The 110,041-nt window shown below is 72.7% G+C and carries 111 protein-coding genes and 1 pseudogene (1 of these 112 cut by a window edge); 59 read left to right on the top strand and 53 right to left on the bottom strand.

What is annotated here, in order from left to right; all coding sequences use genetic code 11:
* The 3 genes from ACZ4TW_RS03650 to ACZ4TW_RS03660 all read right to left on the bottom strand — a co-directional run.
* The coding region (locus tag ACZ4TW_RS03650; protein WP_465540273.1) for a CinA family protein at positions 1–549 on the bottom strand (549 nt) is incomplete at its 3' end.
* A 31-nt stretch (positions 550–580) separates the two neighbouring features.
* Positions 581–1,378: an enoyl-CoA hydratase/isomerase family protein gene (locus ACZ4TW_RS03655; RefSeq protein ID WP_465540276.1), complete on the bottom strand. Its 798-nt coding sequence runs from the start codon at positions 1,376–1,378 to the stop codon at positions 581–583.
* Positions 1,379–1,387: 9 nt separating this feature from the next.
* Positions 1,388–2,338: a LysR family transcriptional regulator gene (locus ACZ4TW_RS03660; protein WP_465540278.1), complete on the bottom strand. Its 951-nt coding sequence runs from the start codon at positions 2,336–2,338 to the stop codon at positions 1,388–1,390.
* Between the two features lie 456 nt (positions 2,339–2,794).
* Here ACZ4TW_RS03660 and ACZ4TW_RS03665 point away from each other — a divergent pair, with 456 nt between their 5' ends.
* The 9 genes from ACZ4TW_RS03665 (at position 2,795) to ACZ4TW_RS03705 (ending at position 11,607) form a co-directional block, all read left to right on the top strand.
* On the top strand, positions 2,795–3,559 hold the full coding sequence (locus ACZ4TW_RS03665) for a Type 1 glutamine amidotransferase-like domain-containing protein (protein ID WP_465540280.1): 765 nt from the start codon (positions 2,795–2,797) through the stop codon (positions 3,557–3,559).
* A gap of 9 nt (positions 3,560–3,568) precedes the next feature.
* On the top strand, positions 3,569–4,969 hold the full coding sequence (locus tag ACZ4TW_RS03670; RefSeq protein ID WP_465540282.1) for a threonine/serine exporter family protein: 1,401 nt from the start codon (positions 3,569–3,571) through the stop codon (positions 4,967–4,969).
* A gap of 79 nt (positions 4,970–5,048) precedes the next feature.
* On the top strand, positions 5,049–5,618 hold the full coding sequence (gene pyrE, locus ACZ4TW_RS03675) for an orotate phosphoribosyltransferase (protein ID WP_465540285.1): 570 nt from the start codon (positions 5,049–5,051) through the stop codon (positions 5,616–5,618).
* The gene (locus ACZ4TW_RS03680; protein ID WP_465540287.1) at positions 5,615–8,404 is read left to right on the top strand and encodes a septum formation family protein; all 2,790 of its coding nucleotides are present in this window, start codon (positions 5,615–5,617) and stop codon (positions 8,402–8,404) included. Before pyrE ends, ACZ4TW_RS03680 begins: the two co-directional genes overlap by 4 nt.
* A 4-nt stretch (positions 8,405–8,408) precedes the next feature.
* On the top strand, positions 8,409–9,356 hold the full coding sequence (locus ACZ4TW_RS03685) for a ribokinase (RefSeq protein ID WP_465540289.1): 948 nt from the start codon (positions 8,409–8,411) through the stop codon (positions 9,354–9,356).
* Complete coding sequence (locus tag ACZ4TW_RS03690; RefSeq protein WP_465540291.1) at positions 9,353–10,309, top strand: nucleoside hydrolase; 957 nt, start codon at positions 9,353–9,355, stop codon at positions 10,307–10,309. The genes ACZ4TW_RS03685 and ACZ4TW_RS03690 overlap by 4 nt, the downstream gene beginning before the upstream one ends.
* Positions 10,310–10,324: 15 nt before the next feature.
* A complete protein-coding gene (locus tag ACZ4TW_RS03695) occupies positions 10,325–10,525 on the top strand; it encodes a hypothetical protein (protein WP_465540292.1) in 201 nt (66 codons plus the stop codon).
* Between the two features lie 154 nt (positions 10,526–10,679).
* A complete protein-coding gene (locus ACZ4TW_RS03700) occupies positions 10,680–10,850 on the top strand; it encodes a hypothetical protein (RefSeq protein ID WP_465540294.1) in 171 nt (56 codons plus the stop codon).
* Between the two features lie 37 nt (positions 10,851–10,887).
* The gene (locus ACZ4TW_RS03705) at positions 10,888–11,607 is read left to right on the top strand and encodes an NUDIX hydrolase (protein WP_465540296.1); all 720 of its coding nucleotides are present in this window, start codon (positions 10,888–10,890) and stop codon (positions 11,605–11,607) included.
* A gap of 37 nt (positions 11,608–11,644) precedes the next feature.
* Here the strand turns inward: ACZ4TW_RS03705 and ACZ4TW_RS03710 are convergent, their stop codons facing one another.
* The 4 genes from ACZ4TW_RS03710 to ACZ4TW_RS03725 all read right to left on the bottom strand — a co-directional run bounded on the left by ACZ4TW_RS03710 (position 11,645) and on the right by ACZ4TW_RS03725 (position 15,231).
* Positions 11,645–12,442, bottom strand: a complete 798-nt coding sequence (locus tag ACZ4TW_RS03710; protein ID WP_465540297.1) for an HAD-IIA family hydrolase — start codon at positions 12,440–12,442, stop codon at positions 11,645–11,647.
* Positions 12,443–12,526: 84 nt separating this feature from the next.
* On the bottom strand, positions 12,527–12,865 hold the full coding sequence (locus tag ACZ4TW_RS03715; protein WP_465540299.1) for a UBP-type zinc finger domain-containing protein: 339 nt from the start codon (positions 12,863–12,865) through the stop codon (positions 12,527–12,529).
* Positions 12,862–14,508, bottom strand: a complete 1,647-nt coding sequence (locus tag ACZ4TW_RS03720) for an FAD-dependent oxidoreductase (protein WP_465540301.1) — start codon at positions 14,506–14,508, stop codon at positions 12,862–12,864. The genes ACZ4TW_RS03715 and ACZ4TW_RS03720 overlap by 4 nt, the downstream gene beginning before the upstream one ends.
* A gap of 63 nt (positions 14,509–14,571) precedes the next feature.
* A complete protein-coding gene (locus ACZ4TW_RS03725; protein ID WP_465540303.1) occupies positions 14,572–15,231 on the bottom strand; it encodes a metal-dependent transcriptional regulator in 660 nt (219 codons plus the stop codon).
* 114 nt (positions 15,232–15,345) lie between these two features.
* Here ACZ4TW_RS03725 and ACZ4TW_RS03730 point away from each other — a divergent pair, with 114 nt between their 5' ends.
* Complete coding sequence (locus ACZ4TW_RS03730; protein ID WP_465540305.1) at positions 15,346–17,892, top strand: rhamnogalacturonan lyase; 2,547 nt, start codon at positions 15,346–15,348, stop codon at positions 17,890–17,892.
* A 244-nt stretch (positions 17,893–18,136) separates the two neighbouring features.
* On the opposite strand, the gene ACZ4TW_RS03735 is transcribed toward ACZ4TW_RS03730, so the two are convergent.
* Genes ACZ4TW_RS03735 through ACZ4TW_RS03745 form a run of 3 tightly spaced genes read right to left on the bottom strand, consistent with a single transcriptional unit; the run spans position 18,137 to position 20,758 of the window.
* Complete coding sequence (locus ACZ4TW_RS03735) at positions 18,137–18,997, bottom strand: metal ABC transporter permease (protein ID WP_465540888.1); 861 nt, start codon at positions 18,995–18,997, stop codon at positions 18,137–18,139.
* A gap of 46 nt (positions 18,998–19,043) precedes the next feature.
* Positions 19,044–19,838 carry a metal ABC transporter ATP-binding protein gene (locus ACZ4TW_RS03740; protein WP_465540308.1) on the bottom strand — a complete coding sequence of 265 codons (795 nt, stop codon included), beginning with the start codon at positions 19,836–19,838 and terminating at the stop codon, positions 19,044–19,046.
* On the bottom strand, positions 19,835–20,758 hold the full coding sequence (locus ACZ4TW_RS03745; RefSeq protein ID WP_465540310.1) for a metal ABC transporter substrate-binding protein: 924 nt from the start codon (positions 20,756–20,758) through the stop codon (positions 19,835–19,837). Before ACZ4TW_RS03745 ends, ACZ4TW_RS03740 begins: the two co-directional genes overlap by 4 nt.
* Before the next feature lie 183 nt (positions 20,759–20,941).
* Between ACZ4TW_RS03745 and ACZ4TW_RS03750 the strand changes: the two genes are divergently transcribed.
* The 3 genes from ACZ4TW_RS03750 to ACZ4TW_RS03760 all read left to right on the top strand — a co-directional run bounded on the left by ACZ4TW_RS03750 (position 20,942) and on the right by ACZ4TW_RS03760 (position 22,723).
* Positions 20,942–21,553 carry a TrmH family RNA methyltransferase gene (locus tag ACZ4TW_RS03750; RefSeq protein WP_465540890.1) on the top strand — a complete coding sequence of 204 codons (612 nt, stop codon included), beginning with the start codon at positions 20,942–20,944 and terminating at the stop codon, positions 21,551–21,553.
* Positions 21,554–21,591: 38 nt separating this feature from the next.
* Positions 21,592–22,224, top strand: coding sequence for a TetR/AcrR family transcriptional regulator (locus tag ACZ4TW_RS03755; RefSeq protein ID WP_465540312.1), 633 nt, complete (start codon positions 21,592–21,594; stop codon positions 22,222–22,224).
* Between the two features lie 130 nt (positions 22,225–22,354).
* On the top strand, positions 22,355–22,723 hold the full coding sequence (locus ACZ4TW_RS03760; protein ID WP_465540314.1) for a nuclear transport factor 2 family protein: 369 nt from the start codon (positions 22,355–22,357) through the stop codon (positions 22,721–22,723).
* Positions 22,724–22,736: 13 nt separating this feature from the next.
* Here ACZ4TW_RS03760 and cls read toward each other — a convergent pair whose 3' ends face one another.
* From cls to ACZ4TW_RS03780, 4 genes are all read right to left on the bottom strand, one after another.
* On the bottom strand, positions 22,737–24,212 hold the full coding sequence (gene cls / locus ACZ4TW_RS03765) for a cardiolipin synthase (RefSeq protein WP_465540316.1): 1,476 nt from the start codon (positions 24,210–24,212) through the stop codon (positions 22,737–22,739).
* Positions 24,213–24,347: 135 nt separating this feature from the next.
* The gene (argG, locus tag ACZ4TW_RS03770) at positions 24,348–25,775 is read right to left on the bottom strand and encodes an argininosuccinate synthase (protein WP_465540317.1); all 1,428 of its coding nucleotides are present in this window, start codon (positions 25,773–25,775) and stop codon (positions 24,348–24,350) included.
* A gap of 10 nt (positions 25,776–25,785) precedes the next feature.
* Complete coding sequence (locus ACZ4TW_RS03775; RefSeq protein ID WP_465540319.1) at positions 25,786–26,040, bottom strand: helix-turn-helix domain-containing protein; 255 nt, start codon at positions 26,038–26,040, stop codon at positions 25,786–25,788.
* Positions 26,040–26,537: a DUF2975 domain-containing protein gene (locus ACZ4TW_RS03780; protein ID WP_465540321.1), complete on the bottom strand. Its 498-nt coding sequence runs from the start codon at positions 26,535–26,537 to the stop codon at positions 26,040–26,042. The genes ACZ4TW_RS03775 and ACZ4TW_RS03780 overlap by 1 nt, the downstream gene beginning before the upstream one ends.
* Positions 26,538–26,634: 97 nt before the next feature.
* Here ACZ4TW_RS03780 and ACZ4TW_RS03785 point away from each other — a divergent pair, with 97 nt between their 5' ends.
* From ACZ4TW_RS03785 to ACZ4TW_RS03800, 4 genes are all read left to right on the top strand, one after another.
* Entirely contained in the window at positions 26,635–27,477 is an 843-nt protein-coding gene (locus ACZ4TW_RS03785) for an NAD(P)H-hydrate epimerase (RefSeq protein ID WP_465540322.1), read from the top strand.
* Positions 27,478–27,519: 42 nt separating this feature from the next.
* Positions 27,520–28,059: a DUF3151 family protein gene (locus tag ACZ4TW_RS03790; protein WP_465540324.1), complete on the top strand. Its 540-nt coding sequence runs from the start codon at positions 27,520–27,522 to the stop codon at positions 28,057–28,059.
* A gap of 1 nt (position 28,060) precedes the next feature.
* The gene (locus ACZ4TW_RS03795; RefSeq protein WP_465540326.1) at positions 28,061–29,347 is read left to right on the top strand and encodes an adenylosuccinate synthase; all 1,287 of its coding nucleotides are present in this window, start codon (positions 28,061–28,063) and stop codon (positions 29,345–29,347) included.
* Between the two features lie 343 nt (positions 29,348–29,690).
* Positions 29,691–30,344: a GNAT family N-acetyltransferase gene (locus tag ACZ4TW_RS03800; protein WP_465540327.1), complete on the top strand. Its 654-nt coding sequence runs from the start codon at positions 29,691–29,693 to the stop codon at positions 30,342–30,344.
* A gap of 59 nt (positions 30,345–30,403) precedes the next feature.
* Here the strand turns inward: ACZ4TW_RS03800 and ACZ4TW_RS03805 are convergent, their stop codons facing one another.
* The 4 genes from ACZ4TW_RS03805 to ACZ4TW_RS03820 are packed head-to-tail and all read right to left on the bottom strand — an operon-like array spanning position 30,404 to position 34,216.
* Entirely contained in the window at positions 30,404–31,870 is a 1,467-nt protein-coding gene (locus tag ACZ4TW_RS03805; RefSeq protein ID WP_465540329.1) for a sodium/solute symporter, read from the bottom strand.
* Entirely contained in the window at positions 31,867–32,268 is a 402-nt protein-coding gene (locus ACZ4TW_RS03810; protein ID WP_465540331.1) for a hypothetical protein, read from the bottom strand. The genes ACZ4TW_RS03805 and ACZ4TW_RS03810 overlap by 4 nt, the downstream gene beginning before the upstream one ends.
* A complete protein-coding gene (locus tag ACZ4TW_RS03815; protein ID WP_465540333.1) occupies positions 32,265–33,008 on the bottom strand; it encodes a LytR/AlgR family response regulator transcription factor in 744 nt (247 codons plus the stop codon). Before ACZ4TW_RS03815 ends, ACZ4TW_RS03810 begins: the two co-directional genes overlap by 4 nt.
* Entirely contained in the window at positions 33,005–34,216 is a 1,212-nt protein-coding gene (locus ACZ4TW_RS03820) for a sensor histidine kinase (protein ID WP_465540335.1), read from the bottom strand. Before ACZ4TW_RS03820 ends, ACZ4TW_RS03815 begins: the two co-directional genes overlap by 4 nt.
* Before the next feature lie 180 nt (positions 34,217–34,396).
* Here ACZ4TW_RS03820 and ACZ4TW_RS03825 point away from each other — a divergent pair, with 180 nt between their 5' ends.
* Both ACZ4TW_RS03825 and ACZ4TW_RS03830 read left to right on the top strand, forming a co-directional pair.
* On the top strand, positions 34,397–34,774 hold the full coding sequence (locus ACZ4TW_RS03825) for a DUF485 domain-containing protein (protein WP_465540337.1): 378 nt from the start codon (positions 34,397–34,399) through the stop codon (positions 34,772–34,774).
* Positions 34,774–36,390, top strand: coding sequence for a solute symporter family protein (locus ACZ4TW_RS03830; protein WP_465540339.1), 1,617 nt, complete (start codon positions 34,774–34,776; stop codon positions 36,388–36,390). The genes ACZ4TW_RS03825 and ACZ4TW_RS03830 overlap by 1 nt, the downstream gene beginning before the upstream one ends.
* Positions 36,391–36,569: 179 nt before the next feature.
* Here the strand turns inward: ACZ4TW_RS03830 and ACZ4TW_RS03835 are convergent, their stop codons facing one another.
* On the bottom strand, positions 36,570–38,759 hold the full coding sequence (locus ACZ4TW_RS03835) for a CHAT domain-containing protein (RefSeq protein ID WP_465540341.1): 2,190 nt from the start codon (positions 38,757–38,759) through the stop codon (positions 36,570–36,572).
* A 237-nt stretch (positions 38,760–38,996) separates the two neighbouring features.
* Between ACZ4TW_RS03835 and ACZ4TW_RS03840 the strand changes: the two genes are divergently transcribed.
* The 8 genes from ACZ4TW_RS03840 (at position 38,997) to ACZ4TW_RS03875 (ending at position 45,650) form a co-directional block, all read left to right on the top strand.
* Positions 38,997–40,001, top strand: a complete 1,005-nt coding sequence (locus ACZ4TW_RS03840) for a DMT family transporter (protein WP_465540343.1) — start codon at positions 38,997–38,999, stop codon at positions 39,999–40,001.
* A 130-nt stretch (positions 40,002–40,131) separates the two neighbouring features.
* A complete protein-coding gene (locus tag ACZ4TW_RS03845; protein ID WP_465540345.1) occupies positions 40,132–40,341 on the top strand; it encodes a heavy-metal-associated domain-containing protein in 210 nt (69 codons plus the stop codon).
* Positions 40,342–40,355: 14 nt separating this feature from the next.
* Positions 40,356–41,363 carry a heavy-metal-associated domain-containing protein gene (locus tag ACZ4TW_RS03850; RefSeq protein ID WP_465540347.1) on the top strand — a complete coding sequence of 336 codons (1,008 nt, stop codon included), beginning with the start codon at positions 40,356–40,358 and terminating at the stop codon, positions 41,361–41,363.
* A complete protein-coding gene (locus ACZ4TW_RS03855) occupies positions 41,360–43,672 on the top strand; it encodes a heavy metal translocating P-type ATPase (RefSeq protein WP_465540349.1) in 2,313 nt (770 codons plus the stop codon). The genes ACZ4TW_RS03850 and ACZ4TW_RS03855 overlap by 4 nt, the downstream gene beginning before the upstream one ends.
* A 19-nt stretch (positions 43,673–43,691) precedes the next feature.
* On the top strand, positions 43,692–44,060 hold the full coding sequence (locus ACZ4TW_RS03860; protein WP_465540351.1) for a chorismate mutase: 369 nt from the start codon (positions 43,692–43,694) through the stop codon (positions 44,058–44,060).
* Positions 44,057–45,025 carry an SDR family NAD(P)-dependent oxidoreductase gene (locus ACZ4TW_RS03865; RefSeq protein ID WP_465540353.1) on the top strand — a complete coding sequence of 323 codons (969 nt, stop codon included), beginning with the start codon at positions 44,057–44,059 and terminating at the stop codon, positions 45,023–45,025. The genes ACZ4TW_RS03860 and ACZ4TW_RS03865 overlap by 4 nt, the downstream gene beginning before the upstream one ends.
* A complete protein-coding gene (locus tag ACZ4TW_RS03870) occupies positions 45,022–45,234 on the top strand; it encodes a hypothetical protein (RefSeq protein ID WP_465540355.1) in 213 nt (70 codons plus the stop codon). The genes ACZ4TW_RS03865 and ACZ4TW_RS03870 overlap by 4 nt, the downstream gene beginning before the upstream one ends.
* Complete coding sequence (locus tag ACZ4TW_RS03875; RefSeq protein ID WP_465540357.1) at positions 45,231–45,650, top strand: pilus assembly protein CpaE; 420 nt, start codon at positions 45,231–45,233, stop codon at positions 45,648–45,650. Before ACZ4TW_RS03870 ends, ACZ4TW_RS03875 begins: the two co-directional genes overlap by 4 nt.
* A gap of 59 nt (positions 45,651–45,709) precedes the next feature.
* On the opposite strand, the gene ACZ4TW_RS03880 is transcribed toward ACZ4TW_RS03875, so the two are convergent.
* The gene (locus ACZ4TW_RS03880; RefSeq protein WP_465540358.1) at positions 45,710–46,132 is read right to left on the bottom strand and encodes an SHOCT domain-containing protein; all 423 of its coding nucleotides are present in this window, start codon (positions 46,130–46,132) and stop codon (positions 45,710–45,712) included.
* Positions 46,133–46,297: 165 nt separating this feature from the next.
* Here ACZ4TW_RS03880 and ACZ4TW_RS03885 point away from each other — a divergent pair, with 165 nt between their 5' ends.
* Entirely contained in the window at positions 46,298–46,870 is a 573-nt protein-coding gene (locus ACZ4TW_RS03885; RefSeq protein WP_465540359.1) for a hypothetical protein, read from the top strand.
* Positions 46,871–46,881: 11 nt separating this feature from the next.
* Here ACZ4TW_RS03885 and ACZ4TW_RS03890 read toward each other — a convergent pair whose 3' ends face one another.
* The 4 genes from ACZ4TW_RS03890 to ACZ4TW_RS03905 form a co-directional block, all read right to left on the bottom strand.
* Positions 46,882–47,838 (bottom strand): NUDIX domain-containing protein, encoded by a 957-nt coding sequence (locus ACZ4TW_RS03890; protein ID WP_465540361.1) that lies wholly within the window; start codon positions 47,836–47,838, stop codon positions 46,882–46,884.
* Positions 47,835–48,647, bottom strand: coding sequence for an alpha/beta fold hydrolase (locus ACZ4TW_RS03895; protein ID WP_465540363.1), 813 nt, complete (start codon positions 48,645–48,647; stop codon positions 47,835–47,837). The genes ACZ4TW_RS03890 and ACZ4TW_RS03895 overlap by 4 nt, the downstream gene beginning before the upstream one ends.
* Positions 48,648–48,657: 10 nt before the next feature.
* Positions 48,658–50,970: a phosphoribosylformylglycinamidine synthase subunit PurL gene (gene purL, locus ACZ4TW_RS03900; RefSeq protein ID WP_465540892.1), complete on the bottom strand. Its 2,313-nt coding sequence runs from the start codon at positions 50,968–50,970 to the stop codon at positions 48,658–48,660.
* 289 nt (positions 50,971–51,259) lie between these two features.
* A complete protein-coding gene (locus ACZ4TW_RS03905; protein WP_465540365.1) occupies positions 51,260–52,075 on the bottom strand; it encodes a shikimate 5-dehydrogenase in 816 nt (271 codons plus the stop codon).
* A gap of 336 nt (positions 52,076–52,411) precedes the next feature.
* Here ACZ4TW_RS03905 and ACZ4TW_RS03910 point away from each other — a divergent pair, with 336 nt between their 5' ends.
* Entirely contained in the window at positions 52,412–55,591 is a 3,180-nt protein-coding gene (locus ACZ4TW_RS03910) for a carbohydrate binding domain-containing protein (RefSeq protein WP_465540367.1), read from the top strand.
* Between the two features lie 41 nt (positions 55,592–55,632).
* Here ACZ4TW_RS03910 and ACZ4TW_RS03915 read toward each other — a convergent pair whose 3' ends face one another.
* Positions 55,633–56,094: a DUF3817 domain-containing protein gene (locus ACZ4TW_RS03915; protein WP_465540368.1), complete on the bottom strand. Its 462-nt coding sequence runs from the start codon at positions 56,092–56,094 to the stop codon at positions 55,633–55,635.
* Between the two features lie 119 nt (positions 56,095–56,213).
* On the opposite strand from ACZ4TW_RS03915, the gene ACZ4TW_RS03920 reads away from it, so the two are divergent.
* The 3 genes from ACZ4TW_RS03920 to ACZ4TW_RS03930 all read left to right on the top strand — a co-directional run bounded on the left by ACZ4TW_RS03920 (position 56,214) and on the right by ACZ4TW_RS03930 (position 58,137).
* A complete protein-coding gene (locus ACZ4TW_RS03920) occupies positions 56,214–56,756 on the top strand; it encodes a hypothetical protein (RefSeq protein WP_465540371.1) in 543 nt (180 codons plus the stop codon).
* Positions 56,757–56,793: 37 nt separating this feature from the next.
* Entirely contained in the window at positions 56,794–57,327 is a 534-nt protein-coding gene (locus ACZ4TW_RS03925) for an adenine phosphoribosyltransferase (RefSeq protein ID WP_465540373.1), read from the top strand.
* A 75-nt stretch (positions 57,328–57,402) separates the two neighbouring features.
* Complete coding sequence (locus ACZ4TW_RS03930) at positions 57,403–58,137, top strand: flavodoxin family protein (RefSeq protein ID WP_465540374.1); 735 nt, start codon at positions 57,403–57,405, stop codon at positions 58,135–58,137.
* 49 nt (positions 58,138–58,186) lie between these two features.
* Here the strand turns inward: ACZ4TW_RS03930 and ACZ4TW_RS03935 are convergent, their stop codons facing one another.
* Positions 58,187–59,029, bottom strand: coding sequence for a formylglycine-generating enzyme family protein (locus tag ACZ4TW_RS03935; RefSeq protein WP_465540894.1), 843 nt, complete (start codon positions 59,027–59,029; stop codon positions 58,187–58,189).
* 102 nt (positions 59,030–59,131) lie between these two features.
* Between ACZ4TW_RS03935 and ACZ4TW_RS03940 the strand changes: the two genes are divergently transcribed.
* A complete protein-coding gene (locus ACZ4TW_RS03940) occupies positions 59,132–59,497 on the top strand; it encodes a DUF1801 domain-containing protein (protein WP_465540377.1) in 366 nt (121 codons plus the stop codon).
* Between the two features lie 16 nt (positions 59,498–59,513).
* Here ACZ4TW_RS03940 and ACZ4TW_RS03945 read toward each other — a convergent pair whose 3' ends face one another.
* Entirely contained in the window at positions 59,514–59,897 is a 384-nt protein-coding gene (locus tag ACZ4TW_RS03945; protein ID WP_465540380.1) for a hypothetical protein, read from the bottom strand.
* 158 nt (positions 59,898–60,055) lie between these two features.
* Between ACZ4TW_RS03945 and ACZ4TW_RS03950 the strand changes: the two genes are divergently transcribed.
* The 3 genes from ACZ4TW_RS03950 to ACZ4TW_RS03960 all read left to right on the top strand — a co-directional run bounded on the left by ACZ4TW_RS03950 (position 60,056) and on the right by ACZ4TW_RS03960 (position 63,581).
* Positions 60,056–60,496: a Fur family transcriptional regulator gene (locus tag ACZ4TW_RS03950; RefSeq protein ID WP_465540382.1), complete on the top strand. Its 441-nt coding sequence runs from the start codon at positions 60,056–60,058 to the stop codon at positions 60,494–60,496.
* Between the two features lie 126 nt (positions 60,497–60,622).
* Positions 60,623–62,152: a catalase gene (locus tag ACZ4TW_RS03955; RefSeq protein ID WP_465540384.1), complete on the top strand. Its 1,530-nt coding sequence runs from the start codon at positions 60,623–60,625 to the stop codon at positions 62,150–62,152.
* Positions 62,153–62,429: 277 nt separating this feature from the next.
* The gene (locus ACZ4TW_RS03960) at positions 62,430–63,581 is read left to right on the top strand and encodes a M14 family zinc carboxypeptidase (protein ID WP_465540386.1); all 1,152 of its coding nucleotides are present in this window, start codon (positions 62,430–62,432) and stop codon (positions 63,579–63,581) included.
* Positions 63,582–63,651: 70 nt separating this feature from the next.
* Here the strand turns inward: ACZ4TW_RS03960 and purQ are convergent, their stop codons facing one another.
* Both purQ and purS read right to left on the bottom strand, forming a co-directional pair.
* Positions 63,652–64,350 carry a phosphoribosylformylglycinamidine synthase subunit PurQ gene (purQ, locus tag ACZ4TW_RS03965; RefSeq protein ID WP_465540388.1) on the bottom strand — a complete coding sequence of 233 codons (699 nt, stop codon included), beginning with the start codon at positions 64,348–64,350 and terminating at the stop codon, positions 63,652–63,654.
* A gap of 128 nt (positions 64,351–64,478) precedes the next feature.
* A pseudogene (purS, locus tag ACZ4TW_RS03970) lies at positions 64,479–64,712 on the bottom strand (phosphoribosylformylglycinamidine synthase subunit PurS); the annotation flags it as partial.
* 99 nt (positions 64,713–64,811) lie between these two features.
* On the opposite strand from purS, the gene ACZ4TW_RS03975 reads away from it, so the two are divergent.
* Positions 64,812–66,131: a wax ester/triacylglycerol synthase domain-containing protein gene (locus ACZ4TW_RS03975; protein WP_465540389.1), complete on the top strand. Its 1,320-nt coding sequence runs from the start codon at positions 64,812–64,814 to the stop codon at positions 66,129–66,131.
* Positions 66,132–66,140: 9 nt separating this feature from the next.
* Here ACZ4TW_RS03975 and ACZ4TW_RS03980 read toward each other — a convergent pair whose 3' ends face one another.
* The 7 genes from ACZ4TW_RS03980 to kynA form a co-directional block, all read right to left on the bottom strand.
* Positions 66,141–67,433, bottom strand: coding sequence for an MFS transporter (locus ACZ4TW_RS03980; RefSeq protein WP_465540390.1), 1,293 nt, complete (start codon positions 67,431–67,433; stop codon positions 66,141–66,143).
* Positions 67,434–67,443: 10 nt separating this feature from the next.
* Positions 67,444–67,818 (bottom strand): hypothetical protein, encoded by a 375-nt coding sequence (locus ACZ4TW_RS03985; protein ID WP_465540392.1) that lies wholly within the window; start codon positions 67,816–67,818, stop codon positions 67,444–67,446.
* Between the two features lie 66 nt (positions 67,819–67,884).
* A complete protein-coding gene (locus ACZ4TW_RS03990; RefSeq protein ID WP_465540393.1) occupies positions 67,885–68,160 on the bottom strand; it encodes a hypothetical protein in 276 nt (91 codons plus the stop codon).
* Complete coding sequence (locus tag ACZ4TW_RS03995) at positions 68,157–68,645, bottom strand: hypothetical protein (RefSeq protein ID WP_465540394.1); 489 nt, start codon at positions 68,643–68,645, stop codon at positions 68,157–68,159. The genes ACZ4TW_RS03990 and ACZ4TW_RS03995 overlap by 4 nt, the downstream gene beginning before the upstream one ends.
* A gap of 140 nt (positions 68,646–68,785) precedes the next feature.
* Positions 68,786–70,039 carry a kynureninase gene (locus tag ACZ4TW_RS04000; RefSeq protein WP_465540396.1) on the bottom strand — a complete coding sequence of 418 codons (1,254 nt, stop codon included), beginning with the start codon at positions 70,037–70,039 and terminating at the stop codon, positions 68,786–68,788.
* A 2-nt stretch (positions 70,040–70,041) separates the two neighbouring features.
* Positions 70,042–71,085 (bottom strand): amidohydrolase family protein, encoded by a 1,044-nt coding sequence (locus ACZ4TW_RS04005; protein WP_465540398.1) that lies wholly within the window; start codon positions 71,083–71,085, stop codon positions 70,042–70,044.
* A gap of 5 nt (positions 71,086–71,090) precedes the next feature.
* Positions 71,091–71,975: a tryptophan 2,3-dioxygenase gene (kynA, locus tag ACZ4TW_RS04010; protein WP_465540400.1), complete on the bottom strand. Its 885-nt coding sequence runs from the start codon at positions 71,973–71,975 to the stop codon at positions 71,091–71,093.
* A gap of 116 nt (positions 71,976–72,091) precedes the next feature.
* Here kynA and ACZ4TW_RS04015 point away from each other — a divergent pair, with 116 nt between their 5' ends.
* From ACZ4TW_RS04015 to ACZ4TW_RS04025, 3 genes are all read left to right on the top strand, one after another.
* Positions 72,092–72,388 carry a DUF1905 domain-containing protein gene (locus tag ACZ4TW_RS04015; RefSeq protein WP_465540403.1) on the top strand — a complete coding sequence of 99 codons (297 nt, stop codon included), beginning with the start codon at positions 72,092–72,094 and terminating at the stop codon, positions 72,386–72,388.
* Positions 72,389–72,628: 240 nt separating this feature from the next.
* The gene (locus tag ACZ4TW_RS04020) at positions 72,629–73,270 is read left to right on the top strand and encodes a TetR/AcrR family transcriptional regulator (RefSeq protein ID WP_465540405.1); all 642 of its coding nucleotides are present in this window, start codon (positions 72,629–72,631) and stop codon (positions 73,268–73,270) included.
* A 184-nt stretch (positions 73,271–73,454) separates the two neighbouring features.
* Positions 73,455–73,979, top strand: a complete 525-nt coding sequence (locus tag ACZ4TW_RS04025; RefSeq protein ID WP_465540407.1) for a DUF1269 domain-containing protein — start codon at positions 73,455–73,457, stop codon at positions 73,977–73,979.
* A gap of 10 nt (positions 73,980–73,989) precedes the next feature.
* On the opposite strand, the gene ACZ4TW_RS04030 is transcribed toward ACZ4TW_RS04025, so the two are convergent.
* Together ACZ4TW_RS04030 and purD are read right to left on the bottom strand one after the other, a co-directional pair.
* Positions 73,990–74,931, bottom strand: coding sequence for a phosphoribosylaminoimidazolesuccinocarboxamide synthase (locus ACZ4TW_RS04030; protein ID WP_465540409.1), 942 nt, complete (start codon positions 74,929–74,931; stop codon positions 73,990–73,992).
* 66 nt (positions 74,932–74,997) lie between these two features.
* The gene (gene purD, locus ACZ4TW_RS04035) at positions 74,998–76,308 is read right to left on the bottom strand and encodes a phosphoribosylamine--glycine ligase (protein WP_465540411.1); all 1,311 of its coding nucleotides are present in this window, start codon (positions 76,306–76,308) and stop codon (positions 74,998–75,000) included.
* A gap of 64 nt (positions 76,309–76,372) precedes the next feature.
* On the opposite strand from purD, the gene ACZ4TW_RS04040 reads away from it, so the two are divergent.
* Positions 76,373–76,774, top strand: coding sequence for a sterol carrier family protein (locus ACZ4TW_RS04040; protein ID WP_465540413.1), 402 nt, complete (start codon positions 76,373–76,375; stop codon positions 76,772–76,774).
* Between the two features lie 41 nt (positions 76,775–76,815).
* Positions 76,816–77,301 carry a hypothetical protein gene (locus ACZ4TW_RS04045; RefSeq protein WP_465540414.1) on the top strand — a complete coding sequence of 162 codons (486 nt, stop codon included), beginning with the start codon at positions 76,816–76,818 and terminating at the stop codon, positions 77,299–77,301.
* Between the two features lie 3 nt (positions 77,302–77,304).
* Here the strand turns inward: ACZ4TW_RS04045 and purF are convergent, their stop codons facing one another.
* Positions 77,305–78,762: an amidophosphoribosyltransferase gene (purF, locus tag ACZ4TW_RS04050; protein WP_465540416.1), complete on the bottom strand. Its 1,458-nt coding sequence runs from the start codon at positions 78,760–78,762 to the stop codon at positions 77,305–77,307.
* A gap of 312 nt (positions 78,763–79,074) precedes the next feature.
* Between purF and ACZ4TW_RS04055 the strand changes: the two genes are divergently transcribed.
* Positions 79,075–80,025 (top strand): trypsin-like serine peptidase, encoded by a 951-nt coding sequence (locus ACZ4TW_RS04055; protein ID WP_465540418.1) that lies wholly within the window; start codon positions 79,075–79,077, stop codon positions 80,023–80,025.
* Positions 80,026–80,125: 100 nt separating this feature from the next.
* Positions 80,126–81,322, top strand: coding sequence for an adenylate/guanylate cyclase domain-containing protein (locus ACZ4TW_RS04060; RefSeq protein ID WP_465540420.1), 1,197 nt, complete (start codon positions 80,126–80,128; stop codon positions 81,320–81,322).
* A 32-nt stretch (positions 81,323–81,354) separates the two neighbouring features.
* Here the strand turns inward: ACZ4TW_RS04060 and ACZ4TW_RS04065 are convergent, their stop codons facing one another.
* Positions 81,355–82,086 carry a glutamine amidotransferase gene (locus ACZ4TW_RS04065; protein ID WP_465540422.1) on the bottom strand — a complete coding sequence of 244 codons (732 nt, stop codon included), beginning with the start codon at positions 82,084–82,086 and terminating at the stop codon, positions 81,355–81,357.
* 253 nt (positions 82,087–82,339) lie between these two features.
* Here ACZ4TW_RS04065 and ACZ4TW_RS04070 point away from each other — a divergent pair, with 253 nt between their 5' ends.
* On the top strand, positions 82,340–82,891 hold the full coding sequence (locus ACZ4TW_RS04070; protein ID WP_465540425.1) for a hypothetical protein: 552 nt from the start codon (positions 82,340–82,342) through the stop codon (positions 82,889–82,891).
* Between the two features lie 4 nt (positions 82,892–82,895).
* Here ACZ4TW_RS04070 and ACZ4TW_RS04075 read toward each other — a convergent pair whose 3' ends face one another.
* Positions 82,896–83,330 carry a hotdog fold thioesterase gene (locus ACZ4TW_RS04075; protein ID WP_465540428.1) on the bottom strand — a complete coding sequence of 145 codons (435 nt, stop codon included), beginning with the start codon at positions 83,328–83,330 and terminating at the stop codon, positions 82,896–82,898.
* 44 nt (positions 83,331–83,374) lie between these two features.
* Positions 83,375–83,992 carry a zinc-binding alcohol dehydrogenase gene (locus ACZ4TW_RS04080; RefSeq protein WP_465540430.1) on the bottom strand — a complete coding sequence of 206 codons (618 nt, stop codon included), beginning with the start codon at positions 83,990–83,992 and terminating at the stop codon, positions 83,375–83,377.
* A gap of 69 nt (positions 83,993–84,061) precedes the next feature.
* Here ACZ4TW_RS04080 and purM point away from each other — a divergent pair, with 69 nt between their 5' ends.
* The 4 genes from purM (at position 84,062) to ACZ4TW_RS04100 (ending at position 87,117) form a co-directional block, all read left to right on the top strand.
* A complete protein-coding gene (gene purM / locus ACZ4TW_RS04085; RefSeq protein WP_465540432.1) occupies positions 84,062–85,174 on the top strand; it encodes a phosphoribosylformylglycinamidine cyclo-ligase in 1,113 nt (370 codons plus the stop codon).
* A 2-nt stretch (positions 85,175–85,176) separates the two neighbouring features.
* Positions 85,177–85,953, top strand: coding sequence for an LLM class flavin-dependent oxidoreductase (locus ACZ4TW_RS04090; RefSeq protein WP_465540434.1), 777 nt, complete (start codon positions 85,177–85,179; stop codon positions 85,951–85,953).
* Positions 85,954–85,997: 44 nt separating this feature from the next.
* A complete protein-coding gene (locus ACZ4TW_RS04095; protein ID WP_465540436.1) occupies positions 85,998–86,402 on the top strand; it encodes a hypothetical protein in 405 nt (134 codons plus the stop codon).
* 73 nt (positions 86,403–86,475) lie between these two features.
* Positions 86,476–87,117 (top strand): hypothetical protein, encoded by a 642-nt coding sequence (locus ACZ4TW_RS04100; RefSeq protein WP_465540438.1) that lies wholly within the window; start codon positions 86,476–86,478, stop codon positions 87,115–87,117.
* Positions 87,118–87,230: 113 nt separating this feature from the next.
* Here the strand turns inward: ACZ4TW_RS04100 and ACZ4TW_RS04105 are convergent, their stop codons facing one another.
* Entirely contained in the window at positions 87,231–87,428 is a 198-nt protein-coding gene (locus ACZ4TW_RS04105; protein WP_465540440.1) for a DUF3073 domain-containing protein, read from the bottom strand.
* Positions 87,429–87,605: 177 nt separating this feature from the next.
* On the opposite strand from ACZ4TW_RS04105, the gene ACZ4TW_RS04110 reads away from it, so the two are divergent.
* The gene (locus ACZ4TW_RS04110) at positions 87,606–88,775 is read left to right on the top strand and encodes an NAD(P)-binding domain-containing protein (protein WP_465540442.1); all 1,170 of its coding nucleotides are present in this window, start codon (positions 87,606–87,608) and stop codon (positions 88,773–88,775) included.
* A gap of 18 nt (positions 88,776–88,793) precedes the next feature.
* On the opposite strand, the gene crcB is transcribed toward ACZ4TW_RS04110, so the two are convergent.
* The 5 genes from crcB to ACZ4TW_RS04135 all read right to left on the bottom strand — a co-directional run bounded on the left by crcB (position 88,794) and on the right by ACZ4TW_RS04135 (position 91,773).
* Positions 88,794–89,159, bottom strand: a complete 366-nt coding sequence (gene crcB, locus ACZ4TW_RS04115; protein WP_465540896.1) for a fluoride efflux transporter CrcB — start codon at positions 89,157–89,159, stop codon at positions 88,794–88,796.
* Between the two features lie 5 nt (positions 89,160–89,164).
* Positions 89,165–89,584 carry a fluoride efflux transporter FluC gene (locus ACZ4TW_RS04120; RefSeq protein ID WP_465540444.1) on the bottom strand — a complete coding sequence of 140 codons (420 nt, stop codon included), beginning with the start codon at positions 89,582–89,584 and terminating at the stop codon, positions 89,165–89,167.
* Positions 89,585–89,593: 9 nt separating this feature from the next.
* A complete protein-coding gene (locus tag ACZ4TW_RS04125; protein WP_465540446.1) occupies positions 89,594–90,109 on the bottom strand; it encodes a GNAT family N-acetyltransferase in 516 nt (171 codons plus the stop codon).
* Between the two features lie 144 nt (positions 90,110–90,253).
* A complete protein-coding gene (locus tag ACZ4TW_RS04130) occupies positions 90,254–90,865 on the bottom strand; it encodes a PadR family transcriptional regulator (protein WP_465540447.1) in 612 nt (203 codons plus the stop codon).
* Positions 90,862–91,773, bottom strand: a complete 912-nt coding sequence (locus ACZ4TW_RS04135; protein WP_465540448.1) for a DUF4097 family beta strand repeat-containing protein — start codon at positions 91,771–91,773, stop codon at positions 90,862–90,864. Before ACZ4TW_RS04135 ends, ACZ4TW_RS04130 begins: the two co-directional genes overlap by 4 nt.
* A 225-nt stretch (positions 91,774–91,998) precedes the next feature.
* On the opposite strand from ACZ4TW_RS04135, the gene ACZ4TW_RS04140 reads away from it, so the two are divergent.
* The gene (locus ACZ4TW_RS04140) at positions 91,999–92,757 is read left to right on the top strand and encodes a MerR family transcriptional regulator (RefSeq protein ID WP_465540452.1); all 759 of its coding nucleotides are present in this window, start codon (positions 91,999–92,001) and stop codon (positions 92,755–92,757) included.
* A 131-nt stretch (positions 92,758–92,888) separates the two neighbouring features.
* Here the strand turns inward: ACZ4TW_RS04140 and yczE are convergent, their stop codons facing one another.
* Positions 92,889–93,602 (bottom strand): membrane protein YczE, encoded by a 714-nt coding sequence (gene yczE / locus ACZ4TW_RS04145; RefSeq protein WP_465540453.1) that lies wholly within the window; start codon positions 93,600–93,602, stop codon positions 92,889–92,891.
* Positions 93,603–93,680: 78 nt separating this feature from the next.
* On the opposite strand from yczE, the gene yczR reads away from it, so the two are divergent.
* The gene (gene yczR / locus ACZ4TW_RS04150; RefSeq protein WP_465540455.1) at positions 93,681–95,111 is read left to right on the top strand and encodes a MocR-like transcription factor YczR; all 1,431 of its coding nucleotides are present in this window, start codon (positions 93,681–93,683) and stop codon (positions 95,109–95,111) included.
* Between the two features lie 219 nt (positions 95,112–95,330).
* On the opposite strand, the gene ACZ4TW_RS04155 is transcribed toward yczR, so the two are convergent.
* On the bottom strand, positions 95,331–96,371 hold the full coding sequence (locus ACZ4TW_RS04155) for a chaplin family protein (protein WP_465540457.1): 1,041 nt from the start codon (positions 96,369–96,371) through the stop codon (positions 95,331–95,333).
* Between the two features lie 86 nt (positions 96,372–96,457).
* Positions 96,458–97,456 (bottom strand): hypothetical protein, encoded by a 999-nt coding sequence (locus ACZ4TW_RS04160; protein ID WP_465540459.1) that lies wholly within the window; start codon positions 97,454–97,456, stop codon positions 96,458–96,460.
* A 153-nt stretch (positions 97,457–97,609) separates the two neighbouring features.
* On the opposite strand from ACZ4TW_RS04160, the gene ACZ4TW_RS04165 reads away from it, so the two are divergent.
* The 4 genes from ACZ4TW_RS04165 to ACZ4TW_RS04180 all read left to right on the top strand — a co-directional run bounded on the left by ACZ4TW_RS04165 (position 97,610) and on the right by ACZ4TW_RS04180 (position 103,159).
* The gene (locus tag ACZ4TW_RS04165; protein WP_465540461.1) at positions 97,610–101,056 is read left to right on the top strand and encodes an efflux RND transporter permease subunit; all 3,447 of its coding nucleotides are present in this window, start codon (positions 97,610–97,612) and stop codon (positions 101,054–101,056) included.
* A 79-nt stretch (positions 101,057–101,135) separates the two neighbouring features.
* Complete coding sequence (locus tag ACZ4TW_RS04170; RefSeq protein WP_465540463.1) at positions 101,136–101,795, top strand: DUF305 domain-containing protein; 660 nt, start codon at positions 101,136–101,138, stop codon at positions 101,793–101,795.
* A 90-nt stretch (positions 101,796–101,885) separates the two neighbouring features.
* Positions 101,886–102,650 carry a GntR family transcriptional regulator gene (locus ACZ4TW_RS04175; RefSeq protein ID WP_465540465.1) on the top strand — a complete coding sequence of 255 codons (765 nt, stop codon included), beginning with the start codon at positions 101,886–101,888 and terminating at the stop codon, positions 102,648–102,650.
* Complete coding sequence (locus ACZ4TW_RS04180; RefSeq protein ID WP_465540467.1) at positions 102,650–103,159, top strand: HAD family hydrolase; 510 nt, start codon at positions 102,650–102,652, stop codon at positions 103,157–103,159. Before ACZ4TW_RS04175 ends, ACZ4TW_RS04180 begins: the two co-directional genes overlap by 1 nt.
* 10 nt (positions 103,160–103,169) lie before the next feature.
* Here the strand turns inward: ACZ4TW_RS04180 and ACZ4TW_RS04185 are convergent, their stop codons facing one another.
* Both ACZ4TW_RS04185 and ACZ4TW_RS04190 read right to left on the bottom strand, forming a co-directional pair.
* On the bottom strand, positions 103,170–103,541 hold the full coding sequence (locus ACZ4TW_RS04185) for a nuclear transport factor 2 family protein (RefSeq protein ID WP_465540469.1): 372 nt from the start codon (positions 103,539–103,541) through the stop codon (positions 103,170–103,172).
* 83 nt (positions 103,542–103,624) lie between these two features.
* The gene (locus tag ACZ4TW_RS04190) at positions 103,625–105,880 is read right to left on the bottom strand and encodes a heavy metal translocating P-type ATPase (RefSeq protein WP_465540471.1); all 2,256 of its coding nucleotides are present in this window, start codon (positions 105,878–105,880) and stop codon (positions 103,625–103,627) included.
* Positions 105,881–106,039: 159 nt separating this feature from the next.
* Between ACZ4TW_RS04190 and ACZ4TW_RS04195 the strand changes: the two genes are divergently transcribed.
* The 3 genes from ACZ4TW_RS04195 to ACZ4TW_RS04205 form a co-directional block, all read left to right on the top strand.
* Complete coding sequence (locus tag ACZ4TW_RS04195) at positions 106,040–108,895, top strand: cation-translocating P-type ATPase (RefSeq protein ID WP_465540473.1); 2,856 nt, start codon at positions 106,040–106,042, stop codon at positions 108,893–108,895.
* A gap of 83 nt (positions 108,896–108,978) precedes the next feature.
* Positions 108,979–109,971 carry an NAD-dependent epimerase/dehydratase family protein gene (locus ACZ4TW_RS04200; RefSeq protein WP_465540474.1) on the top strand — a complete coding sequence of 331 codons (993 nt, stop codon included), beginning with the start codon at positions 108,979–108,981 and terminating at the stop codon, positions 109,969–109,971.
* 69 nt (positions 109,972–110,040) lie between these two features.
* Position 110,041: a 1-nt sliver of an SHOCT domain-containing protein gene (locus ACZ4TW_RS04205; protein WP_465540476.1), read on the top strand. 284 nt of this gene lie beyond the right edge of the window; a 1-nt sliver of its 285-nt coding sequence is all that appears in the window; only part of the start codon is in view: it crosses the right edge, with 1 base visible at position 110,041; its stop codon lies off the right edge, out of view.

Below are 110,041 nucleotides of genomic sequence, written 5' to 3' on the forward strand. Positions count from 1 at the left end.
CCACCTCCCCCCCCGCCCCCCCCCCCCCCCCCCCCCCCCCCCCCCCCCCCCCCCCCTCCCCCCCCCCCCCCCCCCCCCCCCCCCCCCCCCCCCCCCCCCCAGGCCGAGCGCGGCGAGCACGGTCTGCTCGACGACGGCCGACGGGTCGCCCTCGAACCGCCACGTGGCATCCGTCACCTCGTCGCCCAGGGTGACGGCCGCGTACACGGTGCCGGGCGGCAGCCCCTCCTCGGCGTCGGGACCGCCGACACCCGTCACGGCGACGGCGAGGTGGGCATCGAGCAGGCGCACCACGCCGGTGGCGAGCTCGCGCGCGCACTGCGCCGTCAGCACGGACGCCGCGGTCACCCCGAGCACGTCGCGCTTGACGTCCTCGGCGTAGGCGACGACCCCGCCGACGAACCACTCCGACGCCTCCTCGCCGCGGCCCAGCGCGCTGGCGATCGCGCCCGAGGTGAGCGACTCGGCTGCGGCGATGCGCACGGACCGTCGCTGCGCGATCCGGCCGATCTCGTCGGACAGGGACTGGAGGTCGTGGTCGGCGGTCATGGCCCCATCCTGCCGAGCGGAAGTCGTGGCGTCACCGGGTTGCGTCGCGGCGGGACGCCGCGAACGCGGTGACCGCGCGCTGCGCGTGGGGCGTCTCGAACGCCGCGCCGATCGTGCGCGCCTCGTCGTCGAGCGCCGCCTCGAAGGGCCGGCCCGGCCCGGAGTGCATGAGCCGCTTGGTCTGGCCGAATGCGGCGGTGGCGCCGCCGAGCCATCCGGCCGCGATCTCGCGGGCTCGGGCATCGAGCGCGTCGGGCGCGACGACCTCGGCGACGAGTCCCCACTCGAGTGCCTCGGCGGCGGTGAGCGTGCGCGAGGTGAGCGTGAGCTCGAGCGCTCGGCGCACGCCGACCGCCTCGGGCAGCAGCGTGCTCACGCCGCAGTCGGGCGTGAGCCCGATGTCGGAGTACCGGCTCGCGAACGTCGCACGCTCGGAGGCGACGACGACGTCGGCGACGAGCATGTAGCCCAGGCCGCCGCCCGCGACCGGGCCCTGAACGGCCGCGACGATCGGCTTCGTGCTCTCGCGGAGCGTGCGGTGGCCGTCGTGGATGCGGTCGGCGAGCCGGCGCACGGTCTCGCCCGGCGCGACCTCCGACGACTGCGAGGCGAGCTCGGCCATGGCGACCACGTCGCCGCCCGCGCAGAAGGCCCGCCCGTTCGCGTCGAAGAGCACCGCGCCGATGTCGTCGCGCTCGGCGATCTCGTGCGCCAGCTCCTGCCATCGGGCGATGGCCTCGGGGTCGACGGCGTTGAGCCGCGCCGGGCGGTTCAGGGTGAGATGCGCGAGTCCGTCGCGCACGTCGAACAGGATCACGTCGTCGGGCATCCTCGGATGCTACTCCGCGCCGCCGCCCGTGCCGCTTCCGCGGGTGGGCTGGCCCGACGACTGCTCGAGCCGCGCGGCACGGTCGACGAGCACCTCGAGCACGGTCCGGACGGCGAGGCGCTCCGAGACGTCGGGCCGCACCAGTGCGAAGATCTGCCGAACGGATGGCACGCCCCGCAGCGGCTTGAGTGCGAGGCCCTCGGGCACGGCGCCCGACGTGAGGCGCGGCACGAGCGCGATGCCGTGCCCGGCACGGATGAACGCCTCGACGATGCGCATGTCGCTGAAGCGCTGGCTCACCTCCACGCGCCCGCCGGCCGCCTGCTCGATGGCGTGCAGGATCCGCTCGAACGGGTAGCCGGACGGCACGCCGAGCCACGTCTCGTCGACCAGGTCGGCGGGCGTGACGTACGCGCGCCCGGCGAGCCGGTGGTCGGCGCGCATGCCGATGTCGAGCGGCTCGGTGAGCAACGGCAGGGCGCGCAGGCCCCGGCCGCCCCACGGGAGCTCGCCCGGCATGGTGTGCGCGAGGACGATGTCGAACTCGTTGGTGAGCTCGGGGAACTCGGCCAGCTCGGGGTCGAGGTCGGTCGCGCGCACGACGAGCCCGGCGACCGAGCGGAGGTCGGAGAGCACCGAGGGCAGCAGTGTCGCCCCGATGGTGGGAAACGTGAGCAGCGTGACCTCGCCGCTGGGGTGGTTGCGGAACTCGTCCCACAGCGCGGTGGCGCGCTCGAGGGCGATCGCGACCTCGGTCGCGCTGCGCGCGAGCGCGTGCCCGGCGCTGGTCAGCACGATGCCGCGACCGACCCGCTCGGTCAGCGGCATGCCGGCCTCGCGCTCGAGCACCTTCAGCTGCTGGGAGACCGCCGACGGGGTGCGGCCGGTGGCCTCGGCGACGGCGGTCACGCTGCCGCGTTCGGCGAGTTCGCGGAGCAGGTCGAGACGGTTTACATCCATGTAGCTAGGCTACATCTTTAGTGTAGTTCTGTGCGCTTGTGCTGAATTGTTTCCCGCGCAACAATAGACCTGTCGGACATGTGCAAGGGCGCACCGGATCGCCCGACATCCTCACGTTCCCGCCGAAAGGAAACCGCCATGTCCTTCTACCTCATGCTCGCCGTCGTCTCGGTCGTCGGCCTCGTCAGCTCGGTCGTCGTCACCGCTCGCGACGGATACCGTCGCCAGCCGCGCGAGACCTTCGCGCGCACCGTCTGAGTCGCGCGACCACGGAACGCCCGCCGTTCCGAGCAGGGCCGCCGCGCGGGGGAGGGACACCCCGCGGGGCGGCCCTTCTGCATTCGGCGACCGCCTCGACATCCGCCGTGATCGGCCGATAGCGTGACCGGGCGGGGTCGCCGCCGGTGAGGCGCCGGCGGCTCGACGACTCCGAGCCCGACGACGCGAGAGGACCCGATGGCGCACGTGGTCGCGAGCGGGGCCGGCATGGCCCTCATGGCACGACGCGACGACCCCACTCACGACTACGTGCTCCGGCTCACGGGCAAGGAGCGTCCCCGGGTGCTCTTCGTCGGCACCGCGGCCGGCGACGATCCCGCCGATGCGCTCGCCTTCTACTCCACCTTCCACGCCGATCGCTGCGTGCCGCGCCACCTGCCGCTGTTCGCGCGCGACGTCGACGACCTCGCCGCGTTCGTGCGCGGATTCGACGTGATCCACGTCGGCGGCGGCAACACCGCCAACCTGCTCGACGTCTGGCGTCGCCACGGCCTCGACGACATCCTCGCCGAGATGTGGAGCGACCCCAATTCCGGCGTCGTGCTCACGGGCGGCAGCGCCGGAGCCATCTGCTGGTTCGAGGGCGGGATCACCGACAGCTACGGGCCGACGCTGCGCGCCCTGCCCGAAGGACTCGGCTTCGTGCCCGGCTCGTTCTGCGCGCACGCCGACGTCGACCCGCGTCGGCGGCCGGTGTTCGAACGTGCGATCCGCCGCGGCGAGCTCCCGGGCGGGTACGCGGTCGGCGAGTTCCAGTCGCTGCACTTCGCCGGCACCGGCGGACGCGCCGAGTTCGTGACCGCGCTCGGCGCCGAGCCGGGCGGGCTCGCCCTGCGCGTGGAGGCCGACGGCGACGACGTGACCGCGACGCCGCTGCCGATGCGCGTGCTCGCGACATCCGCCACGCCCGGCGCATCGCCCGACGCCGGCGCCGATCGATAGGGACGGATGATGCCCATCACCCCGACGCCTCCCGACGGGCCCGGCCGGCACGACGCCGACCGCGCGGTCGACGACCCGGCGCTCCTGCGCACCTTCCTGCTCGGCCTCGCCGAGGGCATGACCGCGTCGGCCGAGTCGACCGACCGCATCCGCGCCGAGATCGTGCAGATCGCCCGCGCGTACGGCTGGGAGGACGTCGACGTGGTCGTCCTGCCCACGATCGCGATCGTGCAGACCGGACGGGGCGACACGGCGCGCGTCGCGCTGCAGTCGGTCCAGGCGTCGTTCCGGTTCGACCAGATCGCCGCGATGGGGCGGCTGGTGCGACAGGCCCGCACGGCCGGGATCACGCCCGCCGACGGCATCCGCCGCCTGAACGAGATCGGCTCGATGCCGCCGTCGCGGCGTTGGTTCATGCGGACGCTCGGCCACGCAATCCTCACCGCGGGGCTCGCGCTGCTGCTCGCCCCGAGCTGGCAGGCCGCGCTCGTGGGCTTCGGGCTCGGCGCGCTCATCGGCGTCGCGAAGCTGGTACGGTCGCAGACCCTCATCATCGTGCTGCCGATCGTCGCCTCGTTCGTGTGCGCGCTCATCGTGTTCCTCATCGCGCCGTACGTCGAGGTCGGCGACCCGCTCCGCGTGCTGATCGCGCCGCTCGCGACGTTCCTCCCGGGAGCGCTCCTGACCACCGGTGTCCGCGAGCTCGCGGCGGGACAGATGGTGGCGGGCACCTCCCGGCTGGGGGCCGGCGTCGTGCAACTCGCGCTGCTCGCCTTCGGCATCCTCTCGGCGGGGACGATCGTCGGCGTCGGCGAGGAGAGCTACTCGCCGCTCGACGTGACCGCCACGCTGCCGTGGTGGGTCGCCGGCATCGGGCTCGCGTTGTACGCGCTCGGCACATACCTGCACTTCGCGGCGCCGGGCCGCACGTACGGCTGGGTGCTCCTCGCGCTCGTCGTGGCGTACGGCGCGCAACAGCTGGGCGCGGTCCTGCTCGGCCCGCCGGTGAGCGGCTTCTTCGGCGCCCTGGTCGTCGCGCCGCTCGTGCTCTGGATCGAGGACCTGCGCCGCGGCGGGGTGCCGTCGCAGATGATCTTCCTGCCGGCGTTCTGGGTGCTCGTGCCGGGCGCGGCGGGCCTCATCGGCGTCACCCAGGGAGCCGTCGCCGCGTCGGCCGGCCTCGCCGACTTCTCGGCCGCGTTCGTGACGGTGATGTCGATCGCGCTCGGCGTGCTCATCGGCTCGGCGCTCTACCGCTTCGTGCGCCGCAGCGCCGAGGAGCTGTCGGAGTTCCACATCGACCTGCCGGCGGTGCTCGCGCCCTCCGACGAGCCCGTGCTCAGCCGCATCGCGGAGGCGACGACCACTCGTTCGTCGCGGCGACGACGCCGCGGCCGCTCCGACGACTGAGCGACGCGCCGCATCACGCGCCCGCGCCCTCCCGGAATCCGGCCTCGGGCGTTCAGGAAGCACGACGTAGAGTATTCGGGTGACATCCGGGACCCCGCTCGCCACCGACGCGCGCCGCCGACTCATCGACCACATCTCGAACGAGGCGGTGTTCCACGGCGACTTCACGCTGACCAGCGGCAAGAAGGCGTCCTACTACGTCGACCTCCGCAAGGTCAGCCTCGATCACCGGGTCGCCCCCCTCATCGGCCAGGTGATGCTCGACCTCATCGCCCCGATTCCCGATGTCTCCGCCGTGGGCGGCATGACCATGGGCGCCGACCCGATCGCGACCGCGGTCCTGCACCAGGGCGCCGCGCGCGGCCTCGCCTACGACGCGTTCGTCGTGCGCAAGGAGCCGAAGGACCACGGCCGCGGCAAGCAGGTCGAGGGGCCCGATGTCGCCGGCCGGCGGGTCGTCGTCCTCGAGGACACCTCGACCACCGGGGGCTCCCCGCTCAAGGCGATCGAGGCGCTGCGCACCGCCGGCGCCGAGATCGCCGCCGTCGCCGTCGTGGTCGATCGCGACACCGGCGCGCGCGAAGTCATCGAGGCCGCAGGGGTCCCCTACCTCGCGGCCATCGGATTGAAGGACCTGGGACTGCAATGAACGGACGCGACGGACGCTACGACTCGGGCGACTTCGACGACGCCGACTGGCTGCTCCGCCAGCTCGGCAGCGGTCGACGACCCGACCTCGAGGGTCGCACGACCCCGCCGCAGTCGCCCGTCGCTCCCGAGCCGCCCGCACCGGCCGAGCCTGCCACGCCGCCCTCGGCCGACCGGGCACGTCGTCGCAGTGAGGAGTCGCTCGACTGGTTCTCGCTCGCCGAGCCCGCCGCCGACACCGACACCGACGCCGTGACGCGGGCGCTGCCCGTCGTGGGCGAGCCGATCCAGCGTCAGGAGCCTGCGCCGCCGCAGGCGCCGCCCGCCTGGAACCAGCCCGGCTGGAGCCGTCCGGCCTGGGAGGAGCCCGCTCGCCCCGTGCCCCCGCAGGCGCCGGCTCCGCCCGGAGCGTCCGAGCGACTGACCTCGGTCGAGCCCCCCGTCGGCTCGCCGGTTCCACCCGCGTTCGGCGGCCGGCCCGCCGCACCCGAGACACCGCACCTGCCTCCGCCCGGGCCGGTCACGCCGCCCGCGAGCTTCGCACTCACCTGGGGCGAACAGGATGCCGACTCCGAGGACGGACTCCGAGCGGCGTTCCGCCAGCTGTCCGAGCCGGCGGCGGAGGCGCGACGCGATGACCCGCACCGCGACGAGCCGCCGCACTGGGAGCCCGAGCCGCAACAGGGGCCCGAGCCGGCCTGGAACGACCACGCCGACGACGGCGACTGGGCCGACCCCCGCGACCAGGGCGCCTTCGGCGACCGCGACGACGAGCGCGGGGCCGCAGCGCAGCCTCCCGCCGAGTCGGCATCGCCCTTCGCGGGCTTCACGCCGCCGCCCGTCGCCCGGCAGTCGTTCACGCCGATGACCCCGTCGAATCCGCCCGCGTTCCCGCCGGCCGGAGCCGACTACGACGACGAACTCTGGTCGGCCCTCACGGAGGACGAGACGCCTCGCGCCGAGCAGCGCTGGGACGACGGCGCCGCCGATGGACGCGGCGGCGACTGGCGCGACCGCGTCGGCGCCGATGAGCGCGGGTACGACGACCGTGGGCACGACGGCGGCTATGACGAGCGCGGCGGCTACGACGAGCGCGGTGGCTATGACGAGCGCGGCGGCTACGACGAGCGCAGCGGCTACGACGAGCGCGGCTACGACGGCCCCGGCGCCTATGGCGAGCGCGGCTACGACGACCGCGGCGCGTACGACCCTCGGACGCACGAGCCCGGCGACGACCGCGAGGAGGCCCGTCACGACGCCGGAGGCGACGGCGATCGATGGGGCGACGAGGCGAACGGGTCGCCGTGGCCGCCGGAGTGGCAGGATTCCGGTCGCGACGCGAACGACGACGTGCGCTGGTACGCCGACGAGGTGGCCGAGCGCGAGCGACGGCAGCCGGTCGAGCCGGCCGCCGACGACCGGTACCGCGACGAGTGGATGCCGGAGCCGGGCGACGACCGCGCCCGCGACGAGCGGACGCCGGAGCCGACCGACCGCGGTGACCGCGCGCCGTGGGAGCGCGAGGACGGCTCGCCCATGGCCCGCGAGCTCGCGCAGACGGGGTACTTCTGGAACCTCACGCCCGACCCCACGGGTCGCGACCCGAAGGCGGAGCCGGAGGACGAGACCGCCGGACCCCGCCGCCGCTCCGGCGCCGGCGCGCCGCCGGCGCGCGACGACCAGCCGTTCGGCGCCGACACGTATGCCTCGGTGCCGCGCTTCGGCGACGACGGCCGCGCCGACGAGGGTCCCGAGGACCCGTTCGCCCGGTTCGCGCAGGATGAGGACGAGGCCCGCCGTGACGGGGGCGACGACGCGTATGCCGCCGTCGCCGGCTTCGACGACCCGTTCGGCGTGCGCGACGACCCCTTCGCCGGCCGCGACGAGCACCGCGACGACCGCCGCCCGACCGAGCCGGCGCCCGACACCGGCGACGGCCTGGCGGCGCTCTTCGGCGGCTCGGGCTTCGGCGTGACCGGTCCGATGGGCGTGGTCCCCGACGCGCCATCCGCTCGCACCGCACCCGGCCCCGACGTGCGGCCCGACCGGTTCGATCCGCGCGACGACCCCTTCGCCCGCGACCCCTTCGCGCGCGACGACCGCTACGGTGATCCGTTCGGCCGTGACGACCGCTACGCCCCCGACGACCGGTACGGCCGCGAGGGCGCAGCTCGTCCGGCCGGAGCCGGCGCGGGCGGCAGCCGTCCGGCGCAGCAGGCCGACGGCGGCGGGCGTTCGCCCGTCAAGGTGCTCGCGTGGATCGCCGGCGCGCTCGCGGCGGTGCTGCTGGTGGTCGGCGGGTTCGCGATGGTCACGCGGGTGCTCGGCGGCGGCGGGTCCGAGCAGGCGGCGTCCGACGCTCAGGGCACGGTCGACCTTCCCGACCCGACCGCCATGCAGGCACCCGGCGTGTACCCGTGGAACCAGCTGTTCGGGGGCGAGTGCCTCGAGCCGTTCGAGGACGCGTGGGCCGACGAGTTCACGGTCGTCGACTGCGCGGCGCCGCACGCCGCGCAGCTCGTCCTCCGCGGCGAGGTGTCGACCGACCAGGCGGCGGCCTTCCCCGGCGAGGCCGAGGTCGCAGCCCAGGTCGCGCAGCTGTGCGCGGCCGAGGGCGTGATCGACCCGGCAGCCGTGGGCGACGTGACCGACCTGCAGATGCAGGCGTCGTACCCGGTGACCGAGGAACAGTGGACCACCGGCGACCGCACGTTCTACTGCTTCGTGAACCGGTCGGGCGGCGAGCCGCTCGCGGTGAGCGTGCAGGGCGCCGGCCCGCAGGCCTGACGTCGTGGCGCCCCGGGGCACCGTGGTCGTGTTCGGCTCGGTGAACGTCGACGCGACGAGCTACGTGCGCGAGTTCCCGGCCCCCGGCCAGACGGTGCACTCGCTCGAATTCCGGGTCGCCCTCGGGGGAAAGGGCGCGAACCAGGCGGTCGCCGCGCACCTGGCGGGCGCGCCGGTCGACCTCGTCGCGCGGATCGGCGACGACGCGAACGCCGAGGTGCCGCTGCGGGCGCTGGCCGCATTCGGCCTGCCGACCGATGGCGTGACCGCCGTCGTCGGCGAGACCACGGGCATCGCCCAGATCACCGTGTCGGGCTCGGGCGAGAACACCATCGTCGTGACGGCGGGTGCGAACGCGTCCTTCGGCCCCGATGTCGTCGCCGCCGAGGCCGGCCGGATCGCGACGGCGGCCGTCGTGCTCACGCAGGGCGAGCTGCCGGTGTCGACCGTCGAGGCGCTCGCGGCCGCGTGCGACGCGGCCGGCGTGCGTTTCGTGCTCAACCTCGCGCCGCCCGTGGCCGTCGCCGCCGAGGCGCTCGCCGTGGCCGATCCGCTCGTGCTGAACGTGCACGAGGCGCGCACCCTCGGGCTCGGACGCGCCCTGCCCGACGAGGCGCCGGCGGAGGCGTGGCGGGATGCCGCGGCATCCGGCGTCGGCGACCTCGCCCGCTCGCTCGTCGTCACGCTGGGCGCCCGCGGCGCCGTCGTGGCCGAGGCCGACGCGTCGTGGGCGGTCGCGCCGCCCGTGGTCGAGGCCGTCGACACAACCGGTGCCGGCGACGCCGCGACCGGCACACTCGCGGCGATGCTCGCTGAGGGCCGCACAATGCCCGAGGCGGTGCGTGCGGCCGTCGCCGCGGGCGCGCTCGCGGTGCAGCGCCGCGGAACCGTCGACTCGTACGCCGCGCGCGACGCGGTGCTCGAACTGGCCGAACGGATGGAGGCGCGGTGACCGTTCCCGTGATCGTCGACTGCGACCCCGGCCACGACGACGTGATGGCGCTGTGGCTCGCGGCGGGGCATCCCGCGCTCGAGCTGCTCGCGGTGACGACCGTCGGGGGGAACGTGCCGCTCGAGCACACGAGCCGCAACGCGCGCGTCGCGCTCGCGGTCGCCGGCGTCGCGGGAGTGCCGGTCGCGGCCGGTGCGCCGGGCCCGCTCGCGCGGGAACTGTCGACCGCGGAGTGGATCCACGGCGAGAACGGCCTCGGCGGTCCCGAGCTGCCCGACCCCGGCGATCCCGACGCGGTCGCGGCGCCCGTGCCGCTCGACCCGCGGTCGGCGATCGAGCTCATCGCCGACACGCTCGCCGCGGCATCCGAGCCGGTGGCGATCATCGCGACGGGCCCCCTCACCAACGTCGCCGTGTTCCTGCGGGATCGCCCCGATCTCGCGAGCCGCGTCCGCGAGGTCGTGTGGATGGGCGGCTCGACCGAGCGCGGCAACGTCACGCCGTATGCGGAGTTCAACGCGTGGGTCGACCCGGAGGCGCTCGACCTCGTGCTGCGCAGCGGCGTCCGGTTCACGATGGTGGGCCTCAACGTCACGCACCGCGCCCTCGTGACCGGTCGCGTGCGCGACCGCCTCGCCGCGGTCGGCAACCGCACCGCGGCGTTCGGCGACGAGCTGCTCGAGTTCTTCTGCCGCACCAACGACGAGGTGTTCGGGATGCCCGACGGTCCGCTGCACGACCCAGTCGCGGTCGCCGTGCTCGCCGACCCCGACGCCGTCGAGGTCGTGCACACGCGCCTCGACGTCGAGCTCGTCGGTTCGGAGACCGTGGGCGCCACCAGCGTCGACCTCGACGGCATGCTCGCGCGCGAACCCAACGCCCGCGTCGCCGTCGGCCTCGACGTCGAGCGGTTCTGGTCGGGCGTCGAACTCGCATACGGCCGACTGGCCTGAGGCGGGGAGTCGGACGTGGACTGGACCTTCTGGGTGGGCGGCGTCGTCATCCTCGCGCTCTTCATCCTGTCGCGGGTGTTCCTGCACGAGCGGCGCTGGTCGCAACGCCCGCGCCCGGAGGACGAGGTCGACGAGGACCCTCGATTCCGCGACCGATCGACGGGCTCGGACGCTCGCACGGACGACGGCTCCTCGGAGGACCGGAACGCGCCCTGATCGGGTCGTTCGGCTACGCCGGGGGCATCGAACCGGCATGCGGACGGCTGGCCTGATCGCATGCCGACCGTGGCGCGGCAGGAGTAGATTCGCAGGGTGCCCGGCGCCCACGCGCCGACCCGGACGGCACGCCCCGAGGGGAGGCGAACGGACGATGGACTGGACGTTCTGGGTCGGAGGGCTGGTCATCCTCGCGGTGTGGGGGCTGACGCAGTGGGCGTTCTCACGACGGCGCCAGGCCGAGCGCCTGCGTGGTCGCAACCGGGAACAGGCCGACGCCATCATCGACGTCGAGCGCCAGATCGAGCGGGGCCGAAACTTCTGACGGCGCTGGGACCGCGTGTGGGCGTTACCCTCGACGGGTGACTCCTCGCGACGACGCGCCCGGCACCGCCCGCGCCCAACTGGCCGCGCTCGCCGGCCGCAGCTGGCTCGCCGAGCGGTGGGCCGCGGTGGGCGAGGCGGCCGAGGACGGCGCGCGATCAGCGGCCGTGCTCATCCTGTTCGGCGTCCTCGACGGGCTCCCGAGCGATCACGAGGCGCAGGCGCGCGCCGTCTCGCGCGACCTCGACGTGCTGCTGCTCGCGCGCGCGACCACGCTGCGCTCCCACGCGGGGCAGATCGCGTTCCCCGGCGGCCGGGTCGATGAGGGCGACGCCGATCCGATGCAGGCCGCGCTGCGCGAGGCGCGCGAGGAGACGGGCCTCGATCCGAGCGGCGTCGAGGTGCTCGGCGCGCTCGAGGAGATCCCGCTCTCCCGTTCGAGCCACCTCGTGACGCCCGTGCTCGCCTGGTGGTCCGCGCCGACCCCGGTCGCACCGGTGGACCATGCCGAGTCGTCGGCGGTGTTCCGCGTTCCGGTCGCCGACCTGCTCGATCCGGCCAATCGCTGCACGACCGTCATTCGCCGCGAGGGCATGGAGTGGCGCGGGCCGGCGTTCACCGTGCACGGCGCCGGCGCCGAACGCCTGGTGTGGGGCTTCACCGCGATGGTCCTCGACGTGCTCTTCGACGAGCTCGGCTGGACCGAGCCCTGGGACCGCGGGCGCGAGATCGAGCTGCAGGCGCCGGTCCGTCCGTGAGGCGCGCTGACGCGCCATCCGCCCCGCCCGGATGTCCTTAGAGCTCGGTCTCCACCGGCTCGAGTGCGAGCAGCTCGGAGACGCCCTCGAGGATCTCGTCGGGCCGGAACGGGTACTTCTCGATCTCGGCCTGGTCGCTGATGCCCGTGAGCACCAGCACGGTGTGCAGGCCGGCCTCGATGCCCGCGACGATGTCGGTGTCCATGCGGTCGCCGATCATCGCGGTGTGCTCGGAGTGCGCGCCGATCTTGTTCAGCGCCGAGCGGAACATCATGGGGTTCGGCTTGCCCACCACGTAGGGCTCCTTGCCGGTGGCCTTCGTGATGAGCGCGGCGATCGCGCCCGTCGCCGGGAGCGGGCCCTCGGCGCTCGGCCCCGTGGCATCCGGGTTGGTGACGATGAACCGGGCGCCGGAGCCGATGAGGCGGATCGCCTTCGTGATCGCCTCGAACGAGTAGTTGCGGGTCTCGCCGACGACCACGAAGTCGGGGTTCGTCTCGGTCATGACGAAGCCCGCGTCGTGCAGGGCGGTGAGGATGCCGGCCTCGCCGATCACGAACGCCGAGCCGCCGGGCAGCTGCTGCTTGAGGAAGTCGGCGGTCGCGAGCGCGGAGGTCCAGATGCGGTCCTCCGGCACGTTGAGGCCCGACGCGCGCAGTCGCGCTGAGAGGTCGCGCGCCGTGAAGATCGAGTTGTTGGTGAGCACGAGGTAGGGCACGCCCGCGTCCTCCCACTGCTGGAGGAGCTCGGACGCGCCGGGCAGGGGGTGGTTCTCGTGCACGAGCACGCCGTCCATGTCGGTCAGCCAGGCCTCGACCTCTTCGCGCTTCGCCATGCGCCAAGCCTAGGGTGCCCAGATCACGGCCCGATGAACGGCGGATGCCGCCCGCCCGCGCTTCACGGCCTCCTCACGGCCTCCTCACGGCCGGTGCAGCAGGCTCTTCCAGTTCGCCGGCACGCGACCATCCGGCCCGGGCGCGGGCTGGTCCTCCGGCCGCGAGTGCGGCGGCGGCAGCGGGACCGGGCGGGCCGGCTCGCCCGCGAGGTAGTCCCAGAACCAGTCCTCGCCGGGCTCGAACGAGGTCGCCACGGCGTGCCGGGTCTCGTGCGCGTGCCGGCTGGCGTGCTGCTCGGGCGAGGAGTCGCAGCAGCCCACGTGACCGCACTCGACGCAGCGGCGCAGGTGCCACCACCACCCGCCGCCTTCGAGGCACTCGACGCAGCCGGTGCCGGACGGCGGCGGGAACGTCTCCGTCATGCGAAGACCTCCAGCGCAGCGAGCGCACGGTGCACGGAGGCGACCGCACTCGACCCCTCGCCGACGGCCGCGGCGACGCGTTTCATCGAGCCGCGGCGGACGTCGCCGGCCGCGAAGACGCGCGGCACGGAGGTCTCGAAGGGCAGCGGCATTCGGCCGAGGTCGCGCCAGGCGTCGCCGAGCCCCATCACGTCGGCGCCCGTGTGCACGAAGCCGTCCTCGTCTCGTTCGAGCTCGACCAGCCAGTCGGTGGCGGGCACCGCGCCGATGAAGCAGAACAGGCCCGCGCACTCGACGGTCTCGTCGCCCGCGCCGCGGAGCGTGACGCCGTTCAGCCGGTCGTCGCCGTGCAGCGCGACCACCTCGGTGCCCGTGTGCACGTCGATGCGGGAGTCCTCGCGGATCCGGTCGACGAGGTAGCTCGACATCCGGTCGGCCAGGTCGCCCGATCGCACGACGAGGCGAACGCGGCACGCCTTGCCGGCGAGGGCGAGCGCCGCCTGCCCCGCCGAGTTCGCGCCGCCGATGACGACCACGTCGGAGCCTGCGACCTGCCGCAGCTCCAGTTCGGAGGCGGCGTGGTGGATCCCCGCGCCCTCGAAGTCGTCCCAGCGCTCGAGCGGCAGGCCGCGATACGCGACGCCGGTGGTCACGACCACGGCCCGCGCGCGAACGATCGTGCCGTCGGCCAGGAGCAGGCGGTGCACGCCGGCATCCGCGTCCAGCCGCACCACCGGACACGGGGCGGCGATGCGGACGCCGAACTTGAACGCCTGCAGCGAGGCCTGCGAGGTCAGCGCGTCGCCGCTCACGCCGAACGGGAAGCCGAGGTAGTTCTCGATGCGCGAGGTCGTGGCCGACTGGCCGCCGGGGGCGACCGCGTCGAGCAGCACGGTGCGCAGCCCCTCGGAGGCGCCGTAGATCGCGGCGGCGAGTCCCGCGGGACCGGCCCCGACGACGGCGAGGTCGAACTCGACGTCGTCGTCGGCCGTGTACGCGAGGCCGAGCATCTCGGCGACCTGCCCCGGCGTGGCGTTGCGCACGATCTCGCCCTGCACGATCGCGACCGGGATGTCGGCGCGCGTGTAGCCGTGCGACCAGACGTCGTGCGTGAGCCCGGGGTCGTCGACGTCGACCCACGTGTGCACGAGCTCGAGCCGTTCGGCGTAGCGCCGCAGCGCCGTCGACTCCGCCGAGCGGGAGGACCCGACGATCTTGAGCGTCCAGGCCGCCGGCCCGTGCCGGAGCATCTCGCGGCGCGCCCAGAGCGTGCGCAGCATGAGATCGCACAGCTCGTCGTCCTCGGCCATCATCTTCTGGAGCGCGTCGTGGTCGATGCGCAGGATCCGGCCCGGCTCGGTGACGCGCGCCGTCAGGAACGCGCGCTGCCCGTTCAGGAGCCCGAGCTCGCCCACGAAGGTGCGGGCGCCGAGCGTCGCAAGGCTCGCCTCCTCGGTCCACCAGAGCGCCTCGCGCACCACCTCGACCTCGCCCGTCTCGACGAGGATGAGGTCGTACCGCCGGTCGCCGGTGCGGAACAGCACGTCGCCGGCTGCCGTCTGCTGCGGCGTGCCGTAGCGTCGCAATCGGTCCCACTGCGCGTCAGTGAGTTCGGGAGTGATCTTCTCGCCCGCGTGGCCCATTCCCACATCCTCGCCGACGGAACGCGCGAGCGGGAGGGTTCGGGGCGAACGTTCGCTGAGGGCTCAGGCCGAGACCCAGATGCCCGCGGCCGCCTCGGTCGGGATGGAGCGCGATGCGCCGTCGACGACGACGGTGACGGATGCCGCGTCCGCGCCATCCGCGACGCGCAGCTCGCTGCCGGGGCCGACGCCGGCTCCGTGCAGTTCACGAAGCACGGCCGGGTCGCGATCGCTGATGCGGATGACACGGCCGACGTGCCCGGCGGCGGCCTCGTCGAGCCGCACGGCGGGCTCGCTCACGAGCGTGCCGTCGGCGGCCGGGATGGCGTCGCCGTGGGGGTCCCGCACCGGGCGGCCGAGACGGAGGTCGATGGCCTCCAGCAGCCGGTCGGACAGCGCGTGCTCGAGGACCTCGGCCTCGTCGTGGACCTCGTCCCACGCGTAGCCCATCTCGCCGACGAGCCAGGTCTCGATGAGCCGATGCCGGCGGACGACGGCCAGCGCACGCGTCCGTCCGGCCTCGGTCAGCCGGATCGCCCCGTAGGGCACGTGCTGCACGAGCCCCTGCGCCGCCATCTTCTTGACCATCTCGGTGACCGACGACGGTGCGACGCCGAGCGCAGCGGCGAGACCCGACGGCGTGATGGGGTCGGGCTGCCACTCGGTGTGGGCGTACACCGTCTTGAGGTAGTCCTCGATCGCAGGACTCGGTGTCGTCGGCATCGGCCCCAGACTACCGAGGTCTTGACCCGCCCACCTTCGGGGGGTAGCCTCGGCCAGGCACGGAAAGCGCTATCCCAACGACGGGCACCCTGACGCCCAGAGAGCGATTCGACGATGAATCTCGGACACCATCCGTTCCGCGCAGCGCTGGCGGTCGCCGCCGCCGGCTGCCTGATCGCCGGGGTCGCACAGCCCGCGACCGCGGCACCGCCCGACGCCGGTCCGCCGGCCGGAACCCCGCAACTCGAAGTCCTCGACCGCGGGCTCGTCGCCGTCGCCACGGGCGAGGGCGTGTTCCTCAGCTGGCGCCTGCTCGCCTCCGAGGCGACCGGGGCGACCGATACGGGTCTCGCCGGTCCCGATTTCGCGGTCTACCGCGACGGCGAGCGCCTGGCCACCGTGACCGACAGCACGAACTACGCCGACGCCGACGGCACGGCCGCCGCCGAGTACGCCGTGGCGCCGATCGTCAACGGCGTCGAGCTCGAGGCCAGCGCCGTGACATCCGCGTGGGCCCAGGGGTACTACGACCTTGCGCTGCAGAAGCCCGCCGACGGCGTGACGCCGCCCGGCGTGATCTGGGGCGAGGCGGGCGAGCCGTACACCTACTCGGCCAACGACACGTCGGTCGGCGACGTCGACGGCGACGGCCAGTTCGAGTTCGTGGTCAAGTGGGACCCGTCGAACTCGAAGGACGTCTCCCAGGTCGGCTACACCGGACCGGTCTACCTCGACACCTACGAGCTCGACGGCACGCTGCTGAACCGCATCGACCTCGGCGTGAACATCCGCGCGGGAGCGCACTACACGCAGTTCCTCGTGTACGACTTCGACGGCGACGGTCGCTCGGAGACCATGCTGAAGACCGCGCCCGGCACGAAGTCGATCACCTACGCCGCCGACGGCACGGTCGCCGGCGAGCGGCACGTGACGATGCCCGAGGCGGATGTCGCAGCCGGCTACTCGCACGACGACGACTACCGCATGAGCGCCGCCGACTACGAGCAGCACCTCGTGGGCATGTTCCAGAGCTGGACCGAGCACCCCGAGGTGGTCGCCGGGAACTGGCCCGCGACGCTCGAGGAGGCGTTCGGCATCCCGGTGAGCCACCAGTACCCGCTCTCGAAGGAGAGCGCCGAGGAGCTCGTCGACCACTTCATCGACGTCTACGCGCCCTCGCGCAGCACCCGGAACGTGCTGCGCAACTTCGAGGGCTTCATCGTCGACGGCCCGGAGTACCTGACCGTCTTCGACAGCGCGACGGGCGAGGAGCTGCAGACCATCACCTACGAGCCCGGTCGCGACGACGACGGGCTGCTGTGGGGCGACTACGCGATGGCCCGCATCGAGCCGGGCAACCGCGTCGACCGGTTCCTCTCCGGCGTCGGCTACTTCGACGGCGAGCACCCGTCGGCGCTGTTCGCGCGCGGCTACTACACGCGCTCCACCATGGTCGCCTACGACTGGGACGGTGAGCAGCTCAGCGAGCGCTGGTCGGTCGACAGCGGACACGTGCCCATGTCGAACCCGTTCAACGACTCGCCGCACGGCCGCGACGGCACCGACCCCGAGTTCGCGACGATCACGACCCAGGGCGACCACTCGCTCAGCGCAGCCGACGTCGACGGCGACGGCAAGCACGAGGTCGTGTACGGGTCGGCCACGATCGACGACGACGGCAGCCTGCTCTACAGCTCGTTCGACGTGCTGCCCCCCGGCAGCGCCGCACCGGGCGAGAACGTGCGCCTCGGCCACGGCGACGCCATGCACGTCACCGACATCGACCCGGCACGCGAGGGCATCGAGGTGTGGACCGCGCACGAGGGCGGCACGTACGCGCCGTACGGGTCGGTACTCCGCGACGCCGCGACCGGCGAGGCGCTGTTCGGCGCGTACTCCGGCCGCGACACCGGCCGTGCGATGATCGGCGACGTCCGCAGCGACGTGCCCGGCATCGAGGTCTGGGCGAGCATGCCCGGCGGCACCGAGGCGAGCGGGCTGCTCAGCGCGACCGGCGACATCCTGTCGTCGTCCATCCCCGGCACCAACATGTCGATCCGCTGGTCGCCCGACCTCACGACCCAGATCGTGAACGGCAGCGGCAACGCCACCACGACGATCGACGACTGGGAGCGCGGCCGCGTGCTCACGGCTCACGGCACGCGCACGAACAACGGCACGAAGGGCAATCCGTCGCTCGTCGCCGACGTGTTCGGCGACTGGCGCGAGGAGCTCCTCGTACGCACCGCGGACTCGACCGCGCTGCGCATCTCCACGCCCACCGAGGTCACGACGCACAAGCTCACGACGCTCATGCACGACGTGCAGTACCGCGCCGAGACCGCCCGCCAGCAGACGACGTACAACCAGCCGGCGTACACGTCGTTCTACCTGGCGAGCGACATGGACTTCGCCGACGTCCCGGTGCTGACGGCGCCGGCGGCGCCGGTCGGACCGAAGTTCAAGGACCGCCCGGGCAGCGAGCACGACGAGGTGCAGATCCCGCACGACCCGGCCTTCGCCTACTACGTCGACGGCGAGCTCGTCGAGAAGGACAAGTTCCAGGCACGCGGCGAGGTCACCGTGGTGGCCGTGCCGAAGGCCTGGGTGTCGATCGCCGACGGCGCCGACGCCCAGTGGACGGTGGCGTTCGAGGGCTGACCAGGAACCGCGGTGAGGGATGCCGCGTGCCGCGCGCTGCGACATCCGTCACCGTCGCACGACCCCGCCCCGGGTGCCGATCCGTGCCGTGCACCCGGGGCGGACCTCTTCACCGCGCACAACACGGCGGATATACGATCGGGCGCGCCGCGGTTCCGGAGTCCCCACCGGGGTGGCGGATCGTATATCCGCCGATCTGAACTCGGAGAGGCCGGCTGCGCCGCGACCGGCGGGCCGCGGCGCCTCAGCGGGCGGGGGATGCCTCGGCAGGGCGGTCGACGGCAGGGGCGGCCGCACGACGGCGGCGGGCGGCGGCGACGCGCCGGCCGATGATGCCGTGCCGCGGGGCGAAGAGGTAGGCGAGCGCGAACGCGACCCCCATCGTCAGCACGACCATGCCGCCCGACGCGGCGTCGAGGTAATAGCTGGCGTAGATGCCGACGATCGCGCAGGCGGCCGCGATCGAGGGCGCGATGACGAGCATGCGCGCGAAGCGGTCGGTGAGCAGGTACGCGGTCGCGCCCGGGATGATCACCATCGCGACGACGAGCACGACGCCGACCGCCTGCAGCGCGACGACGACGGTGAGCGCGAGCAGCCCGAGCAGGAGCGCGCCGAGCGCCCGGGGGTTCAGCCCGATCGCGTGCGCGTGCGTCGGATCGAACGCGTACAGCGTGAGGTCGCGGCGCTTCAGCACGAGGATCGCGAGCGTGACCGCGCCCAGCACGAGCACCTGCACGAGGTCGGCGACGCTGACGCCGAGCAGGTTGCCGAAGAGGATGTGCCCGAGGTCGGTCTGGCTGGGCACGACCGAGATGAGCACGAGGCCGAGGGCGAACAGGGTCGTGAACACGACGCCGATCGCGGCATCCTCCTTGACGCGGCTCGTCGACCGCACGAGGAAGATCAGGGCGACCGCGCCGATGCCGAAGACGAGTGCGCCGAGCGCGAACGGCGTGCCGAGCAGGTAGGCGAGCACGACACCGGGCAGCACCGCGTGCGAGACCGCGTCGCCCATGAGCGACCAGCCGATGAGCACGAGCCAGCAGCTCAGCACGCCGCAGACGATCGAGGCCGTGATGGTGACGAGGAACGCGCGCTGCATGAAGTCGTAGCCGAGCGGTTCGAGCAGGAAGTCGAGGATGGGCACGTCAGTCGCCTCCGTCATCTGTGGTGCGCCCGGTGAGGTCGAGACCGAACGCGCGCGCCAGCTGCTCGGGCTGCACCGCCTCGCCGGTCGGGCCGTGGAAGAGTACGCGGCGCAGCAGCAGGATCGACTCGTCGGCGAGCCGCGGCAGGGCCTCGAGGTCGTGCGAGGAGACGAGCACCGTGGCACCGCCTGCCGCCAGGTCGCGCAGCAGGTCGGTGATGGTCGCCTCGCTGCGGCGGTCGACGCCCGCGAAGGGCTCGTCGAGCAGCAGCACGTCGGCGCCCTGCGCGAGCCCGCGCGCGACGAACGCGCGCTTGCGCTGCCCGCCCGACAGCGCGCCGATCCGGCGGTCGGCGAGGTCGGTCAGCTCGACCCGGTCGAGCGCCTCGGCGACGGCGGCGCGGTCGGCCGGCCGCGGCCGGCGCGTGAAGCCCTGGAAGCCGTACCGCCCCGTCATGACGACGTCGTGCACGCTGAGCGGGAACGACCAGTCCACATCCTCGCTCTGCGGCACGTAGCCGACGATCCCGGCGCGCCGTGCCGCCCTCGGCGGGAGGCCCGCGATCGCGACCGTCCCCCGATCGGGCCGGACCGTGCCCATGATCGCCTTGAACAGCGTCGACTTGCCCGAGCCGTTCATGCCGATGAGGCCGCTCACCGTGCCGCGCCGCAGGGTGAGGCTCACGTCGTCGAGCGCGAGCACGTCGCCGTAGTGCACGGTGAGGCCGTGCACCTCGAGCGCGGGCCCGTCGGCGCGGGCGGCGGCGGCGCGGGCGGACGTCGCGGAGCCGCTCATCCGGCGCTCCCGGTCAGCGCCTCGGTGATGACCTCGGCGTCGTGGCGCAGCAGGTCGAGGTAGGTGGGCACGGGCCCGTCAGCCTCCGAGAGGGAGTCGACGTAGAGGGTGCCGCCGAACGCGGCATCCGTCGCCTCGACGACCTGCTGCATCGCGTCGTCGGAGACCGTCGACTCGCAGAACACGGCGGGCACGCGCTGCTCGTCGACGAACTCGATCGTGCGGGCGATGGACTGCGGGGTCGCCTGCTGCTCGGCGTTGACGGCCCAGAGGTACCGCTCGGTGAGTCCGGCGTCGCGGGCGAGGTAGGAGAAGGCGCCCTCGCACGAGACGAGTGCGCGCTCATTCTCGGGCAGCGCCGACAGCTCGGCGACCAGCTCGTCGTGCACCGCCTGCAGCTCGGCTCGGTACGCCTCGCCGTTCGCGGCGTACTCCTCGGCGTGCTCGGGATCGAGCTCGCTGAAGGCGTCGACCATGTTGTCGACGTAGACCTGCGTGTTGAGCGCCGACATCCACGCGTGCGGGTTCGGGAGCCCCTCCGCTTCGCCGTCGGCGATCGGCATCGGCTCCACGCCCTCGCTCACCACGACGTGCGGCACGTCGAGGCCCTCGACGAACTGCGCGAACCACGCCTCGAGGTTCAGGCCGTTGTCGAGGATCAGGTCGGCACCGGCGGCACGACGCAGGTCGCCGGGCGTGGGCTCGTAGCCGTGGATCTCGGCGCCCACCTTCGTGATCGACTCGACCCGCAGGTGGTCGCCCGCCACCTCCTGTGCGATGTCGGCGAGCACCGTGAAGGTCGTGAGCACGACGGGGCGTTCGTCGGCGTCGCCGTTCGCGGGCGCACCGCTGCATCCGCTCAGCGCGAGGGTTGCGGCTGCAGCTGCGAGGAGCGTGACGACGACGGCATGTTTCGGCATACCGAAATCGTAGCGGGGTTTTCGGCGCCCCGAAACGGACGCCACGACGACGCCCCGCGCCGCGGCGTCCCCCGGTGGGCCGGCGGGCGGCGTTCCGGCTAGCGTGGGCTCGTGGTCCAGTGGCGAGCGGATGGCGCGGACGCGCCGGGTCCCGACGCCGGCGACCCGCACGACGAGCCGTCGCTGCCGCAGCACGGCGTGGGTCCGTGGCCCGGAGGCCGCGACGCGTGGCCCGACGATCCCCGCTACGACCCCGAGCTGCTCGAGCACGGCGACCGACGCAACGTCGTCGACGCGTACCGCTACTGGCGCCTCGAGGCGATCGTCGCCGACCTCGACGAGCGGCGCCATCCGTTCCACGTCGCCATCGAGAACTGGCAGCACGACCTGAACATCGGCTCGATCGTGCGCACCGCGAACGCGTTCGCGGCCGCGACGGTGCACATCATCGGCCGGCGCCGCTGGAACCGCCGCGGCGCGATGGTCACCGACCGCTACCAGCACCTCATGCACCATCCGGATGTCGCCGACTTCGTCGCCTGGGCTCGCGAGCAGGGCCTGCCGATCGTCGCCGTCGACAACGTCGAGGGCTCGCGGCCTGTCGACCTCGTCGACCTGCCCGAGCGGTGCGTGCTGCTGTTCGGGCAGGAGGGGCCGGGCCTCAGCGACGACGCGCTCGCCGCGGCCGACTCGGTCGTCGAGATCACGCAGTACGGCTCGACGAGGTCGATCAACGCGAGCGCGGCGGCGGCCATCGTCATGCACGAGTGGGCCCGCCGTCACGCCCGGCGCTGAGACGGTTGGCCATTCGGCCAAGAGCGTACGATGAGCGGATGGCGACGCGACTCGATCCCGCGCGACGACGCGAGCAGATCATCGCGGCCACGCTGCGACTGGTCGCCCGAGACGGCTTCGCGGGCGTGACGCTGCGCGACGTCGCCGCCGAGGTCGGCGTCGTGCACGGTCTCATCCGCCACTACTTCGCGACCCGGGAGCAGCTCGTCGCCGCCGCCTTCGACGCGGCCGTGGAGGCCGAGTCCGTCGAGGACGAGGCGCTCGCCGAGGAGCTCGAGCCCCTCGCCGCGCTCGCCGACTGGCTCAGCACGACGCCGCGGGAGCACTACCTGGTGTGGATCGACGCGTGGAGCGAGGCGCCGCGCAATCCCGAGCTGCATGCCGCGCTCACGCGCCACCACCGAGACTCCGATCGCCGGTTCGCGCGCATCATCGAGCGGAACGTCGACGCCGGCCTGGCGTCGAGCGCCGATCCCGACGCCGACGCCCGCATGCTCACCGCCCTGCTCGACGGCGTGGCCGTGCAGCACCACTCGATCGGGCTCATCGACGAGGCCGAGGCCGACCGCATCGTCTTCGCCGCCGCCGAGGCGCGACTCGGGCTCCGGCCGGGCGCGCTCGCGCGCACGCGTCCGACGCCGACGCGCGGCCGATGGGCCGCGACGCACTGACGGCCGCGAGGACACGGGTCGGGCCAGACGAGCTCGACGCGACCGTCGGCCTCGGCGTCGCGATCCGCTCGATCTCCACGCGGCGCAACCGGCTCTAGGGTGTGCGGCGCCGGCCGGGTAGCGTGGCCGCATGACCGAGATCACCGACGATCTGCCCGCCCGCCTGCTGCACGAGGAGCACGCCGGCTGGCGCGCCATCCTGGCCGGCAACGGCGGGCCGCACTACGCCCGCGCCATGACGCGCGACGCGCTCATGATCGTCGAGGGGGCCGCGCTCGGCCGCGACGACGTCATGCGCGCCTTCGCGAGCACCCCGCCGTGGGACTCGTACGAGATCCACGAACCCGCGGTCGTCCGGCTCGGCGACCACGCCGGCATCCTCGCGTACCGGGCCGTCGCCCGCCGCGGCGACGAGGTCGCCAACCTCAGGATGTCGACCACCTACCTCTACGACGACGGCGCCTGGCACGTCGCCGCGCACCAGCAGACGCCGGCCTGACGCGCCCGGCGGCTCACTGCAGCGCCGAGGTGAGTCGCGCGATCCCGTCGAGGAACGTCGCCGACGCGGGCTCGCGCTCCCACTCCTCGAGCGTGAGCTCGCGCCCGAGCTCGCGGTACTTCGCCTCGACCTCGCGCATGGCGGCCACGAACGAGGGCCCGCGAACGAGGAGCGTCACCTCGAAGTTCAGCGCGAACGAGCGGATGTCCATGTTGCTCGATCCGATGACGGCGACGTCGTCGTCGATCGAGAGGTGCTTGGCGTGCAGGATGTACGGGCCCGGGTACAGGAAGATCCGCACGCCGGCCTGCAGGAGGGCGCGGTAGTAGGAGCGCTGGGCGTGCCAGACGCCGCCCTGGTCGCCGATCTCGGAGACGAACAGCTGCACGTCGAGCCCGCGCAGCTTGGCCGACGTGATCGCGTAGACCATGGCCTCGTCGGGCACGAAGTACGGGCTCGTGATGATCACGCGTTCCTGCGCCGAGTTCACGAGCGTGAGGAATTGCCTCAGGTTGTTCTCGCTCTCGAACGCGGGACCGCTCGGGACGACCTGGCAGTCGAGCGCATCGGGCGACGTGTCGACCGGGACGGCCGTCGCCGGCGTGTTCGCCTCCTCGCCGAGCACCTCGCCCGTCTCGGCGTACCAGTCCGAACGGAACACGGCGTTCAGCTCGGCGACCGCGGGACCGGTGACGCGGGCGACCAGCTCCTGCCACTTGAGGCCGCGCTTGAGGTTCTTCGGCAGGTCGTAGCTGCGGTCGATGAGGTTCTGCGACCCCATGTGGCCGATGAGGCCGTCGACCACGACGATCTTGCGGTGGTTGCGCAGGTCGGGTCGCTGCCACTGGCCCTTCAGCGGCCGCACGGGGAGCATGTACTGCCACTCCACCCCGATGCGGTCGAGCTCCGCGATCGTCGCCTGATGCGGGGGATACCTCCGGGAGGCGACGTGGTCCATGAGCAGGCGCACCTTCACCCCGCGCTGGACGGCGGCCTCCATGGCCTCGAAGACCCCGCGCGTCGTGTCGTCGAGCGTCACGATGAAGAACTCGATGTGCACGAAACGCGTCGCCGTCGCGACATCCGCCGCGATGGCGTCGATGGAGCCCTCGTAGTCGTCGATCAGCGTCGCCCGGTTGCCGGATGTCACGGGGAGCCCGGTGAGCCGCGTGTTCTGCTCGACCGCGGTGGCGAACCATGCCGGCCACGCGGGCCGGTCCGCGACCAGGTCGACGCCGCCTGCCCGCTCGGCGATCATGCGGTCGGCCTCTCGCTGTCGCGCCATCCGCTGCTTCGGCAGCCGGATGTTGCCGATGAGCAGGTACAGCAGGATGCCGACGAACGGGATGAGGAAGATCGCGAGCAGCCACGCCATCGCGGCGGTGGGCTTGCGATCGCGGGGGATCACGACGAGCGCGATGATGCGGATGATCCAGTCGACCAGCAGGGCGATGCCGCCGATCACCGCCGCCCACTCGCCGCCGCTCACGCGCGGGCTCCGGCCCGGGCGCACAGGTCCACGGTCATCGCACCCTCCCCGAAAGGTCAGCGTGCCGCCGCCCATGGGTCGGTGCGCGCGGCCGATGCCCGAGTATGGCATCGGCCGGCGTGCGCCGTCAGGACCTTAGTCGGTGCCGAGGTCGAACGCGGCCGCCTCGTTGGCCGCATCGGTCTCGACGTCGAGCTCGGTCGTGGCCTCGCCCGCGGCGATCTGCGCCGCCTGGCCGGCGGCGATCTCGCCCACGAGCTGCGCGGTCGCGCCGCCCACGATGCCGAGGTGCGCGTAGTGCTCGAGCCGCGCGCGCGAGTCGGCGATGTCGAGGTTGCGCATCGTGAGCTGGCCGATGCGGTCCTCCGGGCCGAAGGCCTGGTCGCCGACGCGCTCCATCGAGAGCTTGTCGGGGTGGTAGCTGAGCGCGGGGCCCTCGGTGTTCAGGATCGTGTAGTCGTCGCCGCGGCGCAGGCGAAGGGTGACCTCGCCCGTGACCGCCGAGCCGACCCAACGCTGAATGGACTCGCGCAGCATGAGCGACTGCGGGTCGAGCCAGCGCCCCTCGTACATGAGGCGGCCGAGTCGGCGGCCCTCCTGGTGGTAGTTCGCGATCGTGTCCTCGTTGTGGATCGCGTTGAGCAGGCGCTCGTACGCGATGTGCAGCAGCGCCATGCCGGGCGCCTCGTAGATGCCGCGCGACTTCGCCTCGATGATGCGGTTCTCGATCTGGTCGCTCATGCCGAGGCCGTGGCGCCCGCCGATGCGGTTCGCCTCGAGCACGAGCTCGACCGGGTCGTCGAACTCGACGCCGTTGAGCGCGACCGGGCGGCCCTCGACGTAGCGGACCGTGACCTCCTCGGCCTCGATCGCGACCGTCTCATCCCAGAAGCGCACGCCCATGATGGGCTCGACGATCGTGATGCCCGCATCGAGGTCTTCGAGCTTCTTCGCCTCGTGCGTGGCGCCCCAGATGTTGGCGTCGGTCGAATACGCCTTCTCGACCGAGGCGCGGTAGGGCAGGTCGCGCGCCTGCATCCACTCGCTCATCTCGGTGCGACCGCCGAGCTCGGTGACGAACGCGCTGTCGAGCCACGGCTTGTAGATGCGCAGGCGCGGGTTCGCGAGCAGGCCGTAGCGGTAGAACCGCTCGATGTCGTTGCCCTTGTATGTGGAGCCGTCGCCCCAGATGTCGACGCCGTCCTCCATCATGGCGCGCACGAGCAGCGTGCCCGTGACCGCGCGACCGAGCGGGGTCGTATTGAAGTACGTCTTGCCGCCGCTGCGGATGTGGAACGCGCCGCACTGCAGCGCGACGAGCCCCTCCTCGACGAGCGCGGTCTTCACGTCGACGAGGCGGCTGAGCTCGGCGCCGTACTCGAGCGCGCGGCCCGGCACGGCGTCGACGTCGGGCTCGTCGGGTTGGCCGAGGTCGGCCGTGTAGGTGCAGGGGACGGCGCCCTTCTCGCGCATCCACGCGACCGCCACGGAGGTGTCGAGCCCCCCGGAGAATGCGATGCCGACGCGTTCGCCGGCGGGCAGGGAGGTGAGGACCTTCGACATGGCCTCCAGCCTACGGGAGCCGCGGATCCCTCGTGTTCGGGTGCTCGTCGCCCTGCGGGGCGTCGTCGACCCACTCGAGCAGGTCGCCCGGCTGGCAGTCGAGCACGCGGCACATGGCGTCGAGCGTGCTGAACCGCACGGCCTTGGCGCGGCCGTTCTTGAGCACCGCGACGTTGGCCGGGGTGAGCCCGACGCGGTCGGCGAACTCGCCCACGCTCATCTTGCGCCGGGCGAGCTCGACGTCGATGCGCACGACGATCGGCATCAGATCACCTCTTCCAGGTCGCTGCGCATCGCGGCCGCCTGCCGCAGCAGCGCGCGCAGCACCACGACGACGAGCACGACCACGCCGCCGATCAGCACCAGGCCGACGAGCGGGATGCCGTTGCCGGGATCGCGGAGCTCGGGGGTCATCAGGAACACCGCCATGAGGAACGCCGAGACCGCGAACAGCATGAGCCAGGCCGCGACGATGGTCCACACCATGACGTCGACCCAGACGAAGGCCTTGTCGCTGAAGATGCGGTCGGCGCGGATCAGCGTGAGCAGACGCCAGATGCAGACGAGCACGACCTGCACGCACAGCACCTCGAGGATCGAGAAGACGAGGAGGATCCACGGGAGCGGCCCGAGCTGCGGCGCCTCGCGGGCCTGCTGCAGGAACTCGCCGGGCAGGCTCATGACCTGGGCGACGACGAGCCCGGCGAACACGAGCACGATGAGCACCCGCAACGGGACGATCACGCGGTTGAGTGAAGTCATGTCTCGAATGTCGCGCAATAAGTATCGAATGTCAATAGGTAGCTACCGTGATTCGGTGGATCTGGCAGGGGCGGATGCCGCGGCGTAGGCTCAGCGCGTGAGCACCGACGCACCCCGACTCACGCCGTCGCCCCGATCGGGCTACACGGCCGCGCAGGTGCGCGCCGCCGAGGCGCCGCTCCTCGCCGCGGGCGAGCCGCTCATGCGGCGGGCGGCGGCCGCGCTCGCCGACGAGGTCGCCCGGCTGGTCGGACTACCCGCTGCTCCCGTCGGTCGCGAGACCGCCCGGGCGGCCGGGCGCGCTCGCGACGAACGGGCGCGCTCCCGCGAACACGACCGGGCCGCTTCGGCGGATGGCCGGCCCCGCCGCCTCGTCGTCATCCTCGCGGGTTCCGGCGACAACGGCGGCGACGCGCTCTTCGCCGGTGCGCACCTGGCCGAGCTCGGCGCCGACGTGCGGATCGTGGCCGTCGGGTCGCGGCTGCACGAGACCGGCGCCGCCGCCGCGCGCCGGGCGGGCGCGACCGACGTCGACCCCGACGCCGACCCGGCCGGCTTCGACGCGACGATCGACGCGGCCGACGTGCTCGTCGACGGCATCCTGGGGATCGGCGCGGCCGCGAGCCCCGCGCTGCGCGGACGGGCGCGCGACCTCGTCGCGCGCGTGCTCGAGCGGCTGGCCGAACGCGGGCACGCCGCGAGGCCGGCCGGCACGCGGCATCCGCTCGTCGTCGCCGTCGACCTGCCGAGCGGCATCTCGCCCGACGACGGACGCGTGCCCGATCCCACGGTGCTGCCCGCCGACGTCACGGTGACGATGGGCGCCGTGAAGGCCGGCCTGCTGCTTCCTCCCGCCGCGCGACTCGCCGGCCGCGTCGTGCTCGTCGACCTCGGACTGGGGCCCGCGCTCGCAGGGGTCGAGCCCGCCGTCACCGTCTGAGCCGCGCCCGGGTCGCGCAGACCCCATGCGATACCGTTGAGTGTGACTCAGGACCAGACCCCGCACGGCGACGAGGCGGTGCTCGCCGACGAACCCGAGGTCCGGCAGGCGCTGACCGACGCCGACCGTGGGCGACTCGCGGGCGTCGTGGCCGAACATCCGTCGTCGCCGCTCGCCTGGGCCGAGCTGGCCGACCTCGCCGACTCCGAGGGGCGGGCTCTCGACGCGTTCGCCTACGCGGTCGTCGCCGTCGACCTCGCCCGCGAGCAGCTCGCGTCATCAGGATGGACGGCCGGCGCGCCGGTGCCCTGGTCGGAGGAGCCCAACCGCGCCTACCTGCGTGCGCTCGACGCTGAGCGGCGTGCCGCCGAACGGCTCGGCCTCCAGCGGCGCGCCGAACGCGCCGCCGCCGACCTCTCCGGCGCCGATCCCGAAGCGCCCGCGCGCATCGCCTCGGAGTTCACGCCCACGCAGCTCATGCCCGTCATCACGGTCCCCCTGCCGTCGGAGGAGTCGCCCGAGGCGACCGCCGGCGACCCGTCCGATGAATCCGCCGCGCCGGGTGCGGCACGAGAGGACTGACATGCCCGCGGTCGTACTGATCGGAGCGCAGTGGGGCGACGAGGGCAAGGGCAAGGCGACCGACCTGCTCTCCTCGCGCCTCGACTACGTCGTGAAGTTCAACGGCGGCAACAACGCCGGGCACACCGTCGTCGTAGGCGACGAGAAGTACGCCCTGCACCTGCTGCCGTCGGGCATCCTCACCCCCGGGGTCACGCCGGTGATCGCGAACGGCGTGGTCGTCGACATCGAGGTGCTGTTCGAGGAGATCGAGGGCCTCGAATCGCGCGGCGTCGACACGTCGAAGCTGCGCATCTCCGCCAACGCGCACGTCATCACGCAGTACCACCGCACGCTCGACAAGGTCACCGAGCGCTTCCTCGGCAAGCGCCAGATCGGCACGACCGGCCGCGGCATCGGCCCGACCTACGCCGACAAGATCAACCGCGTCGGCATACGCATGCAAGACCTGTTCGACGAGAACATCCTGCGCCAGAAGGTCGAGGGCGCGCTCGACCAGAAGAACCACCTGCTCGTCAAGGTGTACAACCGCCGCGCCATCGGCGTCGACGAGATCGTCGAGGAACTGCTCGCCTACACCGATCGGCTGCGCCCCATGGTGACCGACACGTCGCTGCTGCTGCACCGGGCGCTCGAAGCCGACCAGACCGTCCTGTTCGAGGGCGGCCAGGCGACCATGCTCGACGTCGACCACGGCACGTACCCGTTCGTCACGTCGTCGAACGCGACGAGCGGCGGCGCCGTGACCGGTTCGGGCATCGCGCCGAACCGCATCGACCGGGTCATCGGCATCGTCAAGGCGTACACGACCCGCGTCGGGTCGGGGCCGTTCCCCACCGAGCTGTTCGACCAGTGGGGCGAGTTCCTCGCCGAGCAGGGGCACGAGTACGGCACGACGACCGGCCGTCGCCGTCGCACCGGATGGTACGACGCCCCAATCGCGCGCTACACCGCGCGCATCAACGGCGTGACCGACTTCGTGCTCACCAAGCTCGACGTGCTCACCGGCGTCGACCGCATTCCCGTCGCGGTGGCGTACGACGTCGATGGCGTGATCATGGAGGAGGTTCCGGTCTCGCAGTCCGACTTCCACCACGCCAAGCCCGTGTACGAGGAGTTCCCCGGCTGGACCGAGGACATCTCGGGGGCTCGCGAGTTCTCCGACCTCCCGCCCAACGCGCAGAGCTACGTGCGCGAGCTCGAGGCGATGTCGGGCGCCCGCTTCTCGGCGATCGGGGTCGGTCCCGGCCGTGACGAGATCGTGCAGCTGCACGACCTGCTCGACTGAGCCTCGCTCGCTCACTCGCTCGCTCGCTCGCTCACTCACTCGCTCGCTCGCTCGCTCGCGAGTTCCGGGTTTCCGCGGGTGCACCCGCACGAACTCGGGAATGAGTGGGGTGGGTGGCGTGGCGCGCCGGGCGTGACCTCGCGAGTTCCGGGTTTCTGCGGGTGCACCCGCACGAACTCGGGAATGATTGGGGTGGGTGGCGTGGCGCGCCGGGCGCGACCTCGCGAGTTCCGGGTTTCCGCGGGTGCACCCGCACGAACTCGGGAATGGACGAGGGCGGATGTCGCGCGGTCGCGATGCACAGGCAGCGCTCGGGCGCCGCTCGCGTGGGAGACTCGGGGGCATGCCCGCACGCCGTCCCGAGCCCGCGCCGCTCGTCGGCCGCTTCGTCACGCTCACCCCGATGACCGGCGACGACGTGCCGGCGCTGGAGCGTGCCATCCGCCGCCCTGAGGTGTTCGCGGGCGGGTACGGCGGTGGTCCGTCGGGGCTTCCGGCCGACGGCGAGGCCTTCGCCGACTTCGCGCGCGCGTCGTACACGCCCGCGGCGGACGGCCTGCCGTATGCCGTCCGCCTCCGCGGCGGGCCCGACGACGGCACCGTCGTCGGCGCCATTAAGCTCGGCGACCTCGACCTGCAGAACGAATCGGCCCATCTCGGCTGGACCGCGTACGACCCGCGCGTGTGGGGCACGGCCGTGAACCCCGAGACGAAGCTGCTGGTGCTCGGGCTCGCCTTCGACCACGGCTTCGGCCGAGTGAAGCTGCAGGCCGACGCGGTGAACGAGCGGTCGCGCGCGGCGATCGAGCGACTCGGCGCGCGCTTCGAGGGCGTGCTCCGCCGCGTGCAGCGCCGCCCCGACGCGTCGTGGCGCGACACCGCCGTCTACTCGATCCTCGCCGAGGAGTGGCCGGCGGTGCGAGCCGGCCTCGAGGCGCGCCTCGCCGAGCGCGACGGGCGACCCGTGCGACTCGCCGAGCGCGTGCCGGCCGAGTAGCGGCATCCGCTCACTCCCGCCTCGAGCGCTCGCCGCGGCGTGGTCGCTCGCAGCGCAGCTCAGGCGCCGTCGCGCTCCGGGAGGTGCAGGCGGGCGAGGAAGGCGTCGGTGCCGCGCGGCACGCGGCGCCGGTCGGCGCGCGAGACGAGCACGGTCACGAGCACCGCGATCGGCACCGTCCATGCGGCGGGCTGCTCGACGAGCGGGCGGATGGCGGGCGCCGATGCTGCGACGAGCGCCCCGCCGAGGATCGCCGCCCCCGAGAGCAGCGCGCCCGTCGCCATGCCCGCGATCGCGCCGCGCGCCGTGAGCCCGCGCCACCAGATGCCGAGGATGAGCACCGGGCACAGCGTCGACGCGGTGAAGGCGAACACGAGGCCGACGCTGCCCGCGAGTCCGGCCGGCTCGGTCGCGAGGGCGACGACGAGCGGAACGGCGGTCGACGCGAACGCCGCGATGCGGAAGCCGCGCACGCTGCCGCCGAGGAGGTCCTGCGAGATGACGCCCGCGACCGAGACCACGAGGCCCGACGACGTCGAGAGGAACGCCGCAAAGGCCCCGCCGATCACGAGCGCCGTGAGCAGGTCGCCCGCGACGCCGGGCACGAGCCGGTCGGGCAGCACGAGCACGAGCGCGTCGGCGTCGCCGGGGGTCGCGAGGTCGGGCGCGAACGAGCGGCCGAGCAGCCCGAACAGGGTCGGGAAGAGGTAGAACGCCGACAGCAGCACGAGCACGATGAGCGTCGTGCGGCGCGCGGCCGGGCCATCCGGGTTGGTGTAGAACCGCACGAGCACGTGCGGCAGGCCGAGCGTGCCGAGCAGCAGCGCGACCATGAGCGAGACCGTGCGGTACACCTCGAGCGAGCCCGGGCCCGCCCCGGCGGGGAACGCGGCGGTCGGCGTGAGCTCGGGCTCCACGGCGCCCGTCACCATCAGCAGCGCGACCACCGGGATCGCGAGCGCCGCGAGCTTCAGCCAGAACTGGAACGCCTGCACGAACGTGATCGAGCGCATCCCGCCGGCGGCGACCACGACCGCGACGAGCAGGGCGACCGCGACCGACCCGGCCCAGCTCGGCAGGCCGGTCGTGATGCGCACCGTGAGGGCGGCGCCCTGCAGCTGCGGCACGATGTAGAGCCATCCGATCACGACGACCAGCACGCTCGTGACGCTTCGCACGGCGGACGACTCGAGCCGCGCCTCGGTGAAGTCGGGGATCGTGTAGGCGCCAGAGCGGCGCAGCGGCGCCGCGACGAAGAGCAGCAGCATGAGGTACCCCGCGGTGTAGCCGATCGGGAACCACAGCGCCGACGCCCCCGTGAGCAGGATCAGGCCCGCGATGCCGAGGAACGACGCCGCCGAGAGGTACTCGCCGCCGATCGCCGACGCGTTCCACCACGGCCGCACGGTGCGGGAGGCGACGTAGAAGTCGCTCGTCGTGCGCGAGATCCGCAGGCCGTAGACGCCGATGAGCACGGATGCCACGGCGACCGTCGCGATCGCGGCGTACCCGATCGCGGGGTTCACGGCTCCTCCGCGAGCGCGCGGTAGCGCGCCTCGTTCCGGGTCGCGGCGCGGACGTAGAGCGCGGCGACGGTGATCGCGAGCGGGTACACGCCGAGCCCCAGCAGCAGCCAGGACACGGGCACGCCCGCGACGAACGTCTCGTCGAGCGCGGGCAGCACCGCCACGGCGATCGCGTAGGCGGCCGTCGCCACGACGAACGCGACCGCGCACACGATCGCGAGCCGGAGTTGCGAGCGGATGAGCGACCGCACGTAGACGGCCTCGACGTCGCTGGTCGGGCCGGGGCGGCCGGTGGCGCCGCGTCGGCGCGCGGTCGAACGGCGGGCGGATGCCGCGACGGCGCCCGTGCGCGGCGCAGTCACCCGCACGCGCTCCCGCGGAGGCTCCTCCTCGCTCACGGGCGCGCCCGCGGGGTCGCCGCCTCGAGGCGTTCCCGGAGGCCGGGCAGCAGACGTCGGCTCACGGGCAGCTCGGCCTGCCCGACGACGACGGTCGGCCGCTCGCCCCCGAGTCGCACGCGCTGCACGTGGGGGAGCGCGACGAGGTACGAGCGGTGCACGCGGACGAAGCCGGCGTCGGCCCACTGCCGTTCGAGGTCGGACATGGGCACGCGCACGAGGTAGCTCGCCTCGTCGGTGTGCAGCCGCGCGTAGTCGCCCTGGGCCTGCACGTAGCGCACGTCGTCGCGCCGGATCATGCGGGTCGTGCCGCCGAGCGTCACGGCGATCATCTCGGGACGCGAGGCCGCCGCATCCGCCGCCCCCGGCTGGGCCTGCCGCATCGCCTCGACGATGCGCGTGACCGATCGCTGCAACCGCTCGGTGCGCACGGGCTTCAGCAGGTAGTCGACGGCCGCGAGGTCGAAGGCTTCGAGCGCGCCCTCCTCGTCTGCCGTGACGAACACGAACGCCGGCTTGTGCTCGAAGCGCTGCAGCGCCCGGGCCAGGTCGAAGCCCGACAGGCCGGGCATGTGGATGTCGAGGAACGCGGCGTCGACGGGTTCGCGGGTGAGGATGCGGATCGCCTCGGATCCCGAGTTCGCGCGGTGGATGGTGCCGATCCGCGGGTCCTGACCGAGCAGGAACGCCAGCTCGTCCACGGCGGGCTGCTCGTCGTCGGCGATGAGGACCGAGATCACGGCACCAGTCTCCCATCGGCGCCGTCGACGGATGCCGCGGAGCGGCCGGGCTGCGACTTCGGCACTCGCATCCGCACGAGCGTGCCCGCGCCGAGGTTCGTCTCGACGACGAGCCCGTGCTCGTCGCCGTAGACCTGCCGGAGTCGCGCGTCGACGTTGCGCAGGCCGACGTGCTCGCCCGGCCGCCCGCCCGCGAGCACGTCCGCGAGCCGCTCGGGATCGATGCCGACGCCGTCGTCCTCGACGGTGATCTCGGCGAACGCGCCCGAGTCCTCGGCGGTGATCGTGATCCGGCCGCCGCGCTCCTTCGCCTCCAGGCCGTGCCGGACCGCGTTCTCGACGAGCGGCTGGATCGAGAGGAACGGGATCACCGTCGAGAGCACTTCGGGCGCGACCTGCAGCGTGACCGTCAGCCGGTCGCCGAACCGGGCGCGCTCGAGCTTCAGGTACGAGTCGATCGAGCGCAGCTCCTCGGCGACGGTCGTGAAGTCGCCGTGCCGCCGGAACGAGTACCGGGTGAAGTCGGCGAACTCGAGCACCAGTTCGCGCGCCTTCGCCGGGTCGGTGTTGATGAACGACGCGATCGCGTTGAGCGAGTTGTAGATGAAGTGCGGACTGATCTGCGCCCGCAGCGCGCGCACCTCGAGCTCGGCGAGTGCGGCCCGGGAGGCGTCGAGCTCGCCGAGCTCGACCTGCGCCGCCACCCACTCGGCGACCTCGCCCGTGGCACGCACCAGGCCCGCGCGCACGCGCGGCGCGAACGCGACGACGGCCCCGACGACCTCGTCGCCCGCGCGGATCGGCGCGGCCGCGGCATCCGTCTCGCCCGAGGGCGCGGGCACCCGACGCTCGACCTGCGCGCGGCCCGACCCGACCGCCTCGTCGGCCAGCCGCTCGGCCGCCGGGGTGAGCGTCTCGTCGCCGTCGACCGCGACCGGTCCGCCCGCGATGACGAGCGCGAGCGTGTCGGCGCCGAGCAGCGCCCGGAGCTGCTTCGCGGCCTTCGCGGCATCCGTCTCGGTCATGTCGCCGCGCAGGTGCTTGGCCGCGCGCGAGGCGAGATGCAGGGTCTGGTACGTCGCCTGCTCGGCGTCGGTGCCGAGCTCGCGCGAGGCCACCACGAGCCGGCGCAGCAGCACGACCACGCCCACCGCCAGCGCGCCGGCAACCACGCCGGCGGCGGCGACGAGCAGCATCGACTCGGGCATGCACGTACTGTATCCGTCGTTCGTCGTCGCCCCTCCGCCGTTCGGCGCACCATCCGCGCCGTTCACCGACGACGAGCGGTCGGCGTCCCCGGCGCGACATCCGCTTCGCCAGCATGGACGAATCGCGACCGCAGCGACGCGGGCCTCGGCCCCGCCGCATCCCCTCGAAGGAGAGACGCCATGGGCAACGAGGCCCTGAGCGCGGATGTCGACCTGAGCCACGTCGACTATCCCGCAGTGCAGCAATCGCACGAGTTTCAAGAGCTCCGCCGGACGCACCGGAGCTTCGTCTTCCCCGTGCTCGGCGCGTGCCTGGCCTGGTACCTGGCCTACGTGCTGCTCGCGGTCTACGCGGTCGACTTCATGTCGACGCGCGTGTTCGGCAGCATCAACGTGGCCATGCTGCTCGGCCTCGCGCAGGTCGTCACGACCTTCGCCGTGACCATGTGGTACGTCCACTTCGCGAACAAGAACCTCGACCCGAAGGCCGAGCGCATCCGCGACGAGATCGAGACCGGCGTCTTCCTCGACGAGTCCGACGAGGGGGTGGCGCGCTGATGTTCCGATTCGAAGCGGCGGCCTCCACCTCGCCCGGCGAGCCGTGGCTCAACATCGCCATCTTCGGCGCCTTCGTCGCCGTCACGATGGTCATCGTGTTCCGCGCCAGCCGGAACAACAAGACCGCGGCCGACTACTACGCGGCCGGGCGCTCCTTCACGGGCGGCCAGAACGGCTCGGCCATCGCCGGCGACTACCTCTCGGCGGCGTCGTTCCTCGGCATCGTCGGCGCCATCGCGATGACCGGCTACGACGGGTTCCTCTACTCGATCGGGTTCCTCGTCGCGTGGCTCGTCGCCCTGCTGCTCGTCGCCGAGCTGCTGCGCAACACGGGCAAGTTCACGATGGCCGACGTGCTGTCGTTCCGCCTGAAGCAGCGCCCGGTCCGCATCGCCGCGGCCACCACCACGCTCGTGGTCTGCTTCTTCTACCTGCTCGCGCAGATGGCCGGCGCCGGCGGCCTCGTCTCGCTGCTGCTCGGCATCGGCGACCAGGTCGGGCAGGCCGTCGTCATCACCGTGGTCGGCGCGCTCATGATCCTCTACGTGCTCGTCGGCGGCATGAAGGGCACGACCTGGGTGCAGATCATCAAGGCGGTCCTGCTCATCGCGGGCGCCGGCATCATGACGGTCTGGGTGCTCGCCCTGCACGGCTTCGACTTCTCGGCGCTGCTCGACCGCGCCGTCGAGGTCGCGGAGAACCCGGCGATCCTCGACCCCGGCCTGAAGTACGGCGTCTCCGAGATCGCGAAGATCGACTTCGTCTCGCTCGGCCTGGCCCTCGTGCTCGGCACCGCGGCCCTGCCGCACGTGCTGATGCGCTTCTACACGGTGCCCACGGCCAAGGAGGCCCGCAAGTCGGTCGTCTGGGCGATCTGGCTGATCGGCATCTTCTACGTCTTCACGCTCGTGCTCGGCTACGGCGCGGCGGCCCTCGTGGGCCCCGAGATCATCGCCGCGGCTCCCGGCGGCCCGAACTCGGCGGCGCCGCTGCTCGCGTTCGCACTCGGCGGACCGCTGCTGCTCGGCGTGATCTCGGCGGTCGCGTTCGCGACGATCCTCGCGGTCGTCGCCGGCCTCACGATCACCGCGGCCGCGTCGTTCGCGCACGACATCTACGCGTCGGTCGTGAAGAAGGGCAAGCCCGAGCCGGGCGCCGAGGTGAAGGTGGCCCGTCGCACGGTCGTGATCATCGGCATCGTCGCGATCATCGGCGGCATCGGCGCCAACGGCCAGAACATCGCGTTCCTCGTGGCGCTGGCGTTCGCGGTGGCGGCCTCGGCGAACCTGCCCACGATCGTGTACTCGCTGTTCTGGAAGGGCTTCACCACGCGCGGCGCCCTGTGGAGCATGTACGGCGGCCTGATCTCGGCGATCGTGCTCATCGCGCTCTCGCCGGTGGTCTCGGGATCCGAGACGTCGATGCTCAAGACCGAGGCGATCGACTTCGCGATCTTCCCGCTGTCGAACCCGGGCATCGTCTCGATCCCGCTGGCCTTCCTCCTCGGCTGGATCGTGAGCGTGCTCGACGCGCGTCGCGAGGACCCGCTCAAGCAGTCCGAGATGGAGGTGCGCTCGCTCACGGGCCTCGGAGCCGAGAAGGCGGTGCAGCACTAGGAGCTCCGGCGGCCGCCCGGAACGGGGAGCCGGGCGGCCGCCGGGAACGACTGCGACGGGGTGGGAACGCCTGCCCTGACCTCGTCGCCGGCACGACGGGGGCGGATGCCACGGACTCGGGTCCGGGCATCCGCCCCCGTTGCGCTGCCCGGTGGCCGGCAGACCGCCTACGACTGCGTTCAGCCGGTTGGCGCGTCCGTCCTCGAGAGAGTGACCGTGAAGGCGCCGGTGTTGTCCGCCCGGTCGGTGTCGTTCACGCTGAGCACGAGCGACCCCATCCGGCCAATCGCGGCGTAGCAGTCGATGGACGAGTCGGTGCCGAGCCGAACGAACGGCGGCAGGCCGTCGATCGCGGCGACGAGGGCGCCGTGCTCCGCCCAGTCGAGACCGACCAGGTTCTGGCTCGGATCGTTGCCCTGCTCGTCGTACAGCTCCCTGCCGTCGGCGTCGACGGTCGTCGACTCCGTGTCCGCGCCCCAGGAGATGACACCCGTCGCCCACACGTGGTAGGCGGCGCCCGGGAGGCAGGTGATGCCGGTCGGGATCCATTCGGGGGTGTCGCCCGGCACCTCGATCGTGAGGGGGGTGAGCGGGTCGAGGGTGATCGTCGGATCGACCGTGATGTCCGATACCTGCACGTCGAAGCCCCCGGTGTTCCCAGCCGGGTCGGCGACGTTGACGCCGAGCTGGAGCTCGCCGTCTGCGGAGCACTCCATCGCCAGCCTCGATCCCACGACGAACGGCATGCCGCCCTCGCCGATACGCCCGATGAGCCCGGCGGTGGGCGCCTGCGGCTGCGGGTTGATCGCCGAGAAGCCAGGGCTGCCGTCGGGCGGGACGGCGAGGCCGTCGAAGCTCTCCACGAGGACCTCTCCGGAGGCGGTGAGCAGGAGCCGCTGTCCGACGGCGCAGTCGAGGCCGGTCGGCGTCCACACGGTGTCGCCGGCCACGCCGAAGCTGGCGGGGAGCGTGATCGCCGTCTCACCGCCGCCCTCCGCGCCTTCTCCGTCACCCGACGTCGCGGCGATCACGGCGACGGTGCCGCCGATCCCGGCGAGCGCGGCGCCGACCGCCACGGCGGCCAGCACGCCGACCCGGCGGCGGCGGTCCGGTGGGCCGCCGTGCGTCACGGATGCCGCGGATGGCACGTCGTCGGCGGCCGGCGCGGTCGGCGAACGCAACGGCGGCGTCGGGACCGGTGGCGGCGGCGCACTCGGAGTGGCCGCCTCGACCTGCGCCGGCTCGCGCGCCGCCGTTCCGGGCGACGCCGGCAGGACGAACAGCCGGGTCTCGTCGCCGCGCAGGCACAGCACCGGGGTCACCCACTCGAGCGTGTCCCGCCCGAGGCCGAGGATGGCGATGCGTCCGCTGACGACCGCCTCGTCGATGCGGCGGCCGTACGCGAGGGACGTGTAGAAGCCCTGCGAGAACGCGAGCGCGGCCGGGTCGCTGATCGTGAACTGCATCGCGGCCACGGCGTTGATGCCGCTGTTGACGAGGGCGGCGGCCGTGCCGGAGTAGAGGTCGCCCGCGCCCGCGGTGGCCGACATGCAGGAGTTGATCACGACCAGCCGGGGCGTCGGCTCGGCCTGGTCCAGCAGGTCGGCGAGCGCCGACGCGTCGACCTGGTCGGCCCTCCCGTCGGGACCGACGAACGCGAGCACCCCCTCGTCGGATGTCGCGTCATATGACCCGTGCCCGATGAAATGCAGCACGTGCCACTGCGCCGAGAGCAGCTTCGCGTGCACGTTGGGCCAAGTCACCTCCTCGAGCCACTCGAGGAGGATCCGACCCTCGTCGATGTGCGGCCGGAGCGCCGTCTCGAGGCGCGTACGCTCGGCCCTCGCATCGATCGGGGACAGGTCGGACGGCGCCGCGACCATCGCGAGGACCCGAAGCGGCGGGTCGAGGTTCAGCGGCTCCATGACGTCGGTCGTCGGGATCTGGCGGATGAGCGGGTCCTTGCGGCAGACGTACACGCCCGCCTCGGGATCGAAGAGGGCTTCCCATGGCAGTGCGGCGAGGACCGGCGCGACGAGCCGGAGTCGGACCTGCAGGCTGCCGCCGCGCTCCCGGGCGACCGCGCGACTCGTGCGGTACTCCTCCTCGACCTCGCCGGTGAAGACGGCGGAGAACAGTTCGGTCCCCACGCGCTGGAGTTCGGTCTCGCCCGCCGTCAGCAGGCGCCGGGACGGCACCGCCGAGGCGAGCACCGTCGAGTCCAGCTGCGGCAGCTGCGCGATGATGGCTTCGGCGTCGAGCCGGAACGACGCCGCCGCGGCCGCGGGTCCGGCCGAGCGCAGGACACGGACGTCCCAGGTGCCCGGCTCCCGGCCGGGACCTATTTCCAGCTCGATGTTCGCGCCCATGAGCGGCTCCCGGCGGTTCCGGGGCTCGGCCCGGGACCCATTCGACAGCAGGTTACCCCCGAGCGTGCCGGCGCGGCATCAGGCGCTCGCGAGGAGGACGAGCCGCCGCGTCGCCCGGTTATGGCGACGTGGCGGTCGATCGCGACCCGGGCACCCGGCTGCCAACGTTCGGCGGGTTCCGGACATCGCGGCCCGGAGCCCTCGTGCGCGTCCGCGACGTGGACGTACCGTGGGTCGGTGACCACCCGCACCGCGTCCGAGAACACCGCGCCGCAGGCCGCCGCCGGGGCATCCGTCGACCGCACTGCCCAGTCGCGCCGCCGCGGCGGCGTGCGCACCTGGGTGCAGTTCCTGTCCGCCGGGCTGGTCTGGGGCGCGAGCTTCCTGTTCATGGCGGTCGCGCTCACCGGGCTGTCGTTCACGCAAGTGGCGTGGGCAAGAGTCGTGCTCGGCGCGATCACGCTCGGCGTCGTCGTGCTCGTCGCGCGCCCGCGGGTCGACGGCGGCACGGTGCTGCCGCGTGAGCCGGTCGTCTGGCTGCACTTCCTGGTGATCGGCATCACGGGCTGCGTCATCCCGTTCCTGCTCTTCACGTGGGCGCAGCAGACGGTGACCTCGAGCCTCGCGTCGATCCTCAATGCCACGACGCCGATCATGACCGCCATCATCGCGACGCTCGCCTTCCGGGTCGAGAAGCTCGACACGTCGCGCTGGCTCGGCGTGCTGGTCGGCATCGTCGGCGTCGTGGTCATCATCGCGCCGTGGCAGGCCGAGTTCGGCGGCACCCTCGCGGGCCAGCTCGCGATCCTCGGCGCGACCGCGTGCTACGGCCTGATGTTCGGGTACACGCGGAAGTTCCTGAGCGGTCGGCCGATCGCGGCGACGACGTTCGCCTTCCTGCAGGTCGGCATGGGCGGCGCCGTCATGCTGCTGCTCACGCCGCTGCTCGCGATCGGGCCGGTGCGGCTGGATGTCGCGGTCGTCGTGTGCCTCGCCATCCTCGGCATCGCCGGAACGGGGCTCGCCTACATCTGGAACATCGGCGTGATCCGCGATTGGGGCCCGACCAACGCGTCGACGGTCACGTACGTGACGCCGGTCGTCGGCGTGGTGCTGGGCGTCGCCATCCTGGGCGAGCCGCTCACCTGGAATGAGCCGCTCGGGGCGCTCGTCGTGATGGCGGGGATCCTGCTCGCGCAGGGGCGGGTGCGGATCCCGCGGCGTGCCGTTGAGCGCGCCTGACCGCGTCAGCCGGCTTCGGAGCATTGGTACTCGGATCCTTGCGGAATACCCCACCCGGGTATATGGTTCAGAACAATGATACCCCAGTGGGGTATCATCGAACCGATCCAGATCCAGACGGGAGTCCACGATGAGCGAGCGCGAGTACCAGGTGACCGGCATGACGTGCGGTCACTGCGAGATGTCGGTGCGCGAAGAGGTCGAGCAGCTCCCCGGCGTCACCGGCATCCGGGTGTCCGCCGCCGCCGGTCGCCTCTCGATCACCGCCCCCGCCGACCTCGACGACGCCGGCGTCATCGCCGCCGTCGAGGAGGCCGGCTACGCGGCCGTGCGCGTCTGACCCCTCGGTCCGACATGCGCACGGCAGCCAGGCTGGGGCTGTTCGCGGCGAGTGCGGCGGCCGTGTTCGCCGCCGCGCTCGTCACGGCCCCGCTCATCATCCCGGCCGACGCCTCGGCCGCGTGGACCTCGAACGAGGAGGATCCGATGGACACCGCAGCATCCGGGCACGGCGGACACGCCGGCGCCGCATCATCCGCTTCACCGACCGCTGCCGACGACGTTCGAGGGCTCTCGGTCTCGCACCGCGGGTACGCCCTCACCGGGCTGACCGCCCCGGCGACCGCGGGCGAAGCGGGCTCGATCGCCTTCACGCTCGTCGGCGCCGACGGCGAGCCGGTCACCGAGTACGAGGTGGCCCACGACAAGCAGCTGCACCTCATCGTGGTGCGCTCCGACGGCGCGCACTTCCGGCACGTCCATCCCGAGACCGACGGCCGCGGCACATGGACGATCCCGTTCACGTTCGGGGCCGCGGGCACCTACCGGGTGTTCGCCGACTTCGTGCCGACCGCGCACGGCGAGACCGTGACGCTCACGAGCACGGTCGACGTCGCCGGCGACTTCGCGCCCGAGCCCCGCACGACCGAGATCGTCGCCACGACGGTCGAGGGCGTGACGGTCGAGGTCGAGGGCGGCCTCGTGGCCGGCGCCGAGAGCGACCTCACGTTCACCGTGACGCGCGACGGCGAGCCCGTCACCACGCTCGAGCCATACCTCGGCGCGTACGGGCACCTCGTCGCCCTCCGCCAGGGCGACCTCGCGTACCTGCACGTGCACCCCATGGGCGAGCCCGGCGACGGCGTCACCGAGGCCGGGCCCGAGATCTCGTTCATGGCGACCGCGCCCACCGGGGGTCGCTACCTGCTCTACCTCGACCTGAAGCTCGACGGCGTCGTTCGATCCGTGCCGTTCGTCGTCACGGCGACGGCCGGGGCGGCGGATGGCGCGAGCGCCGGGTCGCACGACGACGACGCCGCGCACGGCGCGGCCGAGGGCGCGCACGGCGAGGACCACTCATGACGACCGACATCGCGACCTCCGGCGCCGCAGCCGACGGGCGCATCGTCGAGCTCGAGATCGGGGGCATGACCTGCGCGTCGTGCGCCATGCGCATCGAGAAGAAGCTGAACCGGCTCGACGGCGTGACCGCGGCGGTGAACTACGCGACCGAGCGGGCGCGCGTGGCCGCGCCCGCGCGCCTCGACGCGGCAGAGCTCATCGCGGCGGTCGAGGCCGCCGGGTACCGCGCCGAGGTGCCGGTCCCGCCGCGGGTCGCCCCGCCGGGCGACGGTGCCGGGACTGCAGCGACGGGCACGCCCGCCGAGTCGCGCGCCGACGCCGAGCTCCGCTCGCTGCGCACGCGCCTCATCGCCTCGGTCGTGCTCGCGGTGCCCGTGATCCTGCTCGCCATGATCCCCGCGCTGCAGTTCACGTACTGGCAGTGGGCCTCGCTCGCGCTCGCCGCCCCCGTGGTCACGTGGGCGGCCTGGCCGTTCCACCGCGCCGCGCTCGTGAACCTGCGCCACGGCGCCGCCACGATGGACACGCTCATCTCGCTCGGCGTGACGGCCGCGTTCGCGTGGTCGCTGTACGCGCTGTTCCTCGGCGCGGGCGGCGAGCCGGGCATGGTCCACGGCTTCGAGCTCACGGTGGCGCCGAGCGACGGCGCCGCGAACCTCTACCTCGAGGTCGCCGCGGGCGTGACGATGTTCGTGCTGCTCGGCCGCTACCTCGAGAAGCGCTCGAAGCGCGCGGCGGGTGCCGCGCTGCGGGCGCTGCTCGAGCTCGGCGCGAAGGAGGTCGCGGTGCTCCGCGACGGCGTCGAGACCCGTCTCCCGGTCGAGCAGCTCGCCGTCGGCGACGCGTTCGTCGTGCGCCCCGGCGAGAAGATCGCGACCGACGGCGTCGTGGTCGACGGCCGCAGCGCGGTCGACGCCTCGCTCGTGACGGGGGAGTCGGTGCCCGTCGAGGTGGCGGCCGGCGACCCGGTGATCGGCGCGACCGTCAACGCCGGGGGACGCCTCGTGGTCCGTGCGACCCGCGTCGGCGCCGACACGCAGCTCGCGCAGATGGCGCGCCTCGTCGAGGAGGCCCAGGCCGGCAAGGCCGAGGTGCAGCGACTCGCCGACCGGGTCGCGGGCGTGTTCGTGCCGGTGGTCATCCTCATCGCGGTCGCCACGCTCGGCATGTGGCTCGGCGGCGGCTTCCCGCCCGCGGCGGCGTTCACCGCCGCGGTCGCGGTGCTCATCATCGCGTGCCCGTGCGCGCTCGGCCTGGCCACGCCGACGGCGCTGCTCGTCGGCACCGGTCGAGGCGCGCAGCTCGGCGTGCTCATCAAGGGACCTGAGGTGCTCGAGTCCACCCGCCGCGTCGACACGATCGTGCTCGACAAGACCGGCACCGTGACGAGCGGGCGGATGTCGCTCGCCGGAGTCCACCCTGCCGACGGCGTCGACGAGGCCGAACTGCTCCGGCTCGCGGGCGCGCTCGAGCACGCCTCCGAGCACCCGGTCGCGAGGGCGATCGCGGATGGCGCGACAGCGCGCGTCGGCGACCTGCCGGCGCCCGAGTCGTTCGAGAACCGCCCCGGGCTCGGCGTGCACGGCGTCGTCGACGGGCACCTCGTGCTCGTGGGCCGGCCCGCGCTGCTCGCCGAATGGGCGATCCAGCCCGACGCGCGAGTCGCGGCATCCGTCGCCGCAGCCGAGGCCGAGGGTCGCACGGCGGTCGTCGTCGCGTGGGACGGCGCCGTGCGCGGCGCCCTCACCGTCGCCGACGCCGTGAAGCCCACCAGCGCCGACGCGGTCGCCCGCCTGCGCGGCCTCGGCCTCGAGCCGATCCTGCTCACGGGCGACAACGAGACGGTTGCGCGGCAGGTGGCGGCCGAGGTCGGCATCGGCCGCGTCATCGCCGAGGTGCTGCCGGCCGACAAGGCCGCCGTGGTCGCGCGCCTCCAGGGCGAGGGCCGCTCGGTCGCGATGGTCGGCGACGGCGTGAACGACGCGGCGGCGCTCGCGCAGGCCGACCTCGGCATCGCGATGGGCACCGGCAGCGATGTCGCGATCGAGGCCGCCGACCTCACGCTCGTGCGCGGCGACCTGCTCGCGGCCGTCGACGCGATCCGGTTGTCGCGGCGCACGCTCCGTGTCATCCGGGGAAACCTGTTCTGGGCGTTCGCGTACAACGTCGCGGCGATCCCGCTCGCCGCGCTCGGCCTGCTGAACCCGATGCTGGCGGGCGCGGCTATGGCGTTCTCGAGCGTGTTCGTCGTCGGCAACAGCCTCCGGCTGCGCGCGTTCCGGTCGGCGGTCGGGAGCGGTGGGGCCTGACTGGCCGTAGGGTCGAAGCATGACCGCCGAGACTCCCGACGTCCCGATCGACGAGCGTGACGCGGCGATGACGGAGCTGCTCGGCATCCGCTCGAGCATCGACAACATCGACGCCGCCCTCATCCACCTGCTCGCCGAGCGGTTCAAGTTCACGCAGCAGGTCGGGCGCCTCAAGGCGGCGCACGGGCTCCCGCCGAGCGACCCCGACCGCGAGAAGCGCCAGATCGCCCGGCTGCGGGCGCTCGCCGAAGACGCGCACCTCGATCCGGCGTTCGCCGAGAAGTGGTTCAACTTCGTCGTGGCAGAGGTCATCCAGCACCACGAGGCGCTCGCCGACGTCAACGGCGCGGACGCGCCCGCGACCCCGGTCGGCACGGACCGCGCGTGAGCTGGTACCCCGTTCCGCTCCCGTCGCAGGCGGGCCGCTCCGTGCTGGTCACCGGCGCGAACGCCGGTCTCGGGTTCTTCACCGCGGCACGGCTCGCCGGCGCGGGGGCGAACGTCACGCTCTCGGGCCGCAGCCGCGAGCGACTCGCGGCGGCCGTCGCGGCGATCCGCGGACGGATGCCGCAGGCCTCCGTCGACACCCTCGTGATCGACACGTCATCGCTCGACTCGGTGCACCGGGGCGTCGAGCACCTGCTCGACCGCGCACCGCTCGACGCGATGGTGCTGAACGCCGGGATGGTGCACACGCCCGGCGCGCGCCTGGAGAGCGTCGACGGGCACGAGCTCGTGCTCGCCACCAACGTGCTCGGGCACTTCGCGCTGCTCGCCCGGCTCGTCCCGAACCTCGCCGCGGGCGCGCGCGTGGTGACGCTGGGCTCGCTGTCGACGCGACTGTCGACGTTCCGACTCGACGACCTCGAGCTCCGGCGCTCGTACGATCCGTGGCGTGCGTACGCGCAGTCGAAGATCGCGGCGGCGGCGATCGCCTTCGAGCTCGACCGGCGCCTGCGGCGCGCGGCGGAGGACGGTGCCGAGGCGGTCGGCGCGGCATCCGCGACACCGCGCGTGCACAGCGTCGTGGCCCACCCCGGCTATTCGATCTCGGGCCGCACGCCCCGCGTGCCCGGGGTGAGCGAGCCGCCTCCCCTCGACCGGTTCGCCGACTCGCTGCAGGCGCCCTTCGCGCAGGGGAAGCATCGCGGGGCCGAGGTCATCGTGCATGCGGTCGCGGCCGACGACGTCGAGGGCGGCCAGTTCTGGGGCCCACGCTACGCCGTGAAGGGCGAGCCCCGACTCGCGACGCCGACGCGCACGTCGCGCGATCCGCGCGTCGGCGCGCGAGTCTGGTCGTTCGCCGAGGCGGCGACGGGGGTCCGGTTCGATGCCGAGGCGGTGGGAACGTGATCCGCGGAATCGTCGGACGCTGGTGGTCGCAACCGCGGACCCGGCTGCGCATCGCGCGTGTGCTGGTGGTCCTCGGCGCCGCGCTCGCGGTGATCGGCGTGTTCACCGCGCGCTGGGGCCTGCTGTTCGCCGGCATCATCGTGGTCGGGTTCGCGGCCGGGATCGGGCCCGCACGCATCCGGCGTCGAGCCGACCGGGAGCCCCGATGATCAGCCGCGACCTCGCCCTCGAGCTCCGCGACGCCGGACTCGTCTGGCATCCCGACTCGGGCGATCGCTTCCAACTCGACCTGCCGAGCAACGTCGAGGCCGACGTCGAGGCCGACATCTTCACGGTGAGCGAGATGACGATCGAGGCTCGCCGCTACCCCACGGGCACCATCCTCGCGTTCAACGGCACCACCGAGTGGGCGCTCGACTCCGTCGCGCTCGCCGACGCGGTGTGGCTGCCGCGCGAGGACCAGCTGCGCGAGCTGCTCCGCGCGACCTTCCGCGCCCTGCGCCGGTTGCCCGACGCGTTCGAGGTCGAGATCGAACTGGCCGGTGAGGTTCGGCGCTTCGAGCATCCCGACGCCGCGGAGGCCTACGGGATGGCACTGCTCGCGCTCATCGACCGCATCCGCTGAGCGGGCGATCGCCCGCGGCATCCGACCTGAGCGGCGCCGCGGGCGAACGTACGGACGGGTCAGGCCGAGCGCAGCGCCTTCGCCTTCAGCGCCTCGTACTCGGGCTGCGTGATCGCGCCGCTGTCGAGCAGCCGCTTGGCCGACTCGATCTCGCCGGCCGCCGACTGCCCCGACCCCGCGACCGACCTGATGTAGTCGGCCTGCTGCGCATTCATCGCCTGCGCGCGCTCCATGTTCCGCTCCGTCATGCTCTTGCCGCGCGCGATCAGGTAGATGAACGCGGCCAGGAACGGGAAGAACACGAGGAACAGCACCCACAGCGCCTTCGCCCACCCGTTGAGGCTCGGATCACGGAAGATGTCGATGAACACCGTGATGAAGATCCAGATGCAGGCGACGATGACGTAGAACCAGAACAGCCAGACGAAGAAGTCCCAGATGGTGTTCACGGCGTTCCCTTCCTCCGTGGGTGTGAGGGTCACGCCCGCGTGGCATGACGCTAAGACGCGTCGCCGACGCCGCATGGGACTTAAGGCACGTCGCTTGCGAGGGCCGCCCGTCGCGGCGGCGCCGGTGGGACGGCATGGCGCTTCGGCGCAGAGGATCGACGCAGTCGTTCGGAGCATTCGGCGCATAGGCTCGGACTCATGGGCGACGGCACGGGTGGGGGCCGAGCGGACGCCGAGGCAGTCGCGGTGCAACGGGCGCGCGATGCCGTCGAGCGGGCCGTGCGAGAGCTCATCGCGGCATCCGTTCGGACCGAGACGCTCGCCGAGTACGTGCCCGGACGTCGGGTGATGGGGATTCCGCGCGCGCCGCGCATGCACGTGGTCGGGCCGGTCTGGCGGCTCGGCGTGCTGCTGCTCGATGCCGACGGCCGCCTGTACGCGACGGGACGCGTGATCCGGGCCGAGCGGGCGGTGCGCAAGAGCGTGACGGCCGAGTCCGTCGTCGAGCAGCGCGCCTACCGTGCCGCGGCGATCAAGGGCGGCCTGCCCGAGGGCGCGACGGTCGTGTTCGACGCCGCGCCGATCGAACTCGAGGCCGGCGCGTTCGCCGAGGGAGCGCCATCCGGCCCGCTCGCGCTCACGACCGCCGCGGACGGTGCACCGTACGTCGCCGTGCGTTGGAACCCATCACGCGACGACGCCCTCATCCCGTTCGAGTCGTACCTGGCCGAACGCGTCGACCTGCTCGTGAACCCGCCCCAGGGCGCCTGACGTCGACGGGGTCAGAAGCCGAACGCCGTGATCGCGGGCAGGCCGCCGTCGCGCCATCCCTCGAGCGCGAACCGCTCATGGTGCACGAGCCGCTCGGGCAGCGCGTCGAGCGGGAACCACTCGAGCGCGCTCGCCTTCTCCTCCTGCAGCGACGGGATGCCGCGCCACGAGCGGACGACGAAGAAGACGTCGAGCCGCTGGTCGACGGGCAGCCCGGTCGGGGCGGTGCGGTGCATCGCCGTGACCGGCTCGAGGTCGGACTCGGCGACCTCGACGCCGACCTCCTCGAGGAGTTCTCGTGCGGCGCCGGCCATCACCGTCTCGCCGAACTCGACATGACCCGCGGCCGACGCCGCCCACCAGCCGTCGTAGTAGCCGGTGCCGGCGCGCAGTTGCAACAGCACGCGGTCGCCGTCGACGAGGAACACGTAGGCGGCGGGGATCAGCGCGAACGAGCCGTGCGCCGCGGCGTACCCGGGCGGATACGTCTGCCGCTCGTCGTCGGGCGTCGGTTCGAGGTGCGCGGCGAGGTTCGACAGCGACGAGGTCAGTCCCTCGGCGTGGTCGCGCGCCCGAATCCCGTCGGGGACGTCGCGCGCCTCGAACTCCACGACGGTGCCGTCGACGGTGGTCCGAACGCTCCACGTCATCCGCATCGTGCCGCGGACCGCGGGATCGTCGGACTCGAAGTCGACGAGCTGCTCGACCAGTTCCCCGGGCACGAGCCGCGCGATCCGCACCTCCGAGACGTCGGCGTCGGCCGCGGTCTTCCCAGGGGAGCCGGATGCGTCGTCGTAGGTGAGCACGAGGCGGTACGAGCCGCCGTCGCGCAGGTCGAAGCGCTCGAACCGCCCGTGCATGCCTTGCGGCGGCAGCCAGGCCAGCAGCGCCTCACGCGTGGTGAGCGCGGAGAAGACGGCATCCCGGTCGGCGTGGATCAACAGGCTCGCCCGATCCGTCCGGCTCATGCCGTCTCCTTCGTCGTCGAGTCGTCGAGGAACGCGAGGACGCGCTCATGGAACGGACGCCGCATGACGTCGTGGCCGCGCCGCGGGGAGAGGAGCAGGCGCCCGTCCGGAATCAGTCGCGCCGTCTCGCGGAAGAGCTCGGGGCTGTAGAACCGATCGCGCGCGCCGCCCACGACGAGCGTCGTCGCCGTGATCGATGCGAGCCGGTCCCGCAGGTCGAGGGCGTCCTCGGCATCGATGACCGCCAGCACGTCGGACCCCGCCGCGCCGTAGAACCGTCGCCCCGACAGCCAGCCGAGGGCGGACATCGCCGCGCTCGAGACCGGGCCGGCGCCGATCGCCGCGAACTCGACCGCGGCGGCCCGGCGCGGTCGGCCCGCGCGCAGCTCCCGGGCCATCACGCGTTGGGTCTCCCGACCGCGCTCGCTGAGGCGATGGGCGCCGTGCACCACGAGGCGACGCACGAGGTTCGGGTGATCGATCGCCAGCGCCAGCGCCACGCTTGCTCCCGTCGAGGTGCCGAACACGTCGACGGGCGGCTCGAACCGTGAGCGGATCGCCTCGGCGTAGTCGGCGGCGATGCCGGACATCGAGATGCCCGCGGGCAGGCCACGTCGACGATTGACCCACCACACCTCGCGCGATCGTGCAAGCGGCTGGATCTGCCGCGTCTGGAAGCGCAGGTCGGCGCCCTCGGGCGGTTCGTGATCGGGGGTCAACCCCGGCAGGACGAGCAGCGGCCGGCCCGCGCCGAGGCGGATGAACGCCATGCCCGGAGGCAGGATGCCGTGGTCGAACGATGAGCCCACGAGCACACCGTCAGTACCCGACGACCGGCCCGAACGCGTCCGCGAGCGGTGCGCGGTTCACGGTGCGCAGCTCGTCGACCGCCACCGTGAACGCGTCCTGGACCTCGAGCGCCTGCGACGCGGCATCCGTCACGCCGATGCGGCGGACGGTGTAGCCGCGCCCCTCGCACAGGCCGCGGAACCGCACGTCGTCCTCACGGGGCACCGTGACGATCACGCGACCGGTCGACTCCGAGAAGAGCGCCGTGGCGAGGTCGATGCCGGCATCCTCGGCGACCTCGCCGAGGAACACGCGCGCGCCGACGCCGAAGCGGCTCACGGCCTCGGCGAGCGCTATCGCGAGGCCGCCGTCGCTGAGGTCGTGTGCGGAGTCGATGAGTCCCTCGAGTGCTGCCGCCTGCAGGAGCTCGGCGAGCTGCTTCTCACGGGTGAGGTCGACGAACGGCGGAAGCCCGCCGAGGTGGCCGTGGACGACGCCGGCCCACGCCGACCCGTCGAGCTCGGCGTAGGTGTCGCCGAGCAGGTAGATGTTGTGGCCGTCGTCCTGCCAGCCCGACGGCACGCGACGCGCGACGTCGTCGATGACGCCGAGCACCGCGACGACCGGGGTCGGATGGATCGGCACGTCGCCGGTCTGGTTGTAGAAGCTGACGTTGCCGCCCGTGACGGGGATGCCGAGCTCGAGGCATCCGTCGGCCAGGCCCTCGACCGACTGGGCGAACTGCCACATGACCTCGGGGTTCTCGGGGGAGCCGAAGTTGAGGCAGTCGGAGACGCCCATGGGCTTCGCACCGGTCACGGCGACGTTGCGGTACGCCTCGGCGAGCGCGAGCTTGGCGCCCTGCTTCGGGTCGAGCTGCGAGTAGCGGCCGTTCGCGTCGGTCGCGACCGAGACGCCGAGGCCCGACTCCTCGTCGACGCGGATCATGCCCGCATCGTCGGGCGAGGAGAGCGCGGTGTTGCCGAGCACGTAATGGTCGTACTGGTTGGTGATCCACGCGGCATCGGCCTGGTTCGCCGACCCCACGAGCTGCAGGAACTGGGCGCGCAGCTCGTCGCCGGCCTGCGGGCGGGCCAGGTCGGCCGCGGTGTCGGCCTGCAGCTCGTCGAGGTACGACGGGTAGCGGACGGGGCGCTCGTAGACGGGGCCGTCGACCGCGACCGTGCGCGGGTCGACGTTCACGATCTCCTCGCCGCGCCAGGTGATCGAGAGGCGGCCGGTTTCGGTGACCTCGCCGAGGACGGAGGTCTCGACATCCCACTTCCTCACGACCTCCATGAAGCCCTCGAGCTTCTCGGGGCGCACGATGGCCATCATGCGCTCCTGGCTCTCGCTCATGAGGATCTCTTCCGGCGTGAGCGTGGGGTCGCGCAGCAGCACCTCGTCGAGCACGATCGACATGCCGCCGTCGCCGTTGCTGGCGAGCTCGGAGGTGGCGCACGAGATGCCCGCCGCACCCAGGTCCTGGATGCCCTCGACCAGGTCGTTCGCGAAGAGCTCGAGGCAGCACTCGATGAGCACCTTCTCGGCGAACGGGTCGCCGACCTGAACCGCCGGGCGCTTGGTCGGGCCGCCCTCGGCGAACGTGTCGGACGCGAGGATCGACGCGCCGCCGATGCCGTCGCCGCCGGTGCGTGCGCCGAAGAGCACGACCTTGTTGCCCGCGCCCTTCGCGTTGGCGAGGTGCAGGTCCTCGTGGCGCAGCACGCCGACCGCGAGCGCGTTCACGAGGGGGTTCGCCTGGTACACCGGGTCGAACCAGGTCTCGCCGCCGATGTTCGGCAGGCCGAGGCAGTTGCCGTAGAAGCTGATGCCCGCGACGACGCCGTGCACCACGCGCGCCGTGTCGGGGTGGTCGATCGCGCCGAAGCGCAGCGCGTCCATGACGGCGACCGGGCGCGCGCCCATCGAGATGATGTCGCGCACGATGCCGCCGACGCCGGTCGCGGCGCCCTGGAACGGCTCGATGTAGCTCGGGTGGTTGTGCGACTCGATCTTGAACGTGACAGCCCAGCCCTCGCCGATGTCGAGCACGCCGGCGTTCTCGCCCATGCCCACCATGAGGTGCTGCTTCATCTCGGGCGTGACCTTCTTGCCGAACTGGCGCAGGTAGATCTTCGACGACTTGTACGAGCAGTGCTCGCTCCACATGACCGAGTACATCGCGAGCTCCGCGGACGTGGGACGGCGGCCCAGGATGTTGCGGATGCGCTCGTACTCGTCGGGCTTCAGGCCGAGCGCCGCGTACGGCTGCTCCTTCTCGGGGCTCGCGGCGGCGACCTCGACGGTGTCGAGCTTGGCCGTCCGCGGCGCCTCGATCAGCTCGGCGTCGGCCGCGCCGGGGGCCTCGGGTTGCGGGTACTGGCTGGCAGGCGTGGACGAGGTCTCGATGGTCACGGGTGGCGAGCTCCAGAAGGTGGCGGCGAGCGGATGCCGCGGGGCGGGTGCCGGACCCTGCGATTCTACCGGTCGCGCTCTCCCCACCCACCCGGCTCCTCTTCTCAGGAGTTATCCGGCGGGTCGTGTGCCGGAGCGGCGTGTCGTCCTGAGAAACGGATGGTTCGGGCTCGGGCCGCCTGAGAAGAGAAGTGGGAGGTCGGGGCCGCGGGCGTCAGCCGGCGCGGGAGAAGGCGGCGGCGCGCTCGACCTGATCGCGCGTGAGCGCGACGCCCGTGTAGCGCTCGAACTGGCGTGCGGCCTGGAGTGCGATCACCTCGGCTCCGGTGATGACGGATGTGCCGGAGGCGCGCGCGGCGCGGATGAGCGGCGTCTCAGCGGGGAAGGCGACCACGTCGAAGACCGTCGTTGCGCGGCCGATGAACGGCTCGCCGAACGCCAGCGCCGTGGCATCCGCCCCCTGCATGCCCAGCGGGGTGACGTTGACGATGACGTCGAAGGACGGCTCGGGGTCCGCCGCGGTCCAGGCGTAGCCGTACTTCTCGGCGAGCGCCGGTCCGGCTTCGGCGTTGCGCGCGAGGACCGTGAGATCGCCGAAGCCCGCCCCGCGGAACGCCGCGACGACCGCCTTCGCCATGCCGCCCGAGCCGCGCACGACGACGCGCGCCGCCGGGTCGAGCCCGTGCTCCGCGATCAGCTGCGCCACCGCCTCGTAGTCGGTGTTGGACGCCGAGAGCCGGCCCTCGTCGTTCACGATCGTGTTGACCGACTCGATGGCCGAGGCCGACTCCTCCGTGACGTCGACGAGCGGGATCACCGCCTCCTTGAACGGCATCGAGACCGAGCAGCCGCGGAACCCGAGCGCGCGCATGCCGCGGATCGCCCCCTCGAGGTCGTCGGTCGTGAACGCCTTGTACATGAAGTTGAGGCCGAGCTCGTCATAGAGGAAGTTGTGGAACCGCGTGCCGAGGTTCGACGGGCGGCCCGAGAGCGAGATGCACACCTGCATGTCCTTGTTGAGGATCGGCATGCGCCCATTCTCACCGACGCGACGGTGCCCGACTCACGCGAGTCCGCTCGGGATCGGGCCGACTCGCGTGAGTCGAGAGACGGATGCCGATGGTTCGCGTCGTCATGCAGGGAGGACCTCGCCTCCCCTCGGAGGCGATATGTTGTGAGAGCGCTCTCTCATGGCCCGCCCCAGCGAGCGGATTCCGGCCGACGGGCGGCGCCGAAACGCCTGCCGACCGCCAGATCCGCGCGAATTCGGGGGTTGCGGATCGTCGCACGATCTGCCTAACCTGACCCGGACCGCATCGGTCGAACCATCCCCCCCGACTGCAATGGAGCACGAATGGACTCGAGAATGAGAGCGCTCTCACGAAGCGCAGGAGCACTGGTCGCCGGGGCCGTGGTGGCGGTGCCCATCCTGACCGCCGTGCCGGCGGCCGCGGCGGGCAGCATCGCCGTGATCGCCGACTTCGAGACCGGCGCACCCGACGGCTTCTTCTCGTACGGCGCGGCGGGCTTCGGCATCGTCGACGTCGCGCCGGACTCCGCGGAGGCCAAGCCGGGGCAGACCGAACCCACGAAGGTCGTCTCGTACGGCTGGGATGTCACCGCGCCCGGCTCGTTCGGCGGCGTCGGGCAGACGTTCGGCTCGGCGCGCGACGTCAGCGCGTTCGACGGTGTTCGCCTCATGGTCGACGGGTCGGGCAACGGGGCCGTGTACCAGGTCGAGCTCTTCGACGGCGGTCCGAACGCCGATGCCTCGGAGCGCTTCGACGTCGACCTCGTCGACGACGTCGACGGGTGGCGCGAGGTCGTCCTGCCCTGGTCCGCGTTCGAGCGCGCCACCGACTACCAGCCCGGGGGAGCACCCGACGACGGGCTCGGCCTCACCTCGCTCTGGGGCTATGCCATTCCCGCGGTGAACGGCGCCGACACCATCCGTGTCGACGACATCGCCGTCTACTCAGACACCGAGCTGCAGCCCTCCGTCTCGTTCGCCGTCGCGGAGGACCAGGCCATCGAGGGCGACGTGCTCGACGTCGAGGTGCGCCTCGACATCGCGTCGGCGGCGCCGGTGACCGTCGCCCTCGGCGCGATCGACGGCACCGCGACCACCGGCGACGACTACGTCGACCCGTCGGCCACCGTCGAGTTCGCCCCCGGGCAGACGAGCCGGACCGTCCAGGTCGCCACGGTCGCAGACGACGCCGAGGAGGCCTCCGAGACGTTCACCCTCGAGCTCGCCGACCCGGCCGGCGCCGGCCTCGGCACCGTGTCGGCACTCGAGGTCACGATCCTCGACGACGACGGCGAGGTCGTCGGTCCGCCCGACGGGCGGACCCACATCGTCGACGACCACGAGGCCCCGCTCGTGCAGGGCGACGCGGGCGGCATTCCCGTCGGCTGGTTCGGCGCGCAGGACCCGAGCAGCACGGTCGACTTCGAGCGCACGGATGGCGCGCCCGCACCGGTGCCGGGCGCACCCGACGGCAACGACGTGCTCGCCGCCGACTTCGACGTGACCTCGTTCGGCGTCGTCGTCCGCAACTTCACGAACGGAACCGCCGACGCGTGGACCACGCAGGACTGGTCGACCTACGAGGGCATCGGCTTCTGGATGTACGGCAACGGCTCGGGCACCGACCTGTTCCTCGACCTGCTCGACAACCGCAATCCCGGCTCGACCACCGACGACGCCGAGCGCTTCGTGGTCTCGTACACCGACGACTGGCGCGGATGGCGCTTCCTCACGTTCGACTTCGACGAGTTCTCGCGCAAGAACATCGGCAACAACGCCCCCAACGACGGGCTGACGCTGACCGACATGCACGGCTATGCGTTCGGGTCGCTGCGCACCGAGACGCCGCAGACGTTCCTCTACGACGACGTGCTGCTCTACGGCGAGGCCGCGCCCGTGCCGCTCTCGGTCGGATTCGACCGCGCCGGCTACGAGGTCTCCGAGGGCGACACGGCGACCGGGGTCATCCGGCTGAACCGGCTCGCCGAGACCGACGTGACCGTCGCCTACGAGTCCTTCGCGACCGAGGCGCGCACCGCGACGGAGGACCTCTCGGCGACGGCCGAGCGCGACTTCGCGCCCGTGGCCGGCACCGTCACGATTCCGGCCGGCCAGCGCGAGGCGACGATCGACCTGCCCACGCTCGATGACGGCAAGCGCGAGGTCGACGAGACCTTCGTCGTGCGGCTGTCCGACCCGGTGGGCGCCGAGTTCGGCTTCGTGCGCACCGCGACGATGAGCATCCAGGACGACGATGCGATCGACCTGACCATGGTCGACGACTTCGAGTCGACGCCGTGGCTGTTCGACACGACCGGCGCCTCGACACTCTCCACGAGGGAGATCGCCGCAGGGTCTGGCGCCGGTTACGAGGACCAGGCTGCGTACGAGCGCGTCGCCGACTTCGCCTATCGTGGCGAGTCGACGCTCGCCCGCGGGTTCGCCGGCGGCCAGGACTGGTCCGGCGCCGAGGGGCTCAGCTTCTGGGTGAAGGGTTCCGGTAAGGCCACGCCCGTCACCGTCGAGATCCAGGACGACCCCGCACCCGACGGCGGCCCCGACACCTGGGAGCTCGCGTGGAGCGACGAGTTCGACGGCCCCGCCGGCGCCCCGGCGAACCCCGAGAACTGGACCTACGAGACCGGCGGCTGGGGCTGGGGCAACGACGAGCTGCAGTACTACACCGACAGCACCGACAACGCGGCGCTCGACGGCGACGGCAACCTCGTCATCACGGCCCGGGAGGTCGACCCCGCGACGACCGACCTCGAGTGCTGGTACGGACCCTGCGAGTACACCTCGGCGCGCCTGATCACCGAGCAGAAGCAGGAGTTCGAGTACGGCCGCATCGAGTCGCGCGTGCAGCTGCCCGAGGGCAGCGGCATCTGGCCGGCCGTGTGGTCGCTCGGCACCGACTTCCGCGACGTCGGCTGGCCGCAGACCGGTGAGATCGACGTCATGGAGTACGTCGGCCGCCTGCCGAACGAGATCTTCGGCACCATCCACGGCCCGGGCTACTCGGGCGGGCAGTCGTACGGCGGCATCTACGACTACGGTCAGCCGGTGCCGGGCGGATGGCACGACTTCGCGGTCGAGTGGACGCCCGAGCAGATCGTCTGGTCGGTCGACGGGATCGTCTACCACCAGGCCGACCCGGCGGATGTCGCGCCGAACGAGTGGGTCTTCGACCACCCGTTCTCGCTGCTGACCAACGTCGCGATCGGCGGCAACTTCGGCGGCGCCCTCGGCGACGACCTCGAGTTCCCGCAGTCGCTCACGGTCGACTACGTCCGCGTCTACCAGGCGCCGGACACGGCGGAGCGATTCACGGCGAGCACCGTCGTGCGCGGCACCGGCTGGCAGCAGGTCACCGTCCCGTTCGACGCCTTCGCGCGCGCCGACGAGCAGCCCGCGGGGGCGCCCGACGACGGCCTCACGCTGGCCGACGTGCAGGGATACTCCCTGACGTTCGCCGGCAAGGGAACGGTCTCGATCGACCGCGTGCGCGTGGAGTAGCGGATGCCGCGATCGGGGCGGGTGCGCGGCATCCGCCCCGATCAGGCGTCGCGGCCGCCGGGCGGGCCGACGATGAGCAGCGCCGTGAAGACCGCGGCGACGCCGATCACCCCGAGCACGGTGAGGAGCACCGGGCGCGCGAGCCCCCAGCGCAGCAGTCGGTTCACCACGTTGCGGTCGGCCGGGTGGTCGCCGGCTTCGCGGCGCCAGTCGCCGGCGAGGCGGCCGCGACGTACGAGCCAGACCTCGAATGGCACGGTCGCGTAGGGCACGATCGCCGTCACGACGCCGAGTGCCATGAGCCCGATGCTCCAGCGCTGGTTGACGCCGACGAGCAGCACCGTCGCGGCGTAGGCGAGGAATACGAACCCGTGGATCGAGCCGCCGACGACGACGGCCGCGTCGAGGCCGGTGGTCGCGCGGAGGATCAGTCCGGTGATGAGGAGGGTCCAGGTGATCGCCTCGGCGATCGCGAGGCTGCGGAAGAGGCGGAGGGGTGACACGATGCTCCTGGGGGTGGGGGTTCCTCCATCCTCGCAAGCCAGGCTGGGCGCGCCATCCGTCGAAGGATGGACGCGCCGCCGGGTCGGGAGCCGCGCACGGCAGCGGGAGGGGATCGTCGATGGGCGAGAGCGGGTCGTCGGGCCGGCGGGTCGGCACCGCCGTCAAGCAGGCGGGGCTCATGCTGCGTGCGTACCGAACCGAATCGGCCATCTACGGCGTGGTGCTCGTCAGCGCGCTCATCGCGATCGGGTGGGAGGACGAGACCGACCTCGAGGTGCTGCTGTTCACCCTCGGCACCACGGCCGTGTTCTGGCTCGCGCACGTCTACGCGGGCACGATCGCGCGCGAGGAAGGGCCCGAGTCGGGTCGGCCGCGCTGGCGCGCGATCGCGGCGGCCGCGCAGGCGTCGGCGGCGCACTCCTCGGGCATGCTGCTGGCGATGGTGCTGCCCACGCTGTTCCTGGGGCTCGCGGCGATCGGATGGCTCGACGAGTACGTGGCCTACTACATCGCGCTGTGGGTGGGCACGGCCGTGCTCGCGGTCATCGGCTGGGCCACGGCGGCTCGCCGGGGCGGGTCGTGGGGATGGCACCTGCTCAGCGCGCTCGTCACGGCGAGCCTCGGCCTGCTCGTGATCTGGCTCAGCGCGCTCGTGCACTGATCGGGGGTCGGCGGGGCGCCGGCGATACCCTAGCCGGATGCACGAGTCCGAGGTCCGCGCCCTCGTCGAGTCCAAGCTCGCGACCATCCCCGACTTCCCCGAGCCCGGTGTCGTGTTCCGCGACCTCACGCCCGTGTTCGCTGACGGACCGGCGTTCCACGCGCTCGCCGAGTCGCTCACGGCGCCCTTCTCGGGCCGGTTCGACCACCTCGCCGGCGTCGAGGCGCGCGGGTTCCTGCTCGCGGGCGCCGCGTCGGCGCTGTGCGGCGCGGGCGTGCTGCCGGTGCGCAAGGCCGGCAAGCTCCCTCGCGCGGTGATCCGCGAGGAGTACGCGCTCGAGTACGGCACGGCGGCGCTCGAGGTGCACGAGGGCGAGCTCGAGCCCGGCTCGCGCGTGCTCGTCGTCGACGATGTGCTCGCCACCGGCGGCACCGTCGAGGCCGCCGCGCGCCTGGTCGAGCGGGCCGGATGGCGCGTCGCCGGCATCTCCGTCGCGATCGAGCTCGAGGCGCTCGGCGGGCGCGCGCGGCTCGCCGACCGCTACGAGATCCACAGCCTTCTCAGGTACTGAGGCCCGCAGGCCGGCGCCTGTGCGTCGGCTGGCAAGGCGGCGGCATCCGCTTGCCCGAGGAGTAGGTTCGGCCCCATGGCAGCCGAACCCGACTACAGCGACCTCCGCGCCGTCTTCATCAACTGCACCCTCAAGCGATCGCCCGAGGTGAGCAACACGCAGGGCCTCATGGATGCGAGCATCCGCCTCATGCGCGAGCACGGGGTGGCTGTCGAGAACCTCCGCTTCGTCGACCACGACGTCGCGACGGGGGTGTACCCCGACATGCGCGAGTACGGATGGCAGTTCGACGCGTGGCCCGAGGAGATCTGGCCGAAGGTCGAGGCCGCCGACATCCTCGTCATCGGCGGGCCGATCTGGCTCGGCGACAACTCGTCGGTGACGAAGCGCCTCATCGAGCGGCTCTACGCGATGAGCACCGAGAAGAACGCCAAGGGCCAGTACGTGTACTACGGCAAGGTCGGCGGCGCGATCATCACGGGCAACGAGGACGGCATCAAGCACTGCGCGTCGAACCTGCTGTACAGCCTGCAGCACATCGGCTACGCGATCCCGCCCGCCGCCGACGCCGGCTGGATCGGCGAGGCCGGTCCCGGGCCGAGCTACCTCGACGAGGGCTCGGGCGGTCCCGAGAACGACTTCACCAACCGGAACACGACGTTCATGACGTACAACCTCATGCATCTCGCGCACCTCCTGAAGGCGGCGGGCGGCATCCCCGCGATCGGCAACGTGCGCACCGAGTGGGACGATGGCGAGCACTACGGGTACGTCCCGGTGCCCGATCACCCGAATCCCGAGTACCGCTGACCGCGCGGCTCGGCCGCGGCGGGTGGACGGATGGCGCGTTGCGGGTGGGTCAGCGCGCGCAGCGGAAGCCGAGGTGCGTGGTGGCCGAGTCCTCGGCCTGCGATGACCGTGCGGAAGGACGGTACCGGCGGCAGTACTCCGGCGCGCAGAGGTGCGATCCACCCTTGGTGACGCGCAGCGCTTCCGACGCCGGCGCTCCCGTGAGCAGGTCGCGGCGTTCGCCGCGGTCGACGGCTGCCGCTTCGGGCGGCAGGTGTCGCGGCGTGAACGCGTCGGCGGTCCATTCCCAGGTGTTGCCGATCATGTCCACGAGCCCGAACCCGTTGGCCGGGTAGGAGCCCACGGGCGAGGTGCCGCCCCAACCCTCGTTGCGGTACGGGAATGCGCCCTGCCACGTGTTCGCCATGACCACGCCACCGGGTACGCGCTCGTCGCCCCAGGCGTACTCGGCACCGGCCAGCCCGCCGCGTGCCGCATACTCCCACTCGGCCTCGGTCGGCAGGCGTCGCCCGGCCCAGCCGGCGTAGGCCGTGACGTCCTCGAACGACACGTGCACGACGGGGTGGTCGAGCCGGGCGTCGATCGTCGACTCCGGGCCGAGGGGGTGGCGCCACTGCGCACCCGGCACCCACCGCCACCACTGCCGCCAGTCGCGCAGGTCGACGGGCCCGTCGGTCGGCGTGAAGACGAGCGAGCCCGGCACGAGCTCGGCCGGGTCGGCGCCGGGGAACTCGGCCGGGTCGAGCTCGCGCTCTGCGACGGTCACGTAGCCGGTCGCGGCGACGAACTCGGCGAACTGCTCGTTCGTCACCGGGTGCCGCTCGATCGCGAACGGCTCGACGCGGCGCTCGTGCTGCGGTGCCTCCTCGGGGTAGTGCCCGTCGGATCCCATGAGGAACGCGCCTCCGGGCAGCTCGACGAGTTCGGTGAGGCTCACCCGATCAGGCTACCCGGGGCACTGGCCGGCTCGGCGGGCCGGTGCCATACTGCGGGCATGGAGCGGCACGATCCGGTGGTCGATGCGTGGTTCGAGCGGTACGGGAATCCGCAGCGCGAGCTCGTCATGGCCGTGCGCGATGCGGTCCTCGCGGCCGACGAGCGCGTGACCGAGACGATCAAGTGGCAGGCGCCGACCTTCATGTACCGGGGGAACATCGCGTCGTTCTACCCGAAGTCGACCAAGCACGTGAGCCTGATGTTCCACCGCGGCGCCGAGCTGCCCGACCCGTCGGGCCTGCTCGAGGGCGAGGGCGACGTGTCGCGCGTGGCGAAGTTCGGCGACGCCGACGACCTCGAGGGCAAGCGCGAGGCGCTGCAGCAGCTCGTCCGGGAGTGGATCGCGGCCCGCGACGCCGACTGAGGCAGACCGACCCCGGTCAGTTCGCCTCGAACTCGCGGTCGCCGAAGCCCGGGCGCCCGGGTCCGAATCCGTCGCCGTCGTCGTCCATCCAGCCGGGACCCGATGGCGCCCCCGTGGGCACGCCGAACACGCCGTTCAGGAGGGCGGCCGCATTGCCCGCGACGAAGCCGCCCGCGAACGAGAGCAGCGCGAGCAGCACCGCGCCGACGGCGAGCACCCAGGCGCGGCGATACCAGGGCGTCCGGTCCGGGCCGGCCGACGGCGGGGTCGAGACGGGAGGGGCCGCGGCGGCGGGCGGCGCCGCGCCGGGGGCAGGATGGAACATCGGCGGCTGCGTGCCTGCGGTGGGCGTGACGGGGTCGGTCGGCGCGGTCGGGGTCGATCCGGTCGTGGTGGTCATGGCGATCCTCCGGGCATTCGGGCGGGGCGGATGTCCCGCATGCGCCGAGCTTCGTCCGGCCGGCTATGCGTGGGCTTTGCCCGACCCCGGCGTGCGCCACGAGTCGCGACGTCCGCTCGTTGTTTTGAGTGACTCAAAACAACTGCTACGGTCGAGGCATGGCCACCGCGTTGCACCGAGATGAGGCCGAGGCGCACCTGCGCTCGGCCGGGCTCAAGGTCACCGCGCCTCGACTCGCCGTGCTCGACGCCGTCACCGGCAACGGGCACCTCGACGCCGACGCCGTGCACGCCCGCGTCACGGCGACGCTTCCCGGCACGTCGCTCCAGTCGGTCTACAACGTGCTCGGCGCGCTCAACGACGCCGGCCTGCTGCGTCGCATCGAACCCGCGGGATCGCCCGCGCTCTACGAGAGCCGCATCGGCGACAACCACCACCACGTCGTCTGCACGCGATGCCACGCCGTCGCCGACGTCGACTGCGTCGTCGGGCACGCGCCGTGCCTCGTGCCGGGCGACACGGGCAGCTTCGCCATCCACACCGCAGAGGTCACCTTCTGGGGCCTCTGCGCCGACTGCCAGCGGCAGGTCGCCGGCTAGCCCGGCGCCATCCGCTCACCCGGCGCCCCTGCGCGTCGACCGCCCGACCGGGGCGGTGCTCGTCGTGCCCGCACGTCGTGCACCGCCGCGGCCGCGGCATCCGTTCACCGAAGAGAGAAGGACGACATGTCGAACCCCGCGAACCCGCCCGTCACGACCACGCAGACGGGCACGCCCGTCGCGAGCGACGCGCACTCGCTCACGGTCGGCGCCGACGGCGCGACCGTGCTGCACGACCGCTACCTCGTCGAGAAGCTCGCGCAGTTCAACCGCGAGCGCATCCCGGAGCGCATCGTGCACGCGAAGGGCGGCGGCGCGTTCGGCCGCTTCGAGGCGACCCACGACGTGGCGGCCTACACGCGCGCGGCCGTCTTCCAGCCCGGTACCGAGTCCGAGACGCTGCTGCGCTTCTCGTCGGTCGCCGGCGAGCAGGGCTCGCCCGACACCTGGCGCGACGTGCGCGGCTTCTCGCTGAAGTTCTACACGACCGAGGGCAACTACGACATCGTCGGCAACAACACCCCGGTCTTCTTCATCCGCGACGGCGCGAAGTTCCCCGACTTCATCCACTCGCAGAAGCGCCTGCCGGGCTCGGGCCTGCGCGACGCCGATATGCAGTGGGACTTCTGGACGCTCTCGCCCGAGTCGGCGCACCAGGTGACCTACCTCATGGGCGACCGCGGCCTGCCGAAGTCGTGGCGCGAGATGCAGGGCTACGGCTCGCACACCTACCAGTGGATCAATGCCGCCGGCGAGAAGTTCTGGGTCAAGTACCACTTCCGGTCGCAGCAGGGCGACCTCCACCTGGATGCCGCGACCGCCGAGGCCATCGCCGGCGCCGACGCCGACTTCTACCGCCGCGACCTGTACGAGGCGATCCAGCGCGGCGAGTTCCCGAAGTGGGACCTGCACGTGCAGGTCATGCCCTACGACGACGCGAAGACGTACCGCTTCAACCCGTTCGACCTCACCAAGGTGTGGCCGCACGCCGACTACCCGCTGATCCCCGTCGGAACGCTCACGCTCGACCGCAACCCGCAGAACTTCTTCGCCGAGATCGAGCAGGCGGCGTTCTCGCCTGCGAACACCGTGCCGGGCATCGCGATCAGCCCCGACAAGATGCTCATGGCGCGCGTGTTCAGCTACCCCGACGCGCAGCGCTACCGCGTGGGCACGAACTACAACCAGCTGCCGGTGAACGCGCCGCACGCGGCATCCGTGCACAACTACTCGCAGGACGGCGCCGCGCGGTACCACTTCAACGCCTCGACCGCGCCGGTCTACGCGCCGAACTCGTTCGGCGGCCCGGTGGCGTCGCCGGATGTCGCGGGCGAGGGCGGCTGGGAGGGCGACGGCGACCTCGTGCGCACGGCGTACACGCTGCGCGCCGAGGACTCCGACTTCGGCCAGGCCGGCACGCTCTACCGCGACGTGTTCTCGGTCGAGGCGAAGGCGCGCTTCCTCGAGACGCTGTCGGGGCAGGCCCACGCGATCTCGATCGACGAGATCCGCGAGCGGTTCTTCCAGTACTGGACGAACGTCGACGGCGACCTCGGCACGGCGCTGCGCGCCGCGTACGCCGCCGGAGTGAACGCCGGTGCGCCGCAGCAGCCCGAGGCCGACCACGCAGAGGCCGAGGACGCCGCGGCGGCGTAACCGTCGCCCGTGGCGACGGGACGCCCGGGTCGCGCATCCCGCGGCTCGGGCGTTCGTCGTCCACCATCGCCTCATCGCGGGGGAGCCCTCGTGTCGTCATGCATGCGATTGGACGACTCAGCGCAAGATCGTTCAACAAAATGGACGTTCGTCCATTGAGTTCCGGACAATGCTCTCCGTAGGCTCCATCCCAAGCCCTCGGAGTCGGTGCCTCTGGCCCGGTTTCCGAGGGCTCGTGTCGCAATCGCGGCATCGCCCTACGCAAGGAGAGTCACCGATGACCCGAAACACGAGATCACCGAACCGCCGCCGTCGTACCGCCGCCGCCCTCGCGGCCGGCGCCGCGTTCGCCATCGCCGCGCCGTTCGCCGCGACCGCGCCGGCCACCGCCGACGCGACGTTCCCGTCGCCCGAGGGCAACACCAACATCTCGAGCATCCTCACGTACGCCGATGTCGTGCAGGAGCTCGAGCGCCTCGAGCGCACCTCGCGGTTCGGCGTCGACGTCTCGACGCTCGCCGAGATCGGCACCGCGGTGAACACGTCCGAGCAGGGCAGGGACCTCTATGTCGCCACGGTCGGCACCGGGCCCGAGGCCGTGTGGCTGCAGGGCCGCATCCACGGCAACGAGCCCTACGGCGCCGACTCGCTGCTCGCCGTCCTCAACGAGCTCGGCACCAACGGCTCGCCCGACTGGACGCTGCTGCGCGACACGTACACCTTCCATGTCATCCCGACATACAACCCCGACGGCACCGACCTGAACATCCGCCACACGATCCTGCAGGACGGCTCGAACAAGCGCATCGACCTCAACCGCGACTGGGGCATCGGCAAGTTCGAGGCCTCCGAGTCGGAGGCGTTCTACGAGTACTGGACGATGGTCGACCCGGCGTTCGCCGTCGACATCCACCACCAGGGCCTGAAGCGCGAGCGTGGCGACGGCGACGAGGTGACGCTGTCGCTCGGCATCTCCCTGGCCCCCGGCGGGCCTACACTGCCCGGCGTCGAAGGCGGCGCCTACGACGTGCTCACCCGTCAGATGCAGGTGCACGTGTATGACGAGCTCTCGAAGTACGGCTACATCAACATCGATCGCTACGACGTCGGCCGCGGTATCGAGATCGACATCAAGGGCGGCGTCGTGTCGGCCATGATGCTCGGCCTCGACTACGACGGCCTCAACCCCGAGGGCCACAGCAACCCGGCGATCTTCTTCGAGACGAGCGGCAACTCGTCCGACGGAAGCCTGGGCCAGAAGGCTCGCGGCAAGTCGATCAACCAGAACGTGCTCGCCCTGCAGGAGCTGCTCCTCGGCATGGCGACCGGCGAGGTGCAGCAGGAGGACGCGGCGCGCTGGGACGAGATCCCGCACGCCCCGGTGACGGCCTACCAGACCGACGACGGCATCATCCCCGCGTCCTTCTGATCATCGGAACCGCGAACGGCGGCGGGTCCCTGTGGGCCTGCCGCCGTTCGGCGTCGACGTCAGCTGGTGGTCACGCCTCGACGAGGGCGCGGCGCACGACGCTCGTGAAGAACCCGAGCCCGTCGACGCCGGATCGCATCGCCGCATCCGTGTCGGGGCCGAAGCCCGGCTCGACCGCGTGCTCGGGGTGCGGCATGAGGCCGACCACGTTGCCGCGCTCGTTCGCGATGCCTGCGATGTCGCGCAGCGATCCGTTGGGGTTCACGCCGACGTAGCGGAACACCACGCGGCCCTCGCCCTCGAGACGGTCGAGCGTCTCCTCCGAAGCGATGAACCCGCCCTCGCCGTTCTTCAACGGGATGGTGATCTCCTGGCCCGCGTCGAAGTCGGCGGTCCAGTCGGTCGTCGTGTTCTCGACGCGCAGCACCTGGTCGCGGCAGATGAACGACCCGTGGTCGTTTCGGATCAGGCCGCCCTCGAGCAGGTGCGCCTCGGTCAGCATCTGGAAGCCGTTGCAGATGCCGAGCACCGGCATGCCCCGGTTCGCCGCGTCGACGACCTCGGTCATGATCGGGCTGAGCGAGGCGATCGCGCCGCAGCGCAGGTAGTCGCCGTAGCTGAACCCGCCGGGCAGGATCAGGGCGTCGACGCCCTCGAGATCGTGGGAGCCGTGCCACAGCGCGACGGGCTCGCCGCCGGCGAGCCGAACCGCGCGCTGCGCATCGCGGTCGTCGAGCGAGCCGGGGAACGTGATGACGCCGATGCGCATGCGGGAATCCTCCGTGCCGGTGGTGGTCGGGTCTAGTGGGTCTCGCCCGCGGGGGCGTCGTACCCGTCGTGATGGGCGGCCGAGCCGACCGCCTCCTCGGCGAGCTCGACGTTCGACTGCTCGTAGTGAATGCCCACCACATCCTCGATGACGGAGTTGGAGAGCACGTTCTCGGCGAGCGCCGCGACCTCGGCCTTCACCGCATCGTCGATCGCACCGTCGACCGTGAGCTCGAACCGCTTGCCCACGCGGACCCCGGAGATGGAGGCGTGCCCGGTGCGGGCGAGGGCGCCGGCGACGGCCTTCCCCTGGGGGTCGAGCAGTTCGGCCTTGGGCATCACGTCGACGACGATGGTGGGCACTGCGGTGCTCCGTTCGGTGGGGACGGTGTGGATGCCTCATTCTACCGGGCACTCGCCGGCGCCCCGCTCCGGCGGGGGCGCCCGCCGTAGACTGCCGCCGTGGCCGATCCGGTGACCGGGCGCGAGCGGCTCTCGGCGGCCGACGCGTCGAACCTCGTGATGGATGCGTACGACCAGGTGAACGCGTTCCTGATGGCGGGCGTGCTCGCGCCCGGCGGTCCGGTCGGGCCAGACGGCGAACCGGATGTCGCGGCGCTCCGGCGCACGTTCGCCGAGGTCGTGGCGGCCGCGCCGCGCCTGTCGCAGCGCGCCGTGCGCGACCGCCGCGGCTACGCGTGGGTCCCGGTGCCGCTCGACCTCGCGCAGCACGTGCGCCGTGTGGACCCGGTCGACGGCCGGCCCGGGTTCGAGGCGCTCTGCGCGCAACTCATGGTCACGCCGCTCCCGACCGATCGACCGCTCTGGGAGCTGCTGCTCGTGCCGGGCGTGGCACCACGACGGACTGGCATCGTGTTCCGCATCCACCATGCGATGGCCGACGGGCTCGCCGCGGTCCGGCTCGTCGAACTGCTGCTGCGGCCGGCGTCGGCGGGCGTCGAGGCCGACGTCGCCGCGCCCGCCTCGGTCGAGCCGGCGCGCCCGGCGGCGACCGGCGCCGCCACCGCGCGTGCCGGGAACGGTGTCGGCGTACGGCGCAGCCGGTGGCGGACGCTCGCCTCGGGATGGGAACGCACCTCCGCGATCCTGCGCCCCGTCGTGCCCCGCACCATCCTGCTCGGACCGATCGGGTCGCACCGTGGCGTCGCCTTCGTCGAGGCGTCCCTCGCCGCCCTCGGCGCGGGCGCCGACACGGTCGGTGCGACGGTGAACGACGCGCTGCTCGCCGCGGCGGTCGCTGCGGCGGAGGCGTCGCTGCGCGAACGAGGCGAGCCGGTGCCGCCGGTGCTGCCCGCGAGCGTGCCCGTCGCACTCGCCGAACGCGGGAGGTCGGGCAACGCCGTCGGCGTCATGCTGGTCCCGCTGCCCACGGGTGAGGCCGATGTCGCGACCCGCCTGCGCCGCATCGCCGAGCTGACCCGGGCCCGCAAGGCCGACGCCCGCTCGCGGGGCACCTTCGAGCTCACCCGGACGCGGTTCGGCACCATGCTCTTCTTCCGCTTCGTGCGGTATCAGCGCCTCATCGCCATGTTCGTGACCAACGTGCCCGGTCCGAGGCATCCGCTCGCGCTGGCCGGAGCCCCGCTCGAAGGCGTCTGGCCGGTCGCCCCGATTCAGGGCAACGTGCGGCTCGGCGTCGCCGCCATCTCGTACGACGGCATGCTCCGCTGCGCGGTGCACACCGATGCCGACGCCGTCTCAGCGCGGGTGTTCGGCGATACCCTGCGTGAGGAGTTCGCGCGCATCGCGGCGCTCAGCTGACGGGTCGACCTACGCGGGCTGCGCCATCCGCTCGGCCCGGTGCCGTCGCAGGACGACGACGAGCAGCACCGCCGCCGCGACCTGCAGTGCGACCACGGCCGCGACGAGCGTCGGCACGTTCCCGTACAGCGCGCCCGCGACGGTGGCGCCCGCGAGCGCGCCCACGCCTTGGAACACCGCGAACCAGCCGTACGCCGACCCGCGCTGCTCGGCGGGCACGAGGTCGGCGACGAGCGCCTTGACCGTCGAGTCCTGCACGCCGGTCGCGAGCCCCCAGACCACCACGCCGATGATCACGAGACCCAGCTCACCGGCGAGCGCGAGGCCCGGGACGAACGCCGTGAGCAGCGGCACGGCGACGAGGATCGCCGAACCCAGCCGGTCGTAGGCCCACCCGGTCGCGAGCGCGGCGACCGCGGCGGCCGCCATGCCCGCGGCGTACACGAGCGGAACCCCCGCGACAGGGGCGAGGTCGGCAGCAACCAGGTGGAACGACAGGACGCCGAAGCTCAGCAGCCCGAATGTCGTGAGCGCGGCGAACGTCGCGAACAGCAGGAACGTGGTGCGCACGTGCGCCGGGATCGCGGCCAGGCCGGCGAGGCGCGCGACCATCGAGGGGCGAGCGGATGTCGCGGGGCGCGTGTCGGCCGCGGCCGACGCGGGCGGCTCGGCGGGCTCCCGGTAGACGCTCGTGTCGGGCACCCGCGACCGGAGCCAGGCGAGGAGCACCATCGCGATGACCGCGGGCACGGCGAGCGCGAGGAACGCCGGCCACAGCTCGCCGGTGAGCGCGACGATGGCTGCGACGAGGAGCGGCCCGGCGAACGCGCCGACCTGGTCGAGCAGCTTGTGCACGCCGAAGCCCTTGCCTCGCCCGACGACTCCGGCGGCATCGGCGAGGAGCACGGTCTTCGCGGGCCCCCGCACGGCCTTCCCGGTGCGCTCGACGAGGATGAGCGAGCTCGCGGCGGCGAGCGAGGCGGTGCCGAGCGCCGGGGTGAGCGCCAGCAGGGGCACGCTCACGGCACTCATGGCGTAGCCGGCGATCGTGAACCCCCAGTAGCCACCGGTGCGGTCGGACCAGGGTCCGGTCACGAGGCGCAGCACGAGCGCGATGGCGGTGGCGGCGCCGGTCACCACACCCACGAGCGTCGCGGAGGCGCCGAGCTGCTCGAGCAGCGCCCCGCCGACCGAGATCGCGCCGTCGGAGACCATGTCGATGAACAGGCTCACGAAGCCGAGCCCGATCACCATGGACCAGGGGCGCAGGCCCGGGGATCTCGTCGTGGCAGCGTTCGTCACGAGCGCGAGACTACCGCCGGAAGAGACCCCTGATGATCGTGCCGACACCGACGAGCAGGGCCACGCCCGCCGCGGCGGCGAGCACGATGACCAGCGTCGGGTTCTCGCGGTACTTCTCCTCGACCCACTCGGCCGCATCCTCGATGAGGTCCTCGGCATCGTCGAGCGCGTCCTCGGTGACGGCGCGCGCCTGGCTCGCCGCATCGGAGAGAGCCGCGGCGCCCTTGTCGGCAGCGTCGGCCGCGGCGGACCTCATGGCGTCGAGCGTGCTGTCGGCCTGCTCGGCGGCCCGGTCGGCCGCGGCCTTGGCCTCGCCGATGGCCTGCTCGACCCGGTCGTCGAGCTCCTCGCCCGCCGCGCCCGGCTGGTTCGTCGCATCCGTCATGGAACCGTCCCTTCCATCGAACCCGTCGCGGGCGCCTCGCGCGGTCGCACGCGTGATGCCGCCATGCTACGCGCGCCCGCCCACCCCGTGATCCTTGGATGCGTCGTCGTCCACCACGTCGCCCACGGTCGAGGGGAGATCGCGCAGGTCGGGCCCGGCCGGCGTGCCGGGGTCCTCGGGCCACGGCGCCGTCGCGCCGTCGGGGACCTCGGTGGCATCGCGCTCGCGTGCGCGGCCGCGGGCAGCCCCGGCGGTCGCCTCGGCGCTCTCGGTGTCCATCGAGGTCACGGGCTGCTTGGGGTCGGGCTGCGGTCGCCCGGGCGTGCCGTAGGACCCGCTCATCGCCGGCGTCCGAGTCCGCGCGCGATCGCACCCAGGAGCACGACGGCGCCGACCGCCGCGCCGATCACGACGCCGGGCCGCCGCTGGTACTCCGCCTTGATCCGCTGCGTCCACTCGCCCGTCACGCGCTTGGCCTGGTCGGCGAGCTCGTCGAGGTCGGCGCTCTGCGCGGCATCCTTCAGCTTGGCACCCGCCTGCTTCGCGGCGTCGGCCGCGGCATCCGCGATCTTCGTCACGGGCGAACCCGAGGTCGCACCGACCGAATCGACCGGCTCCCGGCCGCTGGTGTCGTGCTCCTCACCCGGTCCGGCCGGTGCACCGGTCGCTCCACCCGCGTCGACGGCGTCGGAGCCGATCGGCGGCGTCGGCGGCATGGTGGTCGAGGCGCCCGGATCCGAGGCGTCCACCCCGCCCGCGACGGAGTGGACGTCGTTCGTCGCGTCGGGCGTGGTCGGCGTGCTGCTCGTCGTCTTCTCGTCGCTCATCTCGTGGCTCCTTCGTTCGCGGGCGCGCCCTCGTGGGCGAGGATGTCACGCCACCGGCAGTCTCGCCCGCCGCTGCAGCGCCGTCGAGGGCGTTGACACGCTCGCCCGCGGCGCCTAACGCGCCGACCGCGACGAGGGCATCAGGCCAGCCCCGCCCGCTCGGCGAGCACCTCGCGCAGCACGACGCGCGTGGCGTCGAGCCCGCGGTAGACCTCCTCGAAGCTCGTCGACAGCGGTGCCAGGCCGATCCGGAGGCCGCCGACATCGCGGTAGTCGGGGATCACGTCGCGCTGCCAGAGCCGGGCGGTGACCTCGCGCATCGCGTCGTGCCGCAGGATCACGTGCCCCCCGCGCTCCTCGGGATCCCGCGGCGTGCCGAGCGTGACGCCGAGCGGCCCCAGCCACTCGTCGGCGAGGTCGATCGCGAAGGAGGTGAGCCCGATCGATTTCGCGCGGACGGCCTCCATCCCGGCCTCCTCGATCATCGCGAGCGTCTCCTGCATGGCGATCATCGCCGAGATGGGTGAGGTGCCGCTGACGAAGCGGCGGATGCTGCGCGCCGGCACGTACTCCGGTCCCATGGCGAACAGGTCGGCCGTACCGAACCAGCCCTGGATCGGCTGGCGCAGCACCGCGTGGAGGTCGTCGCGCACGTAGGCGAACGCGGGGGAGCCGGGACCGCCGTTGAGGTACTTGTACGTGCAGCCGACGGCGAGGTCGAACTCCCATCGGTCGGCGTGCACGGGCACCGACCCGGCCGAGTGGCACAGGTCCCACAGCACGAGCGCCCCGGCGTCGTGGGCGATCCGCGTGAGCTCCTTGGCGTCGGCGATGAACGCCGATCGGTACGAGACGTGGTTGAGCACGACGAGCGCGGTCGTGGGCCCCACGGCCTCGGCGAGCTGCTCCGAGCTCACGCCGCGGGTCAGGTCGACGTCGATCCAGCGGAGGTGGCATCCGCTCTCGCGCGCGATGCCCTCGAGCACGTACCGGTCGGTGGGGAAGTTGTCGCGATCGACCACGATCTCGCGTCGCTGCGGGTCGCGCGCGAGCTGCGCGTCGACCGCGGCACGCGCGAGCTTGTAGATCAGCACCGTGGTCGAGTCGCCGATCACGGTCTGCCCGGCCTTCGCCTCGACGACGGCGCGACCGATCTGGTCGCCGATCTCGTACGGCAGCTGCAGCCACGCCTCGTCCCAACCCCGGATGAGACGACCGCCCCACTCCTCGCGCATGAACCGCTCGACGCGCGCGATCGCTGCGGCCGGAGGGCGGCCGAGCGAGTTCCCATCGAAGTAGACGAGGTCGGTCTCGGCGCCGACGAAGCGCCGGCGGTAGTGCGCGAGCCCGTCGGCGCGGTCCATCCGTCGGGCGTATGCGAGCTGAGGATCCATGGTCAGAGGGGCTCCAGTTCCTCGGTGGGCAGGATGCAGGCGGTCCCGAGCCACGCGGCGACCGCGTCGGGATCGGCCAGGCGATCGGGCTCAGGTGCCGGGCCCGGCACGAACGTCGCGACGCCCGCGTCGGTCCAGTCCGCCGTGAGGTCGGGCCAGGGGTCGGCGAGGGCCGCGATGACGTCGGATGCCGCGAGCCCCGCCCGCACGAGCGCGGCGACCTCGGCGCGGTTGACCCCTGGCTCGAGCTCGCCGTTGCCGTGATCGGTGCCGTAGAGCACGCGCCCGCCCCCGGCGTGGAAGCGGTGCAGGTTCTCGATCGCCGTCGCGGCGGCGGCGTCGTCGTCGCGCACGTGGATGGCGAGCGTCGAGATCCACGCCTGCCCGCCGGCAACGGCGCGGGACACGAGCTCGTCGGGCAGCCGCTCGGTGAACGGCGCGTGCACGAGCACGTCGACGCCGGCGTCGATCGCGAGTTCCGCCATCCGGTCGCCCTCGGCGTGCGCGGCCACGGGAAGCCCGCGCTCGTGGGCGGCGGCGACGATCGCCTCGAGCGTCGCGCGGTCGAACACGGGCCCTGCGAGGGCGTTCAGCGCCACCTTGACGACGGATGCCCCGAACGAGCGCTGCTCGTCGACCGCCGCCTCGACGGGGCCCGCGAGCGCATGGTGCGACCGCTCGCGCGCCCGCTCGGCCGCGATCGCGTCGCCGTCGACCGACGGCAGCTCGCGCACGCTGCCGTCGGGCCGCCAGGGCCGGTCGGAGGGGTATCCGCCCGGCGCCGTGAGGAATGCGCCCGCGTAGCGCACGTGCGGCAGTCCCTCGGTGCGGGCGATGGTCGCGATCGCGCCGGGATCGGCGCCGAGATCGACGACCGCCGCGATCCCGCGCGCGACCGCGTCATCGGCACGTGCGAGCTGCAGGTGCACGTGGTGGTCGACGAGCGGCGGGAGCATCGTCCCGGTCTCGCCCGGGTGGTCGCCGTTCAGCGATCGGCGCACCCGGCGGGCGAGGGGGCCGAGGCTCGGAGTCGCGTCATCCGTCATCTCGCTCATCCCGGGATCTCGGTTCGCACGGCGTACAGCTCGGGGAAGAACGTCAGCTCGAGCGCTCGGCGGAGGAACGGCGCCCCGCTCGAGCCGCCCGTGCCGGTCTTCGAGCCGATGATGCGCTCGACGGTCTTGAGGTGGCGGAACCGCCAGAGCTGGAAGTTGTCCTCGAGGTCGACGAGCTCCTCGCACGTCTCGTACGCGGCCCAGTTGTGCTCGGGGTCGGCGTAGATGCGCCCGAAGACCTCGACGAGCTCGGGCCGGTAGGTCCACGCCCGGGTCACGTCGCGCACGAGCACGTCGTCGGGGATGTCGTAGCCGGCGCGAGCGAGCAGCCGCAGGAACTCGTCGTACAGGCTCGGCGATTCGAGCGCCCGGCGCACGATGGCGGCGGCCGTGGCATCCGAGTCGAAGACCTGCAGCATCTTCGCGTTCTTGTTGCCGAGCACGAACTCGACCGCCCGGTACTGGTAGGACTGGAAGCCGCTCGCGTTGCCGAGCACCCCCCGGAACTGGCCGTACTCGGTGGGAGTGAGGGTGGCGAGCACCGACCACTGCTCGGTCAGCGTCTTCTGGATGTGCTTGACCCGGGCGATGCACTTCAGCGCGGGCGCGAGCTCGTCGGCGCGCATGAACTCGCACGCGCTCTCGAGCTCGTGCAGCACGAGCTTCAGCCAGAGCTCGGTGGTCTGGTGCTGGATGATGAACAGCAGCTCGTCGTGGTGCTCGGGCCGTGAGATCGGCCGCTGGGCCGCGAGCAGGGTGTCGAGGTCGAGGTAGCCGCCGTAGCTCATGCGGTCGCTGAAGTCGGTGACGACGGATGCCTCGATCCGCCGCGTGTTCGCCTCGACGCCGTCGTCGACGCGCTCGTCCTCGTTCGGTGCCACGCCGCCAGCCTAGCCAGCGGGCGGAGCCGTGCGTCAGGGGCGCCGGGCGGCGGATGTCCGGAGTTCCGGACGCGCGGCGGCCGTGCGTGTCGGCGGCCGCGGGTAGGGTCAGCCGCATGGGCGAGACGTACCGCTTCACGAGCCGCGTCTACCGCTGGGAGGAGCGCGCCACCGACTCGTGGTACTTCGTCGACGTGCCCGAGGAGGAGTCCGACGACATCCGCGACCGACCGCGGATGCCCCGCGGCTTCGGCTCGGTACGCGTCGAGGTGACGATCGGCGAGACGACCTGGCGCACCAGCATCTTCCCGGGCGGGCAGCGTTACGCCCTGCCTCTCAAGAAGGTCGTGCGCACCGCCGAGGGCATCGAGCCGGGCGACGACGTCGACGTGCGGATCGTCACGCTCGAGTAGGCCCCGCCGCGGTCGCCGGGAATGGGGCACGGCGGGCGCCCCCCACCGCTCCCGATTCCGCGATGTCCGCCCGCCGTACCGCCCCCTCTCCCCTGAGAGGCCGTCTCCTCCGATCGGGTAAACGGAGGATCCACTCCGAATGGTAGCCCATCCGGTGAACCGCGCGCACCCAGAGGCGGCGCGACGGCGCGCGGGTCGTTCGTCACATGCCCGACGTGCGGCCGGGCGTACATTGAACCCGTGGGATCGATCGCGTCGCCGCGCCGCGATGCGCGACGGAATCATGAACGGCTCCTCGTCGAGGCCAGGCGACTCTTCGCCGAGCGCGGAATCGAAGCGCCGCTCGACGAGCTCGCCACCCGCGCCGCAGTCGGGGCCGGCACCGTCTATCGGCACTTCCCGACCCGCGACGCGCTGATCCGCGAGCTCTACGACGACGCGGTCGACGACCTCCGCACCGTCGCACCCGAGATCCTCGGCGCCGAGACCGGCTGGCAGGGCATCGAGCTGTGGCTCGAACGCCTGTCGGAGTGGCTCACGGAGCGACCGTACCTCCCCGCGGTCATGCGACGCGTCGCCGAGCTCGATCCCGATCATCGGCCGGGCGCCGAGCTGCAGGAGGCCGGAGAGGGCATCATCGAGCGCGCCAAGGCCGAGGGCTCGCTGCGCCCCGACGTCACCGCCGTCGATCTCAGCGTGCTCGTCGACATGCTCGGATCCCTCGGCCAGTACGGCGGCGCCTACCTGCCGTTCTGGCGGCGCCAGCTCGCCGTGGTGCTCGACGGTCTGCGCGCCCGCCCCGACCTCACGCCGCTGCCGGGTGCCGCGCTGGACTTCGAGTCGTTCCGCGACATGTCGCACCGGAAGCGCCCGGCGGACTAGCGTCTCGGGTCACGCACGACCTCGACCCCGGCCGTATCGCACTGCGACCGAGTCGTCGTGAAGCCATGGCAGGTCTCCCGGCCGGGCAGGGACGTAGGACCCGAACGCGCGCCGAGCCGACCCGTACCGTAGGACCCTCATCGGGCACCCCGCACGGAGCGGTGCCCTCGTCGAAGGAGCGACCATGGGGATGGACAACCTGATGCTGTACGTGGCGACGTACGACGATGCCGCTTCCGCCACGGCGGATTACCAGACGCTCAAGGCCGCGGAAGCGGCCGACCTCGAGGTCGTGTCGTCGGTCGTGGTGCACCGCGACGCCGACGGCAAGGTCAGCGTCGACGAGCACGGCTCGGGCCACGTGGCCGGCGGCGCCCTCATCGGCGGCGGCGCCGGGCTCGTCCTCGGGCTCTTCGCGCCGCCGCTGCTCGCCGCCACCGCCATCGGCGCCGGCGTCGGCGCCATCGCGGGGAAGTTCGCGGAACGGCGTGAGGAGAAGCGCATCGGGGTCGACCTCGAGGAGACGCTGCCGCCGGGATCGTCCGCCATCGTGGCGGTGATCGACGACCGCTACCTCGACCGGATCGACGCGGCCCTCGACAAGGCGGCCAAGAAGATCGAGAAGGCCATCGACCGCGACGACTACGAGGAGCTGCAGAAGGCGATCGACGAGGGCGGCGAGCAGATCGCCAAGGCCATCTCGTCGTAGCCGTCGGCGCTCAGAGTCCGAGCATCAGCCGCTCGACGAGCGCCCGGTACCGCTCGGCCGTCTGCTCGACGATCTCGGCGGGCAGCGTCGGCGGCTCCTCCGTGTCGCCCTGGTCCCAGTTCGCCGCGAGCCAGTCGCGCACGATCTGCTTGTCGAAGCTCGCCATGCGCACCTCGGGCGTGCCGCCGGTGAGGTACGCCTCGAGGTCCCAGTACCGGCTCGAGTCGCTCGTCAGCACTTCATCGGCGAGTGTCACGATGCCCAGCTCGCGGTCGGCGCCGAACTCGAACTTCGTGTCGGCGAGGATCAGCCCGCGCTCCTCGGCGACCGTGGAGGCGTGCTCGAACACGTCGAGCGAGACCACCCGCAGCTGCTCCGCGACGGTCTCGCCGACGAGCTCGACGGTGCGCTCGTAGGTGATGTTCTCGTCGTGGCGGCCGAGCGGCGCCTTCCAGGCCGGCGTGTAGATCGGCTCGGGCAGGCGGTCGCCGTCGGCGAGGCCCTCGGGCAGCCGGATGCCGCCGATCGCCCCCGTCGCGGCGTACTCCTTGTAGCCGCTCCCGGTGAGGTAGCCCCGCACGACGCACTCGATCGGGAACATGTCGAGCGAACGGCACAGCATCGCGCGCTCGGCGACGCCCGGGGGGATCGGCGGCACGTCGTACCGGTCGTCCTCGGCGTACGCGAGGTGGTTCGGCACCTCGGGCAGCTGGTCGAACCACCAGCGCGTGAGCTTCGTCAGCAACGCGCCCTTTCCCGGGATCGCGGGCTCGAGCACATGGTCGAACGCGCTCACGCGGTCGCTCGCGACGACGAGCACGACGGGCGAGACGCCGAGTGGGTCGCCCGTCCACGTGTCGTCGTCGGTCATCAGGTTGGTCGGCACGTACAGGTCGCGCACCTTGCCCGAGTACACGTGGGTCCAGCCGGCGAGGTCACCGGTGTCGGTCATCCCCGTCTCCTCTCGATGGTCGGTGGGCGGATGACGCCGCGTCGCCGCGACCCTCCGCGACGCTCGTCAGTCGGCGACGCGCGCGGCGATGTCGGTGCGGAACTGCCCGCCCTCGAGCCGGAGGTGCCCGAGCGATTCGTACGCCCGACGCCGCGCCTCGGCGAAGTCGGCGCCGACGGCCACCACGTTGAGCACGCGGCCGCCGGTGGCGACCAGGTGCGGCTCGGCGTCGTCGGCGGTCGAGCCGAACGCGGTCGCCGCATGGGCCAGGTGCACCCCGGGCACGGATGCCGCGGCATCGAGCCCGTCGATGCGCCGCCCGGTCTCGGGCGACTCGGGATACCCCTCGCTCGCGAGCACGACGGTCACCGCGGCGTCGGGACGGAACTCGGGACGCGACTGCTCGCCGAGCTGCCCGGTCGCGGCCGCGAACAGCAGGCCCGACAGCGGGCTGGCCAGGCGCGGCAGCACGACCTGCGTCTCGGGATCGCCGAACCGCGCGTTGAACTCGATGACCCGGATGCCGCGGCTCGTGATGATCAGGCCCGCGTACAGCAGCCCGATGAACGGCATCTGCTCCTCGTCGAGCCGCCGCACGGTGGGCAGCGCGATCGTCTCGATGACCTCGTCGACGAAGGCCTGCTCGCTGCCGAATCGCTCGTCGAGCCACGGCAGCGGCGAATACGCGCCCATGCCGCCCGTGTTGGGCCCCTCGTCGCCGTCGCGCAGCCGCTTGTAGTCCTGGGCGGGCGACAGCGGCAGCACGTTCCATCCGTCGGAGAGGAGGAACAGCGACACTTCCTGCCCGTCGAGGAACTCCTCGACCAGCACAGGGCCCTGCTGCAGGTAGTGCGCGGCGTGCGCGAGCGCGGCCTCGCGGTCGTCGGTGACGAGCACGCCCTTGCCGGCGGCGAGGCCGTCGGCCTTGACGACGTACGGAGCGCCGAACTCGTCGAGCGTCGCGACCACCTGCGGCAGCGACTCGACGAGGCTCGCGCGGCCGGTCGGCACGCCGGCCTCCTCCATGACGCGCTTCGCGAACGTCTTCGACCCCTCGAGCTGGGCGGCCGCCCTGCCGGGGCCGAAGGTCGCGATGCCCCGCGTGCGGAGCGCGTCGGCGACGCCCGCCACGAGCGGCGCCTCGGGGCCGATCACGACGAGCTCGATGTCGTTGTCCATCGCGTAGTCGGCGACGATCACGGGGTCGGTCGGGTCGAGCGCGATGGTCTCGACGCTGCCGCGCGACGACGAGGTGGGGGAGGCGGCGATACCCGCGTTGCCGGGCGCCGCGACGATCTCGTGGCCGGCCTCCTCGTCGAGCAGGGCCAGGATGATGGCGTGCTCGCGCGCGCCCGAACCGAGGACGAGGATTCTCACCCCGTCAGGCTACCCGAGCGGCTTGCCGCCGGTGCGGCCCGTGACGTGCGGGAGGATGGGGGGCATGGCACGCGCGCGCATCGGTGACGACATCGGCAGGGCGGCGGTCGGCGTGGTGGTGCGCGTCGGCGGCGCCGACGGATCGGGCGAGGCGCCGAGCGTCGATCGCACGACGCTCGCGCTCGCGGTGCGCTACACCCTGCAGCTGCTCGCCGAGCAGTCGCCCGGTGGTTCGGTCGAGGTCCGGGTGCCGCCGTTCGCGGCGGTGCAGTGCATCGAGGGCCCGAGGCACACGCGCGGCACGCCGCCGAACGTGGTCGAGACGGATGCCGCGACGTGGCTCGCGCTCGCGACGGGTGCACTGGGCTGGGCCGAGGCGCGGGCCGGCGGACGCGTGCACGCCTCGGGGCAGCGCGCCGACCTCGACGGCGTCCTTCCGGTGATCGACGCGTCGCGCGTGCGGTGAGCGCCGCCCGCGCGCATCGGCGCGTGGGGGAGAATGGTCGGGTGAGCGATGCGTCGAAGAGCCCCGAGCCGAGCCGACACGAGCCGCAGCCGGGCGAGCCGCAGCCGGGCGACCCGTCGCCGGCCGTGCCGGAGGCATCCGTCGACCGCATCGAGCCGCCGACCGAGCCGCGCCCGAAGGTCGCCCACATGGATGTCGATGCCGACGTGCCGCGGGGCGAGCACCTCGAGACCGACGTCACGAGCGGCGCGGTCACGGTGCGCCGCGCCCCTCGGTATCCCGCGTTCATCGGGCTCGGCGTCGTGCTCGGCGCGCTGGTCGCGCTGGTGCTCACGTTCGCGTACCCCGAGAGCGGTGAGTTCGACCGCGGGCAGGTGTTCGGCTTCCTGCTGCTGTGGTGCGGCGCGGCCGGGGCCGCGCTCGGCGCCGTCGTGGCGCTCCTCGTCGACCGCGCGCTCTCGAAGCGGGCCGGGTCCGGCGTCGCCGCGCACGAGTCGACCCACTTCGTCGAAGACGATCAGGCCTGACGCTCAGCTCAGCTGGGTCTTCTCCACCCAGTCGAGGTACTCGGGGGTGACGGTGCCCGTGACGTACTCGCCCGTGAAGCACGAGAGGTCGAGCTCGCCGATGCCGGTGCCCTCGGTGATCGCGGCCTGGAGGTCGGCGACCTCCTGGTAGATCATGTGGTCGGCGCCGAGCTCGCGGGCGATCTCGGGGATCTTGCGGTCGTGCGCGACCAGCTCGCGACGGCTCGGCATGTTGATGCCGTAGACGTGCGGGTATCGCACGGGCGGCGCCGCGGAGGTGAAGGTGACCTTGTTGGCACCGGCGGCGCGGGCCATCTCGACGATCTCCTTGGAGGTCGTGCCCCGCACGATCGAGTCGTCGACGATCAGGATGTTCTTGCCGCGGAACTCGGTGCCCATCGCGTTGAGCTTCTGGCGGACCGAGCGCTTGCGCGCCGCCTGCCCGGGCATGATGAACGTTCGGCCGACATAGCGGTTCTTGTAGAAGCCCTCGCGATACTCGATGCCGAGCTTCTGCGCGACCTGCATCGCGGCCGGGCGCGACGAGTCGGGGATGGGCATGACGACGTCGATGTCGCCCTTGTCCATGTGGGTCTCGATGGTCGTGGCCAGGCGGTTCCCCATGCGCAGGCGCGCCTCGTACACCGAGATGCCGTTCATCACCGAGTCGGGGCGGGCGAGGTAGACGTACTCGAACGAGCACGGCACGAGGCGCGGGTTCGCGGCGCACTGCCGCGAGATCATCTCGCCGTCGAGCGTGATGAAGATCGCCTCGCCGGGCTCGACGTCGCGCACGACTTCGTAGTCGCCGTTCTCGAGCACGAGCGACTCGGATGCCACGATCCACTCGGTCTTGCCGGACTCGGCGGTGCGCTTGCCGAGGATGAGCGGCCGGATGCCGAAGGGGTCGCGGAAGGCCAGCAGGCCGTAGCCGGCGATCAGGGCGATCACGGCGTAGGAGCCCTCGACGCGCTCGTGCACGTGCGACACCGCCTGGAAGACCTGGTCGGGGTCGAGCTCGAGGCCCGTGATCTGGCCCTGCAGCTCGGTGGCGAGCACGTTGAGCAGCATCTCGGTGTCACTCGTGGAGTTCACGTGACGGCGGTCGATGCGGAAGAGGTCTTCGGAGAGCTCGCGCGTGTTCGTGAGGTTGCCGTTGTGGACGAGGATGATCCCGTAGGGCGCGTTCACGTAGAACGGCTGGGCCTCCTCCTCGCGCTCGGCCGCGCCCTTGGTCGTGTAGCGCACGTGCCCCAGGCCCATGTTGCCGAGGAGCGAGCGCATGTCGCGGGTGCGGAAGGCCTCTCGCACCTGCCCGCGCGACTTGGTCATGTGGAACACGGGGCCGTCGGCGGTGGCGATGCCCGTCGAGTCCTGGCCGCGGTGCTGCAGGAGGAGCAGGCTGTCGTAGATCTGCTGGTTGACGGGCTCGGTGGAGACGATGCCGACGATGCCGCACATGCGAGCGATAGCTCCTCGTGGGGGTGGGGAAGCGTCCGAGCTGGACGATCCATCATCCCATACGCGCACGTGTGAGCCGGCTGAGCGGATGGCGCTGCTCACCTGAGCGCAGTCGCACACCCTATCCCCGAAGACCCGTCCTGGTCCGAACTCTTCGGTTCCGTCGGGATCTTCGTCGGTTCCCACGAAACCGGCTCGGAGGACTCCCCCCGAATGAGGGCCGCCTGTCAGGCTCTCCGGCATTCCGTTTCACCGCGGCGCAGGGACCGAACCGGGGGGACCGGCCGCCGGCCGAAGAAAGGACGAACGTCCATGAAGTTCACCTCGTTCCGCGCCGCCCTCACCGGCGCGGCCCTCGTCGCGTGCGGCCTGCTCGCCGCACCGGCCGCGGCGAACGCCGCACCGCCGGCGGTCCCGCCCGGGATCGACCAGCACGCCGTTCCGGCTGCCGAGGCGGCGGCCGCCGCCGCGTACTGGTCGCCCGAGCGGATGCGTGCCGCCATCCCCGCCGACGCGCTGCTGGCCGGAAAGGCCGCCTCCACGCCCGCGTCCGAGGTGGCGGCGGGTGCACCGGTCACGTACGGCAAGCCGGCGCCGGTCGACGAGATCCAGCCGATGGCGACGGCCGAGTCGCCGATCCCGAACATCGGCAAGGTGTTCTTCACGCTCAACGGGCGCAACTACGTGTGCTCCGGCAACTCGGTCAGCGCGACCAACGGCAGCGTCGTCTCGACGGCCGCGCACTGCGTGCACTCGGGCAAGGGCAAGTACGCCACGAACTGGGTGTTCGTCCCGGCGTACGAGAACGGTGCCGCGCCGTTCGGCCAGTGGGCGGCCACCAGGCTCACCGCCCCGAACCAGTGGACCAAGGGCGGCGACATCACGTACGACACCGCCTTCGCCAAGGTCGGAACCCTGAACGGCCGCACCCTCGCAGCGACGGTCGGCGCGTCGGCGATCGCGTTCAACCAGGCCCGCGGCCTGTCCTACGAGGCCTTCGGGTACCCCGCGGCCGCGCCGTTCAACGGCCAGACGCTGAAGTCGTGCGCCGGCACCGCGAGCCCCGACCCCTACGGCCAGACGCAGTCGCAGGGCATCCCCTGCGACATGACCGGCGGCTCGTCGGGCGGTCCGTGGTTCCTCGGCACCGGCGCGCAGAACTCGGTGAACAGCTTCGGGTACAACAACATCCCGAACGTGATGTTCGGCCCGTACTACGGGTCGGTCGCGCAGAGCACCTACGCGACCGCGGCGGCGTCCTGACCCGCTGACCTCAGGACACGAGGCGCCCCGCATCGAGGGACCGGTGCGGGGCGCTTCGCCATGCCGGAGCGGGGCCGAGGCCGCGCGGTAGGCTCCGATCGTGACCTGGTGCACACGCGAGGAGGCGGCGCAACGGGCGGGGGTCGAGCCCGACTACGTCGCGCGACTGGTCGACCTCGGCCTGCTCTCTCCGGAGCGGCCCGATCGCTTCTCGCAGGGCGATGTCCGCCGGGTGCTCGCGGCCCGCTCGCTCGAGGAGGCCGGCATCGCGCTCGACGAGATCGGTGCGGCGGTCGAGCGGGGCGCCCTGTCGTTCGACTTCATGGATGCCGCCGCCTACGAGCGGTTCGCGGCGTTCGCGCCGGAGACGTTCCGCGAGGTCAGCGGCCGGACCGGCGTGCCGATCGAGTTGCTGACCGTCATCCGCGAGGCCATCGGCATGGCTCCGCCGTCGCCCGACGATCGCCTTCGCGAAGACGAGATGGAGATCGTGCCGTTCGTCGAGTTCCAGGTGTCGCGCGGATTCCGGCCGACGGCCATCGAGCGCCTGCTCCGCGTCTACGGCGACAGCATCCGCAGGATCACGGAGCAGGAGGGCGCCTGGTGGACCTCCGAGGTGATCGATCGCGCGCTCGCCGAGGGTCGGGGGGCGGAGGGCGCGGCCGATGCCGAGCTCGCCGATCGCACGGCGCCGCTCGCCGAGCGTGCGGTGCTGGCCGTGTACCACGCGCAGCAGGCGCGCACGTGGAGCGCCAACCTCATCGACGCGTTCGAGACGATGATGGCGGACGCCGGCATCCACAGTCGCCTCGAGCGGCTCCCGGCGATCTGCTTCCTCGACCTGGTCGGCTTCACGCGCCTCACCGAGGAGCTCGGCGACGATGCGGCCGCCGACCTCGCCGGCACGGTCGCGCTGCTCGTCGGCCGCAGCAGCGTGCAGCACGGCGGGAAGCCGATCAAGTGGCTGGGTGACGGCGTGATGCTCCACTTCGGCGACCCGGGCCGGGGCGTGCGCGCCGCGCTGGGGATCGTGGAGGAACTCGCCCACGCCGGTCTGCCGCCGGCCCACGTCGGACTGCACGCCGGCCCGGTCCTCTACCAGGAGGGCGACTACTTCGGAAGGACGGTCAACCTCAGCTCGCGGATCGCCGACTACGCCCGCCCCGGCGAGGTGCTGGTCACCCAGGCGGTCGCCGAGGCCTCACGCGACGCGGGGATCGGGTTCGACGACATCGGGTCCGTGGAGCTCAAGGGCGTGTCCGGCGCGGTGCACCTGCTCCGCGCCCATACCGCCTGACCGCCGTCCCGGCGCCGCGGTCGTCGACGCGGTCACCGCGCGTGCAGCTCGACGAACGTGCTCAGCATCCGGCTCGGCTCCGACACCGGCGCCCGGCGCACCGCGGCGAGCGTGAGCTCGAGCTCGTCGGCGGCGAAGTACCCGAATCCGGCGTAGGCGTGGATGCGCACGATGATGCCGTCGAGGTCGAGTTCCGGATGGAACTGGGTCGCGTAGACGTTCGATCCCACGCGGAAGAGTTGCACCGGGCAGCCCGGCGACGAACCCAGCAGCGTCGCGGAGGTGGGCAGCGTGCGGATCGCCTCCTTGTGCCCGACGAACGCCGAGAAGGTCGTCGGCATCCCGGCCATGAGCGGGTCGGCTGCCCCGGCGTCGGTCAGGCTCACCGGCACGACGCCGATCGGCTCGGCGTAGGTGTGGTCGATCGTCGCGCCCTGGTGGGCGCCCAGCGTTCCGACGCCGTAGCAGGCGCCCAGGAACGGGAAGTCCCGTGCGACGACCTCGTCGAGGAGGGATGCGAACTCCGCCTCGACCCGGTGCTGCACCGGCGATTTCCGCTCCGGCGGGTCGGACGCGTTGAAGGGCCCGCCGCCGACGAAGATGCCCGACAGCCGGTCCAGGTCGAGGGGTGGCATCGGTCCGGCCTCGAGCCGCACGCGGATGAGGTCGCGCTCGTCGAGTCCGGTGCCGCGGAGGAAGAGCGCGTACTCCTCGTCGGCGGGCACGTCCTCGGCGCGCGTGCCGAGCAGGACGAACGGCTTCACGGCCCCACGATACGGCGCCGGCGGCTCCCCCGTCAGGTCCGCCGCCCGTCGCCGCATCACGATCGCCGCCGATCGCCCCGGTCGCGGTCGCTCCTCGACTCCTCCTCCACGATGGCACGCGATGAAGAGCGGAAACACCTTCCCTCGTCGAAAGCCGGTGGCCGAGTGGTCGGCGGATACCGTTCCACCGTGATCGAGGAAGGGAGACGATCGTGAGACGAGTTCGAGAGACCCGTGTGAAGGCGAGGTCGCCGTGGACCGCGCGCTGACCAGCGTCAAGGTCGATGGCGAGACCCACCGGCTCATCGGCGACCTCGCGCACTTGCTCGGACGCAGTCGGAAGGAGGTCGTACGAGACGCGGTCCTGGCGTTCGCGGCGTGGCGCGAGCGCCTGCTCGACGAGGGGATCGACGAGACATCACACCGGCTGGCGCTGGCGAGCACCCGCCACGAGGCCCGCCGGGCGGCCGGAGAGCTCGACACGCGGCCCGCCGAGCGCACGGTACGCTCGCGCATCGGCGCTGCGCGGATGTCGCCGCGCGTCGAGGCCGCGCTCGCGCCCGCCGAACTCCTGGAGCACCATCGCGCGGAGCTCGACGATACCTTCGCCGCGCTCGGCGCCCGCAACGCCCGGTTCGCCGTCGACCCGCGGCGCTATGGACATCTCGCGGAGCACCGGGTGATCGTGGTCGAGCTCGACGATCCCCGGCGCTTCGAGCAGACCCGTCTCGAGGTCGCGGCGTTCGAGATACTCGCGCTGCCGTGCTTCGTCGTCCCGGCCGACTGGGCCAGCCCGCCTGAGTGACGCGTCAGTACTGCGACGGGGTCGCGAGCACGGCCATGGTGCACCGCGACACGCACACGAGCCGACCCTGCTCGTCGGTGATGCGGATGTCCCATACCTGCGTCGAGCGGCCGCGGGTGATCGGGCGCGCCTCGCCGTAGACCCATCCCTCCGAGACCGGGCGGACGTGGTTCGCGTTGATCTCCATGCCGACGCAGTACGACTGCTCCGGGTCGACCGTGAACGACGCGCCCCAGCTCGCGAGCGTCTCGGCCAGGGCGACCGACGCCCCGCCGTGCAGCACGCCCGCGGGCTGGCGGGTCCGCTCGTCGACGGGCATCCGGCCCTTCAGCGAGTCCTCGGTCAGCTCCGTCATCTCGATGCCGAGGGCGCGGATCAGGGCGTGCTCGCCGCGCGAATTCGCCCACTCGATCGAGGGCTCCCCGAACCAGATGCTCATGCGGTCGAGTCTGCCACGCCGGCTGCGACCGCCCGGGCCACGCCCTAAGCGAGCTCGGCGATGATGGGGTGGATCGCGTCGTCGAACGCCGCGGCATCGGCCCGCAGCGAGTCGGTCACCGCCACGGTCTTGCGGCCGATCCACCACACGCCGGACACCGCGAGCGGCAGCACCTCGACGTTCAGCTCGAACGAGTGCGCCCGCCGGCCCACCTCGCGCTCGTGCTCGGCGATGCTGCCCGCGTACGCGCGATACGTGTCGCCGGAGCGCGCGGCTGACGCGGTGCGGTACCGCTCGTGCGCCCAGTCCGCCCAGGCGAGCGCCGCCTCGGCATGCGGGCGGATGGCGGCCGCGAGCGCCTCCGCGCCCGACACGGGCAGCGCGATCGCCGTGCCGTACTCGTCGATCAGCTCGAGCGGGACCGCGGACGGGTGCTCCTCGGGCTCGACGGTCATCGCCCACCACTCGCGCCACTGCTTCTCGAGGGCGTCGTGCGCGTCGACGTCGCGCGGACCGCCCGGGCCGACGCGACCGACGTCGCGCAGGCGCGGCAGCTCGGCCGGCGACGCGATGCCGAGCACTTCGCGCAGGTAGAGGGCGAGCAGCGCCCCGGTGCTCGCGTTCTCGCGAATCACCCACGACGGCGTCGACCCCGCGTGCATGGTCGGATTCTACCGCCGGCTCCCGACACCGGGCCCGGCGGCGCGCCCCCGCCCGGGTACCCTTGTCGGGTGAGCGCGAACTCGTCCTACGCCGCTGCCGGAGTCGACACCGCCGCCGGCGACCTCGCCGTCGAGCTCATGAAGGAGGCGGTCGCGAAGACCCACGGGCCGAACGTGCTCGGCGGCGTCGGCGGCTTCGCCGGCCTCTACGACCTCTCGTTCGCGAAGGACTACCGCCGTCCGCTGCTCGCCACCTCCACCGACGGCGTCGGCACCAAGATCGCGATCGCGCAGGCGCTCGACGTGCACGACACCATCGGCCAGGATCTCGTCGGCATGGTGGTCGACGACATCGTCGTGGTCGGCGCCACGCCCCTGTTCATGACCGACTACATCGCCTGCGGCAAGGTCGTGCCCGAGCGCATCGCCGCGATCGTTACCGGCATCGCCCGGGCATGCGCCGAGACCGGAACCGCGCTGGTCGGCGGCGAGACCGCCGAGCACCCGGGTCTCATGGGCGTCGACGACTACGACGTCGCCGGCGCCGCCGTCGGCGTCGTCGAGGCCGACCGGGCCCTCGGTGCCGACCGCGTGCAAGCCGGCGACGCGGTCATCGCGATCGAGTCGAGCGGGCTGCACTCCAACGGGTTCTCACTCGTGCGGCACATCCTGTCGAACGCGAACCTGTCGTACACCGACGCGGCGGTCGATCTCGGCACGACGTGGGGCGAGGCGCTCCTCGAGCCGACACGACTGTACTCGGGCCCGCTCGTGGAGCTCCTCGAGCATGCGCGGCTCGGCTCCGCGATCCACGCGCTCTCGCACGTCACGGGCGGCGGCATCGCCGCGAACCTCGCGCGCGTGCTGCCGCGCGGCTCGTGGGCCGAGGTCGACCGCTCGACGTGGTCGCCGCCGCCCGTGTTCCGCGTGCTCAACGACGTCGCCGGCACGACGCTCGAGTCGACCGAGGGCACCTGGAACCTCGGCATCGGCTTCTTCGCGGTCGTCGAAGCGGATGCCGCGGCATCCGTGGTCGCCGAACTCGACGCGCTCGGACTTCCGGCGTGGCAGGTCGGCGCCGTCGCGACGGGCGCGTACGACGCCTCGGCCGCCGGCTGGGAGCAGGGCGCCAAGGGCGTCGACGGCGGCGCGGTGCGCCTCGTCGGCACGTACCGCGACTGACCATGCGCGCGGCGCTCTCGCTCGGCCTCCCCGGCGCGACCGACCCCGGGATCCTGCGGGCGCTCGCACCGCGGCTCGAGCAGCTCGGGTACCAGCGGCTGTGGCTGAACGACGTGCCGGGCGGCGACTCGCTCGCCGGCCTGCGCACCGTCGCCGCGGTGACCGAGCGGCTCGGCCTCGCGACCGGGGTCATCCCGCTCGACCGTCGTCCCGCCGAGAAGCTCGACCTGCGCGGCCTGCCCGCCGAGCGGACGACGCTCGGGATCGGATCGGGCGGGGCGCGCCATCCGCTCGCCCTGGTCGCGGCCGGCATCGCCGAACTGCGCGGCCGCACCGACGCCGCGATCGCGGTGGGTGCGCTCGGCCCGAAGATGCGCCGCCTCGCCGCGCACGAGGCCGACGCCGTCGTGCTCAACTGGCTCACCCCGACGGCCGCCGCGCGCGCCGCGGCCGACCTGCGTCGCGACGCCGGCGAACGCGCCGACCACGTTCGCAGCGTGCTCTACGCCCGCACCATCGTCGACGGCGCGGCGAGGGCGGCGCTACAGCGCGAGGCCGACCGCTACGGTTCATACGCCTCGTACGCCGCGAACTTCGCCCGCCTCGGCATCAGCCCCATCGACGCGACGATCGACCGCGGCTCCACGCTCGCGGCCTACGACGTCGTCGACGAGGTCGTCCTGCGTGCGATCACGGTCGACGGCTCGCTCGCCGAGCTCGAGCAGTTCGCCGACGAGGCCGCGCGCTGGCGGGATGCCGCCGGTTCGTCGCAGGAGTAGCATCCGGGCATCCCCGTCGGACCGGCGGTCGGAAGCGAGGCGGCATGAACCTGGCGCGCATCGATGCGATCGTGACGTGGGTGTATGCCGCCGGGTTCGGGCTCCCCGCCATCCCGATCGCGATCTTCCACCTTCGCACGGGCGGGCTGCCGTCGTTCTTCGGACTGTTCGAGATGTACGGGGGTCGCTGGTCGGCTCGCTACGACTCCGGCGTCTTCGCCGCCCTGCTCGTCGCCTTCCTGCTCGTCCTGATCGGGGTCGCCTTCTCGGGGTGGCTCCTGTGGAACGGGTCGCGCATCGGCGCCGTGTTGAACCTCGCGCTGCTACCGGTCGAAGTGGTGTTCTGGCTCGGGTTCGACCTGCCCCTTCCGTGGATCGTCGGGGCCGCCCGAGTCGTGCTCACGGTGCTGGCATGGAACTCGCTGACGCCCCGCGGAGCGACCGCCTGACGCCCCTCCCGCGACCGCTCCCGACGGGCCCTTCGACAGGCCGGGGCGTCGCCGGCCGCCGTACCGTGGCGTCATGGATGACATCGTGACCGCCGGCCGAGTCGCCCCGCGGCTCGGCCGCTGGGTCGGCTTCACCGTGCTCGGCGAGAGCCTCGGCTTCCTCATTCCCGTGACGGGCTTCGCGATCGCCGCGATGCTCGGCCTCGAGGCGTGGGGTGCGTGGGCTCTGCTCGTCGTGTTCGGCGCGGGCGAGGGCGCACTGCTCGGGCTCGGTCAGTCGCTCGGGCTCCGCGGCTCGAGCGCCGAGGTCGCGACGGGTCGGTGGATCGCGGCGACGGCGGTCGCGGCATCCGCCGCATGGTCGATCGGGATGCTGCCACCCACGCTCGCCGATGCCGGCGTCGCGATCGACTGGGCGTCGCCGGCGACGTGGGCCGTGGCCGGTGTCGCGGGCCTCGTCCTGCTGGCGACGATCCCGCTCGCGCAGCGACCGGTGCTCGCCCGCGCCGGAGTGCCGGGCGCCTGGCGGTGGGTGCCGATCAACATGGCCGCCTGGCTCGTCGGGCTCGGCTTCACGTTCCTGCCGTCGCCGTTCATCGACGAGTCGAGTCCGGCCGCGCTCGTGTTCGCGCTGTTCGCGGTCGGCGGCGTGCTCATGGCGTCGACGGTCGCGCTGCTGACCGGTCTCGGCCTGCGGTGGATGCTGCGGCGCTGAAGGTCGCGACCGCGCGCTCCACGGTGATCGCCGCGGGGCGCGCCGGGATCCGGCGCCGTGACGGCGTCGATCCACTGATCAGCGGCGCGCGGGAACGCCGCTCACCCGAGGAGTCAGGCGCGGTGGCTGCCGTCGTCGGGTACGTAGGAGTCGTCGTCGGAATACTCGGACCACTTCGACACCTCGTCGTCGTGGTCGTGATTCGAAGCCGTGAGCTCGCGCTCGAGCGCGTTGTAGTCGGTCGCAGGGCTGAAGTACTTCAACTCCCGCGCGACCTTGGTGTGCTTGGCTTTCTGACGGCCGCGCCCCATGCGTGACCCCCTTACGACGTCTGGCCGGGTGGGATGGTCGTCACCCGGCTCTTTCTGATATGAACAATCCCGGCTGGTAGTTTACCACCGCCGAGAGCGCCGAACGGTCGCCACGACGGCGCTGTGGAGGGCCTCCGGGCGGCGATGCGACCCTTCCGGACATGGTGGGATAGACGGGTGGATGCGATCCCCGACCGTGTGAAGGTCGCGGTGATCGGCGCCGGACAGGCGGGGCTGTCGGTCGCCTATTACCTGCGACGCTTCGAACTCGTCGCCGACGAGGACTTCGTCATGCTCGATCGCGCTCCCGGACCGGGTGGCGCGTGGCAGCATCGCTGGTCGTCCCTGCGCCTCGGCACGGCGCACCGTGTGAACGACCTGCCGGGCATGGGGGAGCTCGGCCTCAGCTTCGAGACCGCCGACCGCAGCCTTCCGGCGAAGGAGGTCGTCGCCGACTACTACGGACGCTTCGAGCAGCACTACGACCTGCGGGTCCACCGTCCCGTCAACGTGCGGCGCGTCTCGAACGACGGCGCCGACCTGCGGATCGAGTATGAGGACCTGAGCCCGCAGCCGATGGAGGAGCTGAGGGCCCGCGGGTTCTTCGGCCGCCGCCGCCGGACGTTCCAGGAGCCCGAGACGCCCGTGACCCCCCGCGGCGAGCTGCGCACGCAGTACCTCGTCAACGCCACGGGCACGTGGGGCGCGCCGTTCGTGCCGTTCTACCCGGGCATGGGCGAGTTCGGCGGTCGTCACCTGCACACGTCCGACTTCGCGTCGGCGGAGGACCTCCGAGACCAGCACGTCGTGGTGGTCGGCGGCGGCACCTCGGCGATCGGGTTCATGCTCGAGCTCGAGGGCGTGGCATCCGGCCTGACCTGGGTCTCGCGACGACCGATCGACTGGCTCGACCGGCAGGAGCTCGACCTCGAGGGAGCGTCGGCGGCGGTGTCGATGCAGGATGAGGCGGCCCGCGCCGGCCGTGCGCTCCCGTCGATCGTGAGCGGCACGGGCGTGCCGAAGAACCGCCGGATCGCCGCCGGCATCGAGCGCGGTCTGCTCCGGGCCCGGCCCATGTTCGACCGCATCGAGACCGACCGCGTGGTGTGGGCCGACGGCACGTCGGCGCGCGCCGACGCGATCATCTGGGCCACCGGCTTCCGGCCCGAGCTCCGTCACCTGTCGCCCCTGAAGCTGCGCGAGAAGGCCGGCGGCGTCACGGTCGGCCAGGGCGCCTCCTGGCAGGATCCGCGCATCTTCCTCGCGGGCTACGGCCCGCAGGCGTCGACGATCGGGGCGAACCGGGCCGGGCGCATGATCGCGCGCCAGATCATGGCGATGATCTGACCGGGCGGATGACGCGGCTCACGCCCCGGACACCAGCAGGTACGCGCCGACGGCCGCGCCGAGGCCCCCCGCGACCGTGACGAGTACGTTGAGGATCGCCGCGCGCCAGCGGCCGCCGTCGGCGAGCTCGATCGTCTCGACCGGCCACGTGCTGAATGTCGTGAGCCCGCCGCAGAACCCCGTGACGAGCACGAGCCGCACGTCGGCCGAGAGCGCCGCCCGCTCGGCGAGTCCGATGACCGCGCCGGCCACGCCCGAGCCGACCACGTTGACGATGAGGATGCCGCCGGGCAGGTGCCCCGGGCGGACCGGATAGGCGCGCGACAGCGCGTACCGGATCACCGCGCCGACCGCTCCCGCGGCGAGCACCGCCGCCACGACCATCGGCGTCACAGCGTCGCCCCGTCGTCGGTGACCTCGGTCGGCATGGGCCGGTGGGCGAGCGACGACCCGAGCTTCAGCCCGCCGGCCGCGAGTGCGAGGCCGGCCGCGAGCGAGATGCCGAGGTACGCGGCGGCGAGGGCGACCTCGCCCTCGCGGCCGAGGATCGTGATCGAGCCCATGACCGCCGACAGCGTCGTGAACGAGCCGATGACGCCCGACCCGATGCCGGCCTTGACCCACGTCGGCGTCGAGGGCCGCGTCCAGAGCCCGGCGGCGAGCCAGCCGAGCGTGAACGTGCCCACGAGGTTGACCGCGAGCGTGGACCACGGGAACCCGTCGTCGGCGTGCGGGAGCGCGACATCGGCCGCGAGCCGCAGGCCCGTCCCGACGAGGCCGCCGGCGAACACCGCGAGGTAGGGGAGCACGCGTCGAGGCTACGCTGAGGACGCGCCGCCGAGCGGGAGCACCCACACGTTCGATGGCAACCAGGTGCCCTTCGGGTACTCGAACTCCTCGACGCCGTCGAGGCGGAAGCCCACGCGACGGCAGATCGCGTTGGACGGGGCGTTGTCGACGCGCGGGAAGGCGACGAGGTCGCGAGCGGGATCGACGGCGCGCGCCTCCTTGATCAGCAGGCGCAGCGCGGCGCCCGCGATGCCCTGGCCCTGGTGGTCGGGCAGCACCGCCCAGCCGGCCTCGAACGACGGGCGCCCGCGGTGGTCGCTCGGCCAGAACCCGATCGTGCCGACGCCCTCGGGGTGCTCGGGCGTCACGATCGCCGACATCCAGGCACTGCCGTCGTGGCGGCCGACCACGTAGCGCGCGTGTCGCGCGAGCAGCTTCGCCTCGGTCTCGGGGCCGCCGAGATGCCGCATCAGCTCGGGTGCGTTCGCCCGACGCAGCAGGTCGAGGTCACCCTCGGACCACGGGCGCAGCGAGACCTCCGTCATGCGCCCATCGAAGCCGATGCCGCCGACATCCGCGAGGGACGAGCACGTGTCGGAGACGCGGGAGCATCCGCGCCGTCCGCCCGGGGGGAGTGGACGACGCGGATGCTCAGCCGACCGGCGCCCACGAGCGGGCGCGCGCGGAGCTCACCGCTGCGCGAGCTCGCGGAGCACCTCCGAGCGCACGTCGGCGAGCCGGGTGCGCAGCAGCGACACGGTGTCGGCGCTCACGCGGCCGCGGTTGGCCTGGTTGCGGAACTCCAGCCGGAGCTGCTGGCGGAACTCGGTGATGACGAGGTCGGCCTCGTGCATCGCGCGGGTGGACTCCGCGTTCGGCTGCGGCGTCGCGGACTCCGTGCTCGCCGCCTTCCTCGCCTCGCGCGCGGCGTTCGCGAGCTCGGCGCGGAGCGTGCGCATCGCCGAGTCGACCTCGGCGCGGACGCCCTCGGCGAGTCGGCGGACGGAGTCGGTCACGTCGTCCTCGATGGCGTCGAGCTCGTGGCGGCGGGACTCGAGCTCGGCGCGCCCGGCGTCGGTGATCTCGTAGACCGACTTGCGGCCGTCGGTGCGCTTGGTCACGAGTCCCTCCTCCTCGAGCTTGGCGAGGCGGGGGTAGATCGTGCCGGCGCTCGGCGAGTACGTGCCGCCGAACCGGTCGGACAGGGCCTGGATCAGTTCATACCCGTGACGGGGCTGCTCCTCGAGCAGGGCGAGCAGGTAGAGGCGCAGGTTCCCGTGGGCGAACACCGGCGGGGTCATGCGGATGCCTCGCCGGGCGTGCCGTGCGACGCGTCGCCGCCCTGCCCGGACTCGCCCGCGCCATCCGCCCCGCTCGCCCCTGCGGAGCCGGTGCCGGCGCGAGTCGCCTGCCGACGGATCACCGAGATCTTGCCCGACACGCTGTTCGCTCGGAGGTCGAGCCAGGTGCCGTCGAGCTCGCCCGTGACGCGCTCGAAGCCCCGGCCCAGCGTGCCCTTGATCTGCGTGTCGTCGAGCAGCAGCGAACCGCTGACGGTGTTCACGCGATAGCGCGCGCCGCTGCCCGGGTCGAAGCGCAGCGTGAGGTCGCCCGACACGGTGTTCGTGTCGACGCGGCCGGGGGTGCCCCGCACGTCGAGGATCATGTCGCCCGACACCGTGTCGGCGTTGAACGAGCCGACTTCACCCGTCACCGTCACGTCGCCCGAGACGGTGTGCGCGGTGACCCTGCCCGTGTGGTCGCCGACCGAGACCTCGCCCGAGACGCTCGTGCACTCGATGTCGCCGGCGTGGTTGTCGATCACGAGGTCGCCCGACACCGAGCTGAACTTCCCGTCGTTGTCGAAGCCCGACACGAGGGCGTCGCCCGAGACCACGCCGAGCTTCATCGCGACATGCCGCGGGGCGAGGATCGAGACCTGGGCCTTGGCGCTGCCCGTGAAGCCCTTGAAGACCTCGACGAAGTTGTCCCAGCGCAGCTGCGGGTGGTCGATCTCGAGAGAGTCGCCGTCGATCTGGATCATGAGGTCCTTGCCCGTGACGCTCGAGACCTCGACGCGAGCGCCCGGCTCGTCGTGGGCGATCACGTCGACCTTGCCGCCGATGAGGCTGACCTTGAGCTTGCGGACGAGTTCGAGGTCGATGACCCGGCTCTCACCGGGGTTCACGACCCACTTCTCGATGGCCATGCGGTTCTCCTTCGTTCTCCGGCGGCCCGATGGTGCCGCGCGGGTGCGCCATCCGGCACATATCGCGATATATCGCGTTTCACAGTTCACGATATATCGCGATTCGATCCCGGTCAAGATATATCGCGTCAACGGGCGAGACGGGGTGAAAGATCCGCTTGACCTTGACGTAACGTCAACTTCTAGCATCGAGGTGAATCGGATGTCGCACGTGAGGAGACGCGCATGGACTGGTCGATCCAGGAGATCGCCAAGCTCGCCGGCACGACCAGCCGCGCGCTGCGCCACTATGACGACATCGGCCTGCTGGAGCCCAGCCGTATCGGCGCGAACGGCTACCGGTACTACGACCGCGACGCGCTCGTGCGGCTGCAGCGCGTGCTGCTGCTCCGCGAGCTCGGGCTCGGGCTCCCGGCGATCGCCGAGGTGCTGGACGGGCAGCGCGACCAGACCCGCGCGCTCGCCGGCCACCTCGAGTGGCTGCGGAAGGAGCAGGGCCGGCTGGCGCGACTGGTCGCGTCGGTCGAGCGGACCATCGAGGCAGTGGAAGGAGGTGAGGAGATCATGGCGAAGGACATGCTGGACGGATTCGACCACACGCAGTACCGCGAGGAGGTCGAGGAGCGCTGGGGTCGCGAGGCCTACGCCGCGAGCGACCGCTGGTGGCGGGGGATGAGCGACGACGAGCGGCGGGCCTGGAAGGAGCGCGCCGCCGCGCTCGGCCGCGACTGGATCGCGGCCGCGGAGTCCGGGATCGACCCGGCCGGGGAGGAGGCTCAGGCGCTCGCGCAGCGCCAGTTCGACTGGCTGCGCGGAATCCCGGGCACGCCTGGCGGCGGCGCGGCCGGGCCGACCAGGGAGTACTTCCTCGGGTTGGCCGAGATGTACGTGGCCGACGAGCGGTTCGCGGCCAACTACGGCGGTGTCGCCGGCGCCGAGTTCGTGCGCGAGGCGATGACCGCGTACGCCGAGGCGAACCTGTAGCCGGATGCCGCGGGGCCCGCCCCGCGGCATCCGGTCGCGTCATCACCACCCGGCACTCCCGCTCGCGAGATGCCACTTCGTCCGGGAGCTCGGTGCGGCAACCTGGCGGAAAGTGGCAACTCGGCCCGTGGCTACTCCGCCACCCGAGCCGCGCGGCGAGCTCGCAGCCCGGCGGAGGGCGTGCCGCGGCGGCGGGGGACGGTGTGCGCCGCGGGCGGCGTGGCATCCGTCGTGCGCCTGACGGCGAAGAGCGGGATGGCGTAGCCGCACAGCGGACCGATGAGCAGCGCGAAGGCGAGCGTTCCGATGCCGACGTTGCCGCCGAGGAGGAAGCCGGTGACGAGCACGGCCACCTCGATGCCGGTGCGGACGATCCAGATTCGCCATCCGGTGCGACGGTGCAGACCGGTCATGAGGCCGTCGCGGGGCCCCGGCCCGAAGTGCGCGCCGATGTACAGGCCCGTCGCGACGGCGAGCACGAGGATGCCGCCGAACAGCATGAGGATGCGCGCCCAGAGGTCGAGGCCGGTCGGGATCATCCAGAGCGACAGGTCGGCGAAGGGCCCGACGAGCAGGGCGTTCATGAGCGTGCCGAAGCCGGGCCGCTGGCGTATCGGGATCCACAGCAGCAGCACGATGCCGCTCGTGATGACGGTGATGAGGCCGAAGCCCAGCCCCGTCTGCTTCGCGATGCCCTGCGTGAGCACGTCCCACGGGGCGACGCCGAGCTCGCCCCGAACGATGAGCGCGATGCCGAGCCCGTAGAGGTACAGGCCGACGAGCAGTTGGACGATCCGCCGCGCGAACACGGGCGCGGGATCGGCGGTGCGGACGAAACGAAGCATGGGAGCAATCCAATAGGCAGATTGGCCTTTTCGCAAAGAGCCAATTCGGCTAGAGTGGCTCGCACCATGGAAGCCACCTTGAGCGCCCGAGCCCTGGAGAGCCTGCTCGGCGACTGGCGGGGCGACGGCGGAAGCGCGTACCGCGCGCTCGCCGACCGCATCCGCCTGCTCGTGCTCGACGGCCGCATCCCGGTCGAGACGCGCCTGCCGGCCGAGCGCGACCTCGCCGACCGGCTCGGGCTCAGTCGCACCACCGTCACGACCGCGTACCGCGAGCTTCGCGAGCAGCGGCTGCTGCACAGCGTGCGCGGCTCCGGCAGCGTGGCCCGGCTTCCCGGCGCGCCGGCGTTCCTCCCGGCCCCGCCCGCCGCCGACTACATCGACTTCTCCAAGGCGGCCCTGCCCGCCCTGCCGTGGCTGCCCGATGTCGCGCGCGCCGCGGTCGACGACCTCCACGCCCACCTCGGCTATCCGGGCTTCGATCCGATCGGCATCCCCGAGCTGCGCGCCGCGATCGCGGACCGGTACACCTCGCGCGGCCTGCCGACCGCTCCCGAGCAGGTCATGGTGACCATCGGTGCGCAGCACGCGATCGCCCTGCTCTCCCGCGCGCTCGTGGGCCGGGGCGACCGGGCGCTCATCGAGGCGCCCACGTACCCGCACGCCTACGAGGCGCTGCGTGCGGCCGGCGCGCGGCTCGTGACCGTGGCGACCGCACCCCATGACTCGGGCCCCGACGGCTTCGGCGCCGTCGACGAGGCCGTCGACCTCGCGCGGGCCATCGGGCACGCCAACCCGGTCGCGGCCTACCTCATGCCCGACTTCCACAATCCCACCGGGCGCTCCCTCTCGGCCGAGGCGCGGGAGCGCGTGCTCGACGCGGCCGCCCGCCAGGGCACGATCGTGATCGCCGACGAGACCACCGCCGAGCTCGACATCGATCGGGGCGCCGACCTGAAGCCGCTCGCCGCATACGGCCCGGCCGTGATGGTCGGCGGTGTCGGAAAGACGGTCTGGGGCGGCGTGCGCGTCGGCTGGATCCGGGCCGACCGGCCGCTCATCCGCCGCCTCCTCGCCGTGCGCTCGCCCGGCGACCTGGGCACGCCCATCCTCGAGCAGCTCATCGTCACCCGCCTGCTCGGGCGCATGGACGACATCCTCGACCTGCGTCGCGAGCAGTTGCGCGCGGGCCGCGATCGCCTCGAGGGCCTGCTGGCCGACGCGTTCCCCGAGTGGCACGTGCCGCACGTCGACGGCGGGATCGTCACATGGGTGGGCCTCGGCGCGCCAGTGAGCTCGCAGCTCGCGCTCGCCGCGCGCTCGCACGGACTCCTCATCGCCGCCGGCCCGCGATTCGGCATCGACGGAGCGTTCGAGCGCTTCCTGCGCCTGCCCATCTGCTACTCGCCCGAGGCGACGGATGCCGCGGTGCGAGCGCTGCAGCGCGCATGGGCGTCGCTCGCCCGCACGCCCGTTCCCGACCAGAGCGTGCTCGCCGCCGTCGTCTGAGGCGCATCGCCGCAGCCCGGCGTCGCAGCGGCCGCGCAGCCGCGCAGGAGAGGACGGGGGCGGTGGAACCCGGAACCACCGCCCCCGTCGGGTCGCGCACCAGAAGCGGCGCGACCAGCCCGTGCCGCGACCCCACACGCGGCACGGGGGATCGTGGGGCAACCGACGCTGCCGAGGGGGGACCCGGCGCCGGTAGGGCGGCGCCGGGCCCTCACCCGATCAGCGACGGAACGCGAACCGCCGGACCCCGACGAGCACCGCGCCCGTCAGGAGCAGGAACAGCGCGAGCCGCTGCCAGAACCCGGCGTCCAGGCCGGTCGAGGCGAGCGCACCTGACGGTGCGGTGATCAGAGCACCGGACGAGGCGACGGTCGCGCCAGAGCCCGCCGTGACCATCGAACCCGAGTGGCCGCCGTCACCCGGCGTGCCGGGCGCCGTCGGGTGCGTCGGGTCGACCGGGTGCGTCGGGTCGATCGGGCCGGTCGGGTCGCCCGGGCTGGTCGGGTCCATCGGATCCGTCGGATCCGTCGGGCTCACGACCGTGGTCGAGCCGCCCGTGGACGAGTCGCCGATCACCGAGACGGCGTTGCCGCCGACGGTGACGGGGGCGACGACGTCGAGGATGCCCTGGGTTCCGCCGATGATGGAGTCCTCGCCGGAGGTCCAGGCGTGGGTGCCGGTGCCGTCGCCGGAGCCGGTGTGCACGACGGTGGTGGCGTCCTCGGTGGACGAGTCGCCGATCACCGAGACGGCGTTGCCGCCGATCGTCACCGGCGCCGTGGCATCCACGATCCCCTGGGTTCCGCCGAGGATCGAGTCCTCGCCGGAGGTCCAGGCCTCAGTGCCGTGGCCGGACCCGTCGCCGCTGTGCACGACGGTGCCGGCGTCCTCCGATGACGAGTCGCCGACGACCGAGACGGCGTTGCCGCTCACGGTCACCGGTGCCGACACGTCGACGATCGCCTGGCTGCCGGAGCCGATGCCGTCCTCGCCCGACGTGACCGCGACCGGCGACGACGCCGGCTCCGCGGCATCCGTCGACACCTCGGTCGAGGCGCCGGACGACTCGGAGTCGCCGATCACGGAGAGCGAGTTGCCGCTCACCGTCACCGGCAGCTCGATCGAGATCCCGAGCTGCGTGCCCGAGAGGATGCCGTCGTCGCCGCTCGTCTCCGAGGCGTGCGCGACGCCGGCTCCGAGGAGCATGAGACCCCCGGTGAAGAGGGTCGCGTAGAGCGCCCTCGTTGCGTATCGCTTCATGGTTGGTTCTCCTGACTGGATGGGTGTGCGCTCCCGGGCAGGGAGCGATGACCGTGTCCGCCTGCGGGCAGGCGGAGCGGCACCCGTCAGTCAGGGGTGGTGTCGGTCTCGTAGACCGGCGACGAGGGCAGCGCGTCGTCGATCGACGCGAGGACCCGCGACGCGATCGCGTCGAGCAGGTGGGCGGCGAATGCCGCCTCCGATCCGGGCGCGGCGCCCGGGCCGGAACCCGCGGCGGACGATCCGCCGACGGGCGCGCCAGAGCCGAACGGCGAGCCGTCGGCGGGCGGAGGAGAGGACGGCGCGAGCGCGCCGATCGGTTCGACGCCGGCCGCGGGACCCGTGCCGGCTGCACGGCCGCCGAGGGAAGTGCCCGCCGATTCGTCGAGCGCCGCCGCGAAGGTCGGGATCGCCGAGTCGACCCGCGCCTCGGCCGGGGCCGCCGGGAGTAGCGCTCCCACCTCGTCGGTCGCGATGCCGAGGTCGGGCAGGGACGGCAGGGCGCCGTCACCGGGCAGCGGGCCAAGGTCGCCGACCGCGGTGCCCAGCGCGTCGTCGGCGAGGTCGACGACGGGCCCGAGGAGGCCGCCCAGCGTGTCGTCGCCGAGCGCCGGCCCGAGCACGGGGAGCGCCCCCACGAGTCCGTCGAGCGTTCCCACGACCGGGTCGGCCAGTCGGCCGACGGGCGCGCCGCCGGCCGCGGAGCCGATCGCCGCGCCGGCGTCGGACACCGCCTCGGTGAGGCCGGCGTCGCCGGCATCGAGCGTGCCGCCCGCGGCATCCGTCGCCTGGCCGGCGATGACCGGGACGGCATCGATCACCGGCTGCGCCGGGGCGGCGGCGACGGGTTCGACGGTGGCGACCACGTCGGCGACCGGAGCGATCACCACATCGACCACCGGCTGCACGACGTCGGCGACCGCGTCGACCGAGCCGTCGACCACGCTCACGACGGAGCCCGCCGTGCCGAGCAGGCCCGAGGGCTGCTCGTCTGCGGAGGCGCTCGACGGCGAGGCGACGAGGCTCACGACGACCCACGCGGCGGCGAGGCCGGTGCCGGCGAGGGCAGCGCGGAGGAGGGGCATCCGGCGTTCCGCCACTGCCACCCGCATCCGCTCACCCCCAGACGTGATCTCGGGCACCATACCCCGGCCGGCGGTCGCGGGTCCATACCCTTGACGGCACGTTCACACTTTCGGGTGATGGCGTGGCCCGCGGCCACTGAGAGAATCGAACCCATGTCCGTGCTCGCGAAGCTCAGCATGCGGAATCGCGCCCTCATCGCCCTCGTCACGATCGTCGTCGCCATCTTCGGCGGCATCGCGCTGAACGGACTCAAGCAGGAGCTCGCGCCGTCCATCCAGCTCCCGCAGCTGTCGATCATCACCGCCTACCCCGGCGCGTCGCCCGACGTCGTCAACGCCGACGTGTCCACCCCCGTCGAGACCGCGATCCAGGGCATCACCGGCCTTGAGTCGACCTCGACCACGAGCTCGACGGGGATCTCGCGGGTGACCGCGAGCTTCACCTTCGGCACCGACCTCGCGTTCGCCGAGCAGAAGCTGCTGTCGGCGGTCAACCGCATCGCGCCCGACCTGCCCGAGGACGTCGAGCCGCAGGTCGTCGCCTTCAGCTTCGACGACCTCCCCGTGCTGGCCATCGCGGTGACCGGCGCCGACGACCCCGCGACGCTCTCCGACGAGCTGGCGCGCACCACCCTGCCCGAGATCCGCGACATCGACGGGGTGCGCGACGCGGCGCTCGTGGGCGACCAGGGTCAGCGGGTCGTCATCTCACCCGACCAGGCGCAGCTCGCGGCCTACGGCCTCACCGCCCAGGCGATCCGCGACGCGCTCCAGCAGAACGGCGTGCTGCTGCCGGCCGGCGAGATCACCGAGGGCGACTCGACCTTCGCCGTGCAGGCGGGAACGCGGCTCGGCAGCGTCGAGGACGTGAGCGCACTCCCGCTGCTCGGCGCGACCGCGCCGCCGGCGGCGCCGGGCGCCGAGGAGGAGGTCCCGGACGAGTCCGACGTCGATGCCGGCGCGACGCCCGGCACCGATGCCGACGTGCTCCCCGACGGCGACGCGGGCACGGGCGCCGACGCCGGCGTGGGCACCGGCACGGACCTCCCGGCGGCCGCGGCGCCCGTCGCGCTCACGATCGGCGACGTGGCATCCGTCGAACTCACCGCGAACCCGCAGACGAGCATCTCGCGCGTGAACGGCGAGCCCGCGCTCGCGATCTCGGTCACCAAGCTGCCCGCCGCGAACACCGTCGAGGTGTCGAACGCGGTGCGCGACGCACTGCCCGACCTCCAGTCGGCGCTCGACACCACGAATCCCGGCGCCGAGTTCACGGTCGTGTTCGACCAGGCGCCCTACATCGAGCGGTCGATCGAATCGCTCGCGGTCGAGGGCCTGCTCGGCCTCCTGTTCGCGGTGCTGGTCATCCTGGTGTTCCTGATGTCGGTGCGGGCCACGCTCGTGACCGCGATCTCCATCCCGACCTCGGTGCTCATCACGTTCATCGGCCTGCAGGCCGCCGACTACACGCTGAACATCCTCACGCTCGGGGCGCTCACGATCTCGATCGGCCGCGTCGTCGACGACTCGATCGTGGTGATCGAGAACATCAAGCGGCACCTCGTCGCGGGCGTCGACAAGGCGTCGACGATCATCCACGCGGTGCGCGAGGTCGCGGGTGCCATCACCGCGTCGACGATCACGACCGTCGCGGTGTTCCTCCCGATCGCGCTCGTCGAGGGCGTCACCGGCGAGCTGTTCCGTCCGTTCTCGCTCACCGTCACGATCGCGCTGCTCGCCTCGCTGCTGGTCTCGCTCACGATCGTGCCGGTGCTCGCGTACTGGTTCCTGAAGCCGGCGAAGCCCGCCAAGGGCCAGAGCGAAGCGGATGCCGCGGCGGCGGCCGCGTTCGTCGACGAGGTGTGGCTCGCCCCCGAGCTCCGCGACGCCGACGGCAGCACCGGCCTGCGGCCGAAGCCCGCACCGGATGCCGCACCGCGACCGGTCGCGACGGCCACCGCCGCGCCGGTCGACGAGCTGGAGCACCCGTCGCGTCTGCAGAAGGGCTTCCTCCCGATCCTCGGCTGGACCCTGCGGCACTCGGCCGTGACGATCATCGTCGCCGTGCTCGTGCTGGCCGGCACGGTCGCGCTGGCCCCGCTGATGAAGACGAACTTCCTCGGCTCGAGCGGGCAGAACACGTTCCGGGTCACGCAGGAGCTGCCGGTCAGCTCGAGCCTGGCGTACATGGCCGAGGCGTCGGTGCCGGTCGAGGAGGCGATCCGCGGCGTCGAGGGCGTCGAGACCGTGCAGACCTCGATCGGGACCTCGACGGGCGGCGGCGCGCTCGCGGCATTCGGCGGCGGCGGCTCGACCGTCGCGTACAACGTCACGACCGACGAGGATGCCGACCAGGAGGCGTTGCAGGCCGAGGTCCGCGCCGAGCTGGCCGACCTCGGCGACGTGGGCGAGATCACGGTGTCGGCGCAGAGCGGCTTCGGCGCGTCGAGCGACATCGAGGTCGACATCACCGCGTCGAACCAGGAGGACCTCCGCGCCGCGACGGACGCCGTGGTCGCCGAGCTCGCCGACCTCGACACGCTGAGCCAGGTCACCTCCAACCTCGAGGAGTCCCGGCCGTACATCGCGGTCCAGATCGACCGGGCGAGGGCCGCGGAGTCCGGCTACTCCGAGGTCGCGCTGGGCGGGTACGTCTCCGCGGAGATGCAGCCGCAGGCCGCCGGATCGATCGTCATCGAAGAGCAGACGCTCACGATCTACCTCTCCGGCGGCGCGCCGCCCGCGTCCGTCGGGGAGCTCCAGGCGCTCGAGGTCCCGACGCCGACCGGGCCGGTGCGCCTCGACGCGCTCGCCACGGTCGCGCAGGTCGACGGGCCGGCGTCCGTCACGACCGTCAAGGGGCTGCGGAGCTCGACCGTGGCCGCCACGCCGGCCGACGACGACCTCGGTGCCGCGAGCGGGCAGGTGCAGCAGGCGCTCGCCGAGGTCGACCTCCCCGCCGGCACGTCGGCCTCGATCGGCGGCGTCACGGCCGACCAGCAGGAGTCGTTCTCGCAGCTCGGCCTCGCGCTGCTCGCGGCGATCCTCATCGTGTACGTCGTCATGGTCGCGACGTTCCGGTCGCTGCTGCAGCCCCTGCTGCTGCTCGTCTCGGTCCCCTTCGCGGCGACCGGCGCCATCCTGCTGCAGATCATCACGGGAATCCCGCTCGGGGTCGCGTCGCTCGTCGGCGTGCTCATGCTCGTCGGCATCGTCGTGACGAACGCGATCGTGCTCATCGACCTCGTGAACCAGTACCGGGAGCGCGGCATGACCGTGCGCGACGCGCTGCTGCACGGCGCGTCGCGACGGCTCCGCCCGATCCTCATGACGGCGCTCGCGACGATCTTCGCGCTGCTCCCGCTCGCGCTCGGGCTCACGGGGAGCGGCGGCTTCATCTCGCAGCCGCTCGCGCTCGTCGTGATCGGCGGCCTGCTGTCGTCGACGGTGCTCACGCTGCTCGTGCTGCCCGCCCTGTACGACCTCGTGGAGGGCTCGCGCGAGCGCCGCCGGATCAGGCGGGCGCAGAAGCGTGCGGCGGCCGACGCCGGCGACGGCGGTGGCGCGGATGCTGCGGCATCCGTCGGCCCGGCACGCTAGGAGTTCGCTGGGACGAGACCTCCGGCCCGATCGGGATGGATACCCATGGGGTATTCTGGGAGGTGTCGAAGGAGCCGCCATGCCGAACCGCCGAACCGCCACGGATCACCCGATCCCCGTCGCTCGTCGGGGGCGCCGAAGCGCCGCCGCGCTCGCGCTCGGCACCGCTCTCGCGCTCGCCCTGAGCGGCTGCGTCGTCATCGACGCGGAAGGCCGGGACGACGGGCACGACACCATGCACGACGCCACGCGCGATACGTCCTCGGAGCCCGGCGAGTTCGCCCAGGCCGACGTGATGTTCGCGAAGATGATGATCCCCCACCACGAGCAGGCGATCGAGATGAGCGACCTCGTGCTGGACGACGACGGGACGAGCCCCGAGGTCGTCGAACTCGCCGAGCAGATCAAGGCCGCGCAGGGACCCGAGATCGAGCTGATGGAATCGTGGCTCGACGAGTGGGGCATGCCTCGCATGCGCGGCGACGGTCACGCCATGGGCGGCATGGCGATGGACGGCATGCTGAGCGATGCCGAGATGGACGAGCTCGAGGCGGCTGAGGGCCCCGACGCCGAGCGGCTCTTCCTCGAGGGCATGATCGAGCATCACGAGGGCGCGATCGAGATGGCCGAGCGGCATCAGGAGGACGGCGAGAACGCCGAGGTGCTCTCCCTCTCGGCGTCGATCATCACGTCGCAGACGGCGGAGATCGAGCGGATGGAGGAACTCCTCGCCCGCTGACGGGCCGGCCACCCGCGGTTCACCGAACCTTCACCGGAACGTCGCGTCGCGCCCATCCTCCGGAACGTGCGGAGTCCGTACCGTCGAGGCATGTCCAGCGAGGCGCCGCTCCATCAGCGGGTGACGAGCACGCTCCGCGAGCGCATCGGGCGCGGCGAGTGGCCGGCCGGAATGCGCCTGCCGAGCGAGGCGGCGCTGTGCCGCGAGTTCGGCACGTCGCGCGGCCCGGTGCGGCGCGCGCTCGCCGTGCTGCGCGAGGAGGGGTTCATCGTCGGCGGTCGGGGGCGTGCGCCCATCGTCGGCCGCGTCGTGCCGACCCAGCCGTTCTCGACGTTCTCGTCGTTCACGGCGTGGGCCCGCTCGATCGGCAAGGCGCCCGGGCAGCGCACCATCGAGGCGGCGAGCCGGCCGGCTCCGTCGACGGTCGCCGGCTTCCTCGGGCTCGACGAGGGCGCGGCCGTCGTGCAGGTCGTGCGGGTGCGGACGCTCGACGACGTGCCCACGATGGTCGAGCGCACGTCGTTCCCGCCCGAGATCGGCGCGCTGCTCGACGACATGGACTGCGATCGCGGGTCGCTGCACGCGCACCTGATCGCCAAGGGCGTCGACCTGCGTCGCGCCCGTCACACCATCGACGCGGTCGCCGCGAACCCGCTCGACGCCGAGGCGCTCGACGTCGGCCAGGGCAGCCCACTGCTGCGCGAGCGACGCATCACGTTCGACTCGGGGCGCCGTCCGCTTTCGTACGCCGACGACCGGTACCGCCCCGAACTCGCGACGTTCACGATCGAGAACGAGGTCGACCGCCGCACGCCGCTCACCCGGTCGCAGCCCGACGACGAGGGGAGCCCGTGATGATCAGCCTCGTGGTGCTCGGGTACGAGGGCGCCGTGGTCCGGCGGTCGACGGATGCCGCGACCGCGCCGGTCGCGCTGCGGGGCGTCGAGTCGACGCTCGTCGAGCTGCGGCGTCGCGGCGTGCGCGTGGCGCTCGTGTGCGAGCCCGACCGCGCGGCGGTCGCGGCATCGCTCGCGGCGCTGGGCTGGGCAGGGACCGCGGGTGACGCGACGCGCCTCGTCGACGCCGTGGTGTGCGGCGACGAGGTCATCGCGCCGCCTCCTGCGCCCTACGCGGTGCACCATGCCATGGAACTGACCGGCACGCTCGACGTGCGGCAGGTGCTCGTGGCCGGCGACTCCCTGGACCTGCTCGAGGCGGGTCGTGCCGCCGGAGCCGGGTGGGTGATCGGCGTGCTCAGCGGCGCCGCGCGGCGTCCGGAGCTCGAGGGCGGTCCGCACGACGCCATCCTCGGCGGCGTCAACGATCTCCTCGCGCTCGCGGTGCCGGCGGCGCCGGCCAGGTAGTCCCGTGCCGCTATCCGACGTGCGGCCCGAGCGGCGTTCCCTGGTGGAACAGCATGCGCGGCCGGTCGCCGGCGATGCGCCAGAGCGAGCTGCGCCGGCTGCGCATGCCGTCGGCGTCGAGCGTGTAGGTCAGCAGCGCGAGGTCGGGTGCGAGGAGCTCGACGTGCTCCCCGGTGACGACGGCCGACTGCACGTCGACCGCGTCGGGACCGGTCATGACCTCGATGAGCTCGTCGCGCGTCCAGAGCCGCCCGCTGCGCCCGATCTCGCGGAACGACTCGTGGAGCAGGTCCTCCAGGCTCGTCGGGTCGCGTCGCACCTCGGGTTCGAGCAGGCGGCGCTCGGCTCCCGTCACCATCACCGCGATCGCCTCGTCGTCCATGGCGCGAGCCTACGCCGTCGACCCGGCCGGTGCCGAGGGCCGGACCGGGCGGACCGCCGCCCGCTCCGGTCCTCGGTGAGCGGTCAGGCTCGCTCGAGCGCGGCGCGGGCCGACGCCTCGGGGCGCAGGTCGAGCCGGCGCAGCAGCTGCGCGTTCGCCGCGACGATGATCGTCGAGAGCGACATCAGCAGGGCGCCGACCGACATCGGGAGCACGAACCCGATGGGCGCGAGCACGCCCGCGGCGAGCGGCACCGACACGAGGTTGTAGCCGGCAGCCCACCAGAGGTTCTGCTGCATCTTGCGGTACGACGCCCGGGACAGCTCGATCACCGAGAGCACCGAACGCGGATCGCTCGAGGCGAGGATGACGCCCGCCGACGCGATCGCGACATCCGTGCCGGCGCCGATCGCGATGCCGACGTCGGCCTGCGCGAGCGCGGGGGCGTCGTTCACGCCGTCGCCGACCATCGCGACCGAGAGGCCCTCGCCCTGGAGCTCCTGGACCTTGGCGGCCTTGTCCTCGGGCCGTACGCCCGCGAAGACGCGGTCGATGCCGAGCTCGGCCGCGACCGTTCGAGCCACCGGCTCGGCGTCGCCCGTGATCATCACGACCTGCACGCCGACCGCGTGCAGCGCGTCGACGGCCTCGCGCGACTCCGGCCGGATCTCGTCGGCGAGCGCGATCACGCCCGCGACCTCGGGCCCCCCTGAGCCGGTCGACGGGTGGTCGATCACGACGTGCAGCACGGTCGAGCCGCGCTCGGCCCACGCGGCCGACTCGGGCAGCGGCGCGAGGCCCTCGCGGGCGAGCAGCCCCGGGCCGCCCACGTGCACGGTGCGCCCGGCGACCTCGGCGCTCACGCCGACCGCGGCCGACGCCTCGAAGCCGGATGCCGCCTGCAGGGCGAGCGAGCGACGGCCCGCCTCGGCGACGATGGCCTTCGCGAGGGGGTGCTCGGAGTCGTGCTCGGCGGATGCGGCGAGGGCGAGCACCTCGTCGAGGTCGTGCCCCGGCGCGGCCGCGGCATCCGTGACCACCGGCTCGCCCTTCGTGAGCGTGCCGGTCTTGTCGAAGAGGACGGCCTGCACGGTGCGCATGGTCTCGAGCGCGAGGCGGTCGGTGACGAGCACGCCGCCGCGGGCCGCGCGCTCGGTCGCGATCTGCACGACGAGCGGGATGGCGAGGCCGAGCGCGTGGGGGCAGGCGATGACGAGCACGGTCACGGTGTGGATGACGCCCTCGTCGGGCAGCCCGGCGATCGCCCACGCGACGGCGGTGACCGCGGCGGCGCCGAGCGCGAACCAGAACAGCCAGCCGGCCGCGCGGTCGGCGAGCCGCTGTGCGCGCGTGCTCGATGCCTGGGCCTGTGCGACGAGCCGCTGGATGCCCGCGAGCGCGGTGTCGTCGCCGACCGCGCCCACGCGCACGCGGATCGCGGTGTCGGTGGCGACCGTGCCCGCGACGACGTGGTCGCCGGGGCCGCGGCTCACGGTGCGGGACTCGCCGGTGATCATCGACTCGTCCATCGCGGCGGTGCCGTCGAGCACGTGGCCGTCGGCCGGCACGCGACCGCCGGGACGCACGATGACGACGTCGCCGACGGCGAGCTCGGACGGCGGCACGGTCTCGACGGTGGTCGTGCCATCCGGTGCCGGGATCACGCGCTCGGCCTCATCGGGCAGGAGCGCAGCGAGCGCGTCGAGCGCCGACGAGGTCGCCGCGAGCGAGCGCATCTCGAGCCAGTGGCCGAGGAGCATGATGACGATGAGGAGCGCGAGCTCCCACCAGAAGTCGAGGTGGTGCGGGAAGATCCCGAGGCTCGCGCCGAGCGAGGCGACGTAGGCCACCGTGATGGCGAGCCCGATGAGCAGCATCATGCCTGGCTTGCGGGCCTTCAGCTCCGACCACGCGCCCGTGAGGAACGGCGAACCGCCCCAGAAGTACAGCACCGAGCCGAGCACCGGCGGGATCCACGTCACGATGGGGCTGTCGGGCAGCTCGTAGCCGATGAGGTCGGCGAACATGCCGCTGAACGCGATCGTCGGGATGGCGACGACGAGCATGATCCAGAAGAGGCGGCGGAACTGCGCGACGTGGTCGCCGTGCCCGGCGTGCCCTGCATGTGCGTCGGCGTGGCCGCCGGCATGCGCCGCGTGACCCGCGGCGGCGTCGTGCCCGTCGTGACCGCCGTGGGCCGCGTGCATCTCGTGCCCTGCGTGCACCTCGTGCCCTGCGTGCGCGTCGTGCTCGGCACGCGCCTCGTGCCCCGCCTGGGCCTCGGTCGCGAGGGTGTCGGATGTCGCGTGGTGCGCGTGCTCGTCGTGGTGCGTGTCCATGGTGACCTCCGGGACGGTGCCGTCGAAACTATACCCCTAGGGGGTATAAGCCACAACCGGTTCCACGGAGCGATCATTCCGGGTTCCCGCGCTCGCCGCATCCTCCGGCAGGTCTTCCGTCCGTTGCGACCCCGACCGGAGCGCCCGGAGGATGGAACCATGGCCGCGGTTCCGCCACACACCTCGATCGGGCTCGACCCGGCACGCACCGCCGCCGATGAGGTGGCACGCCGTCTCGACGTCGATCCCGAGCGCGGCCTGGCCACCGAGGTCGCCGCGGCGCGCCTGGCCGGCCACGGTCCCAATGAACTGCGCAGCGCCGTGCGGAATCCGCTGTGGCGGCGCGCCGCCGCGCAGGTGTCCGACCCCCTCATCCTGCTGCTGCTCGCGGCGGTCGCGATCTCGGTCGTCGCCTGGATCGTCGAGGGCGCCGAGGGCTGGCCCATCGATGCGATCGTGATCCTCGGCATCATCGTGCTGAACGCGGTGCTCGGACTCGTGCAGGAGTCGCGCGCCGAGCGCGCCGTGGCAGCGCTCGCGGTGATGACGCAGGCCCACTCGACCGTGCTCCGAGACGGCCGGCTGCGCACCGTCGCGAGCACCGAGCTCGTTCCCGGCGATGTCATCGTGCTCGCGGAAGGCGATCAGGTCGGCGCCGACGCCCGGCTGTTCCGGGCGTCCGCGCTCCACGTGGCGGAGGCCTCGCTCACCGGCGAGAGCGCGCCGGTGGCGAAGGATACCGAGACGCTCGCCCGGGACGTGCCGCTCGGCGACCGCCGCAACATGGTCTTCAAGGGCACCGCGGTGAGCCGCGGCACCGGCCGCGCGATCGTGACGGCCACCGGAATGTCGACGCAGATGGGCGCGATCGCGACCATGCTCGACGAGACCGAGGACGAGCCCACGCCGCTGCAGGTCGAGGTCGGCCACCTCGGTCGCATGCTCGGCCGGATCGTGGTGGCGATCGCGATCGTGGTCATGCTGACGGTCGCGCTCGTGCAGGGCGTGAGCACCCCGGCGGAGTTCGTGACCGTGCTGCTCCTCGGCGTCTCGCTCGCCGTCGCGGCGGTGCCCGAGGGGCTGCCGGCGATCCTGTCGCTCGTGCTCGCGCTGGGGGTGCAGCGGATGGCGCGGCGCAATGCCGTGGTCAAGTCGCTCTCGAGCGTCGAGACGCTCGGCTCCGCATCCGTGATCTGCACCGACAAGACGGGCACGCTCACCACGAACCAGATGACGATCCAGCGCGTCGTGACCGCGTCGGGGACCGTCGACCTCGGCGGGGTCGGGTACGAGCCGGTCGGGGCCGCGACGATGAAGGGCCGGCCGCTCGAGCCGGGACCCGCGCGCCTCGAGGCGCAGCTCGTGCTCGGCGCCGGGTCGCTCGCCAACGACGCGCAGCTCGCCGAGCGCGGAGGCGAGTGGGCGATCGAGGGCGACCCGACCGAGGCGGCGTTCCTCGTGGCGGCCCGCAAGCTCGAAGGCACGGCGGCCGAGGCGGCGCGCTACGCGCGAGTCGGCGAGGTGCCCTTCAGCTCCGAGCGCAAGATGATGTCGACCGCCCACCGGCACGAGCGAGGCGACCTCGTGGTGCTGAGCAAGGGTGCGCCCGACGTGCTGCTGCGCCACTGCACCCGCATCCAGGTCGGCACCGACGTCGTCGCGCTCGACGCGGTGCGGCGGGCGCGCGCGCTCGCCGAGGCCGAGGCGCTGTCCGAGGAGGCCTTCCGCACGATCGGGGTGGCGTACCGTCCGGCGCCCGAGCTCGAGGGCGGCGACGGGCGGGCGGATGCCGCGGGCTTCGACGAGTCCGCGGAGGAGGACCTCGTCTACGCGGGCGTCGTGGGCATCATCGATCCGCCCCGACCCGAGGTGCGGCCTGCCGTCGCGGAGGCGCGCGCCGCCGGCATCCGCGTCGTCATGATCACGGGCGACCATCCGGCGACCGCGGCGCGCATCGCCCGCGACCTCGGCATCATCGACGACGACGGGATCGCGCTGCCGGGCGCCCGGCTCGACGGCATGGACGAGCGCCAGCTCCGCGACGCGGTGCGCACGGTCTCGGTGTTCGCGCGGGTCGCGCCCGAGCACAAGCTGCGGATCGTCGACGCGCTGCAGGCCGAGGGGCTGGTGGTCGCGATGACGGGCGACGGCGTGAACGACGCGCCGGCCTTGAAGTCGGCCGACATCGGCATCGCGATGGGCATCACCGGCACCGAGGTCACGAAGGAGGCGGCGGACATGGTGCTCGCCGACGACGACTTCGCCACCATCGTGCACGCCGTGCGTGAGGGCCGGGGCATCTTCGACAACATCCGGAAGTTCCTGCGCTACCTCCTCTACTCGAACATGGGCGAGGTGCTCACCGTGTTCCTCGGCGTCGTGTTCGCCGGCGCGCTCGGCTTCACGGCGGCGAGCGACGGCGGGCTCGTGCTGCCCCTGCTGGCGACCCAGATCCTGTGGATCAACCTCGTCACCGACTCCGGCCCGGCGCTGGCGATGGGCGTCGACCCCGAGATCGACGACGTGATGGCCCGGCCCCCGCGCGGCATCCACGACCGCGCCATCGATCTCGGCATGTGGATCGGCATCGGCGTGACGGGCCTCGTGATCGCGGTGACGACGCTGCTCACGATGGACGTGTTCCTGCCCGGCGGCCTCGTGCCCGGAGGCACCGACTCGTTCGAGGTGGCTCGCACGGCCGGCTTCACGACGCTGGTGTTCTCGGGGCTGTTCACGGCGTTCAACGCGCGGTCGGCGACCTCGAGCGCGTTCCGCGGGCTGTTCACGAACGGCTGGCTCTGGGGCGCGGTGCTGCTCGCGGTCGTGCTGCAGGTCGCGGTCGTGTCGCTGCCGGCGTTGCAGGTCGCATTCGGCACCGCGCCGCTCGACGCCGCGCACTGGGCGGTCTGCGCGGCGATGGCGTCGGTGGTGCTCTGGGTCGAGGAACTGCGCAAGCTCGGCGTGCGCGTGGTGATGCGACGGCGAGCGGATGGCCCGAGGCCGGTGGCCGCGTAGCCGCGGAGCGGCGTCCCGAGACCCCGGTTCGCGCTGCGTGAACATGCGCGCGAGCGGCGCGCCGCCCGTGCTGGGATGAGCGCATGGACCTGCTCATCCTCGGTGGAACCCAGTGGCTCGGACGTGCGCTCGCCGAGGAGGGGCTCGCGCGCGGGCATCGCGTGACGTGCCTCGCGCGCGGCGAGTCGGGCGCGGTCGTGGCCGGCGCCGACCTCGTCGTCGCCGACCGGGATGCGGCGGGCCCGGCCGCATACGACGCCGTGGCCGGGCGCGACTGGGATGCCGTGATCGACCTCACGCGGCAGCCCGGGCACGCGCGCCGCGCGGCCGCCGCGCTCGCCGGGCGGGCGCGGCACGTGACGTTCGTCTCGTCGTGCAGCGTGTACGCTCGCCACGACGAACCCGGCGCCGACGAGTCGGCCGCGCTGCTGCCGCCGCTCGACGACGACGAGTCCACGCCCGAGACGTACGGCGAGGCGAAGGCGGCGTGCGAGGCGGCCTGGCGCGACGCGGGCCCCGCGCGGCTCCTCGTCGTCCGTCCGGGACTCATCGCGGGCCCGGGCGACCCGTCCGACCGCGCGGGCTACTGGGTCGCCCGCTCGGCGCGCGACGGCGAGCCCATGCTCGTGCCCGACATCCCGGATGCCGCGGTGCAGGTCATCGACGTGCGCGACCTCGTCGGCTTCGTGTTCGACGCCGTCGAGCGCGGGCTCGCGGGCACGTTCAACGCGGTCGGGCCCCGGACGAGCTTCGCGGACTGGCTGGCCATGTCGCGCGAGGCCGGCGGGCACCACGGCGAGGTCGTCGCGGCATCCGCCGACCGTCTCGCCGAGCTCGGCGTGGCGGAGTGGTCGGGACCCGATTCCCTGCCGCTCTGGATCGCCGACCCGACGTGGCACGCGTTCCTCGACCGGTCCAACGCGGCCGCGGTGCGCGAGGGACTCGGGCTGCGGACGACGCGCGAGCTCCTCGACGGCCTGCTCGCCTGGGAGCGCGAGGCCGGACTCGAGCGCGAGCGACGCGCGGGCCTCGGTGCGACGCGGGAGCGCGAGCTCGTTCAGGCCCTTCGGCCCTGACCGGCGCCGCGCCGGCGACCTACGATCGCGGCAGCGGGGCCGCTGGCCCCGGACTCGGAGGTGGGACGCG

It is taken from the genome of Agromyces sp. NPDC029043, from assembly GCF_055564615.1.

Excerpts from the sequence above, each read along its gene's own strand:
- ACZ4TW_RS03725 (WP_465540303.1), bottom strand. The coding sequence starts at position 15,231 with ATGCCGACGACACCGAGTCCTGCGATCGAGGACTACCTCAAGACGGTG.
- ACZ4TW_RS03860 (WP_465540351.1), top strand. The coding sequence starts at position 43,692 with ATGACCGCCGAGACTCCCGACGTCCCGATCGACGAGCGTGACGCGGCG.
- ACZ4TW_RS03680 (WP_465540287.1), top strand. The coding sequence starts at position 5,615 with ATGAACGGACGCGACGGACGCTACGACTCGGGCGACTTCGACGACGCC.
- ACZ4TW_RS03715 (WP_465540299.1), bottom strand. The coding sequence starts at position 12,865 with ATGACGGAGACGTTCCCGCCGCCGTCCGGCACCGGCTGCGTCGAGTGC.
- ACZ4TW_RS03795 (WP_465540326.1), top strand. The coding sequence starts at position 28,061 with ATGCCCGCGGTCGTACTGATCGGAGCGCAGTGGGGCGACGAGGGCAAG.
- ACZ4TW_RS04180 (WP_465540467.1), top strand. The coding sequence starts at position 102,650 with ATGATCAGCCTCGTGGTGCTCGGGTACGAGGGCGCCGTGGTCCGGCGG.
- ACZ4TW_RS03800 (WP_465540327.1), top strand. The coding sequence starts at position 29,691 with ATGCCCGCACGCCGTCCCGAGCCCGCGCCGCTCGTCGGCCGCTTCGTC.
- ACZ4TW_RS03890 (WP_465540361.1), bottom strand. The coding sequence starts at position 47,838 with ATGAGCCGGACGGATCGGGCGAGCCTGTTGATCCACGCCGACCGGGAT.
- ACZ4TW_RS04090 (WP_465540434.1), top strand. The coding sequence starts at position 85,177 with ATGCGCGCGGCGCTCTCGCTCGGCCTCCCCGGCGCGACCGACCCCGGG.
- ACZ4TW_RS03745 (WP_465540310.1), bottom strand. The coding sequence starts at position 20,758 with ATGCCGAAACATGCCGTCGTCGTCACGCTCCTCGCAGCTGCAGCCGCA.
- ACZ4TW_RS04175 (WP_465540465.1), top strand. The coding sequence starts at position 101,886 with ATGTCCAGCGAGGCGCCGCTCCATCAGCGGGTGACGAGCACGCTCCGC.
- ACZ4TW_RS04105 (WP_465540440.1), bottom strand. The coding sequence starts at position 87,428 with ATGGGGCGCGGCCGTCAGAAAGCCAAGCACACCAAGGTCGCGCGGGAG.
- ACZ4TW_RS03850 (WP_465540347.1), top strand. The coding sequence starts at position 40,356 with ATGCGCACGGCAGCCAGGCTGGGGCTGTTCGCGGCGAGTGCGGCGGCC.
- ACZ4TW_RS04130 (WP_465540447.1), bottom strand. The coding sequence starts at position 90,865 with ATGACCCCGCCGGTGTTCGCCCACGGGAACCTGCGCCTCTACCTGCTC.
- ACZ4TW_RS04160 (WP_465540459.1), bottom strand. The coding sequence starts at position 97,456 with ATGCCCCTCCTCCGCGCTGCCCTCGCCGGCACCGGCCTCGCCGCCGCG.
- ACZ4TW_RS03710 (WP_465540297.1), bottom strand. The coding sequence starts at position 12,442 with ATGGCGAAGCGCGAAGAGGTCGAGGCCTGGCTGACCGACATGGACGGC.
- ACZ4TW_RS04015 (WP_465540403.1), top strand. The coding sequence starts at position 72,092 with ATGGGCGAGACGTACCGCTTCACGAGCCGCGTCTACCGCTGGGAGGAG.
- ACZ4TW_RS03885 (WP_465540359.1), top strand. The coding sequence starts at position 46,298 with ATGGGCGACGGCACGGGTGGGGGCCGAGCGGACGCCGAGGCAGTCGCG.
- ACZ4TW_RS03665 (WP_465540280.1), top strand. The coding sequence starts at position 2,795 with ATGGCGCACGTGGTCGCGAGCGGGGCCGGCATGGCCCTCATGGCACGA.
- ACZ4TW_RS04040 (WP_465540413.1), top strand. The coding sequence starts at position 76,373 with ATGGCACGCGCGCGCATCGGTGACGACATCGGCAGGGCGGCGGTCGGC.
- ACZ4TW_RS04140 (WP_465540452.1), top strand. The coding sequence starts at position 91,999 with ATGGACTGGTCGATCCAGGAGATCGCCAAGCTCGCCGGCACGACCAGC.
- crcB (WP_465540896.1), bottom strand. The coding sequence starts at position 89,159 with ATGGTCGTGGCGGCGGTGCTCGCCGCGGGAGCGGTCGGCGCGGTGATC.
- ACZ4TW_RS03780 (WP_465540321.1), bottom strand. The coding sequence starts at position 26,537 with ATGACTTCACTCAACCGCGTGATCGTCCCGTTGCGGGTGCTCATCGTG.
- ACZ4TW_RS04155 (WP_465540457.1), bottom strand. The coding sequence starts at position 96,371 with ATGAAGCGATACGCAACGAGGGCGCTCTACGCGACCCTCTTCACCGGG.
- ACZ4TW_RS03830 (WP_465540339.1), top strand. The coding sequence starts at position 34,774 with ATGTTCCGATTCGAAGCGGCGGCCTCCACCTCGCCCGGCGAGCCGTGG.
- ACZ4TW_RS04100 (WP_465540438.1), top strand. The coding sequence starts at position 86,476 with ATGGATGACATCGTGACCGCCGGCCGAGTCGCCCCGCGGCTCGGCCGC.
- ACZ4TW_RS03845 (WP_465540345.1), top strand. The coding sequence starts at position 40,132 with ATGAGCGAGCGCGAGTACCAGGTGACCGGCATGACGTGCGGTCACTGC.
- ACZ4TW_RS03955 (WP_465540384.1), top strand. The coding sequence starts at position 60,623 with ATGTCGAACCCCGCGAACCCGCCCGTCACGACCACGCAGACGGGCACG.
- ACZ4TW_RS03935 (WP_465540894.1), bottom strand. The coding sequence starts at position 59,029 with ATGGGATCCGACGGGCACTACCCCGAGGAGGCACCGCAGCACGAGCGC.
- ACZ4TW_RS04135 (WP_465540448.1), bottom strand. The coding sequence starts at position 91,773 with ATGGCCATCGAGAAGTGGGTCGTGAACCCCGGTGAGAGCCGGGTCATC.
- ACZ4TW_RS04195 (WP_465540473.1), top strand. The coding sequence starts at position 106,040 with ATGGCCGCGGTTCCGCCACACACCTCGATCGGGCTCGACCCGGCACGC.
- ACZ4TW_RS04025 (WP_465540407.1), top strand. The coding sequence starts at position 73,455 with ATGGGGATGGACAACCTGATGCTGTACGTGGCGACGTACGACGATGCC.
- ACZ4TW_RS03755 (WP_465540312.1), top strand. The coding sequence starts at position 21,592 with ATGGCGACGCGACTCGATCCCGCGCGACGACGCGAGCAGATCATCGCG.
- ACZ4TW_RS04125 (WP_465540446.1), bottom strand. The coding sequence starts at position 90,109 with ATGACGGAGGTCTCGCTGCGCCCGTGGTCCGAGGGTGACCTCGACCTG.
- ACZ4TW_RS03730 (WP_465540305.1), top strand. The coding sequence starts at position 15,346 with ATGAATCTCGGACACCATCCGTTCCGCGCAGCGCTGGCGGTCGCCGCC.
- ACZ4TW_RS03835 (WP_465540341.1), bottom strand. The coding sequence starts at position 38,759 with ATGGGCGCGAACATCGAGCTGGAAATAGGTCCCGGCCGGGAGCCGGGC.
- ACZ4TW_RS04005 (WP_465540398.1), bottom strand. The coding sequence starts at position 71,085 with ATGACGGATGACGCGACTCCGAGCCTCGGCCCCCTCGCCCGCCGGGTG.
- ACZ4TW_RS04165 (WP_465540461.1), top strand. The coding sequence starts at position 97,610 with ATGTCCGTGCTCGCGAAGCTCAGCATGCGGAATCGCGCCCTCATCGCC.
- ACZ4TW_RS03660 (WP_465540278.1), bottom strand. The coding sequence starts at position 2,338 with ATGGATGTAAACCGTCTCGACCTGCTCCGCGAACTCGCCGAACGCGGC.
- ACZ4TW_RS03910 (WP_465540367.1), top strand. The coding sequence starts at position 52,412 with ATGAGAGCGCTCTCACGAAGCGCAGGAGCACTGGTCGCCGGGGCCGTG.
- ACZ4TW_RS03920 (WP_465540371.1), top strand. The coding sequence starts at position 56,214 with ATGGGCGAGAGCGGGTCGTCGGGCCGGCGGGTCGGCACCGCCGTCAAG.
- ACZ4TW_RS03950 (WP_465540382.1), top strand. The coding sequence starts at position 60,056 with ATGGCCACCGCGTTGCACCGAGATGAGGCCGAGGCGCACCTGCGCTCG.
- ACZ4TW_RS03945 (WP_465540380.1), bottom strand. The coding sequence starts at position 59,897 with ATGACCACCACGACCGGATCGACCCCGACCGCGCCGACCGACCCCGTC.
- ACZ4TW_RS03960 (WP_465540386.1), top strand. The coding sequence starts at position 62,430 with ATGACCCGAAACACGAGATCACCGAACCGCCGCCGTCGTACCGCCGCC.
- ACZ4TW_RS04095 (WP_465540436.1), top strand. The coding sequence starts at position 85,998 with ATGAACCTGGCGCGCATCGATGCGATCGTGACGTGGGTGTATGCCGCC.
- ACZ4TW_RS04200 (WP_465540474.1), top strand. The coding sequence starts at position 108,979 with ATGGACCTGCTCATCCTCGGTGGAACCCAGTGGCTCGGACGTGCGCTC.
- ACZ4TW_RS03940 (WP_465540377.1), top strand. The coding sequence starts at position 59,132 with ATGGAGCGGCACGATCCGGTGGTCGATGCGTGGTTCGAGCGGTACGGG.
- ACZ4TW_RS03735 (WP_465540888.1), bottom strand. The coding sequence starts at position 18,997 with ATGCAGCGCGCGTTCCTCGTCACCATCACGGCCTCGATCGTCTGCGGC.
- ACZ4TW_RS03985 (WP_465540392.1), bottom strand. The coding sequence starts at position 67,818 with ATGACGGATGCGACGAACCAGCCGGGCGCGGCGGGCGAGGAGCTCGAC.
- purQ (WP_465540388.1), bottom strand. The coding sequence starts at position 64,350 with ATGCGCATCGGCGTCATCACGTTCCCCGGCTCGCTCGACGACCGCGAT.
- ACZ4TW_RS03775 (WP_465540319.1), bottom strand. The coding sequence starts at position 26,040 with ATGCCGATCGTCGTGCGCATCGACGTCGAGCTCGCCCGGCGCAAGATG.
- ACZ4TW_RS04000 (WP_465540396.1), bottom strand. The coding sequence starts at position 70,039 with ATGGATCCTCAGCTCGCATACGCCCGACGGATGGACCGCGCCGACGGG.
- ACZ4TW_RS03760 (WP_465540314.1), top strand. The coding sequence starts at position 22,355 with ATGACCGAGATCACCGACGATCTGCCCGCCCGCCTGCTGCACGAGGAG.
- ACZ4TW_RS03875 (WP_465540357.1), top strand. The coding sequence starts at position 45,231 with ATGATCAGCCGCGACCTCGCCCTCGAGCTCCGCGACGCCGGACTCGTC.
- ACZ4TW_RS04080 (WP_465540430.1), bottom strand. The coding sequence starts at position 83,992 with ATGCACGCGGGGTCGACGCCGTCGTGGGTGATTCGCGAGAACGCGAGC.
- argG (WP_465540317.1), bottom strand. The coding sequence starts at position 25,775 with ATGTCGAAGGTCCTCACCTCCCTGCCCGCCGGCGAACGCGTCGGCATC.
- yczE (WP_465540453.1), bottom strand. The coding sequence starts at position 93,602 with ATGCTTCGTTTCGTCCGCACCGCCGATCCCGCGCCCGTGTTCGCGCGG.
- ACZ4TW_RS03655 (WP_465540276.1), bottom strand. The coding sequence starts at position 1,378 with ATGCCCGACGACGTGATCCTGTTCGACGTGCGCGACGGACTCGCGCAT.
- ACZ4TW_RS03930 (WP_465540374.1), top strand. The coding sequence starts at position 57,403 with ATGGCAGCCGAACCCGACTACAGCGACCTCCGCGCCGTCTTCATCAAC.
- ACZ4TW_RS03740 (WP_465540308.1), bottom strand. The coding sequence starts at position 19,838 with ATGAGCGGCTCCGCGACGTCCGCCCGCGCCGCCGCCGCCCGCGCCGAC.
- ACZ4TW_RS04185 (WP_465540469.1), bottom strand. The coding sequence starts at position 103,541 with ATGGACGACGAGGCGATCGCGGTGATGGTGACGGGAGCCGAGCGCCGC.
- ACZ4TW_RS03720 (WP_465540301.1), bottom strand. The coding sequence starts at position 14,508 with ATGGGCCACGCGGGCGAGAAGATCACTCCCGAACTCACTGACGCGCAG.
- ACZ4TW_RS03820 (WP_465540335.1), bottom strand. The coding sequence starts at position 34,216 with ATGCCCGAGTCGATGCTGCTCGTCGCCGCCGCCGGCGTGGTTGCCGGC.
- ACZ4TW_RS03905 (WP_465540365.1), bottom strand. The coding sequence starts at position 52,075 with ATGCCGATCCTCAACAAGGACATGCAGGTGTGCATCTCGCTCTCGGGC.
- ACZ4TW_RS03990 (WP_465540393.1), bottom strand. The coding sequence starts at position 68,160 with ATGAGCGGGTCCTACGGCACGCCCGGGCGACCGCAGCCCGACCCCAAG.
- ACZ4TW_RS03825 (WP_465540337.1), top strand. The coding sequence starts at position 34,397 with ATGGGCAACGAGGCCCTGAGCGCGGATGTCGACCTGAGCCACGTCGAC.
- ACZ4TW_RS04170 (WP_465540463.1), top strand. The coding sequence starts at position 101,136 with ATGCCGAACCGCCGAACCGCCACGGATCACCCGATCCCCGTCGCTCGT.
- ACZ4TW_RS03670 (WP_465540282.1), top strand. The coding sequence starts at position 3,569 with ATGCCCATCACCCCGACGCCTCCCGACGGGCCCGGCCGGCACGACGCC.
- ACZ4TW_RS04055 (WP_465540418.1), top strand. The coding sequence starts at position 79,075 with ATGAAGTTCACCTCGTTCCGCGCCGCCCTCACCGGCGCGGCCCTCGTC.
- ACZ4TW_RS04075 (WP_465540428.1), bottom strand. The coding sequence starts at position 83,330 with ATGAGCATCTGGTTCGGGGAGCCCTCGATCGAGTGGGCGAATTCGCGC.
- ACZ4TW_RS03855 (WP_465540349.1), top strand. The coding sequence starts at position 41,360 with ATGACGACCGACATCGCGACCTCCGGCGCCGCAGCCGACGGGCGCATC.
- ACZ4TW_RS04030 (WP_465540409.1), bottom strand. The coding sequence starts at position 74,931 with ATGACCGACACCGGTGACCTCGCCGGCTGGACCCACGTGTACTCGGGC.
- purF (WP_465540416.1), bottom strand. The coding sequence starts at position 78,762 with ATGTGCGGCATCGTCGGCATCGTCTCCACCGAGCCCGTCAACCAGCAG.
- ACZ4TW_RS03700 (WP_465540294.1), top strand. The coding sequence starts at position 10,680 with ATGGACTGGACGTTCTGGGTCGGAGGGCTGGTCATCCTCGCGGTGTGG.
- ACZ4TW_RS04190 (WP_465540471.1), bottom strand. The coding sequence starts at position 105,880 with ATGGACACGCACCACGACGAGCACGCGCACCACGCGACATCCGACACC.
- ACZ4TW_RS03925 (WP_465540373.1), top strand. The coding sequence starts at position 56,794 with ATGCACGAGTCCGAGGTCCGCGCCCTCGTCGAGTCCAAGCTCGCGACC.
- ACZ4TW_RS03995 (WP_465540394.1), bottom strand. The coding sequence starts at position 68,645 with ATGAGCGACGAGAAGACGACGAGCAGCACGCCGACCACGCCCGACGCG.